Source organism: Enterococcus sp. DIV0358, from assembly GCF_051713465.1.
In the GTDB taxonomy this organism is placed as follows: Bacteria; Bacillota; Bacilli; order Lactobacillales; family Enterococcaceae; genus Enterococcus; species Enterococcus faecalis.
This window is the reverse complement of the sequence record NZ_JBIOPX010000001.1, coordinates 851,885-940,000: the sequence shown is the minus strand read 5'-3', so window position 1 is coordinate 940,000 and position 88,116 is coordinate 851,885. Positions and strand designations below refer to the sequence as shown.

General features: G+C 38.0%; 78 protein-coding genes, 2 tRNA genes and 2 rRNA genes (2 of these 82 only partly in view). 12 read left to right on the top strand and 70 right to left on the bottom strand.

Going from position 1 to position 88,116, the window contains the following annotated elements; genetic code table 11:
• The 11 genes from IGK70_RS04655 to dnaE all read right to left on the bottom strand — a co-directional run.
• Positions 1-403 (bottom strand): 23S ribosomal RNA (locus IGK70_RS04655); it reaches 2,510 nt to the left of the window's first position.
• 176 nt (positions 404-579) lie between these two features.
• Positions 580-652: transfer RNA gene (locus tag IGK70_RS04650), tRNA-Ala, on the bottom strand.
• Positions 653-731: 79 nt separating this feature from the next.
• Positions 732-2,292, bottom strand: a 16S ribosomal RNA gene (locus tag IGK70_RS04645).
• The 16S and 23S rRNA genes sit together here with 1 tRNA gene alongside, the layout of an rRNA operon.
• A 766-nt stretch (positions 2,293-3,058) precedes the next feature.
• Positions 3,059-4,588 (bottom strand): HAMP domain-containing sensor histidine kinase, encoded by a 1,530-nt coding sequence (locus tag IGK70_RS04640; protein WP_002416339.1) that lies wholly within the window; start codon positions 4,586-4,588, stop codon positions 3,059-3,061.
• Between the two features lie 10 nt (positions 4,589-4,598).
• A complete protein-coding gene (locus tag IGK70_RS04635) occupies positions 4,599-5,285 on the bottom strand; it encodes a response regulator transcription factor (protein ID WP_002355954.1) in 687 nt (228 codons plus the stop codon).
• Between the two features lie 157 nt (positions 5,286-5,442).
• Positions 5,443-6,864, bottom strand: a complete 1,422-nt coding sequence (gene gndA, locus IGK70_RS04630; protein WP_104855468.1) for an NADP-dependent phosphogluconate dehydrogenase — start codon at positions 6,862-6,864, stop codon at positions 5,443-5,445.
• Between the two features lie 204 nt (positions 6,865-7,068).
• A complete protein-coding gene (gene rpmF, locus IGK70_RS04625; RefSeq protein ID WP_002355952.1) occupies positions 7,069-7,248 on the bottom strand; it encodes a 50S ribosomal protein L32 in 180 nt (59 codons plus the stop codon).
• Positions 7,249-7,304: 56 nt separating this feature from the next.
• On the bottom strand, positions 7,305-7,874 hold the full coding sequence (locus tag IGK70_RS04620) for a YceD family protein (protein ID WP_002363429.1): 570 nt from the start codon (positions 7,872-7,874) through the stop codon (positions 7,305-7,307).
• A 373-nt stretch (positions 7,875-8,247) separates the two neighbouring features.
• Positions 8,248-10,005 (bottom strand): pyruvate kinase, encoded by a 1,758-nt coding sequence (gene pyk, locus IGK70_RS04615; protein ID WP_002355949.1) that lies wholly within the window; start codon positions 10,003-10,005, stop codon positions 8,248-8,250.
• 64 nt (positions 10,006-10,069) lie between these two features.
• Complete coding sequence (gene pfkA / locus IGK70_RS04610; protein WP_002355947.1) at positions 10,070-11,032, bottom strand: 6-phosphofructokinase; 963 nt, start codon at positions 11,030-11,032, stop codon at positions 10,070-10,072.
• Positions 11,033-11,204: 172 nt separating this feature from the next.
• Positions 11,205-14,534, bottom strand: coding sequence for a DNA polymerase III subunit alpha (gene dnaE / locus IGK70_RS04605; protein ID WP_104855469.1), 3,330 nt, complete (start codon positions 14,532-14,534; stop codon positions 11,205-11,207).
• A gap of 117 nt (positions 14,535-14,651) precedes the next feature.
• Between dnaE and IGK70_RS04600 the strand changes: the two genes are divergently transcribed.
• Positions 14,652-14,837 carry a YjzD family protein gene (locus IGK70_RS04600; protein WP_002355945.1) on the top strand — a complete coding sequence of 62 codons (186 nt, stop codon included), beginning with the start codon at positions 14,652-14,654 and terminating at the stop codon, positions 14,835-14,837.
• A 54-nt stretch (positions 14,838-14,891) separates the two neighbouring features.
• Here the strand turns inward: IGK70_RS04600 and IGK70_RS04595 are convergent, their stop codons facing one another.
• The 3 genes from IGK70_RS04595 to IGK70_RS04585 form a co-directional block, all read right to left on the bottom strand.
• Positions 14,892-16,088 (bottom strand): multidrug efflux MFS transporter, encoded by a 1,197-nt coding sequence (locus IGK70_RS04595; protein WP_002381323.1) that lies wholly within the window; start codon positions 16,086-16,088, stop codon positions 14,892-14,894.
• Between the two features lie 209 nt (positions 16,089-16,297).
• A complete protein-coding gene (locus IGK70_RS04590; RefSeq protein ID WP_104874128.1) occupies positions 16,298-17,704 on the bottom strand; it encodes an NCS2 family permease in 1,407 nt (468 codons plus the stop codon).
• A gap of 151 nt (positions 17,705-17,855) precedes the next feature.
• Entirely contained in the window at positions 17,856-18,431 is a 576-nt protein-coding gene (locus tag IGK70_RS04585) for a DUF1361 domain-containing protein (RefSeq protein ID WP_002383440.1), read from the bottom strand.
• Between the two features lie 205 nt (positions 18,432-18,636).
• On the opposite strand from IGK70_RS04585, the gene IGK70_RS04580 reads away from it, so the two are divergent.
• Entirely contained in the window at positions 18,637-19,440 is an 804-nt protein-coding gene (locus tag IGK70_RS04580) for a Cof-type HAD-IIB family hydrolase (RefSeq protein ID WP_002383439.1), read from the top strand.
• A gap of 116 nt (positions 19,441-19,556) precedes the next feature.
• Here IGK70_RS04580 and IGK70_RS04575 read toward each other — a convergent pair whose 3' ends face one another.
• The 7 genes from IGK70_RS04575 to IGK70_RS04545 form a co-directional block, all read right to left on the bottom strand.
• A complete protein-coding gene (locus tag IGK70_RS04575; protein WP_002419118.1) occupies positions 19,557-20,642 on the bottom strand; it encodes a hypothetical protein in 1,086 nt (361 codons plus the stop codon).
• Between the two features lie 142 nt (positions 20,643-20,784).
• Positions 20,785-22,395, bottom strand: coding sequence for an aspartate 4-decarboxylase (aspD, locus tag IGK70_RS04570; protein ID WP_104855471.1), 1,611 nt, complete (start codon positions 22,393-22,395; stop codon positions 20,785-20,787).
• Between the two features lie 159 nt (positions 22,396-22,554).
• On the bottom strand, positions 22,555-22,968 hold the full coding sequence (gene ndk / locus IGK70_RS04565; protein ID WP_002419116.1) for a nucleoside-diphosphate kinase: 414 nt from the start codon (positions 22,966-22,968) through the stop codon (positions 22,555-22,557).
• Between the two features lie 109 nt (positions 22,969-23,077).
• Positions 23,078-23,731 (bottom strand): DUF4767 domain-containing protein, encoded by a 654-nt coding sequence (locus IGK70_RS04560; protein WP_002383434.1) that lies wholly within the window; start codon positions 23,729-23,731, stop codon positions 23,078-23,080.
• A gap of 42 nt (positions 23,732-23,773) precedes the next feature.
• Entirely contained in the window at positions 23,774-24,718 is a 945-nt protein-coding gene (locus IGK70_RS04555) for an aminoglycoside phosphotransferase family protein (protein ID WP_162783057.1), read from the bottom strand.
• 151 nt (positions 24,719-24,869) lie between these two features.
• Complete coding sequence (gene tnpA / locus IGK70_RS04550) at positions 24,870-25,325, bottom strand: IS200/IS605 family transposase (protein ID WP_000063801.1); 456 nt, start codon at positions 25,323-25,325, stop codon at positions 24,870-24,872.
• A gap of 202 nt (positions 25,326-25,527) precedes the next feature.
• The gene (locus IGK70_RS04545; RefSeq protein WP_162783056.1) at positions 25,528-27,786 is read right to left on the bottom strand and encodes an amidase family protein; all 2,259 of its coding nucleotides are present in this window, start codon (positions 27,784-27,786) and stop codon (positions 25,528-25,530) included.
• Positions 27,787-27,947: 161 nt separating this feature from the next.
• On the opposite strand from IGK70_RS04545, the gene IGK70_RS04540 reads away from it, so the two are divergent.
• Positions 27,948-30,185, top strand: a complete 2,238-nt coding sequence (locus IGK70_RS04540; RefSeq protein ID WP_104855473.1) for an ATP-binding cassette domain-containing protein — start codon at positions 27,948-27,950, stop codon at positions 30,183-30,185.
• Positions 30,186-30,233: 48 nt separating this feature from the next.
• Here IGK70_RS04540 and IGK70_RS04535 read toward each other — a convergent pair whose 3' ends face one another.
• Positions 30,234-31,289, bottom strand: a complete 1,056-nt coding sequence (locus tag IGK70_RS04535; protein WP_104855474.1) for an endonuclease — start codon at positions 31,287-31,289, stop codon at positions 30,234-30,236.
• Between the two features lie 22 nt (positions 31,290-31,311).
• Positions 31,312-31,896, bottom strand: a complete 585-nt coding sequence (locus IGK70_RS04530) for a hypothetical protein (RefSeq protein ID WP_104874129.1) — start codon at positions 31,894-31,896, stop codon at positions 31,312-31,314.
• Between the two features lie 176 nt (positions 31,897-32,072).
• Here IGK70_RS04530 and IGK70_RS04525 point away from each other — a divergent pair, with 176 nt between their 5' ends.
• Positions 32,073-32,807, top strand: coding sequence for an alpha/beta fold hydrolase (locus IGK70_RS04525; RefSeq protein WP_002376208.1), 735 nt, complete (start codon positions 32,073-32,075; stop codon positions 32,805-32,807).
• Positions 32,804-35,335: a bifunctional lysylphosphatidylglycerol flippase/synthetase MprF gene (mprF, locus tag IGK70_RS04520; RefSeq protein WP_104855476.1), complete on the top strand. Its 2,532-nt coding sequence runs from the start codon at positions 32,804-32,806 to the stop codon at positions 35,333-35,335. Before IGK70_RS04525 ends, mprF begins: the two co-directional genes overlap by 4 nt.
• Before the next feature lie 70 nt (positions 35,336-35,405).
• Here mprF and IGK70_RS04515 read toward each other — a convergent pair whose 3' ends face one another.
• Together IGK70_RS04515 and IGK70_RS04510 are read right to left on the bottom strand one after the other, a co-directional pair.
• Entirely contained in the window at positions 35,406-36,218 is an 813-nt protein-coding gene (locus IGK70_RS04515) for a pyruvate, water dikinase regulatory protein (protein ID WP_002355927.1), read from the bottom strand.
• A 12-nt stretch (positions 36,219-36,230) separates the two neighbouring features.
• Positions 36,231-36,860, bottom strand: a complete 630-nt coding sequence (locus IGK70_RS04510) for a helix-turn-helix transcriptional regulator (RefSeq protein ID WP_002355926.1) — start codon at positions 36,858-36,860, stop codon at positions 36,231-36,233.
• Between the two features lie 169 nt (positions 36,861-37,029).
• Here IGK70_RS04510 and ppdK point away from each other — a divergent pair, with 169 nt between their 5' ends.
• A complete protein-coding gene (gene ppdK / locus IGK70_RS04505) occupies positions 37,030-39,675 on the top strand; it encodes a pyruvate, phosphate dikinase (RefSeq protein WP_002358905.1) in 2,646 nt (881 codons plus the stop codon).
• Between the two features lie 113 nt (positions 39,676-39,788).
• On the opposite strand, the gene IGK70_RS04500 is transcribed toward ppdK, so the two are convergent.
• From IGK70_RS04500 to sfsA, 16 genes are all read right to left on the bottom strand, one after another.
• Entirely contained in the window at positions 39,789-40,121 is a 333-nt protein-coding gene (locus IGK70_RS04500; RefSeq protein ID WP_002358903.1) for a putative quinol monooxygenase, read from the bottom strand.
• A 33-nt stretch (positions 40,122-40,154) separates the two neighbouring features.
• Positions 40,155-40,228: transfer RNA gene (locus IGK70_RS04495), tRNA-Arg, on the bottom strand.
• A 320-nt stretch (positions 40,229-40,548) separates the two neighbouring features.
• On the bottom strand, positions 40,549-41,742 hold the full coding sequence (locus IGK70_RS04490) for a GNAT family N-acetyltransferase (protein WP_002355922.1): 1,194 nt from the start codon (positions 41,740-41,742) through the stop codon (positions 40,549-40,551).
• Positions 41,743-41,799: 57 nt separating this feature from the next.
• Positions 41,800-43,194 carry a glycoside hydrolase family 1 protein gene (locus IGK70_RS04485; RefSeq protein WP_438775186.1) on the bottom strand — a complete coding sequence of 465 codons (1,395 nt, stop codon included), beginning with the start codon at positions 43,192-43,194 and terminating at the stop codon, positions 41,800-41,802.
• Between the two features lie 83 nt (positions 43,195-43,277).
• Positions 43,278-44,555, bottom strand: a complete 1,278-nt coding sequence (locus IGK70_RS04480) for a PTS sugar transporter subunit IIC (RefSeq protein ID WP_002355920.1) — start codon at positions 44,553-44,555, stop codon at positions 43,278-43,280.
• A gap of 65 nt (positions 44,556-44,620) precedes the next feature.
• Positions 44,621-44,941 carry a PTS lactose/cellobiose transporter subunit IIA gene (locus IGK70_RS04475; RefSeq protein ID WP_002355919.1) on the bottom strand — a complete coding sequence of 107 codons (321 nt, stop codon included), beginning with the start codon at positions 44,939-44,941 and terminating at the stop codon, positions 44,621-44,623.
• A 22-nt stretch (positions 44,942-44,963) separates the two neighbouring features.
• On the bottom strand, positions 44,964-45,290 hold the full coding sequence (locus IGK70_RS04470; RefSeq protein ID WP_002355918.1) for a PTS sugar transporter subunit IIB: 327 nt from the start codon (positions 45,288-45,290) through the stop codon (positions 44,964-44,966).
• Positions 45,291-45,565: 275 nt separating this feature from the next.
• Positions 45,566-45,976: a DUF3284 domain-containing protein gene (locus IGK70_RS04465; RefSeq protein ID WP_002355917.1), complete on the bottom strand. Its 411-nt coding sequence runs from the start codon at positions 45,974-45,976 to the stop codon at positions 45,566-45,568.
• Positions 45,976-46,176: a DUF3188 domain-containing protein gene (locus IGK70_RS04460; RefSeq protein ID WP_002355916.1), complete on the bottom strand. Its 201-nt coding sequence runs from the start codon at positions 46,174-46,176 to the stop codon at positions 45,976-45,978. The genes IGK70_RS04465 and IGK70_RS04460 overlap by 1 nt, the downstream gene beginning before the upstream one ends.
• Before the next feature lie 13 nt (positions 46,177-46,189).
• Positions 46,190-46,408 carry a hypothetical protein gene (locus tag IGK70_RS04455; protein ID WP_002355915.1) on the bottom strand — a complete coding sequence of 73 codons (219 nt, stop codon included), beginning with the start codon at positions 46,406-46,408 and terminating at the stop codon, positions 46,190-46,192.
• 43 nt (positions 46,409-46,451) lie between these two features.
• A complete protein-coding gene (locus tag IGK70_RS04450) occupies positions 46,452-47,915 on the bottom strand; it encodes a PTS sugar transporter subunit IIC (RefSeq protein WP_025187889.1) in 1,464 nt (487 codons plus the stop codon).
• 141 nt (positions 47,916-48,056) lie between these two features.
• Positions 48,057-48,374: a PTS sugar transporter subunit IIB gene (locus IGK70_RS04445; protein ID WP_002355913.1), complete on the bottom strand. Its 318-nt coding sequence runs from the start codon at positions 48,372-48,374 to the stop codon at positions 48,057-48,059.
• A gap of 228 nt (positions 48,375-48,602) precedes the next feature.
• Positions 48,603-51,308 (bottom strand): sigma 54-interacting transcriptional regulator, encoded by a 2,706-nt coding sequence (locus tag IGK70_RS04440; RefSeq protein ID WP_002355912.1) that lies wholly within the window; start codon positions 51,306-51,308, stop codon positions 48,603-48,605.
• Between the two features lie 44 nt (positions 51,309-51,352).
• Positions 51,353-52,654 (bottom strand): DEAD/DEAH box helicase, encoded by a 1,302-nt coding sequence (locus IGK70_RS04435; RefSeq protein WP_010707740.1) that lies wholly within the window; start codon positions 52,652-52,654, stop codon positions 51,353-51,355.
• A 26-nt stretch (positions 52,655-52,680) separates the two neighbouring features.
• Positions 52,681-53,679 (bottom strand): Gfo/Idh/MocA family protein, encoded by a 999-nt coding sequence (locus IGK70_RS04430; RefSeq protein ID WP_438775185.1) that lies wholly within the window; start codon positions 53,677-53,679, stop codon positions 52,681-52,683.
• Between the two features lie 105 nt (positions 53,680-53,784).
• Positions 53,785-54,516: a DNA/RNA nuclease SfsA gene (gene sfsA / locus IGK70_RS04425; protein ID WP_010823484.1), complete on the bottom strand. Its 732-nt coding sequence runs from the start codon at positions 54,514-54,516 to the stop codon at positions 53,785-53,787.
• Positions 54,517-54,714: 198 nt separating this feature from the next.
• Here sfsA and IGK70_RS04420 point away from each other — a divergent pair, with 198 nt between their 5' ends.
• From IGK70_RS04420 to zwf, 3 genes are all read left to right on the top strand, one after another.
• The gene (locus IGK70_RS04420; protein WP_002397919.1) at positions 54,715-55,083 is read left to right on the top strand and encodes a DUF4828 domain-containing protein; all 369 of its coding nucleotides are present in this window, start codon (positions 54,715-54,717) and stop codon (positions 55,081-55,083) included.
• A gap of 171 nt (positions 55,084-55,254) precedes the next feature.
• Positions 55,255-55,923, top strand: a complete 669-nt coding sequence (locus IGK70_RS04415; RefSeq protein ID WP_002358896.1) for a metal-dependent transcriptional regulator — start codon at positions 55,255-55,257, stop codon at positions 55,921-55,923.
• A complete protein-coding gene (gene zwf, locus IGK70_RS04410; RefSeq protein ID WP_002358895.1) occupies positions 55,923-57,446 on the top strand; it encodes a glucose-6-phosphate dehydrogenase in 1,524 nt (507 codons plus the stop codon). Before IGK70_RS04415 ends, zwf begins: the two co-directional genes overlap by 1 nt.
• 51 nt (positions 57,447-57,497) lie before the next feature.
• Here zwf and ileS read toward each other — a convergent pair whose 3' ends face one another.
• The 17 genes from ileS to IGK70_RS04325 all read right to left on the bottom strand — a co-directional run bounded on the left by ileS (position 57,498) and on the right by IGK70_RS04325 (position 75,993).
• Positions 57,498-60,278, bottom strand: coding sequence for an isoleucine--tRNA ligase (gene ileS, locus IGK70_RS04405; protein WP_104855482.1), 2,781 nt, complete (start codon positions 60,276-60,278; stop codon positions 57,498-57,500).
• A 310-nt stretch (positions 60,279-60,588) separates the two neighbouring features.
• Positions 60,589-61,290, bottom strand: a complete 702-nt coding sequence (gene divIVA / locus IGK70_RS04400; RefSeq protein ID WP_002355904.1) for a cell division protein DivIVA — start codon at positions 61,288-61,290, stop codon at positions 60,589-60,591.
• A 151-nt stretch (positions 61,291-61,441) separates the two neighbouring features.
• A complete protein-coding gene (locus IGK70_RS04395; RefSeq protein ID WP_002355903.1) occupies positions 61,442-62,224 on the bottom strand; it encodes an RNA-binding protein in 783 nt (260 codons plus the stop codon).
• A gap of 26 nt (positions 62,225-62,250) precedes the next feature.
• Positions 62,251-62,508, bottom strand: coding sequence for a YggT family protein (locus tag IGK70_RS04390; RefSeq protein WP_002355902.1), 258 nt, complete (start codon positions 62,506-62,508; stop codon positions 62,251-62,253).
• Between the two features lie 28 nt (positions 62,509-62,536).
• Positions 62,537-63,181, bottom strand: a complete 645-nt coding sequence (locus tag IGK70_RS04385) for a cell division protein SepF (RefSeq protein WP_002355901.1) — start codon at positions 63,179-63,181, stop codon at positions 62,537-62,539.
• Positions 63,182-63,194: 13 nt separating this feature from the next.
• Positions 63,195-63,872, bottom strand: coding sequence for a YggS family pyridoxal phosphate-dependent enzyme (locus IGK70_RS04380; protein ID WP_002358890.1), 678 nt, complete (start codon positions 63,870-63,872; stop codon positions 63,195-63,197).
• A gap of 16 nt (positions 63,873-63,888) precedes the next feature.
• Positions 63,889-65,121 (bottom strand): cell division protein FtsZ, encoded by a 1,233-nt coding sequence (ftsZ, locus tag IGK70_RS04375; protein ID WP_002355899.1) that lies wholly within the window; start codon positions 65,119-65,121, stop codon positions 63,889-63,891.
• Between the two features lie 26 nt (positions 65,122-65,147).
• Complete coding sequence (gene ftsA, locus IGK70_RS04370; protein ID WP_002355898.1) at positions 65,148-66,470, bottom strand: cell division protein FtsA; 1,323 nt, start codon at positions 66,468-66,470, stop codon at positions 65,148-65,150.
• 173 nt (positions 66,471-66,643) lie between these two features.
• Positions 66,644-67,768, bottom strand: a complete 1,125-nt coding sequence (locus IGK70_RS04365; RefSeq protein WP_220421760.1) for a cell division protein FtsQ/DivIB — start codon at positions 67,766-67,768, stop codon at positions 66,644-66,646.
• Between the two features lie 8 nt (positions 67,769-67,776).
• On the bottom strand, positions 67,777-68,868 hold the full coding sequence (gene murG / locus IGK70_RS04360) for an undecaprenyldiphospho-muramoylpentapeptide beta-N-acetylglucosaminyltransferase (protein WP_002355896.1): 1,092 nt from the start codon (positions 68,866-68,868) through the stop codon (positions 67,777-67,779).
• A gap of 4 nt (positions 68,869-68,872) precedes the next feature.
• Positions 68,873-70,243: a UDP-N-acetylmuramoyl-L-alanine--D-glutamate ligase gene (gene murD, locus IGK70_RS04355; RefSeq protein WP_104855484.1), complete on the bottom strand. Its 1,371-nt coding sequence runs from the start codon at positions 70,241-70,243 to the stop codon at positions 68,873-68,875.
• A gap of 22 nt (positions 70,244-70,265) precedes the next feature.
• Positions 70,266-71,231, bottom strand: coding sequence for a phospho-N-acetylmuramoyl-pentapeptide-transferase (gene mraY, locus IGK70_RS04350; RefSeq protein ID WP_002366386.1), 966 nt, complete (start codon positions 71,229-71,231; stop codon positions 70,266-70,268).
• Positions 71,232-71,258: 27 nt separating this feature from the next.
• Positions 71,259-73,487, bottom strand: coding sequence for a penicillin-binding protein (locus tag IGK70_RS04345; RefSeq protein ID WP_104855485.1), 2,229 nt, complete (start codon positions 73,485-73,487; stop codon positions 71,259-71,261).
• Positions 73,487-73,894: a cell division protein FtsL gene (gene ftsL / locus IGK70_RS04340; RefSeq protein ID WP_002358883.1), complete on the bottom strand. Its 408-nt coding sequence runs from the start codon at positions 73,892-73,894 to the stop codon at positions 73,487-73,489. The genes IGK70_RS04345 and ftsL overlap by 1 nt, the downstream gene beginning before the upstream one ends.
• 16 nt (positions 73,895-73,910) lie before the next feature.
• Complete coding sequence (rsmH, locus tag IGK70_RS04335; protein ID WP_002355891.1) at positions 73,911-74,867, bottom strand: 16S rRNA (cytosine(1402)-N(4))-methyltransferase RsmH; 957 nt, start codon at positions 74,865-74,867, stop codon at positions 73,911-73,913.
• A gap of 14 nt (positions 74,868-74,881) precedes the next feature.
• On the bottom strand, positions 74,882-75,367 hold the full coding sequence (gene mraZ, locus IGK70_RS04330) for a division/cell wall cluster transcriptional repressor MraZ (protein ID WP_002383402.1): 486 nt from the start codon (positions 75,365-75,367) through the stop codon (positions 74,882-74,884).
• A 233-nt stretch (positions 75,368-75,600) separates the two neighbouring features.
• Entirely contained in the window at positions 75,601-75,993 is a 393-nt protein-coding gene (locus IGK70_RS04325) for a DUF3397 domain-containing protein (protein ID WP_002383401.1), read from the bottom strand.
• A 244-nt stretch (positions 75,994-76,237) separates the two neighbouring features.
• On the opposite strand from IGK70_RS04325, the gene IGK70_RS04320 reads away from it, so the two are divergent.
• Positions 76,238-77,203, top strand: a complete 966-nt coding sequence (locus tag IGK70_RS04320; protein WP_002386196.1) for a magnesium transporter CorA family protein — start codon at positions 76,238-76,240, stop codon at positions 77,201-77,203.
• A 67-nt stretch (positions 77,204-77,270) separates the two neighbouring features.
• Positions 77,271-77,381, top strand: coding sequence for a DUF4044 domain-containing protein (locus IGK70_RS04315; RefSeq protein WP_002383399.1), 111 nt, complete (start codon positions 77,271-77,273; stop codon positions 77,379-77,381).
• A 92-nt stretch (positions 77,382-77,473) separates the two neighbouring features.
• Here the strand turns inward: IGK70_RS04315 and recN are convergent, their stop codons facing one another.
• The 11 genes from recN to IGK70_RS04260 all read right to left on the bottom strand — a co-directional run bounded on the left by recN (position 77,474) and on the right by IGK70_RS04260 (position 86,607).
• Positions 77,474-79,147 (bottom strand): DNA repair protein RecN, encoded by a 1,674-nt coding sequence (recN, locus tag IGK70_RS04310; RefSeq protein ID WP_002386195.1) that lies wholly within the window; start codon positions 79,145-79,147, stop codon positions 77,474-77,476.
• Positions 79,148-79,164: 17 nt separating this feature from the next.
• Positions 79,165-79,614: an arginine repressor gene (locus IGK70_RS04305; RefSeq protein ID WP_002358881.1), complete on the bottom strand. Its 450-nt coding sequence runs from the start codon at positions 79,612-79,614 to the stop codon at positions 79,165-79,167.
• A gap of 138 nt (positions 79,615-79,752) precedes the next feature.
• Entirely contained in the window at positions 79,753-80,568 is an 816-nt protein-coding gene (locus IGK70_RS04300) for a TlyA family RNA methyltransferase (RefSeq protein ID WP_002383397.1), read from the bottom strand.
• A gap of 13 nt (positions 80,569-80,581) precedes the next feature.
• A complete protein-coding gene (locus IGK70_RS04295) occupies positions 80,582-81,463 on the bottom strand; it encodes a polyprenyl synthetase family protein (protein WP_002371528.1) in 882 nt (293 codons plus the stop codon).
• Positions 81,463-81,693 carry an exodeoxyribonuclease VII small subunit gene (locus IGK70_RS04290; protein WP_002364628.1) on the bottom strand — a complete coding sequence of 77 codons (231 nt, stop codon included), beginning with the start codon at positions 81,691-81,693 and terminating at the stop codon, positions 81,463-81,465. Before IGK70_RS04290 ends, IGK70_RS04295 begins: the two co-directional genes overlap by 1 nt.
• Before the next feature lies 1 nt (position 81,694).
• Entirely contained in the window at positions 81,695-83,041 is a 1,347-nt protein-coding gene (gene xseA, locus IGK70_RS04285; RefSeq protein ID WP_002355877.1) for an exodeoxyribonuclease VII large subunit, read from the bottom strand.
• 9 nt (positions 83,042-83,050) lie between these two features.
• A complete protein-coding gene (locus IGK70_RS04280; RefSeq protein ID WP_002355876.1) occupies positions 83,051-83,896 on the bottom strand; it encodes a bifunctional methylenetetrahydrofolate dehydrogenase/methenyltetrahydrofolate cyclohydrolase in 846 nt (281 codons plus the stop codon).
• Between the two features lie 103 nt (positions 83,897-83,999).
• Positions 84,000-84,452: a transcription antitermination factor NusB gene (gene nusB / locus IGK70_RS04275; protein WP_002355875.1), complete on the bottom strand. Its 453-nt coding sequence runs from the start codon at positions 84,450-84,452 to the stop codon at positions 84,000-84,002.
• Positions 84,445-84,876: an Asp23/Gls24 family envelope stress response protein gene (locus tag IGK70_RS04270; RefSeq protein ID WP_002355874.1), complete on the bottom strand. Its 432-nt coding sequence runs from the start codon at positions 84,874-84,876 to the stop codon at positions 84,445-84,447. Before IGK70_RS04270 ends, nusB begins: the two co-directional genes overlap by 8 nt.
• A 332-nt stretch (positions 84,877-85,208) precedes the next feature.
• Positions 85,209-85,529, bottom strand: coding sequence for a MazG nucleotide pyrophosphohydrolase domain-containing protein (locus IGK70_RS04265; protein WP_002355872.1), 321 nt, complete (start codon positions 85,527-85,529; stop codon positions 85,209-85,211).
• A gap of 13 nt (positions 85,530-85,542) precedes the next feature.
• The gene (locus IGK70_RS04260) at positions 85,543-86,607 is read right to left on the bottom strand and encodes a M24 family metallopeptidase (protein WP_002391500.1); all 1,065 of its coding nucleotides are present in this window, start codon (positions 86,605-86,607) and stop codon (positions 85,543-85,545) included.
• A 171-nt stretch (positions 86,608-86,778) separates the two neighbouring features.
• Here IGK70_RS04260 and IGK70_RS04255 point away from each other — a divergent pair, with 171 nt between their 5' ends.
• Positions 86,779-87,594, top strand: a complete 816-nt coding sequence (locus tag IGK70_RS04255) for a metallophosphoesterase (RefSeq protein WP_002363393.1) — start codon at positions 86,779-86,781, stop codon at positions 87,592-87,594.
• 70 nt (positions 87,595-87,664) lie between these two features.
• Here IGK70_RS04255 and psiE read toward each other — a convergent pair whose 3' ends face one another.
• Positions 87,665-88,116, bottom strand: partial view of a phosphate-starvation-inducible protein PsiE gene (psiE, locus tag IGK70_RS04250; RefSeq protein ID WP_002355869.1) — the 3' portion only. It continues 1 nt past the right edge of the window; only the last 452 of its 453 coding nucleotides appear in the window; its start codon straddles the right edge of the window (only 2 of its three bases are visible, at positions 88,115-88,116); it ends in the stop codon at positions 87,665-87,667.

Sequence of the window (88,116 nt, the reverse complement as noted above, 5' to 3'; positions counted from 1 at the left end):
CCTCCTAGGTGTTGTTAGCATTTCGTCTACGGGGCTTTCACCCTCTTTAGCGGAATTTTCCAAATCCTTCAACTATACTAACAGACTACCATATCGGAGTCCTACAACCCCAACAAGCAAGCTTGTTGGTTTGGGCTCTTCCCGTTTCGCTCGCCGCTACTCAGGAAATCGAATTTTCTTTCTCTTCCTGCAGGTACTAAGATGTTTCAGTTCTCTGCGTCTACCTCTAATCAGCTATGTATTCACTGAAAAGTAATATCCTATAAAAGATATTGGGTTCCCCCATTCGGAAATCTCTGGATCATAGCTTACTTACAGCTCCCCAAAGCATATCGGTGTTAGTCCCGTCCTTCATCGGCTCCTAGTGCCAAGGCATCCACCGTGCGCCCTTATTCACTTAACCTTATCAACCTTGCGGTTGGGTCTTGATCACTTCTTCTAGCGATAGAAGGTTAATCAATAAATAAGCAATTGAACTTATTAAAAAACTCATTCAACGCGGTGTTCTCGGTTTGTTTTGATTCTTTTTACTTCAATATCCAGTTTTCAATGAACGAATCTGATAGCAAAAGCTATCAATGGAGCCTAGCGGGATCGAACCGCTGACCTCCTGCGTGCAAAGCAGGCGCTCTCCCAGCTGAGCTAAGGCCCCGAACTTATTTGATTGAGAGTAGACCTCTCAAAACTGAACAAAGTAAAGACGAAATGTGTATTTCCGTAATATTCCTTAGAAAGGAGGTGATCCAGCCGCACCTTCCGATACGGCTACCTTGTTACGACTTCACCCCAATCATCTATCCCACCTTAGGCGGCTGGCTCCAAAAAGGTTACCTCACCGACTTCGGGTGTTACAAACTCTCGTGGTGTGACGGGCGGTGTGTACAAGGCCCGGGAACGTATTCACCGCGGCGTGCTGATCCGCGATTACTAGCGATTCCGGCTTCATGCAGGCGAGTTGCAGCCTGCAATCCGAACTGAGAGAAGCTTTAAGAGATTTGCATGACCTCGCGGTCTAGCGACTCGTTGTACTTCCCATTGTAGCACGTGTGTAGCCCAGGTCATAAGGGGCATGATGATTTGACGTCATCCCCACCTTCCTCCGGTTTGTCACCGGCAGTCTCGCTAGAGTGCCCAACTAAATGATGGCAACTAACAATAAGGGTTGCGCTCGTTGCGGGACTTAACCCAACATCTCACGACACGAGCTGACGACAACCATGCACCACCTGTCACTTTGTCCCCGAAGGGAAAGCTCTATCTCTAGAGTGGTCAAAGGATGTCAAGACCTGGTAAGGTTCTTCGCGTTGCTTCGAATTAAACCACATGCTCCACCGCTTGTGCGGGCCCCCGTCAATTCCTTTGAGTTTCAACCTTGCGGTCGTACTCCCCAGGCGGAGTGCTTAATGCGTTTGCTGCAGCACTGAAGGGCGGAAACCCTCCAACACTTAGCACTCATCGTTTACGGCGTGGACTACCAGGGTATCTAATCCTGTTTGCTCCCCACGCTTTCGAGCCTCAGCGTCAGTTACAGACCAGAGAGCCGCCTTCGCCACTGGTGTTCCTCCATATATCTACGCATTTCACCGCTACACATGGAATTCCACTCTCCTCTTCTGCACTCAAGTCTCCCAGTTTCCAATGACCCTCCCCGGTTGAGCCGGGGGCTTTCACATCAGACTTAAGAAACCGCCTGCGCTCGCTTTACGCCCAATAAATCCGGACAACGCTTGCCACCTACGTATTACCGCGGCTGCTGGCACGTAGTTAGCCGTGGCTTTCTGGTTAGATACCGTCAGGGGACGTTCAGTTACTAACGTCCTTGTTCTTCTCTAACAACAGAGTTTTACGATCCGAAAACCTTCTTCACTCACGCGGCGTTGCTCGGTCAGACTTTCGTCCATTGCCGAAGATTCCCTACTGCTGCCTCCCGTAGGAGTCTGGGCCGTGTCTCAGTCCCAGTGTGGCCGATCACCCTCTCAGGTCGGCTATGCATCGTGGCCTTGGTGAGCCGTTACCTCACCAACTAGCTAATGCACCGCGGGTCCATCCATCAGCGACACCCGAAAGCGCCTTTCACTCTTATGCCATGCGGCATAAACTGTTATGCGGTATTAGCACCTGTTTCCAAGTGTTATCCCCCTCTGATGGGTAGGTTACCCACGTGTTACTCACCCGTCCGCCACTCCTCTTTCCAATTGAGTGCAAGCACTCGGGAGGAAAGAAGCGTTCGACTTGCATGTATTAGGCACGCCGCCAGCGTTCGTCCTGAGCCAGGATCAAACTCTCATAATAAAAGTTAGAACAATCTTGCGATTGTTAAGCTCAATTTGTTTGCTAGCATATTGCTTGCTTGTTAAAAATGTTTGTTGTCTTGAATTGAATCAAGACGCCCTACACATTTGGTTCGTCTATTCTTTGTTCAGTTTTCAAAGGTCTACGTTACCTCGCAGCAACTTTTATATCATAACAAACTTTCGTTTGAATGTCAAGAACTTTTTTGAAAAAGTTTTTTAAATTGTCTTGCTCGGTCGTTGCCGTCTGTTGTGACAACTTCTATATCTTATCATTATCTCAGTTGTTTGTCAACAACTTTTTAAAACTTTTTTGTTATTTTATAACAAGTTTTTTTGATCAAACGATTGATTTAAAAGCAATCTCTTTAACGACTTTGTTATTCTAACATGTTATTTATCTTTTTGTCAAGAAAAATTTTTAACTTTTTAAAACTTTTTTCTTAACGAACTGTTTGCCAGAACAGATATTAATATACCAAGGATTTTTCTAAAACGCAACTATTATTTTGCAGAAAAATAACATTTTTTTCAATTTCGAACGATGAATATTTTCTGCAAAGAAAACATTCGTTTCTTTATCTTATAATCCCTTTTCTCTTACTGAAATGTTCGTTATTCATTCGTAAAAAAAAGCGTGGGACAAAAATCACTTTGGATTTTTGCTCCACGCTCAAAAACTGATAAACGGCGGGAACAGAACCAACTCCTTCGGAAATAAGCCGAAATTATCCAAAAATTAAAGAGCAATTTTCGGAAATTTCTTCTTATTTCTCGGAGCTAAACGGTTCTGTCCCGACCTCCTCTTCTTTTATTCCAGCGATTGGAATAAAAATTCTAAAGATCGTTCCTTGATGCAATACGCTTTCTGCATCAATACGTCCTTTATAGTTTTCGACTAATTGTTTTGCAATCGATAGTCCTAAGCCATTACCGCCTTTATTTCTTGCACGGGCTTTATCTACTCGATAGAATCGATCAAATATTTTCTCCAAGTCTTCTTCAGTGATTCCTTCACCAAAATCTTGCACAGCTATTTCAAATTCATTCATCGTTCGAGAAATGGAAATATGCACTTCTTTTCGATCTGTTGAATATTTAATCGCATTATCTAATAGAATAATTAGCAATTGTTCAAAGTGATTACGATAGATTTTCAGTTCAACTTCGGTTGGTAAATCGTCATCTAATGTGATATGAAACTCAGGATAAACCAATTGGAAGTTATTAAATACTTGGTAGACTACTTGTTTAGCATCTGTTCGTTCATTTGCATATTGGGTGTCCACTTGTTCAGCGCGTGAAAGGTCAAGCATTTCTTGGACCAAACTCTTCATACGACTAATTTCTTGTAAACTGGCCTTTAATGATTCATCTAAAATTTCAGGATCGTCTTTCCCCCAACGATTTAAAAGGTTTAAATGGCCTTCCATAATCGCAACGGGCGTTCTTAATTCATGGGAAACATCTTCAACAAACTGCTCTTGTTGTTCGATATAGCGTCTCATACGATCTAACATTTCATTAAAGATTTCCGAGATATCTGCTAACTCATCTCTCGTATTAATCTCCGGCATGTGGACATCTGATTGCGGGTCTTTGCGGATTGTATCCATCGTGTCTCTCAATACTTTTAATGGTTTTAAGAAATAAGAAGAGAGGATAAAGCCTAAGACACTACTTACAATCAGAGAAATCACTTCTAAAACTACAAGTGTTAATAATAAATGATTACGAATTTCATAAAAAGAAGAAAGTTCATAAAACGCTTGAATATAGCCAATCTTTTCTCGTGTTTCTTTTGAAAAAATAGGTTCCACGGAATAAAAACCGGTTTTATCAAAAACGGTTCGAACAACAGGTAATTGTCGATCCAATTGTAATAACTTATCATATTCATTTTGTGTTTTAAAAACTAGCTTTTGGTTTGTGTCATACACAGATAAATAAAGTTCTGGTTGTCCTAGTTCAGATATGAAACTGTCCATTTCCATAAACGAACCTTCTACTGCTGTATGCTTATTATAGTAGTTTTCATCTCTTTCACTCGGCGTTTTTAAATAGTCAAAAACGTCTGTTACCGTTAAATTTTCATTGGCATTAGCTAATCGATTTGTTACTTCTGCAATCGTTGCTTCGACATTTTCCTTTTCTTTGGCAACAATAAGACTGACAGAAGACTTATAGGTAATCACCGCAAAAATGGTAAAAACTACAAATATAAAGAAAGAACTTGCGAAAGCCCACTTTATAGTTAAAGATGGGCCTTCCAGTTCTTTTTTAATCGTTCTTTTCATTAATTAGTTCTCACGAACGCATAACGTAGCCAGTTCCACGGACAGTTTGGATGTAGCTTTCTTCTCCAGGTACGTCAATTTTATTTCGTAAGTAGCGGATATACACATCCACAACGTTTGTTTCTACTTCTGTTTCATAGCCCCAAACTTTATTTAGTAACACATCACGTGCCAAGACAACATTCACGTTTTCCATTAGCGTTAATAGTAATTCGTATTCGCGTTTTGTTAATTCAATCATTTCAGAATTACGACGAACGACACGATTTTCTTTTTCAATTGTTAAGTCACGATATGTAATCGTTGTTTGTTTTGCAACGTTTTTATCGCCCTCAATATCAATACGACGAAGTAACGCACGTAAACGAGCTAACAATTCTTCAATTGCAAATGGTTTAACAATATAATCATCCGCTCCATGGTCTAAGCCAGAAACACGGTCAATTACTGAATCACGCGCAGTCATCATAATAATTGGTGTATTTTTCACTTGGCGAACACGGCGACATACTTCTAATCCATTTAATTCTGGTAACATCAAATCAAGAAGGATAGCATCCCATTCGTTGTTAAGAGCGGCTTCCAATCCTGTACGACCATTGTAGTGTACTTCTGTCGTATACCCCTCATGTTTTAATTCAAGCTCAACGAATCTCGCTAAGTTCTTTTCATCTTCAATAATTAAAATGTTGCTCATTTGATTAATTGTCCTTTCTCTTTAAAAGCTATACTCAAGCTCAACCTTTTTATTCCTTACTACTTATTAGAGAATTACTACTCAATCTGTCTGGTTCTTTTTTAAGCCACAGTAAAACCATGAGCATGGTGAGCCACACTCATGGTCTCCAGCGTGTTTATTCTTCGTTGTACCAGCTGTAATGGTAGATTCCTTCTTTGTCTGTGCGTTCGTACGTATGAGCACCGAAGTAATCACGTTGTGCTTGAATTAAATTCGCTGGTAAGCGATCTGAACGATAAGAATCGTAATAAGCAATTGCAGATGAGAATGTTGGTACAGGAACACCTGCTTGAACAGCAATCGCAACAACTTCACGAACGGCTTGTTGATATTTTTTCGTAATTTCTACGAAGTATTCATCTAACAACAAGTTTTCAAGTGCTGGATTTTTTTCATATGCATCGGTAATTTTTTGTAAGAATTGTGCACGGATAATGCAACCTGCTCGCCAGATTTTTGCAATTTCACCAAATGGTAAATCCCATCCGTATTCTTCAGAAGCTGCACGGAGTTGTGCAAACCCTTGCGCATAACTCATTAATTTACTAAAGTATAATGCTTCGCGAATTTTTTCAATCAATTCTCTTTTATCGCCTGCAAAGTTAAAGGCTGCAGGTTTTGATAAAATGCCACTTGCTTTTACGCGTTCTTCTTTGTAAGCCGAAATAAAACGTGCAAATACTGATTCTGTAATTAATGGTAATGGTACGCCAAGATCTAACGCACTTTGGCTTGTCCATTTACCTGTTCCTTTGTTGCCTGCTGCATCAAGAATAACATCAACGATTGGTTGGTCGGTTCCTTCATCATCTTTACGTGTCAAAATGTCAGCCGTGATCTCGATAAGGTAACTGTCTAATTCGCCTTCGTTCCATTCTTTGAAAATCTCTGCCATTTCATCAACAGATAAACCTAAGATTTGTTTCATTAAGTCGTAGGATTCAGCAATTAATTGCATGTCCCCATATTCAATCCCATTATGAACCATTTTTACATAATGTCCAGCACCATTTGGGCCAATGTAAGTCACACATGGTTCACCGTCTTCTGCTTTAGCTGAAATTTTTTCAAGAATTGGCGCAACTAACTCATACGCTTCTTTTTGTCCGCCAGGCATGATAGATGGTCCTTTCAAGGCTCCTTCTTCTCCGCCAGAAACGCCAGTACCAATAAAGTTAATTCCTGAGTTTGCTAGTTCTTCATTACGTCGCATTGTGTCTTTGAAGAACGTATTACCGCCATCAATTAAGATGTCGCCTTTATCAAGGTGTGGTAACAATTCTTGGATTGTCGCATCTGTTGCAGGTCCAGCTTTAACCATCAACATAATTCGACGAGGTTTTTCAATTGCATTCACAAATTCCTCAATTGAGTATGTTGCTTGAAAGTTTTTGTCAGGATGTTCTTCAACCACTTCTGTTGTTTTTGATCCTGTACGGTTATACAGCGCAACTGTATAGCCTCTGCTTTCAATGTTTAAAGCAAGATTTTTCCCCATGACAGCCATGCCGACTACGCCAAATTGTTGTTTTGTCATTTTATGACCTCCTATATTATAATCAACGAAAATTCTATGAGCATTCTCTTATAATCCTCACTATTATAACGCACTATCTTTCATATGAAAACAATATAGTGCCAATAAATTTCCAATTTCTTCATATTTTCTTAAAAAAATACAAATCCCCTAGGCTCCATGGTTAGCCTAGGGGATTCAACATTTCAAAAAATGTTTTTATGCTTATGCTTCTTTAGACATTACGTCTTTTCCATCGTAGTGACCACATGCTGGACATACGTGATGGCTTTTTTTCATTTCACCACAGTTTGAGCATGCATTTAAGCCTTTGATTGTTAATTTGTAGTGTGTGCGACGTTTTGCTTTTTTCGCTTTAGAAGTTCTTCTAGCTGGTACTGCCATTGTTGTTCCACCTCCTTGTAAAGATGCGTGTATTTACATACACAATATATTCCAACCTAGCTGTTATCTTCCTCTTCAGCATTATCGCTGAGTAATTCTGATAGTTTAGCCAGACGAGGATCCACTGTTTGTTCTGCTGCTTTCTGCTTACTTTCCAAATATGCTTCTTCTGAAATCACTTCCCAGTCATTGCCACTTGGCATTTCTTGACTGTTTTGTTCTTCTTCTGTAAGCACTTGAATTGGAATGGACAATAGAATGTTGTCTTCGACAGATTCATCTAAATCAATTGTTGGCTTGTCCAATAAAATAATCTCTTCAGCTGCAAATCGTTCATCTCTTGTATCCATTTGTTCTTTTGTCATAAAAACTTCATCGACCGTGATTTGCATTGGCAAAGCCACAGGTTCTAAAGAACGGGATGAAGGAACGGTTACAGTTACCTGAATAGTGTAATGAAGTAAATATTCTGATTTATTGACTGCTAATAAGCCTTCTACTTTGATTGGACTTACATCCAACAAGGTATCATCTCGTTGAAGAAGCTCTTCTTTAAGATGCAATGTTTCTGAAAACACTAGCGGCTCTTCTTTGTATTTATTTAATTCTAACAAAGACCACTTCATAATTATCACTCCTAAGCAACAAAAGCTATTATACAGGGGTATGAAAGCTTTGTCAATGAAATTTTCTTGACAGCCCTTTCTTATTTCCTGTTTTTCTTTCGTTTTTTTTATAATTGTTTTTCTGTTGAAGATAACTTAGCGCTTATTTAATTAAATAACAAAATTTTTGTGTGAAATAACATAGATAATTTAAAACTAAGACATAATTTTACTATTTGCGCCCAACTCTTTATTTACTGAATACGTGTTTTCTGAACATTTCATACCACTGTCTTCCTTGTAAAAAAAGCTGAGACAAACTGACGAATCGGTTTGTCCCAGCTTTGCGTCCGAGTACATATTGCTTAAAATCAAATGATTGAATTAATTAGATTTAGATAGCTGTTGTTGCTCCGCGGTAAACAATACCACGACGAGGATCAACAGTAATCACTTCGTCATTATTAATTAATGATGTTGCATCTGCAGCACCTACGATAACTGGAATATTTTGTGCAATCGCTACAACAGCTGCATGAGAAGTTAAACCACCTTCTTCAACAACTAATGCTGATGCTTTTTCAATTGCAGGCATGTATTCTTTATCTGTTGTTTTTGTAACTAAAATAGCCCCTTCAGTCGCTTTAGCAACTGCTTCTTCAGCAGTTCCTGCAACAACGGCTTTTGCAATAATTGCTTCTTCGCCGACACCTTGACCTTGAACTAATTTAGAACCGATCATTTGAATTTTCATTAAGTTTGTTGTGCCTTTTTCGCCAACTGGAACACCAGCAGTGATAATGATTAAATCACCTTCTGAAGCATAACCTTCTTCTTGTGATACTTTTGAAGCTAAATTAAACATTTCATCTGTGCTTGATGGTTTGTCAGCAACTGTTGCGTAAACACCCCATGATAATGATAAGCTACGTGCTTTTTGTTCTGAGAACGTAATTGCAACGATATGTGCTTTTGGACGGTATTTAGAGATCATACGTGCTGTATGGCCTGATTCTGTTGCCGCAACGATTGTTTGGATACCCAAGTTACGTGCTGTATGGCCAACAGATTGTCCGATTGCTTCAGTCATATCTGTTTTGCTATATAATTTCAATGCGAATGAATCTTGGTTAACTAATGTTTCTTCTGTACGAACTGCAATACGAGCCATTGTTTGAACAGCTTCTAATGGGTAATCCCCTGCTGCAGTTTCGCCTGATAACATTACTGCATCTGTTCCATCGTAGATTGCGTTTGCTACGTCATTTGCTTCCGCACGTGTTGGACGTGGGTTACGTTGCATTGAATCTAACATTTGTGTTGCAGTGATAACTGGTTTACCTAAAGCATTACATTTTTTAATTAAAGCTTTTTGGACAACTGGAACATCTTCTGTTGGAATTTCAACACCCATGTCACCACGAGCAACCATTAAACCATCAGAAACTTTTAAGATTTCATCGATATTATCGATACCTTCTTGGTTTTCGATTTTAGGAATGATTTGGATGTGTGTTGCGTTTTCTTCTTCTAAAATTTTAGTGATTTCTAAAACGTCAGAAGCACGACGAACGAAGCTAGCTGCGATAAAGTCAATTCCTTGACCAATTCCGAAACGGATATCGTTAGCATCTTTTTCAGTGATCCCTGGTAAGTTTACAGAAACGCCTGGTACGTTAACGCCTTTTTTGTTTTTCAAGACGCCTTCGTTTTTAACAACTGTTACGATTTCGTTTGCATCACGGTCGATATCAGTTACTTCTAAATCAATTAAACCATCATCTAAAAGAATGTGTGAACCTACGTTTACATCATTGATTAATTCTGGATAAGTGATTGAGAATTTTTCATTTGTTCCTAAAACTTCTGTCATAGAAATACGTACTGAATCACCAATTTTCATTGTGATTGCGCCATTTTCCATGTCATTTGTGCGGATTTCAGGACCTTTTGTATCTAGTAAGATCGCTACGCGTTTCCCTGTAATTTTTACAGCTTCACGAATGTTTTTAATACGAGCACCATGCTCTTCGTAGTCACCATGTGAAAAGTTCAAACGGCAAACATTCATACCTGCATTAATTAAGTTTACTAGCATATCAACGGATTCACTAGCTGGTCCAATCGTACATACGATTTTCGTTTTTTTCATTACTAAAACGCTCCTATTCCAAATTTGTTTATACAAAGCTAATAAGATTAGCTAATATACAAGATTAAAAAGAAATTTCATGATTTAACTCATAAAGAGATAAATCTGGTTTGTGTTTATTGTTTTCTAACGTGTCAATAATATCAGCTGCAACTACTTGGTTATCTAACATACCGATACATAAACCGCCTTTGCCTTCTTTTAGAAGTTCAACAGCATATGACCCAAATTTACTTGCTAATACACGGTCACGAGCACTTGGCGAGCCCCCACGAACCACGTGTCCTAAAATTGATACACGCGTATGGAAATCACCGTATTCAGAAAGTTTATCAGCAAATTCATTTCCGCCCATTACGCCTTCTGCTAAAATGATTAAGCAATGTTTTTTCCCGCGGTCACGGCCTTCTTGAATGCGTTTGGCAACGTTTTTCATATCAAAATCATGTTCAGGAATAATGATTTCATCTGCTCCGCCTGCCACGCCTGACCACAATGCGATATCACCAGCGTTACGTCCCATTACTTCGATAACGAATGTACGAACATGAGAAGTTGCTGTATCACGAATTCGGTCAATTGATTCCAAAACAGTGTTAATCGCTGTATCAAAACCGATTGTGAAATCTGTTCCAGGAATATCATTATCAATTGTTCCAGGAATTCCAACAGCCGGGAAACCACGTTTTGTCAAAGCCATTGCGCCATGATAAGAACCGTCTCCACCAATAACAACTAAGCCTTCAATACCGAATTTTTTCAATTGTTCGATTCCTTTTAATTGCCCTTCTTCAGTAGCAAATTCAGGATAACGAGCAGAGTACAAGAATGTTCCACCACGTTGAATCTTATCGCCAACGTCAGCAACATCTAAACGACGGATGTCGCCTGCGACTAAACCGGCAAATCCATAGTTAATACCGTAAACTTCGATTCCATCAAAAATACTTTTGCGTACGACTGCACGAATTGCAGCGTTCATTCCAGGGGCATCTCCCCCGCTGGTTAAAATACCAATGCGTTTCATTCGCTATTTCACCTCATATAATATACTTTCAACTGCCAAAAGAAACCTTTTCGCAAAAATTGATATACAAAAATATTACGTCATTCATTTTACCATTAAAGAACCAAAATGTCTTGAGTTAAGAAGAAAAAAATGAAAAAAGTTGAAAACAACTAGTATTTTTTACCGTAAATCATTTGAAAATGACGTTTTGCTCGCCTAAAACGTAAGCTAATTGTTGCTGACTAGCGCTTGTATGAGCGACCCAATTTTCTTCATTTAATACTATTTTCTTTCCTGTTTTTTCAAAATAGACAATCACTGGAATGTGTCCAGCATGACGACTAAGTACCTCTTTCATTTTCTGAAAAACGTCCGTTTGTTCGACATCTTTTGTAATTCTGATAAAACACGTTTCGTCACTAATTGATGTTTCTACTTGTTGCGCTTTTTCTATTCGTTGAACCAATATTTGCAATTCTTGATTGTACGTACTGCGTTCCACTTTTCCTTCCACATAATAAACTTGCCCTTTCTCGACACTCTGTCTTAACTGGCGAAAAACGGTTGGGAACAACGTTAGTGAAATACTTCCTGTTGTATCATCCCCATCAACAAAGGCCATTTGTTCTCCCTTTTTGGTCCGAATCGTCCGAATGTTTTTGACATAAATCAATAATTTCGTGGGCTGATTTTCAACAAGTTCATGAACAAGTTGCGTTTGCTTGGCTAAGCGTGTTTTTTTGAACTCTTCTGTCGGATGTCCTGATAAATAGACTCCTAAATATTGTTCTTCTTGTTCTAGTCGCTCTTCTAGCGGATAATCGGCAATTTCTTCTTCCTTTGGCTTCAACGTTTCTAACAAATCCATACTACCACCGCTGAGAAGAATACTTTGGATATTACTCTCTAAACCTACCGCTAATTGACGGCGATTAGGCGCAATTTCGTCAAATGCACCGATGGCAATCAATGGTTCGATATTTTCAACTTTCAACCACTTACGGTCAATTCGCAAAAGAAACTCATCGAACGTTTTGTACGGTCCATTTTCTCGGCGTTCATTTAAAATATTTTGAATGAAGTCTCGGCGGATTCCTTTTAAAGAACTAAAACCAAATAAAATTTGCTGTTGCTGATTTAGGTAAAAGCTGTAGTGACTTTGGTTAATTGACGGCTGCAAAATCGTCTGCTTGTTTTTTCTAGCTTCGCCAATATATTCTTTAATTTTTGTTGGATTATGACGAACAGAATGCAACAATGCGACATAAAAAGCACTCGGATAATGAACCTTCAAGTAAGCCATTTGAAAACCAATAAAGGAATAGGCAAATGCATGCGAGCGGTTAAAGCCATAATTAGCAAAGCGCTCAATATAATCGTACACTTGGTTAGCTGTTTCTTGGGGATAGCCTTGTTGTAACGCACCATTAACAAAATGATTCCGTTCTTCATCTAGCACATCTTTTTTCTTTTTACTAATGGCCCGACGTAAAATGTCAGCTTGCCCTAAAGAGAAGCCTGCCATTTTCGCAGCAACTTGCATAATCTGCTCTTGGTAAACAATAATTCCGTACGTATTTTCTAAAATGGGGGCGAGACTAGGCTCTGGATAATTAATTTGTTCCAAGCCTTTTTTCCGGCGGATGAAAACATCAATATTTTGCATCGGACCAGGACGATACAGGGCATTGACAGCAGCAATATCTTCAATGCTAGTTGGCCCTAATTTTCTTAATACATTCCGAATCCCAGCAGATTCAAACTGGAAAACGCCACTTGTTTCCCCTTTTCTAAATAAAGCCAGCGTTGTTTCGTCATCTAATGGAATCTGATTCAAACGAATGGTTTGATTATAGACGCGTTTAACAGCTGTGAGGGTATCATCAATGATGGATAAATTTCTTAAGCCCAAGAAATCCATTTTCAGAAGACCAATTTTTTCAACATCATTCATAGTAAATTGGGTCAATAAAATTTCATTCGATCCTGGTTGTAACGGAACCAAATTCAAAAGATTTTCATCACTAATTACCACACCTGCTGCGTGCGTAGAAACATGACGAGGCAATCCTTCTAGCTGAACAGCTGTTTTATAGAGCAATTGATTATTTGGTGAAAAATTGACCAATTCTTGCATCCGTTTCGACTCTTGGTACGCTTCTTCTAACGTAATTTTCAGCTTGTTGGGGACAGCTGCCGACCAACGATTCGCTTCACTCTGGGACAACCCGAAAACACGTGCAACGTCCCGTAAAACCATTTTTGCAGCCATCGTACCAAACGTGGCAATTTGCGCCATGTGATAATGACCATATTTTTGACTGACATAAGCTAAAACTTCCTCCCGCCGATTATCAGGAATATCTAAATCAATATCGGGCATCGTGTAGCGTTCCGGATTCAAAAAACGTTCAAAGAGCAAATCATATTTGATTGGATCTACATCTGTAATTGATAGCACATAGGACACTAAAGAGCCTGCAGCTGAACCTCGGCCAGCGCCTGTAACAATTTGATTGTTATGACAGAAGTCCATCACATCCCAAACGATTAAAAAGTAATCATCAAAGCCCATATTGTGAATGATGGTTAACTCTTTTTCTAATCGTTTTTGGTAAACTTCATTTAGATGAGGCACTCTTTCTGGTAATTTTTCTAAACACAATGTGCGTAAATAAGAACCAGCCGTTTGATTATCAGGCACAGGAAAATGCGGTAATAATTTTTGATGTAAAGGAATGTCAACTCGGCAATTTTCAGCTAGCTGAATCGTATTCTGGACCACTTCTGCACCAGCTATTTGAAGCATTTGTTCCATCGTCGTCTCTGCTTCACGCAAGTAATTCAGACCTTCTATTTCCGGTGTTTGGCTTGTAATATTCAATTGATTATTTTCTTTGATGCTCTCAAGAACAGTTACGGCAAAGCCTTCTTCCCTTGTTAAATGACGTACCTCTTGCAAAGCCACGCCAGGTAATTGTTCTCTTTGGTAAAAAGAAAAGAGCGCTGGATTGCGTTGTTGATTCATTGAAAAAGAATGTTCAACAAATAACGACTGGGGATCAAAATATGAAGCAAGTTGTTGGAAAGCGTGAACCGCTTGTTGTTCATCTTCAAAAAATGTTTGGGCGACTTCTCCTTTAGCTGACAAAGTCACGGCAAATAAATCACTTAATAAGGATTGATGTTCCGCTAAGTAAAAGGGACCCTCTGTTGTCATTTTGCTGCTAGATAGTTGCATTAATTGCTGATAACCTTTTAAATTTTTAGCAAATAAAAGCAACTCGGAATGCCCTTCTTTTTCTGCTGGGGTATATTCTAATCTTAAACCGATAATTGGTTGAATTCCCGCTTCTTGGCATGCTTCATAAAATTCAACCGCCCCATGCAAGACATTGATATCGGTAATCGCTAATGTTTGATAACCTAACGCTTTCGCTTGTTTTACATAGGAACGAATCCTAACCGTACTAGATAAAAGCGAATAGGAAGTAACGGTATGTAATTGTGGAAATGACATTGGACAGCTCCTTTTTGAATCCTTGCTATTTTTTGCCTCTTCTCTTATTTTCCTATCGCGGATTCTTTACTTTTAAAGAAAATATGCTAAACTAAGAGCTAGAAAAGAGGTGCTCATATGCGTTATCTTGTTGTATTTTTCTGGACCTTCGCATTAGGCCAAGTCGTTGGATATATCGGCGGTGCATTATCTGGTGGTTCATACGACTTTAAAATGACAACGATTCTATCGTTGGCAACAGCCGTTATTATTTTATTAATTGCACACTTTGCAGTACCGAAAGAAACCAAACCTGTTAAATAAGAAAAAACCAGTTACTAAAGTTATTGTAACTGGTTTTTTTATCTTTTCAACTGTTTAAAGCTTTTTATTTAAAACTTTTCGGAAATTAAAGAAGGACAACCCAATGTTTCCTAAAACGAAACAAGCGGTTACCAGAAAAACAGAAGAATAGCCAAAACCATGGGCAACTGTCGACCCTACCATCGGTCCTAAAACTTGACCGAAATTACTACACATCTGATTGTAACTATAAACTCTACTTACGCCCTCTGTTGGCGTTATTTTACTAATTAACGTATTAATTGATGGCATTAAAGCACCTGTTGAAAAACCTAAAAGGAATCGTAAAACACCTAACTGAAAAGGTGTTTGCACAAACGCCATGGGAATGTAACAAATAAAAGAAAGAATTAATCCGCCTAATAAAACTTTTTGGTTCCCAATGCGGTCCCCAATTTTTCCCAAAGTTGGAGAAGAAATAATTGCTGAAACGCCGGCAATCGAAACAATCAAACCACTAACAAATAATACATTCTCTGTATCGCCACTTAAAGATCGAATATATAGCGTTAAGATTGGGCTGATACTTGTAATTCCTAATTGTAAAATTAACGTAGTCACAAACAAACCAATCAATACTGAAACATGATCCATCTTACTAAAAATTTCTTTAGTCGTTAATAAATCCTTTTTCTCAACTGGTTGAAAATCTTCTTTAACTAAAAAGATAGTCAACAACGTTGTAATGAATAAAATAACGCCGGTAATAATAAAGACATTTTCCATTCCAAACCACTGTGCCAACGCACCGCCAATCGATGGCGCAATTAACGTCCCAGCAATTGCACCTGTTGATAATGTTCCTAGAGCCCAGCCATTTTTCTCTTTTGGCGCCTGCGACGCAATCATCGCTGTTGCGTTAGGAATATAGCCGGATAAAATCCCGTTCATAAAACGCATAATCAGCAGCCAGTATACATTAGGGACAAACGCTAACGCCCCCATTGTGATCGTCATTCCTGCTGCAGCCCGAATCATCATAATTTTCCGACCTTTTCGATCAGCTAAATTTCCCCAAATCGGCGCAACAATCGCAGCAGCAAATGCCGTGACAGAAATTGCCAATCCAGAAAACAACTCTACTTGACTCTTAGGCGTCCCTAATTGTTCAACATATACTGGAATAAACGGCATAACTAAGCTAATACTCGCCCCTGTAAAAAAGCAACCAATCCATGCGACTAATAAATTCTGCTTCCATTTTATTTTCATACTTTTATCCACCTTATCACCTCTTCACCTACCACTATACTCTAAAAGAGTGAATCTCTCAAAAGAAAATTCTTTTAAAAAAAAGTCTGGCAGACCGGTCAAAACGACCAATCTGCCAGACTTCTTAACACTTGGGCTTAAGATAAATAGCTGAATAAATGCAACACCTTCGAAGCTAACCGCTGTTATCTCAGCCTCACTTCTGTTTACTATAAAATAGCTAAGATTACAAAGTTTAAGATAAACAACGCATCAATGACCCAAATAATTGGTGAAACTTCTTTGGCTTTCCCTTTGACTACTTTCACCACTGCATAAAAGATGAACCCAGCAGCAATCCCATAAGAGATGCTATAACATAATCCCATGAAAATTGAAGCAAAAAATGCTGGAATCGCATCTTCTAAATCCGTCCAATTGATGTCTTTGAAAGAAGCTAACATCATAATTCCCACTAAAATTAACGCTGGAGCCGTAGCTTGTGACGGCACAATAGCAATAAGTGGTGAAAAAAGACTACTTAGGGCAAATAGAATTGCTACCACTACCGATGTTAAACCTGTTCGACCACCCGCACCGATTCCTGCTGCACTTTCTACATAAGTTGTCGTATTCGATGTACCAAAAATCGCACCGATAGATGTTGCAATAGCATCTGCAAATAGAGCTTTGTCCATTTTAGTGCTGAAGCCCTTACTATCTTCTAAAGCTAATTCATCTTCTTGAGAGAAAATTCCTGTTCGACGTCCCGTACCGATAAATGTTCCAATTGTATCAAACGTATCTGATAAACTGAAGGCAATAATGGTCATTAAAACTTGAGGAATTTTTGAAGAATCGCTAAACAATGACTGTAAGCCCTCAGCACCAAAAGCAGCGCCAAAAGTTGTACCTAATTCTTTAAATGAATTGCCCAACGAATTAGCATGCCAATCAACCGAAGCAGTGTCTACCACCCCCATTGGAATTGCGACTAACGTAGTAACTACAATGCCAATTAAAATAGCCCCACGAACATTCGTGACAACTAAAATCGTTGTTAAAACTAACCCAATTACCGCCAAAATAATAGCTGGATTATCAAAATTTCCTAAAGCGGGCACGATACTCGAACCATTCACAACACCATTTTGAGGTTCTGCTTGTACTGTGAAACTTAGTAAGCCAGCATTTTTCAACCCTACATAAGCGACAAAAATTCCAATCCCACCACCAATAGCATGTTGTAAACTCTCTGGAATTGCTTTAATAATCATTTTGCGAATTTTTGTCACTGTAATCAAAATGTTAATCAAACCACAAATAAAAACCATTGCTAATGCTTGTTGCCATGTATATCCCATCCCAAAAACGACCGTAAACGTGAAGAAAGCATTGAGTCCCATCCCCGGTGCTTGAGCGTAAGGTACATTAGCAAACAGCCCCATAATTAATGTACCGATGATTGAAGCAATAATGGTCGCTAAAAAAACAGCCTGAAAAGGCATCCCTGTTTCTGAAAGAATGGACGGATTAACAAATAAAATATAACTCATTGCAAAAAAGGTCGTAACCCCCGCCATTATTTCAGTCGACACCGTTGTCTTGTTTTCCTTTAATTTGAAAAACGTATTCATAATTGCACTTCTCTCCCTTAAAATCCATGTTTTCGAATAATTACTCTTTGATTATAAGAGAATCGCTATCTTTTTACAACAAAATATTAATTATTATATATATATTTCTATATAACGTTCGTGTTTTACAGATATAAAAAAAGAAAAAGCTTTACATTGCTTCTTCTTTTCCTAATAATTGGATTAACCCAAACAACAGCATCTGTAGAAACATCATTAATAAAATAAACATTAATTTTTGAAGGGACCAGTCAAAAAAGATAATTTTCACTGTTTCAATCGGATTCATAAAAAGATAGACACTGTGTAATCGATCAAAACGTCCAACATAAATCGCCAAAGCAGACAAGAAATGAAGGCTGGCTTGAAAGCCTATAATTGTTCTATAGCCACAATAACTTTGCAATTTCTGGCTAACAGTTGTTACTGTTTTCATCCCTAAAAGTCCATATATAACAATTCCGCTAGTTAAGCAAACAAACGCCCACCAATCACCAATTTGGTTTGCAAAAATCGTATTAAAGCCTCGATAAATAGATAACGTTTCTAAATGAAAAAAATCCGTAAATAGGTACGGTGCATTAGGATAAAAAATTAACCAAGCAAAACCTATCAACCAATCCCTTTTACGTTTTTCTGCGTTTAAAAGATAACTAAGTTCAATTGGAATATAGGCTAACAACACGTTCAACGCCATAAAATGAAAATGCGTAGCAAATAACCACATATAGATACAATAGATTAAGGTGATCACTCGTAAATAATTTCTAGAATTTTTCAAGATGCTCTGCGCTCCTTTTTCAAACGGTTTATTTTAGTGTAGCATACTTCTTAAGCTTTTTTTTAAACCTTATAAATGAACATACTTCTCCCCTTGATAATCTTCGGTTTTATGCTAGACTGAGTAAAAGGCATTTAGGAGGAATTTTTACTTGAAAAAATTAATTGCTATTGATTTAGACGGCACAACATTAAATGCACAGTCTTTAATCAGTCCAAAAACCGAACAAACACTAAAAAAAGCGATTGACAACGGTCATTACGTCAGTATTGCCACTGGACGTCCCTATAGAATGAGTCATCAATTTTACCAACAACTTGGCCTAACGACCCCTATGGTTAACTTTAACGGCGCTTTAGTTCACATTCCAGAGAAAAAATGGGACTTGGAAAGCGAAGCCAATATTGAGCGTGACCTAGTCTTTGACATTTTGGCACAGAAAAAAGAATTACAATTAGATTTTGTTGCTGCTGAAAACAAAGAAACATTTTATATCGATACGTTAGATGGGTTCGATCCGAAATTTTTTGCTTCCAAAGCAACCTTAGATAATTTACTTAATGCTAAAAATTTACGAACCAATCCTACCTCAATGATGGTTCGGACCACGCCAAACCAAGCTGAAAAAGTTGCTGATACATTGACAAAACAATATGGTGATTATATTGATGTCCGCACTTGGGGCGGTCCAATGCCTATTTTAGAAATGGTCGCAAAAGGAATTCAAAAGGCCCATGGCGTTGATCAAGTGGCGAACTTTTTATCTGTCAAACCAGCTGATATCATTGCTTTTGGCGATGAACATAATGACGAAGAAATGTTAAGTTATGCTGGTTGGGGTGTTGCTATGAACAATGCCACGGATAAAATTAAATCCGTAGCCAACGATGTCACTGAAAAAACAAATGATCAAGATGGTTTAGCAGATTACTTAGAAAATTATCTAGATCTATAAAAGGCTAAAATAAAAGTATTTCTTTAAAAAGAACTCACTTTGGTTTAGCTGATAATCTTAAGAAAAACAAAAGTAGGGCATAAGTCGAAACGACTTATGCCCTACTTTCGTTTTTCTTATTCCTTCAATGAATTTTGAAACGTGCTGATTTTTTCAGCCAATCTTTGATAAGTCGTAAAAGACGGATGCTGTAGCTCTTGTTCTTCGTTAACGGATAAAGTTTGTTGTGTCGTAATGGCCTTTGTTAGTGCATCTACAAAATGAATAAAAGAATTGTTGGTTTGTTTATTATATCCTGGTGAATAATATTTCGATTGACGATAAAAAGGCCGCAGGGCTGTTTCTGTGATTTTTTCCTGTTCATCTGAAAAGTATTCATCATAGCTGACATGTTTTATTTTCTGCTCTTCTGTTATCACTTGAAGTCGACCGATTAGGCCATTACCTAAATCTTCTGCGTAACCGATATACGTTTCTTTCGATGGCTCTTTTAGCCAAGTGTCCATCTCTGCTGCTAAAGGCATTAAACCTTCACGCGCAGAAGTTGATGAACCGCGTACCGTATAAAAATTACCTGTGACACGATTTTCGTCACGCATTTGTTTTTCTACATAAGTAATACCATTAACAACGGTGACTAACGTATCGTCTGTACGCGTGTTGCTTGCTTGAAATTCAGGATAATCCGACAGGCGTTTGTTGACACCCGAATAGCGTGTATCGTAATAAGGATCACTAGCAAACTCTGTAAACTCAACATTCAGAATCCGTTGCGTTTCAGGTTCCGTAATAATCTCTACAATGCCGTAATTTCCGCCAGTAAATACACCTTCATTTTTATAATAGTTACCCGTCATTAATCCCAAAGGCGGTTGATTGGACCAAAACATTTTTTCCTTTTTTTCTTCTGGTGTATATTTTGCTGGTGGGGTTGTCCCAAATGTCGTTTGTGTGGCCCCTGTAACCACTTCGTACGTGTATTCATGAGAATCAAAAGTCAATTGATTAGCAATCAGTTCGTCATTTTTAGTCGGCGCTTGTTTTTCCACCGCAGAAGTCGTTTGATTGGTGACGGTAACTTGCTTCACTTGCTTTGTCTCTTGCGGTCCACTTGTTGTTTGTTTCGTTGACTCTTGATCTGGCGCACAACCAACCAAAATAAATAATCCGATAAAAACCAACATTCCTTTAATATGTTTCATTCACTTTTCTCCTTTTTATAAACGCTTAATTTCCTCTTATCTCCAGTGTAGCAAACATTTATAAACCAAAGCTGACGGAAAAATGAATAAATAATAAACAAAAACGCTAAGTCTCCTGCAGCTTAAGAGACTTAGCGTTTTTTTATTTAATTGCTTGGCGCTTTTGGCGCAACCACTCTTCTTTAATGTGTTCAGATAGGCGAATCATTCGTTTACCAACTTCACTATATTGGTTAGTAGCTAAATTGGCTAAAGAAATTCGAACTGACCATTTGTCACTCCCGAAAGCATCCGCTTTTAAAAGCATTAATTTTTCTTTTTCTGCTAAAGAGGTTAATACTTTTGTGATCGTCCACGATTTCGTTAAATAACTTGAAAATTCTGGGCCATAACGTTTTTCTGTCCAGTCTCTAAAGTTAATTTCACAATAGTATGCTGTATTTAAACTTGCTAAAGGCTCTTCAATGCCTAAGGTGCGAAACAAGAGCTTTTCACGCGTATGACAAATATCCATCACTTCGTCTTTATATGCTTGACCGTCTTTTAACAAAGCATACAAACTAAATAAAGCCATCATCGCTTGCTGAATAGAAGAAAGTCCCGCTGCATGGTTCAACGCAATATCGCGGCTGTCTGCGACCAAGCGGCTGATAAAGTTAATTTGGCTTGTGTCTGCATTCAATGTAGCATAACGTGCCTGTAATTCTATTTTTCGAGCCACTGGCAATTCTTTTAATAATTGATCAAAGATGTTCTCTTGGCTGACCGCAATGGTCCCCACACGCCAACCGGTAGCGCCAAAGTATTTAGAATAAGAATAGATACAAGCTGTATTGTAAGGTAACTCCGTAAATAATGAACGGAAAGCTGGCACAAAGGTTCCGTAAACGTCATCTGTTAAAATCATTAACTTAGGGTTATCCGCTGCAACGATTTGTTTGATTTGTTCAATGGTAGGTTTTCCCATAGCATTAGCAGTTGGATTGCTGGGATTTACGACAAAAACCGCTTTGATGGACGGGTCTTTTAGTTTATCAATTTCCTTGTTTGAGTATTGATACGTCGTTTTTCCATCAATAATCATTTGCTCTGCTTTGATTTTAACTACGTCAAAATCATAACGTGGTAGTTCTGGAATTTCTAGATAAGGAGCAAACGTTGGTAATAACAACGCAATACGATCACCTTTTTCTAGTAAATAATTATTTGCCAACGTATCAAACAAGTAACAAATCCCTGCTGTACCACCTTCAACGGCAAAAATATCAAAGGGTTGTGCTTCACTGGAAAATAATTCTTGATTTAAATATGCTTTAATCGGTTGTTCACACGCCTTCAAGCAACGAACAGGATTCGGATAATTATCCCCAATCACATAGTCTAACATGGCATCTAACCACATTTCCTTATCCATCCCAAAATAGTTATGCTCTGCTGTCCAAATTTCTTGTAAGAAGGTTGCCCCTTTGCTAGGATTTTCTGCTAAAAAGTTTAAGAAGCGTTGCGTTCTACCAAAACTTGGCTGAATCATACCAGCCGTTTGTTCGCTCCCCTCTCTTAAGGTTTCTTTTGTAGCAAATTGACCTAATAAAAAAAAGGCTTCCCTTGGTGTTGGCGCCGTCCAATTAGGATTGCCTCGCCCTGCATTTAGCAATGTTTCTAAATTATGATTTTCTTCATGTAATTTCTTCTCTAAAAATAGACTTAATTCAAACGGACTAAGGTTTTCTGTCAATTCATCACTTGTTATCATTTTATCCTCCTGAAGCACACACAGTCATTTAGTATTTAGTATGTAGTCTATACTACTCTTCTACCTCCAGATGTCAACCATTTAAGCGGAATATTCTGACAATTAATAAAAAAGAAACAATCCTTTATAAAAAATAAAGGATTGCTTCTTTTTTGCTGATTAACCAAAGAACCGTTGCATCTCAATTTTTGCTGATTGGACAGAATCAGAAGCATGGATTAAATTTTTGGTGACAGACAACCCATAATCCGCTCGTAAGGAGCCACTTTCAGCATCTAACGGATTCGTTGCTCCAACTAATTTACGCACTTTTTTAACCACATTGTCCCCTACAACGACCATCACAACCACTGGGCCACTTGTCATATAGGCTAATAATTCAGGGAAAAATAGTTCATCTTTTAAATGCTCATAGTGTTCCTTCACTGTTTCTACTGTTAGTCGTTCGAATTTAAGGTGCAATAAGTCAATACCTTTATCTTCAAAACGTTGAATGATTTTGCCAACTAACTTTCGTTCAACGCCATCTGGCTTAATAATTACTAAACTTGTTTCCTTCATTTTTTCTTCCATCCCTTTCAAAACTTCCTTTTGCCCTTTCCCAAGGGGTAGCTACAGAATAAAATGAAAGCGGATACTTTGTCAATGATAAATTTTCTTTTCCTTTTGATTAAATAAAAAATTAAAGATTATTCACAAGGTTTGTGAATTGTTCTTTCAGTTCTGTATTACTTGTTTCTTTTAAAAACAAATAAGGTTGCTCTTCTACTGGCTGTTCTTTACTCACATAAACTTTGGCTTCACCATTCACTAAAGTAAATAAATAGACATGCTTCTGGGCAACTTGTGTCGCACTGTCAGAGTATACTGCCACCAGACAATAACCCCCTTCGTTGCCAGTTTCTGACCAATTTAACCAAATGGGATTGTTCCCAATAGCTGGTTGTATTTTAGGTTCATAACTCAATAAATCATCAGGCACTTGAATCGTGTAAAAAGCTACAGAGTGACCTGGTTGGTACGCTTGATAGTTCTGATTGCGTTCTTGACCCCAGGTTTCCATGTATTGTCCTAACTGTTTTGCTTTTTGCTGATTCCAAATCGTCCCTTCTTCTGTAACTAATTCAGTTAATTCTTGTGTTTGCGTTGTTTGCTCTAATTCCAACGCCGTGGTTTGACTAACTTCGGTTGCTGAAATTGCTCTTGTTTCTTCAGTATTTACATTGTTTGTTTGTACGGTTCGCACTTTCTGTGATTCCTCTTTCGATTTTTGCCAACCACAGCCAGATAAAACGCTTCCAACAACCGCTATCATAATAATCCCGTTTAGTTTCATTCCTTAAACTCCTGTTTTTATTTTTATTCTATCGAAATAAACCTAAAATCTCAATCCCTTTCTTTGGATAGTTGAAAACCATTTGGGAACTAGTAATTCTCCACAATTATAGTCCTCTAGTAATTGTTGGTATTGCTGTTCCATAGTCCTGATTTCTTTTTCACCAAAGCTCAGTGCCCAAACTAAAGAATAGAGTCCTGCGTGAAAAGTATAAAGCTTTTGAAACTGCCAAAATAAGGTAGGAACTTTCCCAGCAAAATAACCTTGTAATTGACCATAAGCAAACAATGGCGAAACCTTTCTTGAAAAAAATTGTAACTTGTAAAATTCTTCATAAGGATCCCCAAAATCCCATCGATTAAAATCAATCACACCGACCTGCCTAGTTGGCAAGTAAATAAAATTTCCCACATGGAAATCTCCATGCTGATAAACCACAGGCCGTTGTTGCAATAATGGTAATTGTTTTTCTAAATATGAAATTATTGGCTGCTGGTACGGCATACAAAATTGAGATTCCTTATACTTATTTAGTTGGCTCTGCTTTTTTTCGTATAAATTTTGCGCAATCTCTCTTTGACTAATCCTTTCAGGCAACAAAAGCTTATGGATTTTGTTTAAATAGCGGCCCGCCTCTACGCCTAAGTTCAGTTGTCTTTTGGGAGAAAGAGCGGGTAAAACATCGCTTAAGTCTTCACCTTCTAGATACGTTAATAACATGTATCCTTGTTCACTTTCAGGAATAGGTGCACATAAAAAAGGTTTAGAACTGGGAAATCCTAACGCCGCTACTTTTTTGATAAATTGATATTCTTGTTGTTTGGCTAATAACTCTTCTTGTTGAAAAATTCGCAATAAAAAGGTTTCTTGATTTTTGGTAACTTTAAACTTTAAATCAGTTGACCAACCACGGTGAATAGCTTCAACTTTTTGCCATTGCTGAAACGCTGGAATCTTCTCAAACGCCCTCATTACTTTCGCCTCCATTTCCCTATTGGTTTTAGTATACCAAGTAAATATCCACCCGCATAGCGGGTGGCTTTTTAATAGCCCTAGAAGGGCTCGCTACCTGCTGCTCCCTTTAAGGGAGCTTTTTTTAGAGACTGCCAACCGCTACCATTCTATTCTTATCTAGTTGTTACTTCCTAAATGGATCTTTATACTCTCTTTTGTTTATACTATCCCTTATTCGATCTTCTGCTTCTTGTTCTCGTATATACTTAGCTATCGTTTTTTGGTTCAATCCTACAGTGCTCACATAATAGCCTTTTGACCAAAAGGATCGATTTCCATAATTGTATTTTAAATTCGCATGACGTTCATGAATGATTACTGCACTTCTTCCTTTTAAGAAACCCATAAAACCTGATACACTCAACTTCGGCGGAATTCTTACCAACATATGGATATGGTCGGGCATTGCATGCGCTTCAATGATTTCGACTTCTTTCATCTCACACAATTTCCTTAGTATTTTCCCTATATCTCGCCTCAATTGACCATAGATTACTTTTCTTCTATATTTTGGTGTAAACACAAGATGATACTTACAATTCCAACGAGTATGTGCTAAACTTTTATCGTCGTTCGACATTCAAAAACTCCTTTCGATTTGATAACGGTTGGTAGCCTTTATCTATTATATCGAAAGGAGTTTTTATCGCTAAAGCTCTGGCCTCCACGCGCAGTACGCGTGGTTTTTTTGTCGAAATCTCTTTAGAGATTTCGACTGACTAAAGTCATTAAGAAAAAAGGCTGGAGACAATTGGGGATAAATTGTCTCCAGCCTTCACTGGTTATCGTTTTCTAGTTTTCCTTATATAAATCGTTCCACTCGTTACTAAGAAAGCTCCTCCTAAAACAATCCAGAAAGTACTAGGTACTTCTGCACCTGCTTTTGGTAATACTTTTTTGGGAAGCTGTTCTTGTTTCCCAATCATACTTTTATTAGAAAAAGCATGCGTACTTTCTGTTGATTTGGTTCCCTGATTTACTGATGAATTCAGCGAATTATCTAAGGATGACTCACTAGTAGTTTTTCCAGCTTTGTCTGGGTTTTGGTTTTGGTTTTGATCTTTTCCTTCGATTGGTCCTTCACTTGTTTTTGTTTCTTTGTCTTTGTCTGGTTCGCCACTTGCATCTGGTTCTTTGTCTTTCTCTGGTTCGCCACTTGCATTTGGTTCTTTGTCTTTTTCTGGTTCGCCGCTTGCATCTGGTTCTTTGTCTTTGTCTGGTTCGCCACTTGCATCTGGTTCTTTATCCTTATCTGGTTCGCCACTTGCATCTGGTTCTTTGTCTTTTTCTGGTTCTTCTACATGTGGTTGATTTATCTTGTGGTTATTTTCAAATAAAGCACCTAATTGTAGCAATGTTCGGTCTTCATTTAATGCACTATTAAATTGAATCCCCAAAGGCAGTCCTTCTTTTGAAACGTAAGTTGGTACACTTAATGCTGGATGTCCAAATAAATTTGCTTGTTGTGTAAACGGTGTATATGTGAACGCCGTCAGCCATTGGTCATAAATCAATTGTTTTTGTTCTGCTGGTGACAATTGATCAATTCTTTCCATCTGCGCTGCATGTTCTGGCTTTAGTAACGGATTATCAATACTAGGTGCGGTGGCAGCCGTCGTTGGTGTTAATAAGATAGGATACTGTTGATAAAATTCGTCCATCGCTTGTGCTTGTAAAGCAATATCTGTCCAAGCCGCAGTTGTCTCTTCACTCGTTATATTTTTTCCTGTTTGAAAAAGCGCCCATGTTAACAGTTCTACATCATTTCGTTCAAGCGGTCTTTTCAATTTCTGCCGCGCCATAAAATCGGCAATTCCTGCTGAGCCAGCAGCTACAGTATAATAATTTTTCATTAGACGTTCCCCATCAACAGGGTGCTTCACTTCAACCAATGTGTACCCTTGGTCTTTTAAAAAAGCAACAGCTTCAGCGACCGCCTCTTTTGCTTCGGCACTTACAGGCGTTCCGGCAGGGGATTCTGTTGTATAAGCAATGGGTTGCGCTTGACTTAAATGTCCCGCAGGAAGATCTTTTTTGGTTAATAAGGTTTCAAATAATGCATTTGTATCTGCCACGGTTCGACTTAAACCAAAGTGAACAGTTTGACCTTTTACACTATTAGAATTACCAATGATTACTCCTCTAGAAGGTTTCAAGCCTACGGTGCCTGTCCAAGAAGCAGGGATGCGGATAGAGCCACCAGCATCACTTCCAGAAGCAATGGGAACAAATGCCGCGGCGACACTAGCACCCGCTCCGCCTGAAGAACCACCTGAATAATAGTTAGGATTCCATGGATTGACGGAAACGCCATATAACTTTGAATCTGAAATATTCTTCCAACCTAATTCTGGATAATTCGTTTGACCAATGATTATGAATCCGGCATTTTGTAGTGCTTTGACAAAGGTCGATGTCCCACCAGCTACTTGATTTTGGAGAAAACCAAAACCGTTCGTGTTGCTTTCACCTTTCAAGGATTGTCCTAACCCTTTTAGTAAGAGCGGCACACCTAGAAATGGTTGACCTGTATCTTGTAAAGCTTTTGCTTCTGTCAAAGCCGCTTCTTCTCGTAAAGTAATGACCGCATTTAATGTAGGATTTTCACGTTTAGTGATGGCCAACGCAATTTTTACTAATTCTTCGCTCGTCACCTTTTTTTCTCTTACTAAAGTTGCTAACTCCAGTGCAGTTGCTTGTTTATAATCTGCTTCTGAAAAAACACTCTCTGCAGAAACAGCTTTTCCATCTGTATCACTATTTTGTATCTCATTTGTGGTTTCAGTGGTTACTGCAACCACATTTCCGCTACTGCTTTCGGCGATTGCCGAAGAGGATTCTTTTTCCTGCATCACCGTTTGGCTAGTAGTTTCAGATTCCAAGTTAGCTACAGTCTGACTGGTTTCTGTTGTTACTGATTCCGTCTCTGTTTGAACGGTTGTTTCTAGTATACTTTCTTGTGCCAACATTGGTACCCCTACCAGTGTTTGGCTAATTAATAAAATAATCCCTAACTTTTTGAACAAAATCGACTTCTTCATAAGTCACATCCTTTATCTATTAATACAGTTAAAAAATCTGTATTACTTATAGCATAAATGAAAGCGATTAAAAAGTAAAGTTCTCTTGAAAATTCCAATGTTCAACTTTTAGGCTAGGTTCTTTTTATATGCTAAAATAGAATAGAAACGGAGGTTTTTTAATGGAATGGATTGAAATTAAGCACGCAACACAAAATAATTTGAAGAATATCTCTGTCAATATCCCTAAAAAACAACTAACTGTTGTTACTGGACTTTCGGGTTCAGGAAAGTCCTCCTTAGTATTTGACACATTAGCTGCTGAATCACGTCGTGAACTAAATGATACATTTAGTTCGTTTGTTCAAAATTACTTACCCAAATATGGTCGTCCAGAAGTTGAAAAAATCGAGAATCTTCCTGTTGCAATTGTCATTGACCAGAAAAAAGTAGCAGACAATTCTCGTTCGACAGTGGGAACGTATACAGATATTTATACGTTTTTACGTTTGTTGTTTTCACGAGCAGGTTCTCCATTTGTTGGTTATTCAGATACTTTTTCGTTTAATCATCCGGATGGAAAATGTCCAACATGCGATGGCTTAGGAAAGATTACCGAAATCAATCTTCATCAGCTAGTTGATTATGACAAATCATTAAACGAAGGGCCTATCGATTTCCCCACATTTACAGTTGGCAACTGGCGGTGGAAGCGTTATGCCCATAGTGGTCTATTTGATTTGGATAAAAAAATCAAGGACTATTCTCCTGAAGAGTTAGCATTATTTTTATATGCTCCACAACAAAAACTAGCTAATCCACCCAAAGAGTGGCCTCATACAGCTTTGTATGAAGGAATCGTCCCGCGCATGCAACGTAGCATATTGCATACAGACGAAGGTAAACGTCATCAAAAATACCTTAATCACTTTGTTACCGTAAAAAGATGTCCTGATTGTTTAGGAAGTAGAGTCAATGAACGTGTTCGTAGCTGCAAAATTAATCAAAAAAGTATTGCTGATGCTGTTGACATGCCACTCACTGAATTACATTCTTTTATTCGTTCGATGGGCCTTTCCTTAATAAAAAATATTCAAGAAGAGCTACTTGTACGTCTAGAAGCATTAATTAATATCGGTCTCTCCTACCTCACATTAGGACGAGCAACTGAAACACTTTCTGGTGGTGAAGCACAGCGGATTAAAATTGCTAAGTATGTAAACAGCGCCTTAAACGATATTATGTATATTTTAGATGAACCAAGTGCTGGCTTACATCCAAAGGACATCGAACGGATCAGTCGTGCGTTGCTCAATTTAAAAAATAAAGGAAACACCGTGGTTCTGGTGGAACACAATCCACAATTAATTAGAGAAGCTGATTTTATCATCGATATAGGACCTTTCGCAGGCGAAAATGGTGGACATGTCCAGTTTTCAGGAACGTATGACGCATTTTTAGCCTCCAAAACCTTGACTAGTCAAGCGCTTCAAGAGCCGCTCCTTTTAAACGTCCAACCAAGAAAAGCAAGGAAGTCTTTAACAATCGAACATGCGACAATGCATAATTTAAACAATCTATCTGTCGAAGTTCCGTTAGGAGTTTTGACTGTTATTTGTGGGGTCGCTGGTTCAGGTAAATCATCATTAGCGGAAGAAATTTATCAAAAAGCCCAAGCTGATAACCAAGAAATTATTCATCTTTCACAAAAAAGCATTACCGCAAATTTACGATCCACACCAATGACCTATCTCAATATTTTTGATAAGGTCCGCAAACTGTTTGCGGAAGAAAATCATGTTAGTCCAGCTTTATTTAGCTATAATTCCAAAGGCGCCTGTCCTACTTGCAAGGGGAAAGGAATAATTGTCTCCGATATGTCTTTTATGGAGGATGTTACTAGTATTTGCGAAACCTGTCACGGAACGCGTTACAAAGAAGAGGTGCTTCATTATCTGTATAACGGAAAAAATATCGTTGAAGTACTAGCTTTAAGCGTTAAAGATGGCTATGATTTTTTCAAAGACCAGCCTTTTGCTCTTTCATTAAAAAATTTATTGGAAGTTGGCTTAAGCTACCTTAAACTCAATCAATCGCTCTCAACATTATCTGGTGGCGAATTGCAAAGGGTAAAATTAGCAGACACACTTCACCAAAAAAAAGCTATCTATTTAATGGATGAACCTACAGATGGCTTACACTTAATTGATATCCAACAAAGTCTTCAACTTTTCAATCGAATGGTAGAAGAAGGAAACAGCTTGATTTTATTAGAACATCACATTGATGTGATTAAAAGTGCCGACTGGTTGATTGAACTAGGTCCCGAAGGTGGAGAAAAAGGCGGACAGCTTCTTTTTACAGGAACGCCAGCAAATATGCTAAATTCCACTCATTCTATTACTAAAGGCTATCTATAAAATAAAAAGTACAAACGGTGCAAGCAACAAGCACCGTTTGTACTTTTTCTATTTCAACCCAACTTCCATCTTCACAGGTTGGTGATCTGTATATTTAAATTGTTCATCCTTTGTTTTCACGCTATGAACAGCCACATTATCAGAAACAATAAAACCATCAATTACATACACTTGGGATGTTTCATAAGAGCCAGTGTATGGCTTATTAAGCACCCGCACAGTCGGCTGTTGATCATCATAAGCAAGTGAAAAATGTTTAGGTAAGTCTGCTGGATCAATTTCTCCTGGTGCCCAACCAGCTTCCCCTAGGTCAGGATATCGATGACTGCCTTTGAAAACTTGATTAAAGTCACCTCCAGCAATTACATAGTTTCCTTTAGCGTATTCTTGGGATAATACGTCAGCTAACTTTTTGCTTTGAGCAATCTTCCCTTCCCCATTGTCATAGGCTTCCAAATGTAAGTTAAAAACCACTAATTCTTTGTCTGTGCCTTTAATTGGAAAGCGCGTTTCTAGAAGCGCTCGTTTTAAGTTACTAATGCTAACGGGCCAACGAAAGGGATTGGGTAAAGCAATGCGTTTGGCCTCTGTTATTTTTTCATTTGATAATGTTAATAAACCACTTTCTACTCGTCCAATCGGCGGCCAAGGAAAGGGCACATAATCTACCTTAAAATTATAAGCAAATGCGCTGTTCAGCTGTAGCTGTTTTTGTAATTCTTCCTCTTGATTGACTTCATAAGAACGTTGCGAGCGACGATCGACTTCTTGGAATAAGTAAATCATCGCTGGTAAATCTTTCAAGGTTTCTTCAATGCCTGTTAAATTCTGTTGAACCATTGCCTTATTAACTGGTTGGACAGTTTTGCCACCGTCCATAAAAAAATCTTCTGTTTGTCCTAGGCCGGCATAGCCAATGTTATACGTGACTAAAGAAATGGATTGCTTTTTTTCGATGGTTTGCTCTGAAAATTGTTTATTTATAGCAACTGGTTCAACCGCTCGTGGTCGAAACTCTCGGAAGGTTAAATATCCTATCAAAATTAAAGCTATGCTTAAAAGAAGGACCATCAAGCTACCGAGATATTTAAAAAAATTTTTCATTGATTCCGATGTTCCTTTCACATTATGTCAAACCAAAAGTAGCAATTATCTTCGTTGCTACTTCTTCTGGTGTCATGTTTGAATTATTTATTTTCGTTATTTTTACATTTGGAAATGTACTTTCTAGTTCACCTTCGTGGCTTACTAACCGATGTTCTTTGAAGGTATTGAGTAATTCTTTTCGAGAAAAGTCGACATCGCGTTTTGAAGGTTTTGCCTCTAGCCGCTCTGGATGAACATTCCGTTCTAGACGGATTGCTGTTGAAGAGACGAGTTCGACGAAATAAACGGACTCATGTTTACTAAGAAAAATTTCTGATATTTCTTCTAAAAATTGAAAATCCTGTTCTTGATCAAAAGCAATCACCACTGTAAAAATAATGTTTTTTGTTGTATTTGTGGCTGGATTTTCTACAAAGGCCTGAAAAAGTTCCTTTCTAACGGAATCAGACAATTGAAACGCACGTTCCGTATACCCAAGATAGTTTGCAAATAAGTCAATGGTTTGATGATTAAATAGTAATTTAGCATCTAACTGCTTTTCTAAAGCCTTGCCAACGGTCATTTTCCCGACAGCTTGGGCACCAATTAAAACGATTAAAGACATCAACTTTCCCTCCTCTAGCCTAATTTTTAGGTGGCTATCTTCTACTATATCACACTATATTACAACACCTTACAAAACTGTTCGGAAAATTTTCTGTTTTTTATTACAAAAAAAAGACAAAAGACTCTATAATGAGAGAGGACTCGATTGATTATAGATGAGATAGGTGACGGAGAATGGCAATAGAAAAATATTTTGAAACAATAGATGGCAGTCAAATTTTTTATCAAATTTTTGGCAAAGAAACAAATTATCCCCTTGTGTTACTTCATGGTAATGGCAATGATCATACTTTTTTTAATTATCAAATTTCTTATTTCTCCAAGGAGTATCAAGTTATTGCGGTGGATACCCGCGGACATGGCCGTTCCACCAATACACAAAGTCAATTAACTTTTCCGCTTTTGGCAGAAGATTTAGCTGGTATTATTCAACAAGAACACTTAACAAAAATTAATTTATTGGGCTTTAGTGACGGAGCAAATATTGCCATGGTTTTTACCCATTTATATCCTGATTTCGTCAACAAACTCGTCTTAAATTCTGGAAATGTCACCATGTCTGGTCTGAAAAAATATGTAACGATTGCCACTTATTTTCAATATTGGTTTTGTCGTATTGGCGCCTTTTTTTCAAAAAAATTGCGCGCACGGCTCCCTATCGTGGCTCTGTTATTTGAAGATACTGGACTGACAAAACAAGATTTAGAACACATCCCCTGTCCTACTCTTGTTATTACTGGCAGTCGAGATTTAATTGCGCTTTCCCATTCACGGGCGATTGCTGATGCCATTCCTGCTGGCAAATTGGTCTTGGTAAATAAACAGGGTCATTTATTTGCCAAAAACTCACCAGATATTTTTAATAAAACAATCGAAAAATTCTTAAAGGAAATGAAGGTGTCTAAATGAAACAAATTATTCATTGGATCAAAACGCATACAGGATTACTAAAAACACTGTTTGTTATTGCGGTCTCAATTATTGTTGTTGCCCAACTTTTATCAATTGGTAAAACGATCTCATTTGAACAGTTAAAACAGATTTTTGATGAGATTCCGCTATGGAAATTGTTATTGATGATGGTTATCGGTTTAGTTTCCGTTACTCCGATGCTAAATTATGACTTAACATTAAATCGCATTTTAAACTTGAAAGTCTCAAAACGGGAACTCCTTGAATCTAGCTGGATTGTCAATACCATCAATAATATTGGTGGATTCGGTGGTTTGGTCAGCATGGGACTTCGTTCTGAATTTTATGGAAATAAAACAGAGGAAAAGAAAATTTTACCTGCGTTAACCCATATTTTACTTTTTGTGTTATCCGGTCTATCTATTTATAGTATTCTTTGCTTTTTCCTTGTTCAGTTTGACCCAAAGATGGCTTATTTACAGCAATATTGGATTTGGTTATTAGGTGGCGGTCTTTATTTCCCGTTACTTTATCTTATTTTACATTTCCAAAAAAATAGTTCCTTTGGTAACCTCGATGCAAAAAATCGCTTATCTTTAGTTGTTTCTTCGTTTTTAGAATGGACAGGTGTTTTAATTACCTTTATCAGTATTGGTTACTTATTAGATGTACCGATTCCTTTAATTGATATTGTTCCTTTATATGTAGCAGCTTCGATTATTGGGATTGCTTCGATGATTCCAGGGGCTTTAGGTAGTTTTGATGTCATGATGATTCTAGGACTGAGCAATTTAGGTGTCGATCGTGAAATTATTGTTTTGTGGTTATTGCTCTATCGTTTATTCTATTATATTATCCCTTTCTTAATTGGCTGTTTGTTCTTTACAAAACACTTAAGCCAAAAGTTGGATACTCACTATCGTCAATTGCTAAAACAAATTACTTTGGAAATTGCCCACAAGCTGGAAGTGGTTTTACTTTATTTTTCAGGAATTATGATGGTGCTCCTAGCCACTATTCCAGAAGCCTTCACTCAAGTGCATTGGTTAAGAGATATTAACCCCTTCCGTTCACATATTATTATTCAAATTCCGAGTATTGTTTTAGGCTTTGCATTATTAATTATGGGACGTGGGATTGCTGATCGTGTTAAAAGAGCCTATTATCCAACGATTATTTTATTAATTGGTGCTATCTTGTATTCATTTGTTGTTGACTTTAGTATGTTTTCCATTTTCTATTTAGCTATTTTATTATTTATCGTTATTTTTTCAAAATCAGAATTGTACCGTGAACAACTGGTTTACTCTTGGGAGTGGATGACGATTGATGGGTTTATCTTTGGCTTGTTGACTTTGTTATACCTGGTAATTGGTGTTTATAATTTACCGAACTTCCCACACCATCGTCATCATTTTGTGGAATTTTTCTTGTTCCCTTCCGAACGGATCTGGTTGTCAGGATTTATCGCTATCCTCTTAGTTATGAGTTTTAACTTTCTATTTGTTCGCTACCTCCAAGGGAAAAAACACCAAGTGGGTGAGTTTCCAGAAGATAGTATCTTGCATAATATCTTAACAACTTATAGCGGGAATATTGACAGTGAACTTGTCTTTCTTCATGATAAACAGGTTTTCTTATATCCCAAAGAAGAACCGACTGTCTTTTTACAATTCAACACCATTAATAATAAATGCGTTGTGATGGGCAACCCTTCTGGGAACAAAGAAGATTTTCCTGCGGCGATTGATGCATTCCTTAAAGAAACAGATCGTTTCGGCTATGTACCCGTCTTTTACGAAACAAATGAGGACAGCGTGATGTTACTACACGAATACGGCTACGAATTTATCAAAATGGGCGAAGAGGCCTTAGTTAATCTAGAAACATTTACGATGTCTGGGAAAAAATTCAAAGGTACCCGCGCAGTGTTTAATAAAATTACCAAAGCCGGCTATTCATTTGACGTACTCCAACCTCCTTTTAGTGCCGAACAAATGCACGAATTAAAAGCTATTTCGGATAGTTGGTTAGACAATCGAAAAGAAAAAGGCTTTTCACTAGGATTTTTCGATGAAGCGTATCTTCAAAGAAACCCAATTGCTGTTGTCCGAAATGCTGAAGGAGAAATGGTCTCTTTCGCTAATATCATTCCTAGTTACACAAATGAAGTTGGTACCATCGACTTGATGCGTCACCATAAAGAAAAAGCCCCTTCTGGAAGTATGGATTTCCTATTTATTCATTTATTTGAATATATGAAAACAGAAAATATTCATTATTTCAATTTAGGGATGGCTCCGTTAGCCAACGTTGGTCAATCAAGAAAAAGTTTTATTCAAGAACGGATTGCTGCGTTAATTTATGAATTTGGTTCAGAAATCTACTCCTTCCAAGGATTACGCGAATACAAGGAAAAATTTGCTAGCAAATGGCAACCCCGCTATACACTTTATTCTAAAAGTAGTTGGATTGTCTACGTGATGATCGCTTTACTCATTGTCGATCAAAAAAATATTGACTAACAAAAAGAAGCCCAATTAAGTATAAAAAGCTTGGCAACTTCACTGAAATTTAGTGAGGTTGCCAAGCTTTTTAATTTCTTTCATCTAGTTTTTCTTTAATTAAAAAGGCTGTTTCTTCGACAGATTTTGCGGTTACATCAATCACTGGGATGCCATACTTCGCAAAAATTTCTTCAGCATAAGCTAATTCTTGTTCAATCCGTTCAACATTGGTATAACTGGTCTCATTACCTAAACCTAAGGAAGCCAACCGACTGCTACGAATCTGTCCTAATGTTTCTGGCGAACAAACTAAACCAATCATTTTTTGTGGATCCATTTCTTCCAAAATTGGCGGCAATGGAACTTCTGGAATTAATGGTAAGTTAGAAACGCGGTAGCCTTGATTTGCTAAATACATACTGACTGGCGTTTTTGAGGTCCGCGAAACGCCTAACAACAATATATCAGAATCAAGAAACCCTTGAGGATTTTTGCCATCATCATATTTTACAGCAAATTCAATCGCTGAGATTTTATCAAAGTAAGCACGATCTAGTTGGTGGCGTCGTCCAGGCTCTTCAATAGGATCTACTCCGGCTTTCGCTTGAATTAATTCAAAAAATGGCGCCATTAAATCTAAATATAACAACCCTGTTCGTTCACTAAATTCTTTCGCCGCTGTGATTAGTTGTTTACTGACTAATGTACTGACAACTAAGGCTTTATCTTTTAAGGCATCTTTTAAAATCTCCAATAATTCTTCTTCTGTTGTGACAAAAGAAAAATTGTATCGATTAAGAAAAGAAATATCTGGATATTGTGCGCTTGCTGCAGCTAACAATTTTTGTGATGTTTCTCCAAGTGAATCGGAAATAGTATAAACAATGATCTCTTTTTTCATAATTAAGCTCCCTTATCTATTTTGTGCGGCTTCTTTCGCTTGTTGCGTAATATAGGTTAAAATTTTCGTTTTCGTAATTTTTCCAATAACTTTTTTAGGATTTTCTTTTTCAACGACTGGCAAAGAATCCACTTCGTATTTTTGCAAAGTGTCAGCAGCTTCAAGAATAGTAAATTCTGGTGTGCAGGTTTTCACATGTGGCACTCTTGTCATACAAACAGCAACAGGTGTGCCATCAATATTTGTATTTAAAGAGGCCCGTAATAAATCTTTTCGTGACAAAACCCCTAATAATTCTTTTGCTTCATCCATGACATAAAGAGAACCGACATCATACATAAATAAGTTGGTAATCGCATCTCGAATTGAGGTGTCTTGGGCAACCATCAATGGTGGACTCATGATCTCCTGAACTTTTGTTTGAAAAACATCAAAAAAGAAAAAAGCCTCCATATTATCACTTTCGTAAGTATACCCAACTTTCGGACTTGCTTTTAAAATTCCTGAAAGTGTTAAAAAAGACAAATCAGAACGCAATGTCGCACGTGAAACGGCTAGTATGTCCGAAATGCGTTCACCACTAACTGGCTGATGCTCTTTTACAACAGCGATAATTTGCTCTTGTCGTTTACTTAATTTCATCATTTCCTCCTCAATTCCTCTTAAACAAATTGTGCATTCGCTTACAATTATACACATATTTATTGTTTTTTCAACATATTGACAAGAATTTTTTTCTATTGACAAACTTATTCCTGTCTATTATGATGTTTATTGAACATATAAGACACATATTAAACGGAGGTCACGCATGAAAAAGTTTATTTATTCTTTTAACGAAACACACAATGAAGGTAAAGAGACTCTTGGTGGTAAAGGGGCAAACTTGGCAGAAATGACACGCTTAGGTTTGCCGATTCCGCAAGGATTCACGATTACAACCCGTTGCTGTATGGACTATTTGGCAGATGCTACTTTCTTTGAAGAACACTTACAATCAGAAATTTTGAAAGCGGTTAAAAACCTAGAAACTGAAACAGGCAAATCTTTTACCGCGGACAATGAGATTCTCTTAGTTTCTGTTCGCAGCGGTGCTGCCTTCTCGATGCCTGGTATGATGGATACTATTTTAAATTTAGGTTTAAATGATCAACGTGTGAAAAAATTTGCGACCTTAACCTCTCCTGGTTTTGCTTTTGATTGTTATCGCCGACTTATTCAAATGTTTGGAGACGTCGTCTATCACATTCCCAAAGAATTATTTGACCAACAAAAAGAGCGCTTGGAACAAGAGCTAAACAAAAAAATTACCGCTTTTCAAGAAGCAGATCATTTCGCCTTGATTGTCCGCTACCAAGAAGTTTTCGAACAATATCATGTGGTCTTCCCACAAGACCCTGTCGCACAACTTTTTGAAGCAATCAAAGCTGTTTTTGATTCATGGAATAATCAACGTGCGGTGGTTTATCGAAACTTACATCATATTGCACATGATTTAGGTACAGCTGTCAACATTCAAGAAATGGTTTTCGGCAATCGTGGACTAGACAGTGGCACTGGCGTTGTCTTTACTAGAAATCCGGTCACAGGGGAAAATCAACTGTTTGGAGAGTTTCTTTTGAACGCGCAAGGAGAAGATGTAGTGGCTGGTATTCGGACGCCAGAACCCATTCGTCGTTTACGTTTGACTATGCCAAAAGTTTATCAAGATTTTCGCCATTACGCAGAACTTTTAGAATATCATTATCGTGACATGCAAGATATTGAATTTACCATTGAAAATGAAAAATTATATATTTTACAAACAAGAAACGGGAAACGAACCGCCGCAGCTACGGTTAAAATTGCTTTAGACTTAGCCAAAGAAAATCGCATTACTAAACAAGAAGCACTGTTGCGTGTGACACCTGATACGATTGATCAATTAATTCATCCCGTGTTTGATCAAGAGAAACGACAACACATGGAACGTTTAGCTATGGGACTTCCTGCTAGTCCTGGTGCAGCAAGTGGCCAAATTGTTTTTACAGCAGAAAAAGCCAAAGAACTGACCAATCTAGGAAAGAAAGTCATTCTTGTTCGTCAAGAAACTTCACCAGAAGATATTGAAGGCATGGTTGTAAGCGAAGCAATCGTGACCAGTCGTGGCGGAATGACTTCTCATGCCGCTGTGGTCGCACGAGGAATGGGAACTTGCTGTGTGACTGGTTGTGAAAGTTTAACCGTCAATGAAGAAGCCAAACAACTACACTGCGGGCCACAGGTCATCTTAGAAGGAACAATCATTTCCGTCGATGGCTCAACGGGGGAAATTTATCTTGGCGAAATTCCTACAATTTCTGCTGATAATAACGATGACCTTCAAGAGCTCTTGTCTTGGGCAGATGCATATGCTGATTTAACTGTTCGTGCCAATGCAGAAACTACACAAGATTTAGAGACTGCTATCCGTTTTGGCGCAGCGGGGATTGGTTTAGCGCGAACAGAGCATATGTTTTTCGGTGAAGAGCGTGTCTTGGAAATGCGTCGCCTGATTTTAGCAGAGTCTGAAAAGGAAGCAACCTATGCGTTGGAGCAACTTCTTCATTTTCAACAGGAAGACTTTTATCAAATGCTGAAAGTAGTTCAAGACAAACCCATGGTGGTCCGCTTGTTAGATCCGCCGATGCATGAGTTTTTACCTCATGAAAAGAATGATATTCAATTATTGGCGAAGCAACTACAACGGTTCCCGGTGACCATCGCCAAACAAATTGAACGGTTACAAGAAACCAATCCAATGTTGGGCCATCGTGGTTGTCGCTTAGGTGTGACCCAACCACAAATATACAAAATGCAAGTTACAGCCTTATTTACTAGTGCCATTCGATTAGTCAAAGAAGGAATTACTGTTTATCCAGAAGTGATGATTCCTCTAATCGCCGAAAAAGAAGAACTTCTCTATCTCAAACGCATTTTAAAAGAAACGATTGACGGTCTCTTTGAAGAACATAAAATGACTCCTTTCCCTTACGAAATCGGGACAATGATTGAACTACCTAGAGCTTGTCTGATTGCGGATCAGTTAGCAGAAGAAGCAGACTTTTTCAGCTTTGGAACAAATGATTTAACACAAATGACCTATGGTTTTTCTCGTGATGATATCGGTAAATTCATTAATACGTATCGGGAAAAGAAAATCATTACCCAAGATCCGTTTCAATCACTAGATCAAACAGGTGTTGGTCAACTGATTCAATTAGCTGTAGAGAAAGCGCGTCGTACTAAACCAAACATGAGTATCGGCGTATGTGGAGAAGTCGGTGGTGATCCGCAATCCATCACATTTTTCCAAACACTTGGCCTAAACTACATCTCTTGCTCACCTTATCGGGTACCTATTGCGAAACTCGCAGCTGCCCAAGCCAAAATTTTAACCGAACCGGCTGTGACTGAAGAACAAATGGTCCTTCTTTAATTTAACGTGTGTAACAAATGATTCATCCTTACAAGATAAAAAGTGCTAGGAACATCAGTCGAAACGCTTGATGTTCCTAGCACTAAATTTTAAGATCAATGATTGTACTCTGGTTATTTTCTTATAAACGCAGCATCTTTTGTCAAGGGGTCTGTTACATCTGATACATATCTTTCTACTTTCATATGCAAATCATATTTTTCTCTAAGTTCCGTAATACGGGTCATCATTGGAGAAGCGTGGTGTTTGTCTAATGCTTCCTGATCTGTCCAACTATCAATCAGCAGAACTGTTTCTTCATCGTCCATTGGAAAAAAGTATTCATAGCGACTATTCCCTTTTTCTGCACGGATTGCCTCTACAATTCCGCTGGCAATCATTTCTTTGGCAAATTCTCTTGCACGTCCATTTGTCCCACTATAATAAATATTTATAGTAATCGCCATCTGTCTTCCCCCCTAAATTTGCTTGCCTTTTTACGTTCCCGACTGGAATTGAACCAGCGACCTACCGCTTAGGAGGCGGTTGCTCTATCCTACTGAGCTACGAGAACAATCTGTTTTAATTTTAGAAGTCTTCACTACATCTGTCAATAGACAAAAAGAAAGTATCCTGCATAAATAATTATGCGAGATACTTTCTTTCAGTGAAACACGTCGTTCGTTTATCTATTATTTTTTTTGCCGCCGATCAAGAATCATTTTTCCTAAATAATAAAGTCCTGTCGCAATAGCTATATATTGCCCAATTTTATTATTGCGTGCAACTTTTTCTTGTTTCGTTTTCGCCATTGTCCCCATCACCTTTCTAAAATAATTCTTTTTACATTTTTATTATAGTAGGTTCTGTCATTTTTTGCGAATAAACACACTTTTAAAAATAATCTTCTAAAATTGGCATGCCTTTGACTAAACGTTGGCCTAAACGTTGAGCTGTCGTTGCGTCTCCTTGCAAGCGTTCATAAAAAGATAACGTCTCTGCTGAACGATAGCCCAAGAATAGTTGCGTCCACGTTTGGATATCTGCTTTCAAAGCAGCAGTCCCTTCTTTTTCCGCAGCACCTTTAGTCACTGTTGCTTTTCCTTGTTCGTCAATTGTGATTGTCCAAATGCCTTCATTCCATGGCCCATAGGAATCTTCAATCTCTAAAGAATACGTTTCTTTTTCTCCTGATTGAAATGGATACTTTTCCAGAAATGTTTGTAACTCAACGATTCGTGCCATCATGTAAGGTAAAATTTTTACAGAAGCTGCTGGCGTTGGCATTAAATCATTTAAATCTTTTCCAGCAAAACCATTAATCCAATGGAACGATTGAACGGAACCACTATGTGAGCCAATAAACCCAGCTAAAGCTTTAAAAGCTGTATTAGTTAAATAGTTCCATTCTACGATTTCAAAGGTGCCAGCAGCTATCCGATAAATCACATAGCCTTCTGCTTTCCCTTCTGACGAATAATAAATCGCTTGATTATTTGGTTTACTTGCACGATTCAGCGTATAATCCAGCCACCAAGTTTCACGGATCACACCACCAGAGTGCGCTCTTTGATTTTCAAGGTATACGTCTTTAATGACCTCTTTACCGTCAGCCCAAGAGACTCGTTTAATGGTACCCGGAACTCGTTTAACACGTGGCCAATCTTCCGTTTTAATTGTATACTCTGCTTGTTCAAATGTTTGTTCATAGCCATATTGACGATAAAATGGATATGAAAACGGTGCTAAGTAAGAAAGGGCAACCTTTTGTTTCGCTAAATCAGCCAACATTTCTTTCATAATAGCAGAGATGCCGCCTTCACCACGATATTCTGGATAAGAAGCCACATAGCCAATTCCAGCCATGGGATAGCGGACACCATGGAAATTCACTTGAAAAGGTGTCGCCATCACTTGACTTGTTAATTGCTCATCAATTAGGAAGCCATAGCTTTGCGTATGTGACAACAATTTTTCAAAACGTTCTTGGCGTTCCGCCGTGGGTTCCTGATTAAAAGCATAGATGACAAGATCAAACATCTCTTTCATTTCTTCTTTGCCCATTTTTTTGACTCTTTTAGTTGTCATTTTCTTTCCTCCTCGCACATTGTATCAATTCATTTTATCACAGAAACGGTTCTCTTTCTAAAAGCCGTTATTTGCTGTCATTTCTTTGAACCAACGACCGCTTTTCTTAATGGTCCGTTTCGCGTCATTATCTAAATCCACAGCGATGAAGCCATAACGATTTTTATAGGCATTGAGCCAAGACCAGTTATCCATACACGTCCACATATGATATCCTTGAACATTACTACCTTCTTGAATCGCTTGGTGCACCCATTTCAAGTGATCTTGCACGAATTCAATCCGATAATCATCTTCAATGACTCCTTGTTCATTGACAAAGCGTTCTTCTCCTTCTACGCCCATGCCATTTTCTGAAATGTAGCAGCGAATATTGCCATAATTTTCTTTTAAATTCATTAATGTATCATAAATACCTTTTTCGTAGATTTCCCAGCCACGGTAAGGATTCATTTTTTTGCCAGGCATATCGTAGACATCATAAAAATCTTCTGGAAGTAAGCCTTCTGGTCGTGTTTCAACAGGTGTTTCTTTTACTTTGGCACGACGTGGTTGATAGTAGTTTACTCCTAATAAGTCCACAGTATTTTCAGCAATTATTGCTAAATCTTCTGGCGTTGTTTCTGGCAATAAGTCATTTGCTTTCGCCCAAGCAACCATATCTTCTGGAAAATGACCTTTAACAGCCGGGTCTAAAAACGAACGGTTAAAGAAACCATCGACAAATTTAGCCGCATTTACATCGGCTTCGTTGTGCTCATCACGAGGATAAGTCGGCGTTAAGTTTAAAATAATGCCAATTTCACCTGATAAGTTCATAGAGTGATAGACGGCAATCGCTTTGGCACTAGCTAAAGCTTCATGATAGAGTACTTGAATCCCTTCTTTTAGATTCACTTTATCAGGATAATGCCAGCCATAGAGATAACCACCTTCAACTGGTACAATTGGTTCATTGTGCGTAAACCATTTTTTCACGCGATCGCCAAACAATTCAAAACAGGTTTTGGCAAAGTCAACATACAAATCAACCACTTCACGGCTTTCCCAACCGCCTTTTTCTTGAAGTACCATCGGCATATCAAAATGATACAAGTTCATAAAGGGCTCAATCCCTCGTTCTAATAAATCATCAATGACTTGATTATAAAAATCAACTGCTGTTTGATTGACTTTTCCTGTTGTAGGATCTGGAATTAAACGGCTCCATTGAATGGATGTTCGAAAAGAGTTATGTCCCGTTTCTTTCATTAACTGAATATCTTCTTGGTATTTTTTATAAAATTGTGAGGTCTTATCTGGACCGACTTGTTGAAAAAATTTTTCTGGCGCTTCTTGATACCAAAAATCCCAAATATTTTGACCTTTACCATCACCTTCAAAAACGCCTTCTGTTTGAGGACCGCTGGCTGCAGAACCCCACCAAAAATTTTCTGGAAATTGATATTTCATGTTATTTGCTCCTTTACGATTTAATCATTAAAAAAAGGATTGAACCCTCCGTAAGAGTCCGGACGATTCAATCCTTCGATTTTTTACTCAGCTGCTTCTGCGGCTGCTTCTTGTTTCAAGTATTGATCTGTTGCTACTTTTACGAAAGGCATGTAGATCAAAATAGAAATCAATAAGTTAACAGCTGCTAAAACTCCGCCGGCGATACTCTTCGTTGCTAAAAATCCGCCAATAATTGGTGGTGTTACCCAAGGTGGCATAAAGGTTGCAGCTGGTACTAAACCAGTTGCTGTCGCCACATACGCAACAGTTACAAGAACCATTGGGACTAAAATGAATGGGATAAACATGATTGGGTTTAAAACAATTGGTAAACCGAACATGACTGGTTCATTAATATTAAATAGTCCTGGTGCTAAACTTAAGTTTGTAATGACTTTGTATGGTTTGTTACGACGACCTACGATAAAGATAGCAATTAACAGACCTAATGTTGCTCCTGTTCCACCTAAGTTTACAAATGAATCAAAGAAAGGTTTGTTTACAATATAAGGAATTGCTTTACCTGCTTCTAAAGCTTTAATGTTCGCATCAATCGCTGGTACGTTGATTGTTTGCATTAATGGGTCAACCATGTTGGCACCATGTAAACCAAAGAACCATAAGAATGGTGTAATGAAAGCTAACAATAATGCTGATGGGTAGCTGTTTGCAAGTCCCATAAATGGTTGTTGAACTGCTTCATAGAATGAAATAACGATATTGTCAATTCCTAAAGCAAATAGAATTGATGTAATTAAACTAAATAAACTGATTGTAATCATTGCTGGTAATAATGCCGCAAATGATTTTGCTACTGCTGGTGGTACACCATCAGGCATTTTGATAACTAATTTAGGATTGCCAGATAAACGTTGGAATAGTTCTCCTGAAATAAGTGCAATAATCAAAGCAATAAATAATCCAGTTGCGCCCATGCCTTCTAAGCCGCCAACTGCGAAGAATGAAGCTACAGAAACTGTACCGGCTGCAATGCCGTCTTTTCCATAAGATTTAACTAAATTGTGTGCTACTAAAAAGGCTACTAAAACGGCAAAGATTGCGAATGTACCGTTCCAAATGTTACCACCAAAGCTTTTCCAAATTGGTGCATCGTTATACATCATTGGGAAAATTTTGTTTAAAAAGTCCTCATATCCTGGAATTGGAATATTATTAATTAATACCGCCAAAGCCCCTAAAATCATTAATGGCATCGTTACGACAAACGCGTCACGAATTGCTACCAAGTGCCGTTGCGCTGCGATTACTGACGCTTTCGGCATAAAGTGTTTCTCCATCCATTGAACAAATCCGTCCATTGTTATTCCTCCTAATTAACGCTTTCTCAAGCGCTTTTTTCTTATAAGACGCATTGACAACGAGATTACTCGTTATCAATACGGCGATAAAGATCGATAATTTCTTTTGCTAAATCTGTAAATGCAATCGCAGTCATTAAATGATCTTGACTGTGCACTGTTAACAATGTTACTTGCATGTTATTGCCTTTTGCTTCTTCTGTTAACATTCCTGTTTGCGAATGATGTGCATGTACAAGTGATTCTTCTGCATCTGCAATTTTTTTGTCTGCTAATTCAAAATCCCCCGATTTTGCTGCGGCAATCGCTTCCATTGCATCGCTTTTAGCATTTCCGCCATACATGATTAAACCCATGATTGCTTCTAAGTTCTGTTGTCCGTCCATTACCTCTACCCCATTTTCTGCTCTAGTTTGATGATCCCATTAATGAAATTGCTTGATCTAAAACTTTTTCGCCATTCATCATGCCATAGTCCGCCATGTTAATTACATCTAAAGGAATCCCTTTTGGTTGTAATTTTTGTTCAAATTGCCCTTTCATGAAACGAACTTGTGGGCCTAATAATAAAACATTTACCTCTTTATTTTCCAAGTTTGTATCTGCTTCAGAAGCCGATACTGCAAAGATGTCAGCTTCCATGCCACGATCTTCTGCTGCTTTTTGCATTTTTGTTACTAATAAACTTGTGCTCATTCCTGCGGAACAAACTAACATAATTGTTTTTTTTGCCATTTTCCTTCATCTCCTAAATTCTCTTTGTTTTGCTTTACACCTTTATATAAGCAAGAAGCGTGCCAAGTTTTAACACATTGAAAACATTGATATGACAACGTTTTTAGATATGGAAAGCGTGTACACACTAAAAATAAAACGATTACACACAGCTTTTTTGTGTGCGTTTCCAAAATAATAGGGCAACAAAAGAAAGTGAGCGATAAGCCGAAACGACTCATCGCTCACTTTCTAAAGCTGAAGAGAATCAACTGGACAAAAGCCGCTTTTTCCCTTTAAGCAGTTTCCATCATTTTAAGCATTTTATAAAACTGTTTCTTTTTAAAATAACTTAAAAAGATACCTAATACTGCGTCATTCAGTTTTTGTAACGCCCCATAAGAAACCATTGTTTCTGTATAACGCAGTTCACAGCTTTTTTCATCAATTGGCTGGAGCTCATACCGCACCGAGAAATCATTTTTAGTTGTGGATGTTCGAAATTGATAGGTCTTATTTTCTACAGCTTCTTCAATAACTATTTTCGCGCGACTATTTTTACTATATTCTTTGATATATTCAAACTTACGTAACTGCTTTCTTGTAAGAGTTTTGCCTGTTTGCTTACGGATATCAAAAATAACAGAATTCATTAATTGCGTGTAAAATTCATCTGCTGAAATAGTTAATGTTTTCGTAATTTCCATTACCGTTTCACCTCATCCTTTGTCGCCTCTTCTTCAGCAACTTTTTTTCCTTTAAAAAACAGGTAACCACCAAGTCCAATGAAAAAAATCCCCGTTGTCAGACTTAATAAATCATAGTTTAAGGAGCTGGGATTCAACGAATACAAAACAATCAAGAAGCCAATACTACATAAAAATAATCCATTTCTAATCATTTTCATCCATCCTATCTTTTTAGACTACCGTTGCTTGGAAGTATAAAACGCCACCCCAAGGTTGTTCCTTAATCAGCTGTTTTGCAACTTGTGCAGCAGTTTCAGGGTCTCCTTCAACTTCAAAAAATAACTTAATACCATTCTTTTCTTTAAAAGTAAATGTTTCATTTTCCCCTTGATATGCCTCTAATAAAGTAATAATTTCCTCTTGCTTCATTGCACTTGCAATCGAAATCATGCCGCTCGCTCCTTTCTATACAAGTAATTGCTGTTTTTATTGCTTATTGCTCTCTTTCGCCTAATGCAGGATCCATTTTGTTAGCAGCGATAACAAACGGTGTCCAAATCAAGAAAGTGACTACCATACATACCAACGCTACAATTGGTGCGCGCCAGTCGGCACCTGTCGCTAAGAAAGATAATAGCAACGGCGGTGTCACCCATGCGACTTGTTGAGAAACTGGGGCGACTAGCCCAAGATACGTTGCAACCCAGCCAATTGTAGTAGCAACTAATGGCGCAATTACAAATGGAATAAACATAATTGGATTCAGAACAACTGGTAAACCAAACATAATCGGTTCATTGATATTAAAGATTCCAGGTCCTAATGATAATTTACCGACTGTTAAATAATCTGCTCGTTTGGAGAATAACAAGATTGCAATAATTAGGACGATTGTACCGCCTGAACCACCAAACCAAGCAAAAGCATCAAACGAACCACGGACCCACATGTAGGCTTTACCGTCGTCAATAGCGGCTAAAACCGCAGCTGTTCCTGTTTTTCCTTCATAACCTTTTTGGAAAATATCAATATTGATTAATTGTGCTTGTCCCCAAATTCCTTCAAGAACTGGTGCCAAAACGTTTGGCCCATGAATACCAAAGAACCAGAAAATTTGAACAAAAACTGTTACGATTAACACAGCTCCGAGTCCTTGTGATAACCCAAGGAACGGTTCCGCGATATATTTTTGAATTAAGTCAATTAATAATTGACCGCCTGAAAGTTTTGACACCGTAAAGTTAATAATCGCTACGACATACAACGCGATTGTTGCTGGTAAAATTGCCGCAAACGCTTTTGAAACTGCTGGCGGAACAGAATCAGGCATTTTTATTGTTAAATCCGCTTGCATTAATTTACAAAAAATAATGGTTGATAAAGCGCCCATAATCATCACTGTAAAGAAAGCGTTACCATTTAAATGATTGAGATTTAACCAACCCCATGGATTGACAGTCAATTGATTATTAGCAATTGATGCACCAATTTCTGCCCCATTAATTGCGTTGGCAATATTTTCTGGCACTTTTACAGCTAATTCAGCTGTGTTATTTGGTGCAAAAGCAACACCTGAAATTAAGGTAGCTAAACTGACAATCCCACCAGCTAGCTCATTCACATTGTATGCTTTCGCTAAGTTATAGCCCCAAGAAAAAGCGAAAATCAAACCAGCGATAGCCAATGTACCATTCCAAACAAAACCATTAATCCCAATGATGACATTCAATACTGCAAAAATACCTTTGTCTGCTTCCAAACTTGCCGCATAAGTTGAGACAAACTCTTGGGGAAGATCTCGAATAATTGCGTTAATCATTACGGCGACTGATCCAGCCATTGTCGCAGGTAATGTACCAATAAAAGCATCCCTTAGTGCCACCAGATGTTTCTGTGCACCAATTTTTGCGGCAGTTGGTAAGATATATTTTTCCATCCATGCCATTAATCCGTTCATTTTTATTCCTCCTGTATCCATTTATATTTATTAAAAAGGCAGTAGCCTCATTAAACGAATGAATCGAGCGTACAAAATAAAACCTTTGGTAACATGCACTATCCTTGTTTGCTATTCACTTTTCTTAAACGTTTTAATTCCTTATCCCATTAATGAGATTGCTTGATCTAAAACTTTTTCGCCATTCATCATGCCATAATCTGCCATGTTAATTACATCTAAAGGAATCCCTTTTGGTTGTAATTTTTGTTCAAATTGCCCTTTCATGAAACGAACTTGTGGACCTAAAAGTAAAACATTCACCTCTTTATTTTCCAAGTTTGTATCTGCTTCAGAAGCCGATACTGCAAAGATGTCTGCTTCCATGCCACGATCTTCTGCTGCTTTTTGCATTTTTGTTACTAATAAACTTGTGCTCATTCCTGCGGAACAAACTAACATAATTGTTTTTTTTGCCATTTTTTCTTCATCTCCTTAAAAGTTATGACGTTATACACTTTATTTATAGCAATAATTGTGCCAAGTTTTTTCCTCATTAAAATACTGATATAACAGCTTTTGTCATCGAAAAAAGCGTGCACACACTAAAAGAAAACGCTTACACACATGAAATTGTGTGTAACTTACAAAAAGAAAACATCAAGAAAAAAGAGAGCGTTTTCTCATTTCTTGATGTTTTTTTATTTATTATTGTTTACTTTTAATTTCATTTTCTAAAAACATTTGGGTAACATGCGCAACTTCCGCTTCTGGAATCGTCACACGATACGCCCGTTCAATTAACATAAAATTCGTGCGTACGACATCGATTTCTAAACGATGTGTTTTAACATATTCCGCTAAGTTTGGAAAAGTTCTTGCTTCTTCTCCTTTAATTAAAGCATCTACCAGAAAAGCCAAATGAATCATGATTCCGGCATCCACCCCTGGTTCAACAATAATATGCATGTCTGTTTGTATTTGATGAACTGTTTTTTGTAACATGAGAATTAATTTTTGTAAGGAGTCCACAGAAGTAATGACGCCACTTAGTGAATGAACAATTGTATCAATCGCCACTTCATCACTAGCAATCCGTTTCAATACATTTAATTTTTCATCATCAAAAATATCATAGACGGAAAAGAAAGGAATATTTTGATATTCAACATCCACAGTTCCCGCAATGGCCTTAATTTCATATTCTTCCATCAAGTTGTCAATATGCTTTTTAAACGTTTCTCGTTCAATAAATTGCATTTGAATCAGTTCCACTTTTGTTTCATCAATAACGGGTAAGATTCGTTGGTATAGTTTTGCGGCGACCCCTTCTCCTGTAAAGCACGTCACGATTACTGCTTTTTTTACGTTTTGACGTTTTTGCAGACTAGAGCGAAATTGTTCTCTCACAACGCTTTCAAAAGAAAGTTGAATATTTTGGTAAATGTCCTCTAAGCTTCGTCCCACGCTTGCCATTCGAATAGCTTCTAAGACAATCATTGTGCTCGTCATTGTAATCGCCTTCGTTCGGATACCTGTTTCTTCAAACAACATATTTCCAAACGAATTTAATGAACCCATATCGGTCAGTAATAAAATCCCATTATTTAACGATTCTTTTTGCGTAATTACTTGGTTTCGTAATTGTTCATACATTGTTTGAACTTCCATCGTTAACGGCATATTCATCGCTGTTCCGATTGACGTTCCTAAAAGTTCTTGGGCGGTTTTCAACATACTTGAGGCAGTAGAATCCCCATGCATTAAGACGAACACACCAACATTATTTTCTGGAGTTCTTTCTTCTTTACCGACATTAATAGATAAAAACATACTAATAAAGCCAATTTCATCGAAAGGAATCTCTATGTTGTTCTCTTCTTCAATAATAGAAGATAAATCTAAGGCTACTTGAAATTCTTTTTTCATATTTTTACGGACATTATTTAAATCAGGATGGACAATCACGTGACCTTCTTTGACACGTTCAATCGTACTTTGTAAATGAAGCGCAAAGGCAAAGCGTGCTGTTTCGTTGTACGTGTGTTCCAAACGCTCTTCTGCGATATCATAAAGACGATTCGTTAAGTCCCAAATAGCTTCTGGTAATAACTCCTTATGTAAAGAATGTTGGGTTAATTCTTCGACATAATTTTTAAAATACGCATTCATATCTTTGGAAATCAATTCTTCTAAATCAACATTTTCTAAGTCAGCTTCAGACAAATCAGCGACTTTTTCTTCGATTTCATTGTAAACTTGCATGTCTCTAGCTGGATCTTGCGACCAAACAATTTTGTTGGTACCTGGTTGGAAAGATAAATAATTACTTTTACTGTCGACAAATTGATCCAAGCGCTCAGGTACTTCTTTAATTTTTAATAATCCTTTTTGGACAGGTAACGACAAATCCCGTTTACGGATAACCAAGTGTTCTAAATTGTGCGTCCGATAATAAAGAAATGACTTAGCACAAACTAATTTTAAGTCCCGCTTCACCTGACCAATATTTCCTTCTGCATCGTATAACATGAACGCCAAAACTGCTTCGCGTTCGATATCAATTTGTTGGCCCAAACGTGTTGCCTCTTGCTGAATAAATAACGAAATGATGGCATAACGCTCATCTAGCGTCCGTGCATCTAAAGATGGTAATGTAATCGACATCGGAATCCGCCGATTAAAAGTGGTTAAAAAGTTTTCTGAGGATTCCGTTGTCGCACCAATAATTTGAACAGAGGCTTCATAGGTTTGGCCACTTTCTCCTAATGGACGGTACACGCCTTTATCAATAAACGTAAAGAGCATTTCTTGACCTTCTGGCGGTAAACGATGAATTTCATCTAAAAAGAGAATCCCGCCATCTGCTTTTGCCATTAAGCCTGGACTATCTTCATTCGCACCAGTATAGGCGCCTTTTTTTACGCCAAAGATATGACCAAATAATAATTGTGGGTTTTGTGCATAATCAGCACAATTAAAAGAGACAAAAGGGGCATCTTCATCTAAGGTTTTTGAATCAATGGCAAAACGGTACATACATTCAGCAAAAAGAGATTTCCCTGTTCCTGTTTTCCCAAAAATAATCGTATGCAAACCTCTTGGTGGATATAAAATAGCCGCCTTAGCCTGCTGAATACTCACTTTTAAAGAATCATTGGCACCTACTAATGTGTCAAAACTAACAGAGGTGGACTCATCTACATGGACTTGTTCTCCTTCATTGATTGTTGGCACTGAATAGATAACAGGACGTCCAGTACTTCTAGTAATTTTCTTTTCTTTGAATAATTCATTTAAATAACGGCTGGCATTACTGCGATCAATCATTAACTGTTCTGCTACCGCTCCTGCCGTTAAGCCAGTTTCATTTTTTTGAAGTAACGCTAAGATTTCTTCCTTCCGAGATTTCATGGAATCCTCCTCGATACAACGTTCTGCTTGAAGCTCGTAAAGCGTTATTTCTTCGCTTTACGAGCTCCTTTGTTTTTCGTGTTTTTCTTTTTGTTTTTCTTCTTTTTGCGTGTTTCTTGTGGTTCTTTGACAACAGAATTTACTGTTTCTGGTTTTCTTTCTTTCGTACTCTTTTTTTCTGAATACGTATCTTTGGCTACGTTCTTTTTTTCTAGTTCATCTTTGGCTTTTGGCTGTTCATGAAGTGCACCATCATATAAAAAGATTTCCTGATAGGGAATGGCCAATTGTTTCATCAAACGTTGATAATCTCTTTTGGTTCCGTCGTTGATAAACGTAATCACTGCCCCTTGTGCACCCATCCGGCCAACGCGACCAGAACGATGAATATAGCTCTCTTCGGTTAAAGGAACATCTACGTTTACGACGTAAGGGACCCCTGTGAAATCTAAGCCCCGTGCCGCAATATCCGTGGTTAGTAACAACTTCACTCGTTCTGCTTTAAATTGATCGATCGCCAATTTACGCAACTGTTTACTTTGATCTGAAGCCAGACCAATAGCTGGCACATTCTCATAAACTAATTTTTCTTCTGCTGCACCTAAATCAGCAACTTGATTGAAAAAGACCATGCTTCTGAATGCTTCTGTATGGGCCAAACGACGTAAGTAATCAGCTTTTTTTCTTGGTGCTAATCGAATAAAGTAGTGGGCGACTTGACCTGCTGAAGTATCTTCTTCCGTCACATCAATCACCTGTAATTTTCGGCTTAAAGATTGCGCTTGATTCACGACACGATCAGCAGTCGCTGAATAAAAAACAAGTTGGTATTCGGTTGGTGTGTGTGTCAAAATTTGCTTGGTTAAACTTAGCTCTTCCTCTTGGAAAAGTTGATCAACTTCATCCATTACAATTGTTTTTACCAACTGAGCTTTGACTTTTTTATTCTTCATTAACTCTAAAATCCGACCTGGTGTTCCGATTAACACTTCAGGACGTTTTTTTAACTTGTCAATCTGGCGTGAAACATTTGCCCCGCCGATTAACGTTTGAACCGTTAATTGAAGTGGCTTAGCCCAAGTCCGAGCAACTTCAGCAATTTGCATAGCTAATTCTTGAGACGGAGCAATAATCAACAATTGATTTCCCTGTCCTTTTTCAACAGTTAAGAGTAAAGGCAGCATGTAAGCAAGTGTTTTTCCAGTTCCTGTCGGCGAAATTCCTAAAACATTTTCTCCTTCGCGAAGGGGCGTAAAACTTTTTTCTTGAATTGTTGATGGTTCGTTAAAGCCAGAAGCTTGCCACTGTTCTTGCCAAGCCTCTGGAAGTTGTTCTAAAAATCTCATATTGTTCCTTTCCTATCGCTTAATTCTTATTTATCAGCATCAAAAATAATGCCGGCACTATGACGTAAATCAGTGACTACTTTATTGACATTTCGAGCAAGCTCAACCCATTCTTCATACTTGGTGCCCCAATACTTATCTGTTGGGTTATTTAAAACTGCTGCAAAATCACGGGCTTCTTCAATCATTGGATTATCGGCTACTTGAATATCTAAGACATCACGTTCTTCATATGCGCGATCATGGTACTCAGCCGAAGAAATAGCATTGACACTATCTAAAATCAAGGTCCCGTTTTCAAAGTAAATTTCGGATGGCGCAAAAGAATCACTAATTTTCCCAGTGTTTAACGTCACGTCAAACTGATCATATCGTAAAATAATTGTTCCTAAGCCATCGACACCTGTCGCAATTTTACTAGCAAAATAATGGCTTTCGTTTGGTACGCCAAACCAGCCCAAGGCTGCATAAACTAAATAAACGCCTAAATCTGCTAAGGCTCCCCCAGAAAAATGAGGAGAAAAAATATTTGGCTCTTTGCCTTCTAATACTTGATCATAGCGAGAAGAATATTTCATATACGTAAAATTCGCACCTAAAATTTGGTTTTTTAATGGCAATAATTCAGCAATTTTTTGGAAACTTTGCTCATGAATATTACGGGCCGCTTCAAAGAAATACACACGATTTTTATTCGCTAATTCAATAATTTCTGCCATCTCATCAGGCGTTGAAAAAGCTGGTTTTTCAACAATTACATTTTTTTTCGCTAAAATTGCTTGTTTCGCTTGTTCAAAATGTAATGAATTTGGTGAGGCAATATAAACCGTATCCATATGTGCAATACCAAAAAACGTCTCTAAATCAATTGCATATTCCACATCCCCATAGCGAGAACCAAATTCTTGTGCCGTTGCTAGTTTCCGAGAATAAACAGCCGTTAAATCGTACGCACCCGTTTCTAAAGCTGCTGCAACAAATTGATGACTAATCCAATTGGTACCAATTACGCCTAAATGTATCATAATCAAAAACCTCCATTTTTTGTTTATTTACTCTCTTTATAATAGTAATCTCTCGTACAAAAGTCACGTAATTACCCTGCCTTAAAACGCTAGGAGTTCTTCAAGTTATTTATTAGGATCATCAAATGCCTGTAATAAATCAAAGGTTACCTGTGACTTAAGTTCAATCGTTGCTGGTGTTACGTGGCAATTGTAAGCAAGGACTTGCACACCTTGATCAATTGCAGCACCCACATTTTCAGCAAAGGCGGGTTGCATCTCTTGGTGAATCGTTGCTTGCTTAATTTCTTCAAATTGGACCACAAACAAAACGTAACAGCGGTAACCCGCTTTAGTTGCAGCCATTAGTTCAGTGACATGCTTCAAGCCACGAAGTGTTGGCGCGTCAGGAAAAGCACCGATGCCTTTATTTTCTAAAGTCATGCCTTTCACTTCGACAAAAGCTTGTTCGTCTGCATCCGTTTCCACTAGAAAATCAAATTTTGAATGTGCAAATCGTTGCTCACGTTTAACAGTTTGGATCGTACCAACTAAACCAGGAAGCACAATTTGACCATTTTTTAACGCTTCATTGACTAATGTATTCGGTACTTGGCTATCAATATTAATCCAAAAAGAACCTTTTTTTACTGCAATCAAATCGTAATCTGTTTTTCTTTTAGGCGATGGTTGATAACTAAGCGCCACAACAGCACCTGGTAAAAAAACTTCTTTCCCTCTGCCAGTATTTTTGACATGTGTGATTACTTCTTCATTCGTTTCCATTAAACGACAGTGTGCAATAAACCGATTGGGTCGTTCGATAAAATAAGCAAGTTGGACATTCGGGTACTTCATACACAGACTTCCTTTCTTACACACTATACCATAAAAAAACAAGGAAAAGTATAGACCAAAACCAACAATTTTACTATCTTGTGTCAATCATTAAATATTTGTCAATTCTCAGCGATTTAGTCGAATATTTTAGACAAGTTCTATATAATAAAGGTAACGAAGACGAATAAATGAAAATGAAGGTTAGGAGGAATTTCTTTGAAAAAACATTGGACTTTCTTGGTTGGCGCATCTTTACTTACTGGATTAGCAGGCTCTATCCTCTGGAAAAAAAATAAACAGCTCCCTTCCCCACAGGAGCTTCAACACAATTATACTGGGCATTGGTGGTTTGTAGACGTGAAGAAAGCCACGCAACACACCTTAGAAATCACCTCATCTTTCAATGTTTTCATTGATGGCAAACAAATGCATGCCTTGCTTGTTGAATTAACCCCTAAACGCTTAGTTATCTTAGACAAGTTAGGTTACCATTTAATCATTCAATGTGAAAATGGTGTCCCTGCGACGCTTTACGATGAAGCCGACGACGAAACCTACACACTAGAACGGGCTATTTACAATTAATAAATCACCCACGACACATAAAATGAAGTATGTGCGGTGGGTGATTTATTTTTTTACATCCCTTGCAAAAGCATTCAGAAAGTTTTCTTACAACTTGAATATTATTAAATAGTCAAATGCGCCTTTTTCTGATAAACTTAGGATGATGTTTTTTTGAAAGGATGAGCCCCTATGACACCAAATCGCGAAGACTATTTAAAATTAATTTTTGAATTAGGTGGCGACGAAGTTAAAGTGAATAATAAACAAATTGTTTCTGGACTCGATGTTTCGGCAGCTTCGGTTAGTGAGATGATTTCAAAGTTAGTAAAAGAAGATTTGGTTGAGCATTCTCCTTATCAAGGGGTACAATTAACTGAAAAAGGCTTAAAAAAAGCGAGTACGTTAATTCGCAAACACCGAATCTGGGAAGTCTTTTTAGTAGAGCACTTAAATTACACTTGGAATGATGTGCACGAAGAGGCAGAAGTTTTAGAACATGTTACTTCACAGACGCTTGTGAACCGTTTAGCGGATTATTTAAATCATCCAGAATTTTGTCCACACGGTGGTGTTATTCCCGAAGATAATCAACCCATTCATGAGGAGAAACGCCAAACGTTAACAGACTACCCTGTTGGCACAAAAATTCGGATTGCACGTGTCTTAGACGAAAAAGAATTACTGGATTATTTAGTTTCCATTGATTTAAATATTCAAGAAGAATATACGATTAAAGAAATTGCTGCATATGAAGGACCGATCACCATTTATAATGAAAACAAAGAATTATCCGTCAGCTTTAAAGCAGCAAACACAATTTTTGTTGAGCCGTTGATTAGAGAAAGTGAGGAAAACTAATGAATGAAAAAGTAGCATTATTTACTATTTTCGGGGGGACAGGTGATCTTGCCAAACGCAAATTGTATCCTTCCCTGTTCCGCTTATATAAAAAAGGATTATTAGCTGAGCGTTTTGCGGTGATTGGTACCGCACGTCGGGAATGGACAGACGAATACTATCGGGAAATCGTTCGTGAAACCATTCAAGACTTAAATCCCACGGCCGAAGAGGCGACTGAATTTTCTAGTCATTTCTATTACCAATCACATAATGTGAATGATACGGAACATTATAATACCTTAAAAGAATTATCTGATCGCCTAAATGAACAATACCACTTAGAAGGCAATCATGTTTACTATTTAGCTATGGCCCCTCAATTCTTTGGAACCATTGTTAATCACTTGAAATCACAACATATTATTTCGGAAGAAGGCTTTGATCGTCTAATTATCGAAAAGCCATTTGGTTCTGATTATGAATCTGCCTACGAATTAAATGAAGAAATTCGTGCTGCATTTCCTGAACAAGATATTTTCCGAATTGACCATTACTTAGGCAAAGAAATGATCCAAAATATTTCAGCCATTCGTTTTGCCAATAATATTTTTGAATCACAATGGAACAATCGTTACATTGATAATGTCCAAATCACCTTCGCTGAAAGCTTAGGTGTCGAGGATCGTGGCGGCTATTATGACCACAGTGGCGCACTAAAAGATATGGTTCAAAATCATATTTTACAAGTCGTTGCATTGCTTTCTATGGAGCCTCCTGTTGCCTTTTCTGAAAAAGAAATTCGGACTGAAAAAGTAAAAGCTTTACGTGCCATCCGCCTTTATTCTGAAGAAGAAGCCCTTCAAAATTTCGTGCGTGGACAATACGGCGAAGGTCAGCTAGCTGATCAAACATTCGCAGCCTATCGTGATGAACCAAATGTGGCAGAAACTTCATCCACTGAAACTTTTGTTGCTGGTAAATTTTTAATTGATAATTTCCGTTGGTCTGGCGTCCCTTTCTATGTTCGCACAGGTAAACGATTAACTGAAAAAGGCACACGTATTAACATCGTCTTTAAACAAGTACCTATTAATGTCTTCAAAGATGATACGTGTGAAGAATGCGATAAAACCGATTTACCACCGAATGTTTTAACTATCTATATCCAACCAACTGAAGGATTTTCATTAACCTTAAATGGAAAAGAAATCGGTCAAGGGTTCAATACAACTCCAGTGAAACTTGATTTCCGTCAAAGTGCTGAAATGACTGAAAATAGTCCAGAAGCATACGAAAAACTTCTATTAGACTGCCTAAATGGCGATAGTACAAACTTCTCTCATTGGGACGAAGTTGCCCAATCTTGGCGCATTGTTGACATTATTCGACATGCTTGGGATAAAACAGACGTTTCTTTCCCTAATTATGCCGCTGGCACAATGGGCCCGCAAGCTGCCTTCGACTTATTAGAAAAAGATGGCTTTACTTGGGAATGGCAACCAGATAACTGGTACCGTGACCGCGGTCAACTTGAGCAATAAATAAGCCAAAAAAGATCCGCTAGTTAACGACTAGCGGATCTTTTTTCTTGTTTATTCGAATCCTTCAGCAACCGCTTCTGGATAATTTTCTTCAACAATGTGTGCACAACGGCCACAAAGTGTTGGTAATTTTTCATCTGAGCCGACATCTTGACGAACGGAACGACAACGGTCACACGTTTCGCCTTCTGCTTTTTCAACTAAAATAGCCATGTCTTCAAATTGAACAGCTTCACTAGGTGCTACTTCTTTTGATACTTCAAAGTCGGAAACAATTAGTAATTGAGCAATATCTGCATCAACAGCTGTCATTAATTGACGAATTTGTTCATTTGGATAAACAGTTACTTTAGCTTCTAACGATTTACCGATTAATTTAGAATGACGAGCTTCTTCCAACGCTTTTAAGACATTGTCACGGAAATCCATAAAGGCTGCCCATGTATCCATCAATTCTTCTTCATTAGTAAACGTTTCGTAACCTGGGAATTCAGCTAATTGCACATACTCTTCTTCTTCTTGTAAGAAACTCCAAATTTCTTCCGCTGTATGTGGAATAATTGGTGTCAATAATTTTGTTAATGAAACCAATGTTTGGTAGAAAACAGTCTGCATACAACGACGTTGATAATCATTTTCTGCTTCAATATAAACGACATCTTTCGCAAAGTCTAAATAGAAAGAAGATAGATCCACAGTTAAGAAGTTCATAACTGTCCGATAAATATGCATGAAATTATATTTTTCATAACCATTTTCACGGATTTCTTGAATGACTTGATTTAAACGAACCGTCATGTATTTATCTACAGAACGTAAATCAGCATAAGCTACAGTATGCTCAGCTGGATTAAAATCACTCGTATTCGCTAACAAGAAACGCATAGTATTACGGATTTTCCGGTACACTTCAGATACTTGGTTTAAGATATCCATTGAGACACGCACATCGGCTTCCGCGTCAACACTACTTACCCACAAGCGTAAGATATCTGCCCCCATTTGATTGATAACTTTTTCAGGTAAGATAGTATTGCCTAACGATTTACTCATCTTACGGCCTTCGCCATCGAGAACCATCCCTTGAGAAATGATTGATTTATAAGGCGCTACCCCATTGATAGCAACACTTGTTGTAATACTTGAGTTAAACCAACCACGATATTGGTCAGAACCTTCTAAATACATATCTGCTGGGAAAGTTAACTCTTCTCTTTCTCGTAAAACTCCTTCATGTGAAGAACCTGAGTCAAACCAAACGTCCATGATATCTGTTTCTTTGGTAAACTCGCCATTTGGTGAACCTGGATGTGTAAAGCCTGCTGGTAGTAACTCTTTTGCTTCACGCATAAACCAGATATTTGATCCATGTTCTGCAAATAAATTCGCTACATATTCAATTGTTTCTGGCGTAATGATGGCTTCCCCGTTTTCAGCATAGAAGATCGGTAATGGTACACCCCACGCTCTTTGGCGAGAGATTACCCAATCACCACGGTCACGAATCATATTATACAAACGTGTTTTTCCCCAAGGAATTAGCCAGTCAACTTTCTCAACTTCATCTAAAATATCTTGACGGAATTTAGAAATTGAAGCAAACCATTGTGGCGTTGCACGGTAAATAACTGGTTTTTTGGTACGCCAGTCATGTGGATAACTATGCGTAAAGAAATCTAATTTTAATAACGCGCCTTTTTCTTCTAATAACTCAGTAATCATTGGATTCGCTTTGTCATAGAAAATTCCTTCAAAACCAGGTGCTTCATCTGTAAAGACCCCACGGCTGTCAACAGGAGAAATAACAGGTAAATCATATTTACGGCTAACGATATAGTCATCTTCACCATGCCCTGGTGCGGTATGAACTAAGCCAGTCCCGGCATCTAGCGTCACGTGGTCGCCTAGCATAACAAGTGATGTTCGATCATAGAATGGATGTTGAGCTGTCATACGATCTAATTTTTCACCAGAAAATTCTCGCAAAACTTCTACTTCTTCCCAACCAATCGCTTCTTTAACTGTTGTTAATAAATCTTTAGCAATTACAAATTTACGACCGTCTGCCTTCACTTCAACGTACGTAAAATCAGGATTAACTGAAATACCTAAGTTGGCTGGTAATGTCCAAGGGGTTGTCGTCCAGATGACGAAGGCTGTCTCGTTATCTAAAAGACCTTTACCATCGGCCACATTAAAAGCTACGTAAATAGAAGGTGATTTTACATCTTTGTATTCAATTTCTGCTTCTGCTAAAGAAGATTCACTTGAAGGAGACCAATAAATTGGTTTTAAGCCTTTATAAATATAGCCTTTTTCTGCCATCTTACCAAAAACACGAATTTCTGCTGCTTCATACTCTGGATCTAACGTAATGTATGGATGTTCCCAATCACCTGACACACCTAAACGTTTAAAATCGTTACGTTGTTTGTCGACTTGTGATAAGGCATACTCTTTACATTTTTCGCGATACTCAGCGACAGTCATTTCTTTACGTTTAACCCCTTTATTGGTTAACACTTGCTCAATTGGTAAACCATGAGTATCCCAACCAGGCACATAAGGAGAACGGAAACCAGACATTGATTTTGAACGAATAATAATATCTTTACTGATTTTATTCAAAGAATGTCCTAAATGAATATTTCCGTTTGCATACGGAGGGCCATCATGTAAAACAAAGGTTGGTTTTCCTTCGTTTAATTTTTGACGTTGTTCATATAAGCCTTTTTCTTCCCAATCTTTTTGCCATTCTGCTTCACGGTTTGGCAAGTTCCCACGCATTGGAAAAGCTGTTTTTCCTAATTGCAATGTTTCTTTCATTTTCATATGCATTTGCCTCGCTTTCATTTTATCGATTTAATTGTGTTAGTTCATACTAAAGATGAACGATAGCTGATAAAAGTAGATAAAAAAAGAGTACTCCATCCCAAGGGACGAAGTACTCGTGTTACCACCCAAATTCAAAGTAGAGTTGCCCCTACTTTCTCTGAAATTGATAACGGTAATTATCCGGCAGTTCCTACTCAAGTGTTCAGAACTGCATCTAGGATAGAGGATCTGTTTAATGCCAGTGTCTGTCAAACTTTCACTATCATTGACTCGCTGCTAAGAATAAACATTAAACGTTCTGTTCTATCTATTTTGATTCTTCTTCAATTGTTTCTTCAGTGACTTCAATTACAGGCTTTTTTTCTACTACAGCATCTGTGTTCTCTTCAGAGTTTACAACAGTTTCATTTTCGTTGTCAAGGTCTTGTTCATCAAGAATTTCCTTAACTGCTGTATGTTTGTCTCCGACATAACTAGAAAAAGGCTTTAAAATCTCTTCCCACTCTTCACTCTTTACTTGCTCTAATTGAGTTTCAAGCATTAAGCTTAAGCGTTGATGGAAGACACGTGTTTTCTTCTTCAAGTCTTCTGTTTCCCCAGCTAATTGACGGGCACGTTCAATTGCTTCTGCTAAGATTTGTGTTGATTTTGCTTCAGCATCTGCAATCATTGCATTTGATTTACGTTCAGCTTCTACCAAGGTTTCTTTGGCTTGGTTATCTGCCGAAGTGATAATCATTTCTGATTCTTTATTGGCACTTGATTTCACTTTATCAGCGGTATCTTGTGCAACAATAATTGATTGGTTCAATGCATCTTTCAATTCATTGAAGTATTGTAATTTTTCTTCTGCGTGTTTTAATGATTTCTCAAGTTCACGATTTTTTTGTAATGCATCTTCATAATCACGTGTGACTTGATCTAAAAAGTCATCTACATCGTCTTGGTTATAGCCTCTCATTTTTGTTGAGAAGTCTTTGTTTTGAATATCTAATGGAGTTAATGCCATATTCCTTCACCTCTTTGGATTATTTTTGTAAAACCCCTTATGAACACATTCTCATACTAATCCTGAAATAGCAAATATCTTACTTTTTTTATTATACACAACTTCGTCTGAATGAACAGCCAAAATGGTTTTCTTAAACAAAAGTTCGAGATTATTTTCTCAATACCCCTAAGAGGACACGAAATTTTTCTTTCTTTGTTTTTCCTTCTAATTCTTGAATCTGAAGGCGCCCAAATCCCCGTATCGAAACAATATCTAATAAGTCTAAAGCAAAATCTGGTCGTGTTGTTTCTGTCCAATTGACTTTTACTTTACCAGATTCGATCAATTGTTTTGATCGCTGCCTTGAAATATTAAATACGGCGGAAATCACACTATCCAGCCGCAAAGAGCTCATAGTCGTTCGCTCTTCTTGCCAACCATCCTTCGGTATCAAAATTTGTGTATAATCCCGCTCTTCTAAGCGAACAGTAATTTTACCAATTTTGTCGACTTGGTTAACAACGAAGCCAGCTACTTCTTGTGCTATAAAAACCTGCCACTTATCACCATCGGAAATAATATCTCCAAAGGCTTCCCTACGAACCCCAACATTCATCAAGGTGCCTAAAATTTTCCCATGAGATAATGTCGCAAATTTAGATGGATAAATAATTTCAAATAATACAACACCAAAATCTGTCTCTTCTGGTATGTAATACGCTGGATAAATCAAGCAGCGTTTTCGTTCTGCTTGCTCATAACCACCATAAAAAGTAAACGATAAATCACTGTTTTGTCGAATCAACGTTTCCAAAATATACGCCTGTCTAGGATCAAGAAAGTCTGTCAAATAAGGCGCGTATTGCATCTCCACTTGCTCTAGCCAATCCCCGACAGTGTCAATAAAAGGATGTTCATCTTTGCGGAAATGTTGATACACATTTGCGTTCATAGATAAATCATCCTTTCTAAAAGTTATTAATAAACAATAGCTCGTAAAATGACTGCTAAGCCACCCGCTGCTAGGTTAAGGACAATAATCCCTACCATTACGTTAAATCCAACCATTCCAATCCTTAAATTCAAACGGTCAAACAAACTTAAGTATGGTTCACAAATTCTAGAGAGCAAACGCCCGAAAGCAGAATCATACGCTCCTGGAAACCATGAAAGTAGCGCGTAAATCACTAGTAATCCTGAATAGATTTGAACGCCTTTGTATAATAGAGTAATCAGTGTTGCGATAATAACACCTCCCTAAGGCTTAGAAATCAAAGAATTGTTTGTTGGCTAAAGATTGTGCTGTCGCACTATCAATTTCCATATTCGCTGGTGTGCATAAGAAGATTTCATTGCCAACGCGCTGAATATCTCCGTCTAAAGCATACACAGTACCAGTTAAGAAATCAACGATGCGTCGTGCTTGGTCTTCTTCTACTAATGTAAAATTAACTAGCACGGCTTCTTCAGCAAATAAATGTTTCGCAATGCTCATTGCTTCTGAATACACACGTGGTTCAATAATAGTAATTTTATGTGTTTTTGCATTGGCGGTGCTTTCTTGTGCTCGTCTTGTATTCGTAGTCGCTGATTGATTAGAACTACGCATAGAAACCACTTTTTTCTCTGTGTAAGCAGCTTGTTGTGTGTCTCTTTCTTGATGCGCTTCAGCAGAACGATAGCGTGCAGAAGGTTTTTCAACTACAGGCTCACTTTGTTGTGTATAAGCTGGCTGACTGTAACTTTCCTGTTGTTGAACAGGGCGTTGTGGTTTAGGCCGAGCTGCACGACGCGGTGGTTCATTAACTGCTTTGCGCTCTTCATATTCTTCGTAGTTATCATAATAATCATCTTCTTCGCCAGATAAGCCAAAAAAGCTCGATAACGCATCCTTATTAAAAATTGACATAAATTCCTCTCCTTTACGCATCTCTGAATAACGCTGTTCCGATTCGTATAAAAGTTGCACCTTCTTCAACTGCGATTGGGAAATCGTTACTCATTCCCATGCTAAGTTCTGTACAAGGAGCAAAAGATAAATGTTTCTCATTTACGGTCATTTGCAGCTCTTTTAATTCTCTAAATGTTGCATGTAATACTTCTTCACTTGCCCCAAAAGGTGCCATAGTCATTAGACCGACGATTTGAATTTTGTCCAAATCAGCAAGTTCTTGAATGAAAGGTAAGACGTCTTCTTTACGAAAGCCGTGCTTGCTTTCTTCCCCAGTTATATTCACCTCAACAAAACAACGAATAACTTTCGTTGCTCTTTTTTGAATTTCTTTGGCTAGACTCAGACTATCTAATGCATGAAAATAATCTATCTCATTAATAATTAATTTTACCTTCCTACGTTGTAAATTACCAATTAAATGCCACTGAATATCATTAAATTTTTCCAATCCAGCTTTCTTTTCTAGTAACTTATCTACTCGGTTTTCAGCTAAATTCTGGACACCAAGCTGAACAAGCTCTGCTGCTTCCTCAATTCCTACTGATTTAGTGACGCCAATCATTGTCACATCAGCAACAGAGCGCTGTGAGCTTTTGCATGCTAGCTGAAGTTGATTATTAATATTTGTTAAGTTTTCAGCTATCATTTCTAATCGATGCTCCTTATCGTTTTCTGCGGAAAAATGGTGGCGTACTTAATTCGTCATCATTGTGATTTGGTTCTTCACGGTGGAATGTGTCAAATTCTTTTTTGTCTACTTGTTCTAATGAAGATTCATCAACTTTTGGACGTGTATTTTGTTCTCTGCGAATATCCCAATCGCCAAAAGCACTTGCTTCTTCTTGTGATTTTGGTTGATCCATTTCCACAGATTGAGTTGTTTGTTGCATTGGTTGAACCGCTTGTCTTGTTTGACGGTGCGGTTTTCTATCCTTTTTTGATTCATCAATACCTGTAGCGATAACTGTTACACGAATTTCGTCGCCTAAATCTTCGTTGATTGATGTACCTAGGATGATGTTCACATCACCTGAAGCAGCATTTGTAACGATATCTGAAGCATCTTGTGCTTCAAACAAGGTCATGTCTAAGCCACCAGTAATGTTTAATAAGACTTGTTCCGCACCATCGATGGATGTTTCTAACAATGGTGAAGAAATAGCTTTTTTCGTTGCTTCAATTACGCGTTCTTCGCCGCTCGCTACACCAATCCCCATTAAAGCTGTTCCTTGGTTTTCCATCACTGTTTTCACGTCAGCAAAGTCCAAGTTTACGTAACCTGGTGCAGTGATTAAATCTGAAATCCCTTGAACACCTTGACGTAATACATTATCAGCTTCTCTAAATGCTTCAAGCATTGGCGTTTTCTTGTCAACTACTTCTAATAAGCGGTTGTTTGAGATAATTAATAGTGTATCAACGTTTTCTTTTAATAAGGCAATTCCTTCAGCGGCAAAACGACCACGTTTTGGACCTTCAAAACTAAATGGACGAGTTACTACACCAACTGTTAAAGCGCCTAATTCTTTAGCGATTTTTGCAACTACTGGGGCAGCACCTGTACCAGTTCCGCCACCCATACCAGCAGTAATGAAAATCATATCCGCGCCTTGTAATGATTCTGAAATCACTTGTTCACTTTCTTCTGCAGCTTTTTGGCCAACTTCAGGTTGTGAACCGGCACCTAAACCACGAGTGTATTTAGGGCCTAATTGAATCACTGTTTCTGCTTTTGAATGTTTTAATGCTTGAACGTCTGTATTGGCTGTGATAAATTCCACGCCTTTAACGTTTTCTTCGATCATACGGTTTACAGCGTTTCCGCCGCCGCCACCTACACCGATAACTTTAATGACTGCACCGTTGTTAATGTTATTGTCTAATGAAAATTCCATGATATCGTATCCTCCTGTTTGTGTGATTAGTCGAAAATGTTCGAGAAGAAGTCTTTGATTTTGCCTGTCACTTTTTCACCAGACTCACGTTCGTTGAATTCTTCGTATTCTTCTTGAGGCTGTTCAGCATATGTGTCATAGCGAACTTCTTGTTGGACAGCGACTGATTGTGCTGGTTTCGATTTTTCACCAGGGATTGCATATTTGGCAATGTGATAAATATCGTTTAGTTGCGCTGAATATTCCACAATGCTAATGACATTAGCAAAGACTGGGTTACGTAAGCCCATGTGATTTGGTACGTATAGTTTTACGTTGGCTTCAAAAATCTCTTGCGCCAAATCGACAATACCTGGCATACTAGCGGCGCCACCAGTTAATACAACGCCTCCAGGTAATTCAAACGCATCAATTTCATCCAGAACTTCTTTTGATTTTCTCAAAATTTGTTCCACACGCGCTTCAATAATTTCTGAAAGGTAACGTTCGTCCACTCTTACAGGCTCTGACTTACCGATAACATCAACAGGAAACTCTTCGTTTGCTGAAGTTCTTTCTGGATAAGCATCCCCATAATTAATTTTTAAGGCTTCGGCGTTGTTAAAAGAAGTATTCAATACGATTGAGATATCTTTCGTGATGAACTCGCCGCCTTCTTGGTTAACATGAGTAAATTTCAATTGTTTGTCGTGGATAACAGATGTCGTTGTTTGACCGCCACCCATATCAATGACAATTGTTCCAAAGTCTTTTTCGCCATCTGTTAAAATTGTTTCTGTTAAAGCAAGCGGTGTAATCACTAATTCGTTAATTCCTAAGCCAGCTTTTTCAACACATTTACGGATGTTATGGATGATTGTTTTTGGTCCAGTATAGACAACGCCAAACATCTCCATGCGAACGCCAAGCATTCCACGTGGGTCTTTGATGCCTTCAAAGCCGTCGACGGTAAAGTCTTGCGGTAAGATTGCAACAATTTGACGTTCAGGAGGAGTTGAACGAACCAAAGCTGCAGATGCGACGTTGCGCACATCCTCATCTGTAATTTCTTTTGATTCACTGCTAACAGCTATCATTCCTTGACAGCTTTCTACTTCTAATAAATTCGCTGGTAATCCAACATTTACGCTTTTAATTTGAATGCCGGCTTTTTCTTCGGCTTGTCGAACGGCCCGTTGGATTGCTTGAACTGTTTGATCAATATCGACGACAATCCCTCGATTCAAACCGTCTGATTTTGCATTTCCAACGCCGATGATGTTCATTTGACCTTCAATATATTCAGCGACAACTACTTTGACAGAAGTTGTACCAATATCGAGGCCTACATACATTCCTGTTTTTGCCATGAACGGAATTCCTCCTCCTATTAATTCCAATATCTAAGCGGACAAAGGCGTCCGTTTAACTATCTCTTTTTTAGTATTATTCACTTCTTCCAATTTTACCATAAAAATGGGGGTTTTAGAAAGCAGATTATACGAATTTGTTCGTTAATTTTTGAAACATTTTTGTAAAAAACTTATTCTGCTTGTTGCACTTCTTGATTTTCTCCATTTGTCGGCGTACCGTTATTCGCTTCATCCGTTGCTACGCCTGCATTTGGGTCCACAACTTCTTGATTTTCAGCCGCTGAATCTTCGGAAACTTCACTGCCCGTTTCTTCACTTTCTTTTTCATACGGATAAGAAAAAATGCCGACTTCCATATCAACGATTCCAGGTTTGTCCATTTGCTCGGCTACTTGTGAATAATAAGCCATTTTTTCACTTAAATCAGAAATATTAACAATCACTCGATTTCCATCATTCATATAGACATTAATCAAGTCTTTATTGGTTTTTGATGGTGCATATTTAATTTCTGAAATTCCTAGTTTAATTTCTTGAGGTAATTTGTTGTAAGAGGCCATTAATTCAGAGATTAATTTATCCTCTTTGAAATTCTCAAAAATTGGTTTGCCACTTTCAGCAGCCTTGGTGGTTTCCGCCAAAGTTTTACCATTCTCTAAAATCGGATGATAGCCGCCTTTAGTCGCAGCAAGAGCGACAATTTGATACTCTTGAATATCAATTTTAAATGAATTAATACCATTTAACTTAATGTTCGCCTTTTTTATAATTGGAAACTTTTTCTGAATATTTGCAGAAAAATAATTTCTATTTGAATACTGCTCCCATAAGCCACTACCCGTTTCAAGTTTTGACTGCTGAATAATCGCTTGGCTCTCCACACTTTTGTTACCTGAAACTGTTACTTCACTCAATCGACTAAGAGGCGAAACAAAATACAATGCCACTAAAATGGCTGTCCCTAAACAAGTTAAAATAAAGGCTAAACGCCTGTATAAGCGCTTGTTCCGTGTTTTCTTAACGTTCGGTAAACGATCTGCAAAATGCTCCTCTTCTTCCACTGTTTCTTGTGGAAGATGTTGTTGAGGCTCTTCTTGACTTTGTTCTTGTAAAGTGATGGTGACTTCTGCTTGTTCGTTTTCACCTTTTGAAGCAGCTTCTTCCGCTTGCTTCTTCAAATATTCTTGGTTTTGTTTTTGCCAAGGTGTCAGTTCAGGTTGAGACTCTTCCGATTTTTTTGGAGGTAATGGTTTTCTTTTTTTGAATATATCGTTCTCGTTACTAATCTTCCACACCTCCTATCTCAGACTAACGTTTTCACAACTTGATACAAACGATCACTTGCATCTGGGATGCCTTCCCCTTTGGACGCCGTTGCCATCTGTTGTCTTTTTTCATTGTTTAATAAAATATCATCAATTGCCGCAACTAAACGAGCGCCGGTCAATTCTGCATCTGGAATCATTTCAACAGCACCAACTTTTACTAAGCTTTGCGCGTTTTTCGTTTGATGATCATTCGTGACGTAAGGACTCGGAATTAAAATTGCTGGTAATCCTAATGCGGTGAACTCCGCAATTGAGGTTGCTCCTGCACGTCCCACCATTAAATCGGTATTAGCCATCACTTCAACCATTTTATCAATATACGGTTGCACACTTATGTTTGTCAATTTCTTTTCAGAAAGCTTTAGACTTTCTTGAAGTTCCTGATAATATCTTTCTCCTGAAGCGTATAAAACTTGATACTCTCTCTCTTCAAACAAAGGAAAGGCCTGTTCAAACGCTTGATTGATTTTCAAGGCGCCACGACTTCCGCCAAATAAAACCACCGTTTTCTTTGCTGGATCCAAGCCAAACTCTGATAAAATAGCTGACTTTTCCACCGTTACGACTTCTTGTCCCCGCGGGTTCCCTGTTAAAATTGTTTTTTCTTTCGGGAAAAAACTAGCGACATCTGGAAAACAAATCGCAATTTTATCCACATAACGACTTAAAAATTTATTTGTCATTCCGGGGATACTATTTTGTTCATGAATAATTGTCGGTATTTTCAATTGGTGGGCCGCATAAACTACTGCACCAGAAACATAACCGCCTGTACCAATGACCACATCTGGTTGAAATTCACGAATAATTTTTTTTGCTTTATTAATGCTTGTTAAAAATAAATAAATTGTTTTAAAATTTTGAGGACTTAGCGAACGCTTGAATCCTTGAATTTTAATCGTTTTAAATGGAATTTTCGCCTTTGGCACAATTTGACTTTCTAGACCATTTTCTGTTCCCACATACAAGAATTCTGTTGCAGGTGCTTCTTTTTTGACGTGTTCGACGAAGGATAACGCAGGATAGATATGCCCACCTGTGCCACCACCAGTTACTAGTATCTTCATTTTCTCACATTTCACTTTCTTTTAATTGTTGAACAGCTTGCATAAAGGCTTCCCCGCGTACTTCAAAATTCGGGTATTGATCCCAACTTGCGCAAGCAGGTGATAGTAAAATAGTATCATCTTTTTCCGAATAATCAAAGGCAATGGTAACCGCCGTTTGAACATTTTCAGCAAATAAAATTGTTTCAATGTTCGCTTTTTTAGCAGCTTCCGCCAATTTTTCTTTGGTTTCTCCAAATAAAACAATTGCTTTGAGTCCCAGCAGAGCAGGAACCAATTCATCAAATGAGTTACCGCGATCCAAGCCACCCGCAAGTAAAAGTAGCTTTTGGTTGTCAAACCCACTTAACGCCATCTCTGTAGCTAAAATATTGGTTGCTTTTGAATCGTTATAAAAACGTCTTTGCTGAACTTCGCCAACAAATTGCGTTCGATGGGGAACGCCTGAAAAGTTTGTCAAAGTTTGTCTAATCTGAGCATTCGATACATTTTTTAATTTAGCTACACAAATCGCTGCGAGTGCATTTTCAATATTGTGACTGCCAGGAATCCCTAGCTCATCGGCGGGCATAATATATTCTTCATTGAAATATAATTTCCCATCTAAAAGATAAGCCCCTTCTACTGCTTCTTTCGTTGAAAAAGGCAATACGTTGGCAGCTGTGGTTTTGGCTAACGTTTGAAGCTCTACTTGATTCCAATTTAAAATCAAGGTGTCCTCTACGATCATGTTTTTTTGAATGGCCCATTTTGCAGCAACATATTCTTTCCGCGAACCATGATAATCCAAGTGTGCTTCAAAAATATTTGTAATTACTGCAATTTGTGGGTGAAACGTCTCAATTCCCATTAACTGAAAACTAGAAAGTTCCATCACAAGATCATCCTTGGCCGTTGCTTCTTGAGCCACCGTACTCGCTGGAAAACCAATATTTCCCGCCAAACGTGCCTCACCAGCCGTTCTGTCAGCGTTTAGCAGTAAACCAATCATCGTGGTCGTGGTTGTTTTACCATTGGTGCCCGTAATGCCGACAATTGGACATTCGGCAATTTGACCTGCTAATTCCACCTCAGTTATGATAGGAATTTTCCGAGTTAGTGCTTCTGCCACAAGTGGATTTGTATAAGGAATACCAGGATTTTTAACGATTAGTTCAAATTCTTCATCCAACAATTCAATTGGATGCCCCCCTGTAACAACACGAATACCCAAGGTTAATAAATCTTGGGCGTCAGGGTTTTGATCAAATTGTTTTGCGTCATTAACGGTAACGAGCGCACCTAACTCATGTAAGAGTTTCGCTGCGCTGACACCACTTTTAGCTAGTCCTAAAACCAACACTTTTTTGTTTTGATAGGTTGTTATTTTTTTCATTGTCAATTTCCCCTTTGATAGATTAGAAAAGAATCCATAATGTGATTCCTGAACAGATTAAACCGACAGACCAAAAGACAAAATCAATTTTCCATTCAGACCAACCACACATTTCAAAATGGTGATGAATTGGTGACATTTTAAAAATCCGTCGACCAAATAATTTAAATGAAGCAACTTGTAAAATAACACTTGCTGTTTCACAAACGTAGACAAGTCCAATTAAAAGTAGCGTCCATTCTTGATGCAAAATAATTGAAATTGCTGCTAACAATCCACCTAATGCTAATGAACCAACATCACCCATGAAGATTTTTGCTGGTTTTCTATTATAAGGGAAAAAGCCAATCAGCCCACCAATCACACTTAGGCAGATAATCACAACATCAAATTGTTGTTGTTTCCAGGCAATAATTGCATAAGTACCAAATGAAATTGTTCCTAAACCAGCAACCAAGCCATCAATTCCATCTGTCAAGTTCACGGCATTAGAAAAACCGACTAACCAAAAAATAATAAACACGCCATAAAAAATACCTAACGGAACTTCTGCTACTCCAAACAAATCTAAGGTTTCTGAAAAGCCTTCACTTCGATAAACAAAGTAGAAAACCAACCCACCAAAAATTTGACCAATTAATTTTTGACGAGAATTCAAGCCCATGTTCCGTTTTTTAAAGACTTTAATGAAATCATCTAAATAACCTAGCAAACCGTATAATACTAAAATAAATAGAATAATTAGTAGAGACGGCGTAAATTGGTGGAAAAACAACCCCATTGCTAATGAAGTAATCAAGCTGGCTACAAGGAAAACGACTCCCCCCATTGTAGGGGTACCTGTTTTCACGCTATGCCAAGTTGGGCCATCTTCACGAGTAACCTGCCCTTGTTTTTTCATTTGAAAATAGCCAATGAATAGTGGCATTACGCTCACTGTAATGGCAAAACTCACCACTATGGGAATAAAAATCTGTGTCCACTCCATGTTATCTCTCCTAATTATTCTACGTTATTATTCTGTGCCTTCTAAAATCACGGTTAATTTTTTCTCCGTAATTTCAGTTTCAGCAGCGATACTTTGTTTCGTCACATAGCCTTCACCTTTAAACTCGACAGTCAAACCTAATAGATCACCAAACTTGGTAACATCGCTCTTCGACCAGCCGGTTAAATCAGGCATATAGTTTGTTCCATTTGTGATCAAAATCAATTTTTGATTAGGCATTAATGTTTGACCAGACGGCGTTGATTGTTTCTTGATTTTTTCACCATCGCCGATAATCACAGGATCAACCCCGTTCACTTTGGCATTGGCCAACGCTTCCGCTGGTGTCATGTTTTTATAATCAGCAACTGTGACTTTATCAGAAGCTACTTTCGTTGTTTCCGGATCTGTCTCTTTAATGTCTAACGCTAATTTCATTAATGGGTTTGCAATTGCCGCCATTGCTTCTGAAGGCGAACCTGATTTTGCTTGTCTAAGTGTAATATACAAAACATATTCAGGATTATCCGCTGGGACCATTTCCACTACAGAAGACAAGACTTGACTTGCTCCATCAACGTACCCTTTACCATCTGAAATCTGGGCAGTTCCTGTTTTGGCAGCAACATGATAGCCTGGTACTTTATAAATATCATACGCAATCCCGTAAGTCGGGTCTTCAACAGTATCAATCATGTACGTACGAATCTGTTGAGCTGTTTGCGCTTTGATTGGGGTTCCTACGATTTGTGGTTCCGTAATCGTTTCTTTTCCTGTATTTTTGTCAACAATTTTGCTGATGTAATGAGGTTGCAACATTGAACCGTCATTTGCAATAGCTGAGAAACCTTTCATCATTTGGAAATTAGTAACCGTAATCCCTTGACCAAAAGCTGAATTGGCCCGATCAACAATATTATTATCTGGAAGTTTCCCAGTGTGTTCTGAAGTTAAACCTGAATGTGTGCTTGAACCAAACCCAAATTTTTTCAAATATTCGACCCACTTGTCGCCACCCATTCGTTGTTCCAAGTTCACCATTCCGATATTACTAGACCAAGAGATAGCTTGACGATAAGTTAAAGACGTTTTGTCTTTTAAATTGCCGACATCATGGTCGTTAATCGTGGTGTCACCAACAGTGATACCACCTATACGGTTAAATGATTCATTTGGATTAAACAATCCTTGCTCAATAGCAGCCGCCGACGTAAATAATTTAAGCGTTGAGCCAGGTTCATACGGACTTTCAACCAATAGGTTCTGCCACGTGCCATTATTGTCTAATCCTTGTTTCGTTTCAGGATTAAATGTTGGCCGTTGAGACATGGCAACAATTTCGCCTGTTTTTGCTTCCATTAACATAGCAGTCATGGAAACTGGTTCATATTTTTCATTAACTTGCGTCATCAAATCTTCTAAGGTATTTTGCAAGCGACTATCTAGCGTTGTGTAAATATCTTGACCATCCACTGCTTTTTTCTCTTCCGCCACAGTTCCTGGTAAGGCATTACCGTAAATATCTTTTTCAAAATACACACGGCCATCGGTTCCGCTTAAAATATCATTATAGGCCTGTTCTAGTCCCATCGCGCCTACTAAGCCTTCTTTATCATCATCTGGATTGGCTGCTTTTGTATAGCCAATAAAGTGAGAAGCAAACTGCCCATTGGGATATAATCTGGCTGGATGTTCATTGAAATAAACACCTGAAATTTTTTTCTTTTTCAAATCTGCTTCAATTTTTTGCCGTGTTTCCAAGGTGATGTTTTGACCACCCGTACCAAACTCCACTTGATATTGTGTTGACCCATCTTCATGGATCCCATTATTCAAGTATTTCAATGCTGTTTTTTTGTCTAGTTTGGTATATTTCGCTAAAATTTCAGCAATATCATCAAAGTCTTTTTTCTCCGCATATAGCTTTTCATTATTTTGTCCCGTATATTTTTTTGATAATACGACATATAACGAATAGGAAGTAGCATCTTCTGCGATTGGATTACCATATCGATCTAAAATTGATCCTCGCTTAGCTTTTACCACTTGGCTTCCTTCATATAGAGAAGCTGTTTTTTCCTTTAGTGATACACCTGCTACTTTGCCTGTTGCCACAATGTATGTCGTTCTAAAGGCAAATAAAAAGAACAATCCAATACTCGTAGCGAATAAAATGATGCCTACTTTTTTACGATTGTTCATCGGATTTAAGTTTTTCTTTTTCATGAATTGTTTAAATTTATGTCTTTTACTCATTATTTAACAGTCCTAACATTGTCGCCGTTATTTTCTAGTCCTTGTTTTTTAGCGACATCTTTGATTCGATCTGATTTAGAAAGTTCGCTTCTTTCTTGTTCCAATTTCAAAGCGTTATCTTCCTTTTCTTTAATGACTGCTTGTGTTTCTGTAATATCGTTCATGGTTTGGACAATTGTCGTTCTTACTTGAATTGTCGCAATTGCAATACCAATCGTTGCACAAACTAATACAACACCGATTAATTTTTCTAGTAAAGAGACATTTTTTAGTTTCTTTTTGGGTAATAGAGTGGGGACAGGTAGTGTTTCCTCTTGCATTTTTCTGTCTTGCTCTGTTGCCACAGTTGGCTGATCCATTTCTGGTGCTTCATAATGGAAATCATTTACTTTCTTCAATTCAGCCATGTGTCTACCCCTCTCTCTATCTAGATTTTATTTTTTCGGCAATGCGTAACTTCGCACTTCGTGAACGATTATTCTCAGATAACTCACTGTCACTTGGTAAAATTGGTTTTCTAGTAATTACTTTTAATTCTGGTTGAAATTCTTCTGGTACCACTGGAATGCCTGGTGGCAAATCTTGTACCGTACTGTATTCTTTAAACATTGTTTTAACAATACGATCTTCTAACGAATGGAACGTAATCACACTGATTCTGCCATTTTTCGCTAGCAAATCAATTGCTTGTTCTAGCGACTCTTCAACTGCCCCTAATTCATCATTAACGGCAATGCGAATTGCTTGGAAAATTCGTTTTGCAGGATGTCCACCTTTGCGTCTTGCTGGAGCTGGAATCGCCGTCTTAATAATCTCAACAAGTTCACCTGTTGTTTCAATTGGCTGCTTTTCACGAACACGTTCAATTTCTCGAGCAATCTGTTTCGAAAATTTCTCTTCCCCATAACGAAAGAAAATTTTTACTAACTCACTATAGCTATACGTATTCACCACTTCGCGAGCCGTCAAGGGTGCGTCTTGATCCATGCGCATATCTAAGGGCGCGTCTTGATGATAGCTAAAACCACGTTCCGCTTCATCTAATTGTGGTGAAGAAACACCTAGATCGTATAGAATCCCATCAACATGGAACACCCCGTGTTCTGCCAATTCTTCTTTAATATTTCTAAAATTTGATTTGATGAAGGTCACTTGACCTTTGTCTACATATTTCTGCAAACGAGTCTTAGCATGTGCCAACGCTTTTTGGTCTTGATCAAAGGCATATAAATGACCGTGCTCATTCAATTGTGTCAGTAAGTATTCACTATGTCCGGCACCACCGAGTGTGCAATCTACGTATACGCCATCCGGCTTCACTTGTAATCCATCCACTGTTTCTTTTAAAAGAACGGTGTAATGGCGAAATTCTTCAGTCATCATTTGCCTCATTCCTAAAATCCAAAATCAATCATTGTTTCTGCTAATTCATCAAAGTTTTCTTCAGCTTCATCAGAGAATGCATGCCAACGTTCGTCACTCCAAATTTCAATTCGGTTAGAGACGCCGATAACAACACAGCCTTTTTCTAAACTGGCATGTGTTCGTAAATTCGCCGGAATATTGATACGACCTTGCTTATCAATCTCACATTCTGTTGCAGCGGAATAAAAGAATCGTACAAAGGTACGTGCATCTTTCTTAGCTAAGGGCATTTCTTGAAGTTTTGCTTCAAGTTGTGACCATTCATTTAAAGGATAACCAAATAAACAGCCATCCATCCCTCTCGTTACCACAAATTTTTCACCAAGTTCCTCACGAAACTTTGATGGAACGATTAGGCGGCCTTTGGCATCGATATTATGTTGGTATTCACCCATAAGCATAGCCAATACACCCGCTTTTCCACTTGATAGAACAAGTCTACCACATCCCACCACTTTCTACCACTATAAATCTAAAAACTTCTATTTTTTAACTGTTATTTAAAATTTCTGTAATATTTACAGGGTTTTATGTAACAAGCATCACCCAACAAAAAATGTTATTATAACAAGGTTTTTACTATGTTTTTTATAAAATAACCCCACAAATAACAAAAAAACCCCACGGAGTGGGGAGTTGTGGGGGACATTTTCCCACAGCGTATTTCCCCTATTGTCTCCACGCTTTATTACAGTAGATAATGACTGATATTTAGCAAGATAAGCAACACATACAACACAAACGTTAGTAAAAACGTCAACCGCCAAAACATCTTGAAATATCGTCTATATAAAATCTCTCCATAATAATAAGCTTGAAACAGGGCAACAGCGACTCCTAATAACAAAATAGAAATCACAAAATACGGCATAATCGATTCATCATAACTATCTTTGGATAACTCATGGATCCCTATGAATAAAAACGGAATGGCCAAATCCGGTGCTTTTATTTTCCAACGTTCCGTTAGGGAAAAAGTGGACACGAGAAAATTGCATGCAAAGAGCACAATTACCGGAAAAATATACCAAAATAACATTATTGCCGAAAACGACACCATTCTCTCAACAAATCCTTTCATTCCACCTGCTATAACTATACTTCATCAACGTTACACAGATGTTTCATTTCGTTTAAATATATGTGCTAAAAGCCCTTTTTGCTTGCTTTTTCATATAAAAAACGGATTACTTATCAAACCATTTTCAAAACGAGGCCTCACCTATCGCGGCCACTTATTTTTGAATGTTTTTTATAAGCTTTTCTTCTCGTATTGTGTCATACTTCTATTATAATGGATTTAGAACAAAAAATGTTGATTCGGGGTGAATCTTTTGATTAATTATTTATTATTGAAAAATGACTATTTTGAACCTTGTTCACCAGACGATGAAGCCCTAAGTTGGATTTCGGTAGAATCTCCTACAGAAGAAGAAATCGAGCGTCTCGTCAATCAATACCACTTACCAACAGATTATCTTACCGGCGTTTTAGATGATGAAGAAAATGCTCGAGTGGAAGGTTTCCGCCACGAAAAATTACAAACGCCTACGTTACTTTTATTTCGTTATCCCAAAGCTAGTATCAGTCCTAGTGGCTATCTGCAAGTAGAAACGGTGCCGATTGCTTTAATCGCAACCGTCGATAACAAACTAATTACTGTTAGCAATGGGCCTAACGACATCGTTCATGGGATCCAAAAAGAGGCGTTCACCCATCAAGATCTTTCTATTGAGAAGGCCTTAATTTTAGCCCTTTCATGGAAGATGGCCCTTTCCTTCAATAAAAACTTACAAGCACTTATCCAACAAACCAACAAACTTGAAGGAGAGCTCCAAGTAGCCACAGAAAATAGTCAATTGTATCAGATTATGGACATTCAAAAAAGTCTAGTTTATTTCGAAGCAGCTTTAACGGATAATTTAAAAGTATTAAAACGTTTATATAGCGCTGAAATTTTTAATCATCCAGAAAAACATTTGCCATTTTTAAGGGATATTCTGATTGAACTAGAACAAGGACTGAATACGACTAAAATACAACTAAAATTAGTTGATAACATTAGTAATACTTTTTCAGCAATCGTTTCAAATAACTTAAATAATGTCATGAAAATTTTAACATCCTTAACAATTGTCCTGACCATTCCAACCATCATCGGAGGAATTTACGGCATGAATGTGAAACTCCCTTTTGCAGAGCATGAATATTCCTTTTGGATTATTTTTGCCATCACTACCTTAATCTGCATAATTAGTATTCGAATTTTAAAGAAAAAGAATCTCTTATAACTTTAGGTTGCTGTTTTCAGGAAAAGGTTGTACACTATTAGCAGAAATTAAAAAGGACGTGTCATTTATGAACGACAAAGAACAAAGTCGCTTTTCAAAAATCACGAAAGTCGTGGTTTGGCTAATGCTGATCGCAATTGTAGGTTCAACTGTTTTAACAGCGATTCTTAGTCTTTAAACTGGAGAACTTTTTCACACATTAAAAGTAAAAAAAACAGCCCCTTCTATCAATTGAAGGGGCTGTTTTTTTTACTTACTCAAATAGAGCGGCTATTTTTTCGCCATCGCCAACAGCTCTTGTGCATGTTCAATGGTTAATTTCGTAATTTCACTTCCTGCGAGCATACGCGCAATTTCGTTTACTCGCTCTTTTTCAGATAAAATTCGGACGCTTGTTTCTGTCCGACCCGCCACGATTTCTTTTTCAATAAAATAATGTTCATCGGCAACGGCCGCCACTTGTGGCAAGTGCGTGATACACAACACCTGCGAATTTTCTGAAATTTGATAAATTTTATCGGCAATCGCCTGTGCTACTCGGCCACTGACTCCTGTATCTACTTCATCAAAAACAATACTAGTGATCCCTTGCGTTTGAGAAAAGATTGTTTTCATAGCCAGCATCACTCGCGAAAGTTCTCCGCCAGAAGCCACCCGAACTAACGGTTTTAATGGTTCCCCTGGGTTAGTAGTAATATAAAATTCTACTCCGTCTAAGCCATTTTCTTGTAAATGCTCAAGTTCTGTAAAGCGGACTTCAAATTCAGTTCGCTCCAAATATAGTTCTTTTAATTCGGTTAAAATTTGTTGTTCGAGCTCTTTGGCTAGGCGCTTTCGTTCTTTTCGTAAAGCTAACGCTTGTTGATGAGCCGCTTGTTGTTTCTCTGCAAGCAACGCTTCTAAGTCACCTGTACCACCTTCCAAAAAATCAGCCTCTGCTAACTCTTTGGTGATTTCTTCATAGTAAGATAAAATCGTTTCGATTGAATCGCCATATTTACGTTTCATTTGACGGATTAATTCCAAACGATTTTCTACTTCATTCAAGCGACCTTCGTCTAGTTCTAAGCCATCAATTAACCTAGAAAGATCTCCACTGGCTTCTTGTAGTAAGTAGTAAGCATTTTGAACAGTATCTGACAATGATTTATATTCTGGATCAAGGGATTCAATCGAAGCGAGTTCATTCATACTTGTTCCGATTTTATCCAAACTACTATCGTCTTCACCATTTAGCGCGGCATAACTAATCGTCAGTGCATCAGCAATCTTTTGAAAATTGTTCAGTTTATTGCGTTCTTCTAACAATTGTTCTTCTTCGCCAGCGACTAACTGTGCACTAGCAATTTCATCACTTTGAAAATGAAGCATGTCCATTCTTTGGGCAAATTCTTTTTCATTTTTTTGTCGCTTTCTGACTTTGGCTTCGAGTGCGCGATACTCTTGATACGCCTGTGTATATTTTTCTTTGACTGCTAAAAGTTTTTTCCCACCAAATTCATCTAACATATCAATATGGCGTTCACTTTGCATCAATTCTTGATGTTCGTTTTGGCCATGAATATCTACTAAATATTCCCCAATTCTTTTTAAATTAGTAATGTTGACAATCCGTCCGTTGACACGGCAAACATTTTTACCAGAAGCGGAAATATCTCGTTGAATCACTAAAGAATCTTCTTCTGTTTCAATACCTAATTCTTCTAATAATTGCTTTAATTCTTGACTTTTCGGCATTGAAAAAAGTCCTTCTAAGGTGCATTTATTTGCTCCTTGACGAATATAGTCACTGGAGCCGCGTCCGCCTGTGAGTAATCCCATTGCATCAATAATGATGGATTTCCCCGCACCCGTTTCTCCCGTTAAAACGGTCATACCCATTTGAAACTCTAATTGTAACGAAGAGATAATCGCAAAATTTTTCACGGAAAGTTCTTGTAACATCTTGTTCACCTCATTCTTTATAGATAGCTTAACAGCTCTTTATGAAGTTTTTCTGCTGCTTCCTCAGTTCGCGCAATCATGAGAACACTATCATCATCGTTGATGACGGCAAAAAGTTTCTCTTGGTAATTCTTTTCGATTAAACTACCACACGCCGCCGCATTGCCAGGAATGGTTCGTAATACGACATATTTTTCCATTTGTTCTGCAGCTACAAAGGCATCTTTTAAAAGCTTTGCAAGTTTAGCACTCGTATTAGCTTGTGTTTCTAATGGAAGGCTATACCGATAACCCCCTTCTGCAGATGGAACTTTGATCAGTTTCATATCTTTAATGTCGCGAGAAATTGTTGCTTGTGTTACAGCTACGCCCTTTTCTTGTAAGTAGTTGACAAAATCTTCTTGCTTTTGAATATTTTTTTCAGTCAATAAACGTGTAATTAAACGGTGTCTATCTTGCTTTCTCATGGCGCCGCTCTCCTTTTCAGTTTACTCTTGCCCTCATCATAGCTTATTTTTATGCATTTTAAAAGATGAATTACTAGATTTATACAAAAAAGAAGCTTTCACCCGTAGGCGTCCACTTCTTTCTTCTAACTTTTCTCATCATTCCACTAATTTTTGATGCGCATGCGCGACAACTTCTTCAATGGATTCTGTCGCTTGATAGGATCCTTCCCCATCAACAGAAACTAAATGTGCCAAAAATTCAATGTTTCCTTCGCCACCAGTGATTGGTGAAAAATCTAAGTTTTTCACATCATAACCGTTATTCATGGCAAAGCGTGTGATTTCTTCCACAACCATTTGATGGGTTTCTGGATCACGCACGATTCCTTTCTTCCCAACAAACTCTTTGCCAGCTTCGAATTGTGGCTTAATTAACGCCACCACACTACCGCCTTTTTTCAAAATATCATGAAGAGGTGGCAAAATTAAGCGTAATGAAATAAAGGAAACATCAATCGTTGCAATATCCGGCACCCCTTCGGTGAAATCTTCAGGTTTACTATAGCGAAAGTTGGTACGTTCCATTACCACCACGCGTTCATCTTGCCGAATTTTCCATGCTAGTTGGTTATAGCCAACATCTAAAGCGTAACTCAAACGAGCCCCATTTTGTAAAGCGACATCGGTAAAACCACCTGTGGAGGAACCAATATCTAGCATTGTTTTGCCTTGAACGTTGATTGCAAAAACATTTAGTGCCTTCTCTAGTTTTAAGCCCCCACGAGAAACATAAGGCATTACTTGGCCCTTAGTATGTAAGGGTGTCTCCACAGAAATTTTTTCCCCTGGTTTATCTAAACGTTCATTTTTATCATTGTAAACCAAACCAGCCATCACGCTGCGTTTTGCTTTTTCTCGTGTTTCAAATAGTCCTTGATTAAACGCCAAGACATCGACGCGTTCTTTTTTCATAAGTGCCTTCTTTCTATCTCAATTGTAACTGAGTTAACAAGTTTGCTAAATGTTCTTCTGAAAAATTGGGAACATTTGCTTTGATTTTTTCTAAAACAGCGCTACCTTCTGCTAATTGATGTGTTAGCGCATCTTTCGCGCCAGCAATCCCTAAAAGAGCTGGGTACGTACTTTTATTCAACGCTTCATCTCGGCCTACTTTTTTACCTAAATCTGCTTCTGTACTTGTGGCATCTAATAAGTCATCACGAATTTGAAAAGCCAAGCCATAGTGATGCGCAAACTGTGTCAGTAAACCAATGACTTCTTCTGTTTGATTGGCTAATATGCCCCCAGCAATTAAGGCGAATTCAATTAGCGCTCCGGTTTTCTTTTCATGAACAGCCGCTAACTCTTCTAAAGTCAAGCTGACTTTTTCTCCTTCAATATCACCCATTTGGCCGGCAACCATGCCTTGATTCCCCGCTGCCTTTGCCAGTTGTTGCATCAGTAAAACTTTTTCACTTAAGCCTAATTGGCTCAAAGAAAGTAACTGAAATGCGCCTGTTAATAAGCCGTCCCCTGCTAAAATGGCAGTCGCTTCACCAAACACTTTGTGATTGGTTGGTTTGCCACGACGTAAATCATCATCATCCATTGCTGGTAAATCATCATGAATTAATGAATACGTATGAATCATCTCTAAAGAGGCAGCCACTTGATAGTCTTGTGTTTCCATCTCTTTTTGAAAAGCGGCCACTGTTGTTAGCACTAATAGCGGGCGTAATCGTTTGCCACCTGCGTGTATTGAGTAGAGCATTGCTTCTTTCAAACGCTCATTTTCAGTATATTCTGCGATAAAATCGACCATGACTTTTTCAACCAACGGTAAATGCTGTTGACTAAAATTCGTCATTACGCTTCCTCGCTCTCTTCAAAAACAATTTCTTTATTGTTTTCTGTCATCATTTTCGTTAAAGTTTTTTCCGCTTTTTCCAATGTATCTTGACATTGTTTACTTAATGCCATGCCCTCTTGAAAGGCAACTAAGGCTTCTTCCAAAGGGACATCTCCTCGTTCTAAGCGCTGAACGATTTCTTCTAAGGCATTTAATGATTCTTCAAACGTTTTTTCTTTTGCTGGCATGTTAAAACTCCTCTTTTTTCGCTGTTATTGTTTCGACGTTTGCTTGAACTGTACCGTCAGCATAATGAATCGTTAATTGATCTGCTGGCTGTAACTCGGTAACAGTTTTAACGACACGGTCCTCTTTTGTAGTATAACTATATCCTCGACCCATAATTTTGAGTGGGCTGAGTAAGTCTAATTGTTGAACAGCAGACGTGAATTGCTTTTGTTTGTTTAGGAACAATTGTGTCATTTGTGTTTGCAAGTTTCGTTGTAAAAACGCCAACTGTTGCTGACTTTCTCTTAATTGTCCCTTTGGTGTCTGTTGTTGCAATTGAGCGATAATTCCTTGGGCTTGACGTTGTTTTTGGTGATGAATCGTTGTCATTGCTTGGAAAAGACGTTGCGTCATTCGATCTAATTTAATCGTTTGACCTTCATAAAGTCGCTCAGGTTGCTTAAACACATAAGAATTTTGTAGTCGTTGGAAACGTTCTGTTCGTTGTTGTAAGAGATATAAAAAGCTTTGTTCTAAACGACTACGCCGTTCACTAATTCTTAATAGTTCTTCATTTAAAACTGGTACCGCTAGTTCCGCTGCTGCCGTTGGCGTTGCTGCACGAACATCTGCTACCATATCGGCAATTGTCACATCTGTTTCGTGACCAACCGATGAAATAATCGGTGTGGTGGCAGCATGAATGGCTCGAGCCACTTTTTCTTCATTAAATGGCCATAAATCCTCGATTGAACCACCGCCACGGCCGATGATCATCGTATCAAAATCGCCTTGCGCATCGGCTCGCTGAATGTTCCGCACAATGTCATCCGCCGCCTGCTCGCCTTGGACCAAGGTTGGAAAAAGGACCAGTTGTGCAATCGGATACCGTCTTTTAACTGTCGTAATGATATCCCGAATAACAGCACCACTAGGACTTGTAACCACAGCGATTCGTTTGGGATAACGAGGCAACTGTTGTTTAGGCCCTTCAAAAAGTCCTTCTTTTCCTAGTTTTTCTCTTAATTCTGCCAATGCTTGATAAAGTGCACCTACACCATCTGGTTCCATATGTTCAATATAAATTTGATAGGAGCCGCTGTTTTCATAAAGCGAAATACGCCCCACCACCATGACTTTCATGCCTTCTTTTGGTTGAAACTTCAATTTTTGAAAGGCTGATTTAAACATAATTGCAGAAATCTTCGCATGGTCATCTTTTAAACTGAAGTACTGATGCGCGTTCGCTCGGAAGCGAAAGTTCGAAATTTCACCTGTTAAATAGACACGTCCTAAGTAAGGGTCTGCATCAAATTTACGTTTTAAATACTTCGTTAAGGCTGTTACTGTTAAATACTGTTGCGTCATTTTTTCACCTTACTTTTGTTTTTTTGCTGCCTCGACTGTTTGATACATTAACATGGTAATCGTCATTGGGCCAACACCTTTGGGAACCGGCGTGATATAGCTTGCAATTTCAGAAACTTCATCGAATGCTACATCACCAATCAGTTTTCCTTCTTGATTGCGATTCATGCCCACATCAATCACTACCGCACCTGGTTTCACGAACTCTTTGGTGACAAAATGCCCGCGTCCAATTGCTACAACTAAAATATCCGCTTCTTTTGCAACTTCTGCTAAATGTTCAGTTTTAGAATGGGCAATCGTCACGGTCGCATTTTTCATTAACAATAATTGTGCCATTGGCTTGCCAACAATATTGCTTCGACCAATAACCACCGCACGTTTACCTGTTAAATCAATATCATAAGCTTCAAACATCTTCATAATTCCATACGGCGTGCAAGGAATCATTTCAGGTTTGCCTACAAACAAACGGCCTAAATTCATTGGATGGAACCCATCTACATCTTTTTTGGGATCAATCGCTAATAAAATCTTTTCTTCATCAATATGTTTTGGCAAAGGTAGTTGTACAAGAATGCCATGAAAGCGTGAATCTTGATTATATTTGTCAATCTCAGCCAATAATTCTTCTTCTGAAATAGTTTCTGGCAGTTTTTCGACCTTTGACAGAATGCCAATTTTGGCTGCTGCACGTTCTTTATTTCTCACATACGTTTGGCTGGCAGGATTTTCCCCAACTAATAAAACAACTAATCCTGGTTGGATGCCTTGTTGTGTCATCTTTTCTACATCTTTTTGAATCTCTGCTTGCATTTGATCTGCTAATTCACGACCGTTAATTACTGTACTCATTCCTTCGCTCCCTCTATTGTTTCTTTACTTCTTTAATAGTATTTATTTTAGCATATAACCCAGTATCTTAACACCAGTTAGATAGTAAAAAAAGATTCAGAGCTTACGCCTCTGAATCAATTTCTTTCATTACATTTGATAACACACCATTAACAAATTTACGTGAACGGTCGTCACTGTATTTTTTACTTAACTCAACGGCTTCATTTAATGCCACAATGTTTGGCACATCTGAAACGTATAACATTTCAAAAATAGCTAAGCGTAAAATAACAATATCTATTTTTGCTAAGCGTTGCATAGACCAGTTATTACCTAAATGGTTCGTAATCACTTCGTCTAGTTCTGCTTTGCGGCTACACACACCGCCGACAAGTAAATCTAAATACGTAGGGACTAGGTCTTCGCCATCTTCACTGACGATTTCCCGATTATCATAAGCCAATGCATAATCAATGGCATCTTGTTTGGTTAAATCAGCATTAAAATCTAAAGGAAAAAGGGCTTGGAGCGCTTTTTCACGAATCTCGTGACGGGTTAATTCTGTTTTACTCATTCTCTTCTCCATCTTCATCTTCTGGGAATAATTCATTTAAGTCTGGTTGAGGGATTTTTTCAGGTACTACCGCTACAACATGAATATTCACTTCAACTAAATCAATATCTGTCATAAATAAGACTTGTTGTTTCACACGGTCTTGCATTTCTAACGCAACTTTTGGCACAGAAACACCGTAGTTCAAGTAACAATAGATATCGACTTTTAAGCCTTCTTCTTCTGTTCGTAAATATACACCTTTGCCGTGTGCTGCACGGCCTAATAATTCATTCACATTATTGGCGAACGTGCCACGCATCCCATAAACGCCCTCTACTTTTGAAGCAGCGATTCCGATAATTACTTCAATGACTTCAGGAGCGATCACGATTTCTCCTAAAGAATCGTTTGCATTGATTACAAGATTTTTTTCTTCTGACATTTGGTTGTCCTCCTTATCTATTACGCACAAAATCGTTCAATAAACGATTTATTTGATGAATCACTAAGTCTCTTAAGGATTCTCTTTTAAGCAACGGATGATTCTTAAAAATTAAAACAACACTGGTTTCTTCAGTTGGTTGTGAAAGAACGTCCAAATTTTGCTTATCAATACTCGTTCTTAGTTTATCATTAATTAGCCTATTTCGCTACCAGAAAAGCTAAGTTCTGACTAAAAGAACAGATAATTTCTTGTCATAAATTTCTAATTCAAGCCTTTAGACGTAAAAATAAGAAAGACCAAGTAATTTTGGCTTTCTTATTTTTACATCTTTATTCTTCAGGATAACGTTCCATTAGTTTCGTCCGATGCTTTTGCATAATCATTTCTAAAGAGATGTCATATTTATCGGCTAAAATAAATAAATTATCCAACACATCGCCTAACTCTTCCGTTAAATTTTCCAGATTCTCTTCATCCGCCAAAACTGTTTCATCCGGTCGATCACGGCCAATTTCAATTGTCCGAATGGCCCGACAAACTTCGCCGACTTCTTCTGTTAAAAAGTTGGAACGAATAAACGGATCATATTGATACCAGTTACGTTTTTTATAAAACGCACTAATAAACCGCTGATACTCTTGGATATCCATGTTCTCCCAACCTTTATAAAATGATTAATTCTTTTGGCGCATGTGTTAATACACGATTACCTTCAGCAGTAATTAATAAATCGTCCTCAATACGCACGCCACCAATTCCTGGCAAATAAATTCCAGGTTCGTCCGTAATCACATTCCCTGGTACAAACTGTTTATCTGCTCGGAATGAAACATTTGGTCCTTCATGAATTTCTAACCCAATGCCATGACCAGTGCTGTGACCAAACGCATCGCCATAGCCATAGGAAGCAATATGATCCCGTGCAATCGCATCTAATTGAATGCCCGTCAACCCAGGTTTAGCTTCTGCTAACACTTTTAATTGTGCTTCTAAAACAATGTCATAAATTTCTTTTAGTTTTGGCTGAATACTACCAATGGCAAATGTCCGTGTCATATCAGAAACATAGCCTTCATAATAACAACCGAAATCTAAAGTGATTAACTCACCTTTTTCGATGACTTTATGGCTAGCAACACCATGTGGCATCGCCGAACGTAGACCGCTGGCCACAATTGTCTCAAAAGAAACACCACTGGCTCCTTTTGACCGCATGAAGAAATCTAATTGATTAGCCACTTCAATCTCTGTCATTCCAGGTTTAATCATCTCTAAGACAAAGGCAAATCCTTGATCCGCGATGGCACACGCTTTTTCAATAATCGCTACTTCTTCTTCATCTTTCACTTCTCTTAATTCTTCAATCAAACCCATTACAGGAACTAATTCACATGGTAAAATTTCTTCCAATAAGCTATAATCAGCGAAACTAACTTGCGTTTCTTCAAAAGCTAAATTATCTAATTGCAAACGTTCAGCTAAATCTGCTACTTCGTCAAAAATATGTCCTGTGTTTTTAACGATAGTAAAACCAGTTGCTTGTTCCGCAGCTTGTTCCGTATAACGAAAATCCGTTACAAAAAAAGCTTTATCTAATGTAATCATTGCCAAGCCCGTTGTCCCAGTAAAATTGGTTAAATAACGTAAATTATACGGACTTGTCACTAAAAATCCTTGTAAATTATTTTCTTTCATTAACTCCCGTAGCTTTTCGACTCTTGCCATCATTGGTTCGACCTTCTTTCTTTTTTCTCATTTTTCATTATAGCAAATTTACTTCAGAAAAGCATGAATCACCAAAAAACTTCATCGAGAAAGTTTACTGAAAATTTTACCTTTCCTTATTTTTTGCTTAACACTTTTGTAGTAAACTAATTTAGCGACTTCAAGGAGGAAATTATGAACGTTTATTTATTTCTGGCACTATTTTTCATTATTATCGGCATTTTAAGCTATAGTTTTTTTATTGAACCTAAATGCTTAGTCATACACAAAAATCAAATTAAAGTAACAGAATCAGGGAAAACCTTACGGATTGTTCAACTCTCTGATATTCATTTAAAAAAGAATTATTCTGTGAAGGCCTTAAAACAGATTGTTGAAAAAACAAATACATTACAACCAGACATAGTCGTTTTTACAGGAGACTTATTTGATGATTATGCCCGTTTTGGTATCGAAATTCAGGATGAAGTGAGTCAACTTTTCCGTAAAATTAACGCCCCTTATGGCAAATTCGCTATTTATGGCAACCACGAGTATAGCGGGTTAGATACCAATTTTTACGAAACAATCTTAGAAGCTGCCGACTTTACCGTACTAAAAAACACGGGCAAATTACTGCCTGTCTCACACCGCATCTCCTTGTACGTCGCTGGTTTAGAAGATTCGTTATATGGACAAACCGACTTAGCTGCAGCTTTAGTCAACCGCCCTACTGGAACGCCCACTCTGCTACTAACCCATGAGCCAGATGTCGCAGACTCAGCAGTCAACAAAAACATTGACCTCATTTTAGCAGGACATAGTCACGGCGGACAGATTCGCTTGCCTTTTTTCACTTACAAAAATCAGCTTGCCAAAAAATATACACATGGGCTTTATCATTTAGAAGATGAAACGCCGCTAATTGTTCACCCAGGAATCGGAACCACTAAAATCAGCGCACGCTTTGGTGTCTTACCAACAATTGAACTGATTGAGTTAACTATTTAACTATGCATTAAAAAGACCGCCCCACGTTAGAGAAAAATTCTCACGTTGGACGGTCTTTGATTATGTTCGATTAATGATGAAAATCTTGCTCGTGATCTTCTTCTACTTTCGCTTTTCCTAGCGTATAAAATTTGCTGCCATTTAACCCGAGAATAAATAGCACAACCACTAGTAAAAGAATTGATAAAGATAACAATAAGGTCTGCAAGCCATCGCCATGTGCAACCATTAATTGACGTAAAATTGCGGTTAAACAAATTAAAATCAAATAACGAATCGGAATATGGTGTCCTTCTTGAATATAGCGAAGAATCATCATAATAAACTCAAATAACATAAAGAATGAAATAATTTCTTGCATGATAACTGAAAAATTATCCGGCGTCATTGGCTTCATGAGATATGTAGCGAGGTCAACTAAATAACTAGCCATAAATACTAATAAGAAAACTCCTAAAATCCCTAATACAATATCCAAAATCAAATTCACGTACTTCTTTACTACACTAAAATTCTTCTGCA

Excerpts from the sequence above, each read along its gene's own strand:
- IGK70_RS04640 (WP_002416339.1), bottom strand. The coding sequence starts at position 4,588 with ATGAAAAGAACGATTAAAAAAGAACTGGAAGGCCCATCTTTAACTATA.
- IGK70_RS04635 (WP_002355954.1), bottom strand. The coding sequence starts at position 5,285 with ATGAGCAACATTTTAATTATTGAAGATGAAAAGAACTTAGCGAGATTC.
- gndA (WP_104855468.1), bottom strand. The coding sequence starts at position 6,864 with ATGACAAAACAACAATTTGGCGTAGTCGGCATGGCTGTCATGGGGAAA.
- rpmF (WP_002355952.1), bottom strand. The coding sequence starts at position 7,248 with ATGGCAGTACCAGCTAGAAGAACTTCTAAAGCGAAAAAAGCAAAACGT.
- IGK70_RS04620 (WP_002363429.1), bottom strand. The coding sequence starts at position 7,874 with ATGAAGTGGTCTTTGTTAGAATTAAATAAATACAAAGAAGAGCCGCTA.
- pyk (WP_002355949.1), bottom strand. The coding sequence starts at position 10,005 with ATGAAAAAAACGAAAATCGTATGTACGATTGGACCAGCTAGTGAATCC.
- pfkA (WP_002355947.1), bottom strand. The coding sequence starts at position 11,032 with ATGAAACGCATTGGTATTTTAACCAGCGGGGGAGATGCCCCTGGAATG.
- dnaE (WP_104855469.1), bottom strand. The coding sequence starts at position 14,534 with ATGTCATTTCCACAATTACATACCGTTACTTCCTATTCGCTTTTATCT.
- IGK70_RS04600 (WP_002355945.1), top strand. The coding sequence starts at position 14,652 with ATGCGTTATCTTGTTGTATTTTTCTGGACCTTCGCATTAGGCCAAGTC.
- IGK70_RS04595 (WP_002381323.1), bottom strand. The coding sequence starts at position 16,088 with ATGAAAATAAAATGGAAGCAGAATTTATTAGTCGCATGGATTGGTTGC.
- IGK70_RS04590 (WP_104874128.1), bottom strand. The coding sequence starts at position 17,704 with ATGAATACGTTTTTCAAATTAAAGGAAAACAAGACAACGGTGTCGACT.
- IGK70_RS04585 (WP_002383440.1), bottom strand. The coding sequence starts at position 18,431 with ATGTGGTTATTTGCTACGCATTTTCATTTTATGGCGTTGAACGTGTTG.
- IGK70_RS04575 (WP_002419118.1), bottom strand. The coding sequence starts at position 20,642 with ATGAAACATATTAAAGGAATGTTGGTTTTTATCGGATTATTTATTTTG.
- aspD (WP_104855471.1), bottom strand. The coding sequence starts at position 22,395 with ATGATAACAAGTGATGAATTGACAGAAAACCTTAGTCCGTTTGAATTA.
- ndk (WP_002419116.1), bottom strand. The coding sequence starts at position 22,968 with ATGGAAGAAAAAATGAAGGAAACAAGTTTAGTAATTATTAAGCCAGAT.
- IGK70_RS04560 (WP_002383434.1), bottom strand. The coding sequence starts at position 23,731 with ATGAAACTAAACGGGATTATTATGATAGCGGTTGTTGGAAGCGTTTTA.
- IGK70_RS04555 (WP_162783057.1), bottom strand. The coding sequence starts at position 24,718 with ATGGAGGCGAAAGTAATGAGGGCGTTTGAGAAGATTCCAGCGTTTCAG.
- tnpA (WP_000063801.1), bottom strand. The coding sequence starts at position 25,325 with ATGTCGAACGACGATAAAAGTTTAGCACATACTCGTTGGAATTGTAAG.
- IGK70_RS04545 (WP_162783056.1), bottom strand. The coding sequence starts at position 27,786 with ATGAAGAAGTCGATTTTGTTCAAAAAGTTAGGGATTATTTTATTAATT.
- IGK70_RS04540 (WP_104855473.1), top strand. The coding sequence starts at position 27,948 with ATGGAATGGATTGAAATTAAGCACGCAACACAAAATAATTTGAAGAAT.
- IGK70_RS04535 (WP_104855474.1), bottom strand. The coding sequence starts at position 31,289 with ATGAAAAATTTTTTTAAATATCTCGGTAGCTTGATGGTCCTTCTTTTA.
- IGK70_RS04530 (WP_104874129.1), bottom strand. The coding sequence starts at position 31,896 with ATGTCTTTAATCGTTTTAATTGGTGCCCAAGCTGTCGGGAAAATGACC.
- IGK70_RS04525 (WP_002376208.1), top strand. The coding sequence starts at position 32,073 with ATGGCAATAGAAAAATATTTTGAAACAATAGATGGCAGTCAAATTTTT.
- mprF (WP_104855476.1), top strand. The coding sequence starts at position 32,804 with ATGAAACAAATTATTCATTGGATCAAAACGCATACAGGATTACTAAAA.
- IGK70_RS04515 (WP_002355927.1), bottom strand. The coding sequence starts at position 36,218 with ATGAAAAAAGAGATCATTGTTTATACTATTTCCGATTCACTTGGAGAA.
- IGK70_RS04510 (WP_002355926.1), bottom strand. The coding sequence starts at position 36,860 with ATGAAATTAAGTAAACGACAAGAGCAAATTATCGCTGTTGTAAAAGAG.
- ppdK (WP_002358905.1), top strand. The coding sequence starts at position 37,030 with ATGAAAAAGTTTATTTATTCTTTTAACGAAACACACAATGAAGGTAAA.
- IGK70_RS04500 (WP_002358903.1), bottom strand. The coding sequence starts at position 40,121 with ATGGCGATTACTATAAATATTTATTATAGTGGGACAAATGGACGTGCA.
- IGK70_RS04490 (WP_002355922.1), bottom strand. The coding sequence starts at position 41,742 with ATGACAACTAAAAGAGTCAAAAAAATGGGCAAAGAAGAAATGAAAGAG.
- IGK70_RS04485 (WP_438775186.1), bottom strand. The coding sequence starts at position 43,194 with ATGAAATATCAATTTCCAGAAAATTTTTGGTGGGGTTCTGCAGCCAGC.
- IGK70_RS04480 (WP_002355920.1), bottom strand. The coding sequence starts at position 44,555 with ATGGACGGATTTGTTCAATGGATGGAGAAACACTTTATGCCGAAAGCG.
- IGK70_RS04475 (WP_002355919.1), bottom strand. The coding sequence starts at position 44,941 with ATGGACGGACAACAGAACTTAGAAGCAATCATGGGTTTAATCATGTAT.
- IGK70_RS04470 (WP_002355918.1), bottom strand. The coding sequence starts at position 45,290 with ATGGCAAAAAAAACAATTATGTTAGTTTGTTCCGCAGGAATGAGCACA.
- IGK70_RS04465 (WP_002355917.1), bottom strand. The coding sequence starts at position 45,976 with ATGGAAATTACGAAAACATTAACTATTTCAGCAGATGAATTTTACACG.
- IGK70_RS04460 (WP_002355916.1), bottom strand. The coding sequence starts at position 46,176 with ATGAAAATGATTAGAAATGGATTATTTTTATGTAGTATTGGCTTCTTG.
- IGK70_RS04455 (WP_002355915.1), bottom strand. The coding sequence starts at position 46,408 with ATGATTTCGATTGCAAGTGCAATGAAGCAAGAGGAAATTATTACTTTA.
- IGK70_RS04450 (WP_025187889.1), bottom strand. The coding sequence starts at position 47,915 with ATGAACGGATTAATGGCATGGATGGAAAAATATATCTTACCAACTGCC.
- IGK70_RS04445 (WP_002355913.1), bottom strand. The coding sequence starts at position 48,374 with ATGGCAAAAAAAACAATTATGTTAGTTTGTTCCGCAGGAATGAGCACA.
- IGK70_RS04440 (WP_002355912.1), bottom strand. The coding sequence starts at position 51,308 with ATGAAATCTCGGAAGGAAGAAATCTTAGCGTTACTTCAAAAAAATGAA.
- IGK70_RS04435 (WP_010707740.1), bottom strand. The coding sequence starts at position 52,654 with ATGAGATTTTTAGAACAACTTCCAGAGGCTTGGCAAGAACAGTGGCAA.
- IGK70_RS04430 (WP_438775185.1), bottom strand. The coding sequence starts at position 53,679 with ATGATACATTTAGGCGTAATTGGTACCAATTGGATTAGTCATCAATTT.
- sfsA (WP_010823484.1), bottom strand. The coding sequence starts at position 54,516 with ATGAAGTACCCGAATGTCCAACTTGCTTATTTTATCGAACGACCCAAT.
- IGK70_RS04415 (WP_002358896.1), top strand. The coding sequence starts at position 55,255 with ATGACACCAAATCGCGAAGACTATTTAAAATTAATTTTTGAATTAGGT.
- zwf (WP_002358895.1), top strand. The coding sequence starts at position 55,923 with ATGAATGAAAAAGTAGCATTATTTACTATTTTCGGGGGGACAGGTGAT.
- ileS (WP_104855482.1), bottom strand. The coding sequence starts at position 60,278 with ATGAAAATGAAAGAAACATTGCAATTAGGAAAAACAGCTTTTCCAATG.
- divIVA (WP_002355904.1), bottom strand. The coding sequence starts at position 61,290 with ATGGCATTAACTCCATTAGATATTCAAAACAAAGACTTCTCAACAAAA.
- IGK70_RS04395 (WP_002355903.1), bottom strand. The coding sequence starts at position 62,224 with ATGAACGCAAATGTGTATCAACATTTCCGCAAAGATGAACATCCTTTT.
- IGK70_RS04385 (WP_002355901.1), bottom strand. The coding sequence starts at position 63,181 with ATGTCAATTTTTAATAAGGATGCGTTATCGAGCTTTTTTGGCTTATCT.
- IGK70_RS04380 (WP_002358890.1), bottom strand. The coding sequence starts at position 63,872 with ATGATAGCTGAAAACTTAACAAATATTAATAATCAACTTCAGCTAGCA.
- ftsZ (WP_002355899.1), bottom strand. The coding sequence starts at position 65,121 with ATGGAATTTTCATTAGACAATAACATTAACAACGGTGCAGTCATTAAA.
- ftsA (WP_002355898.1), bottom strand. The coding sequence starts at position 66,470 with ATGGCAAAAACAGGAATGTATGTAGGCCTCGATATTGGTACAACTTCT.
- murG (WP_002355896.1), bottom strand. The coding sequence starts at position 68,868 with ATGAAGATACTAGTAACTGGTGGTGGCACAGGTGGGCATATCTATCCT.
- murD (WP_104855484.1), bottom strand. The coding sequence starts at position 70,243 with ATGAAAAAAATAACAACCTATCAAAACAAAAAAGTGTTGGTTTTAGGA.
- mraY (WP_002366386.1), bottom strand. The coding sequence starts at position 71,231 with ATGGAGTGGACACAGATTTTTATTCCCATAGTGGTGAGTTTTGCCATT.
- IGK70_RS04345 (WP_104855485.1), bottom strand. The coding sequence starts at position 73,487 with ATGAGTAAAAGACATAAATTTAAACAATTCATGAAAAAGAAAAACTTA.
- ftsL (WP_002358883.1), bottom strand. The coding sequence starts at position 73,894 with ATGGCTGAATTGAAGAAAGTAAATGATTTCCATTATGAAGCACCAGAA.
- rsmH (WP_002355891.1), bottom strand. The coding sequence starts at position 74,867 with ATGACTGAAGAATTTCGCCATTACACCGTTCTTTTAAAAGAAACAGTG.
- IGK70_RS04325 (WP_002383401.1), bottom strand. The coding sequence starts at position 75,993 with ATGAAAGGATTTGTTGAGAGAATGGTGTCGTTTTCGGCAATAATGTTA.
- IGK70_RS04315 (WP_002383399.1), top strand. The coding sequence starts at position 77,271 with ATGAACGACAAAGAACAAAGTCGCTTTTCAAAAATCACGAAAGTCGTG.
- recN (WP_002386195.1), bottom strand. The coding sequence starts at position 79,147 with ATGTTACAAGAACTTTCCGTGAAAAATTTTGCGATTATCTCTTCGTTA.
- IGK70_RS04305 (WP_002358881.1), bottom strand. The coding sequence starts at position 79,614 with ATGAGAAAGCAAGATAGACACCGTTTAATTACACGTTTATTGACTGAA.
- IGK70_RS04300 (WP_002383397.1), bottom strand. The coding sequence starts at position 80,568 with ATGAAAAAAGAACGCGTCGATGTCTTGGCGTTTAATCAAGGACTATTT.
- IGK70_RS04295 (WP_002371528.1), bottom strand. The coding sequence starts at position 81,463 with ATGACGAATTTTAGTCAACAGCATTTACCGTTGGTTGAAAAAGTCATG.
- IGK70_RS04290 (WP_002364628.1), bottom strand. The coding sequence starts at position 81,693 with ATGCCAGCAAAAGAAAAAACGTTTGAAGAATCATTAAATGCCTTAGAA.
- xseA (WP_002355877.1), bottom strand. The coding sequence starts at position 83,041 with ATGACGCAACAGTATTTAACAGTAACAGCCTTAACGAAGTATTTAAAA.
- IGK70_RS04280 (WP_002355876.1), bottom strand. The coding sequence starts at position 83,896 with ATGAGTACAGTAATTAACGGTCGTGAATTAGCAGATCAAATGCAAGCA.
- nusB (WP_002355875.1), bottom strand. The coding sequence starts at position 84,452 with ATGAGTAAAACAGAATTAACCCGTCACGAGATTCGTGAAAAAGCGCTC.
- IGK70_RS04270 (WP_002355874.1), bottom strand. The coding sequence starts at position 84,876 with ATGTCAGAAGAAAAAAATCTTGTAATCAATGCAAACGATTCTTTAGGA.
- IGK70_RS04265 (WP_002355872.1), bottom strand. The coding sequence starts at position 85,529 with ATGGATATCCAAGAGTATCAGCGGTTTATTAGTGCGTTTTATAAAAAA.
- IGK70_RS04260 (WP_002391500.1), bottom strand. The coding sequence starts at position 86,607 with ATGATGGCAAGAGTCGAAAAGCTACGGGAGTTAATGAAAGAAAATAAT.
- IGK70_RS04255 (WP_002363393.1), top strand. The coding sequence starts at position 86,779 with ATGAACGTTTATTTATTTCTGGCACTATTTTTCATTATTATCGGCATT.